This is a genomic window from Paenarthrobacter sp. OM7 (genome assembly GCF_029873575.1).
In the GTDB taxonomy this organism is placed as follows: Bacteria; Actinomycetota; Actinomycetes; order Actinomycetales; family Micrococcaceae; genus Arthrobacter.
In genome coordinates, this window is record NZ_CP123579.1 from 3,552,086 (window position 1) to 3,666,297 (window position 114,212).

At 63.6% G+C, this 114,212-nt stretch carries 105 protein-coding genes and 1 pseudogene (2 of these 106 running past the window's edge); 30 read left to right on the top strand and 76 right to left on the bottom strand.

Annotated features, from left to right (window positions below):
• The 12 genes from QEH68_RS16325 to QEH68_RS16380 all read right to left on the bottom strand — a co-directional run.
• Nucleotides 1-406, bottom strand: partial view of a glycosyltransferase family 2 protein gene (locus QEH68_RS16325; RefSeq protein WP_242703379.1) — the start only. The gene continues 611 nt to the left of window position 1, outside the view; 406 of the gene's 1,017 nt are visible here — the first part of the coding sequence; its start codon is at nt 404-406; its stop codon lies beyond the left edge, outside the window.
• Nucleotides 403-1,143 (bottom strand): tyrosine-protein phosphatase, encoded by a 741-nt coding sequence (locus tag QEH68_RS16330; RefSeq protein WP_280623425.1) that lies wholly within the window; start codon nt 1,141-1,143, stop codon nt 403-405. Before QEH68_RS16330 ends, QEH68_RS16325 begins: the two co-directional genes overlap by 4 nt.
• A 113-nt stretch (nt 1,144-1,256) precedes the next feature.
• Entirely contained in the window at nt 1,257-2,153 is an 897-nt protein-coding gene (locus QEH68_RS16335; RefSeq protein WP_280623426.1) for an SGNH/GDSL hydrolase family protein, read from the bottom strand.
• Nucleotides 2,154-2,301: 148 nt separating this feature from the next.
• A complete protein-coding gene (locus tag QEH68_RS16340; protein WP_280623427.1) occupies nt 2,302-2,895 on the bottom strand; it encodes a GNAT family protein in 594 nt (197 codons plus the stop codon).
• Nucleotides 2,896-2,921: 26 nt separating this feature from the next.
• Entirely contained in the window at nt 2,922-3,785 is an 864-nt protein-coding gene (locus QEH68_RS16345) for a 3-hydroxyacyl-CoA dehydrogenase family protein (protein ID WP_207594457.1), read from the bottom strand.
• The gene (locus QEH68_RS16350) at nt 3,782-4,609 is read right to left on the bottom strand and encodes an enoyl-CoA hydratase/isomerase family protein (RefSeq protein WP_280623428.1); all 828 of its coding nucleotides are present in this window, start codon (nt 4,607-4,609) and stop codon (nt 3,782-3,784) included. Before QEH68_RS16350 ends, QEH68_RS16345 begins: the two co-directional genes overlap by 4 nt.
• Nucleotides 4,609-5,835: an acetyl-CoA C-acyltransferase gene (locus tag QEH68_RS16355; protein WP_280623429.1), complete on the bottom strand. Its 1,227-nt coding sequence runs from the start codon at nt 5,833-5,835 to the stop codon at nt 4,609-4,611. Before QEH68_RS16355 ends, QEH68_RS16350 begins: the two co-directional genes overlap by 1 nt.
• A gap of 155 nt (nt 5,836-5,990) precedes the next feature.
• Complete coding sequence (locus tag QEH68_RS16360) at nt 5,991-6,647, bottom strand: pentapeptide repeat-containing protein (RefSeq protein WP_207594460.1); 657 nt, start codon at nt 6,645-6,647, stop codon at nt 5,991-5,993.
• Entirely contained in the window at nt 6,647-7,105 is a 459-nt protein-coding gene (locus QEH68_RS16365) for an SRPBCC family protein (protein ID WP_280623430.1), read from the bottom strand. Before QEH68_RS16365 ends, QEH68_RS16360 begins: the two co-directional genes overlap by 1 nt.
• Nucleotides 7,106-7,150: 45 nt before the next feature.
• A complete protein-coding gene (locus tag QEH68_RS16370) occupies nt 7,151-7,570 on the bottom strand; it encodes a DUF2177 family protein (RefSeq protein WP_280623431.1) in 420 nt (139 codons plus the stop codon).
• A gap of 8 nt (nt 7,571-7,578) precedes the next feature.
• A complete protein-coding gene (locus tag QEH68_RS16375; RefSeq protein ID WP_280623432.1) occupies nt 7,579-9,447 on the bottom strand; it encodes an AMP-dependent synthetase/ligase in 1,869 nt (622 codons plus the stop codon).
• Nucleotides 9,444-9,923, bottom strand: a complete 480-nt coding sequence (locus QEH68_RS16380; protein WP_207594464.1) for a MarR family transcriptional regulator — start codon at nt 9,921-9,923, stop codon at nt 9,444-9,446. Before QEH68_RS16380 ends, QEH68_RS16375 begins: the two co-directional genes overlap by 4 nt.
• Before the next feature lie 93 nt (nt 9,924-10,016).
• Between QEH68_RS16380 and QEH68_RS16385 the strand changes: the two genes are divergently transcribed.
• Entirely contained in the window at nt 10,017-10,886 is an 870-nt protein-coding gene (locus QEH68_RS16385; protein WP_280623433.1) for a DUF1295 domain-containing protein, read from the top strand.
• A 169-nt stretch (nt 10,887-11,055) separates the two neighbouring features.
• On the opposite strand, the gene QEH68_RS16390 is transcribed toward QEH68_RS16385, so the two are convergent.
• The 5 genes from QEH68_RS16390 to QEH68_RS16410 all read right to left on the bottom strand — a co-directional run bounded on the left by QEH68_RS16390 (nt 11,056) and on the right by QEH68_RS16410 (nt 17,762).
• Complete coding sequence (locus tag QEH68_RS16390) at nt 11,056-12,519, bottom strand: amino acid permease (protein WP_280623434.1); 1,464 nt, start codon at nt 12,517-12,519, stop codon at nt 11,056-11,058.
• Between the two features lie 239 nt (nt 12,520-12,758).
• Nucleotides 12,759-13,115, bottom strand: coding sequence for a Rieske (2Fe-2S) protein (locus tag QEH68_RS16395; protein ID WP_207594467.1), 357 nt, complete (start codon nt 13,113-13,115; stop codon nt 12,759-12,761).
• Nucleotides 13,112-15,592, bottom strand: coding sequence for a nitrite reductase large subunit NirB (gene nirB, locus QEH68_RS16400; protein ID WP_280623435.1), 2,481 nt, complete (start codon nt 15,590-15,592; stop codon nt 13,112-13,114). The genes QEH68_RS16395 and nirB overlap by 4 nt, the downstream gene beginning before the upstream one ends.
• Nucleotides 15,592-15,939 carry a molybdopterin oxidoreductase gene (locus QEH68_RS16405; RefSeq protein WP_089596049.1) on the bottom strand — a complete coding sequence of 116 codons (348 nt, stop codon included), beginning with the start codon at nt 15,937-15,939 and terminating at the stop codon, nt 15,592-15,594. The genes nirB and QEH68_RS16405 overlap by 1 nt, the downstream gene beginning before the upstream one ends.
• A gap of 155 nt (nt 15,940-16,094) precedes the next feature.
• The gene (locus QEH68_RS16410) at nt 16,095-17,762 is read right to left on the bottom strand and encodes an ABC-F family ATP-binding cassette domain-containing protein (RefSeq protein WP_280623436.1); all 1,668 of its coding nucleotides are present in this window, start codon (nt 17,760-17,762) and stop codon (nt 16,095-16,097) included.
• A gap of 205 nt (nt 17,763-17,967) precedes the next feature.
• Between QEH68_RS16410 and QEH68_RS16415 the strand changes: the two genes are divergently transcribed.
• Both QEH68_RS16415 and QEH68_RS16420 read left to right on the top strand, forming a co-directional pair.
• Nucleotides 17,968-18,480, top strand: coding sequence for a histidine kinase (locus QEH68_RS16415; RefSeq protein ID WP_280623437.1), 513 nt, complete (start codon nt 17,968-17,970; stop codon nt 18,478-18,480).
• Complete coding sequence (locus QEH68_RS16420) at nt 18,480-19,346, top strand: DUF4097 family beta strand repeat-containing protein (protein ID WP_280623438.1); 867 nt, start codon at nt 18,480-18,482, stop codon at nt 19,344-19,346. Before QEH68_RS16415 ends, QEH68_RS16420 begins: the two co-directional genes overlap by 1 nt.
• A 2-nt stretch (nt 19,347-19,348) precedes the next feature.
• On the opposite strand, the gene QEH68_RS16425 is transcribed toward QEH68_RS16420, so the two are convergent.
• The 3 genes from QEH68_RS16425 to QEH68_RS16435 are packed head-to-tail and all read right to left on the bottom strand — an operon-like array spanning nt 19,349 to nt 21,891.
• Complete coding sequence (locus QEH68_RS16425; RefSeq protein WP_280623439.1) at nt 19,349-20,212, bottom strand: metal ABC transporter permease; 864 nt, start codon at nt 20,210-20,212, stop codon at nt 19,349-19,351.
• Nucleotides 20,213-20,215: 3 nt separating this feature from the next.
• Nucleotides 20,216-20,950 (bottom strand): metal ABC transporter ATP-binding protein, encoded by a 735-nt coding sequence (locus tag QEH68_RS16430; RefSeq protein ID WP_207594472.1) that lies wholly within the window; start codon nt 20,948-20,950, stop codon nt 20,216-20,218.
• Entirely contained in the window at nt 20,947-21,891 is a 945-nt protein-coding gene (locus tag QEH68_RS16435; RefSeq protein ID WP_280623440.1) for a metal ABC transporter substrate-binding protein, read from the bottom strand. Before QEH68_RS16435 ends, QEH68_RS16430 begins: the two co-directional genes overlap by 4 nt.
• Before the next feature lie 51 nt (nt 21,892-21,942).
• Between QEH68_RS16435 and QEH68_RS16440 the strand changes: the two genes are divergently transcribed.
• The gene (locus QEH68_RS16440) at nt 21,943-22,671 is read left to right on the top strand and encodes a CPBP family intramembrane metalloprotease (RefSeq protein ID WP_280623441.1); all 729 of its coding nucleotides are present in this window, start codon (nt 21,943-21,945) and stop codon (nt 22,669-22,671) included.
• Nucleotides 22,672-22,709: 38 nt separating this feature from the next.
• Here QEH68_RS16440 and QEH68_RS16445 read toward each other — a convergent pair whose 3' ends face one another.
• Complete coding sequence (locus tag QEH68_RS16445; protein WP_280623442.1) at nt 22,710-23,582, bottom strand: hypothetical protein; 873 nt, start codon at nt 23,580-23,582, stop codon at nt 22,710-22,712.
• Nucleotides 23,583-23,720: 138 nt separating this feature from the next.
• Between QEH68_RS16445 and QEH68_RS16450 the strand changes: the two genes are divergently transcribed.
• From QEH68_RS16450 to QEH68_RS16465, 4 genes are read left to right on the top strand one after another with little or no spacing between them, the layout of a single operon-like run.
• Entirely contained in the window at nt 23,721-24,158 is a 438-nt protein-coding gene (locus QEH68_RS16450; RefSeq protein ID WP_280623443.1) for a VOC family protein, read from the top strand.
• Between the two features lie 21 nt (nt 24,159-24,179).
• The gene (locus QEH68_RS16455) at nt 24,180-25,142 is read left to right on the top strand and encodes a 1,4-dihydroxy-2-naphthoyl-CoA synthase (protein WP_089596058.1); all 963 of its coding nucleotides are present in this window, start codon (nt 24,180-24,182) and stop codon (nt 25,140-25,142) included.
• Nucleotides 25,143-25,152: 10 nt separating this feature from the next.
• Nucleotides 25,153-26,292, top strand: a complete 1,140-nt coding sequence (locus QEH68_RS16460; protein WP_280623444.1) for an AMP-binding protein — start codon at nt 25,153-25,155, stop codon at nt 26,290-26,292.
• A 60-nt stretch (nt 26,293-26,352) separates the two neighbouring features.
• Nucleotides 26,353-27,234, top strand: a complete 882-nt coding sequence (locus QEH68_RS16465) for a 1,4-dihydroxy-2-naphthoate polyprenyltransferase (RefSeq protein WP_207594480.1) — start codon at nt 26,353-26,355, stop codon at nt 27,232-27,234.
• A gap of 62 nt (nt 27,235-27,296) precedes the next feature.
• Here QEH68_RS16465 and QEH68_RS16470 read toward each other — a convergent pair whose 3' ends face one another.
• Nucleotides 27,297-27,608: a DUF4229 domain-containing protein gene (locus QEH68_RS16470; RefSeq protein ID WP_207594481.1), complete on the bottom strand. Its 312-nt coding sequence runs from the start codon at nt 27,606-27,608 to the stop codon at nt 27,297-27,299.
• Between the two features lie 87 nt (nt 27,609-27,695).
• Between QEH68_RS16470 and QEH68_RS16475 the strand changes: the two genes are divergently transcribed.
• Nucleotides 27,696-28,136 (top strand): PLD nuclease N-terminal domain-containing protein, encoded by a 441-nt coding sequence (locus QEH68_RS16475; RefSeq protein ID WP_089596062.1) that lies wholly within the window; start codon nt 27,696-27,698, stop codon nt 28,134-28,136.
• Between the two features lie 6 nt (nt 28,137-28,142).
• On the top strand, nt 28,143-28,769 hold the full coding sequence (locus QEH68_RS16480) for a hypothetical protein (protein WP_280623445.1): 627 nt from the start codon (nt 28,143-28,145) through the stop codon (nt 28,767-28,769).
• Here the strand turns inward: QEH68_RS16480 and QEH68_RS16485 are convergent.
• From QEH68_RS16485 to QEH68_RS16530, 10 genes are all read right to left on the bottom strand, one after another.
• Nucleotides 28,750-30,210, bottom strand: a complete 1,461-nt coding sequence (locus QEH68_RS16485; RefSeq protein ID WP_280623446.1) for a dynamin family protein — start codon at nt 30,208-30,210, stop codon at nt 28,750-28,752. The two genes, QEH68_RS16480 and QEH68_RS16485, sit on opposite strands and share 20 nt — an antisense overlap.
• A gap of 11 nt (nt 30,211-30,221) precedes the next feature.
• Nucleotides 30,222-32,108, bottom strand: coding sequence for a dynamin family protein (locus QEH68_RS16490; protein WP_280623447.1), 1,887 nt, complete (start codon nt 32,106-32,108; stop codon nt 30,222-30,224).
• Between the two features lie 142 nt (nt 32,109-32,250).
• Entirely contained in the window at nt 32,251-33,648 is a 1,398-nt protein-coding gene (locus tag QEH68_RS16495; RefSeq protein ID WP_280623448.1) for an IniB N-terminal domain-containing protein, read from the bottom strand.
• 175 nt (nt 33,649-33,823) lie between these two features.
• On the bottom strand, nt 33,824-35,893 hold the full coding sequence (locus tag QEH68_RS16500) for a LuxR C-terminal-related transcriptional regulator (protein ID WP_280623449.1): 2,070 nt from the start codon (nt 35,891-35,893) through the stop codon (nt 33,824-33,826).
• Between the two features lie 3 nt (nt 35,894-35,896).
• Entirely contained in the window at nt 35,897-37,921 is a 2,025-nt protein-coding gene (locus tag QEH68_RS16505; protein ID WP_280623450.1) for an Hsp70 family protein, read from the bottom strand.
• A 187-nt stretch (nt 37,922-38,108) separates the two neighbouring features.
• Nucleotides 38,109-39,176, bottom strand: coding sequence for a c-type cytochrome biogenesis protein CcsB (gene ccsB, locus QEH68_RS16510; RefSeq protein ID WP_089596068.1), 1,068 nt, complete (start codon nt 39,174-39,176; stop codon nt 38,109-38,111).
• On the bottom strand, nt 39,176-40,885 hold the full coding sequence (locus QEH68_RS16515; RefSeq protein ID WP_280623451.1) for a cytochrome c biogenesis protein ResB: 1,710 nt from the start codon (nt 40,883-40,885) through the stop codon (nt 39,176-39,178). Before QEH68_RS16515 ends, ccsB begins: the two co-directional genes overlap by 1 nt.
• Nucleotides 40,885-41,640, bottom strand: coding sequence for a cytochrome c biogenesis CcdA family protein (locus QEH68_RS16520; protein ID WP_014922639.1), 756 nt, complete (start codon nt 41,638-41,640; stop codon nt 40,885-40,887). Before QEH68_RS16520 ends, QEH68_RS16515 begins: the two co-directional genes overlap by 1 nt.
• 5 nt (nt 41,641-41,645) lie before the next feature.
• Complete coding sequence (locus QEH68_RS16525; protein WP_280623452.1) at nt 41,646-42,251, bottom strand: TlpA disulfide reductase family protein; 606 nt, start codon at nt 42,249-42,251, stop codon at nt 41,646-41,648.
• Between the two features lie 4 nt (nt 42,252-42,255).
• Nucleotides 42,256-42,921, bottom strand: coding sequence for a histidine phosphatase family protein (locus QEH68_RS16530; RefSeq protein ID WP_207594490.1), 666 nt, complete (start codon nt 42,919-42,921; stop codon nt 42,256-42,258).
• 207 nt (nt 42,922-43,128) lie between these two features.
• On the opposite strand from QEH68_RS16530, the gene QEH68_RS16535 reads away from it, so the two are divergent.
• The 3 genes from QEH68_RS16535 (at nt 43,129) to QEH68_RS16545 (ending at nt 45,552) form a co-directional block, all read left to right on the top strand.
• On the top strand, nt 43,129-43,680 hold the full coding sequence (locus QEH68_RS16535) for a YceI family protein (protein ID WP_280628030.1): 552 nt from the start codon (nt 43,129-43,131) through the stop codon (nt 43,678-43,680).
• Between the two features lie 180 nt (nt 43,681-43,860).
• A complete protein-coding gene (locus tag QEH68_RS16540; RefSeq protein ID WP_280623453.1) occupies nt 43,861-44,574 on the top strand; it encodes a hypothetical protein in 714 nt (237 codons plus the stop codon).
• A 261-nt stretch (nt 44,575-44,835) separates the two neighbouring features.
• The gene (locus QEH68_RS16545; protein ID WP_207594492.1) at nt 44,836-45,552 is read left to right on the top strand and encodes a hypothetical protein; all 717 of its coding nucleotides are present in this window, start codon (nt 44,836-44,838) and stop codon (nt 45,550-45,552) included.
• A 49-nt stretch (nt 45,553-45,601) separates the two neighbouring features.
• Here QEH68_RS16545 and QEH68_RS16550 read toward each other — a convergent pair whose 3' ends face one another.
• Nucleotides 45,602-46,297 (bottom strand): redox-sensing transcriptional repressor Rex, encoded by a 696-nt coding sequence (locus tag QEH68_RS16550; RefSeq protein WP_198318262.1) that lies wholly within the window; start codon nt 46,295-46,297, stop codon nt 45,602-45,604.
• A gap of 84 nt (nt 46,298-46,381) precedes the next feature.
• The gene (locus QEH68_RS16555) at nt 46,382-46,636 is read right to left on the bottom strand and encodes a glutaredoxin family protein (RefSeq protein ID WP_207594493.1); all 255 of its coding nucleotides are present in this window, start codon (nt 46,634-46,636) and stop codon (nt 46,382-46,384) included.
• 326 nt (nt 46,637-46,962) lie between these two features.
• On the opposite strand from QEH68_RS16555, the gene QEH68_RS16560 reads away from it, so the two are divergent.
• Together QEH68_RS16560 and QEH68_RS16565 are read left to right on the top strand one after the other, a co-directional pair.
• A complete protein-coding gene (locus tag QEH68_RS16560; protein WP_207594494.1) occupies nt 46,963-47,811 on the top strand; it encodes an HAD-IB family hydrolase in 849 nt (282 codons plus the stop codon).
• Between the two features lie 388 nt (nt 47,812-48,199).
• Nucleotides 48,200-48,922 (top strand): DUF559 domain-containing protein, encoded by a 723-nt coding sequence (locus QEH68_RS16565; protein ID WP_348537378.1) that lies wholly within the window; start codon nt 48,200-48,202, stop codon nt 48,920-48,922.
• Between the two features lie 167 nt (nt 48,923-49,089).
• On the opposite strand, the gene QEH68_RS16570 is transcribed toward QEH68_RS16565, so the two are convergent.
• The 10 genes from QEH68_RS16570 to QEH68_RS16615 form a co-directional block, all read right to left on the bottom strand.
• Nucleotides 49,090-49,188: an AURKAIP1/COX24 domain-containing protein gene (locus QEH68_RS16570; RefSeq protein ID WP_003792170.1), complete on the bottom strand. Its 99-nt coding sequence runs from the start codon at nt 49,186-49,188 to the stop codon at nt 49,090-49,092.
• Nucleotides 49,189-49,352: 164 nt separating this feature from the next.
• The gene (locus QEH68_RS16575; protein WP_017199160.1) at nt 49,353-49,565 is read right to left on the bottom strand and encodes a helix-turn-helix domain-containing protein; all 213 of its coding nucleotides are present in this window, start codon (nt 49,563-49,565) and stop codon (nt 49,353-49,355) included.
• Between the two features lie 232 nt (nt 49,566-49,797).
• Complete coding sequence (locus QEH68_RS16580) at nt 49,798-50,937, bottom strand: 3-deoxy-7-phosphoheptulonate synthase (protein WP_207594496.1); 1,140 nt, start codon at nt 50,935-50,937, stop codon at nt 49,798-49,800.
• Nucleotides 50,938-51,160: 223 nt separating this feature from the next.
• Nucleotides 51,161-52,192 carry an acetylxylan esterase gene (locus QEH68_RS16585; RefSeq protein WP_280623455.1) on the bottom strand — a complete coding sequence of 344 codons (1,032 nt, stop codon included), beginning with the start codon at nt 52,190-52,192 and terminating at the stop codon, nt 51,161-51,163.
• 14 nt (nt 52,193-52,206) lie between these two features.
• Nucleotides 52,207-52,932, bottom strand: a complete 726-nt coding sequence (locus QEH68_RS16590) for a DUF1961 family protein (protein ID WP_280623456.1) — start codon at nt 52,930-52,932, stop codon at nt 52,207-52,209.
• Complete coding sequence (locus QEH68_RS16595) at nt 52,929-53,600, bottom strand: rhamnogalacturonan acetylesterase (RefSeq protein WP_280623457.1); 672 nt, start codon at nt 53,598-53,600, stop codon at nt 52,929-52,931. Before QEH68_RS16595 ends, QEH68_RS16590 begins: the two co-directional genes overlap by 4 nt.
• A gap of 29 nt (nt 53,601-53,629) precedes the next feature.
• Complete coding sequence (locus QEH68_RS16600) at nt 53,630-54,502, bottom strand: carbohydrate ABC transporter permease (protein ID WP_172325940.1); 873 nt, start codon at nt 54,500-54,502, stop codon at nt 53,630-53,632.
• The gene (locus QEH68_RS16605; RefSeq protein ID WP_207594500.1) at nt 54,502-55,476 is read right to left on the bottom strand and encodes an ABC transporter permease subunit; all 975 of its coding nucleotides are present in this window, start codon (nt 55,474-55,476) and stop codon (nt 54,502-54,504) included. Before QEH68_RS16605 ends, QEH68_RS16600 begins: the two co-directional genes overlap by 1 nt.
• A complete protein-coding gene (locus QEH68_RS16610) occupies nt 55,473-57,002 on the bottom strand; it encodes an extracellular solute-binding protein (RefSeq protein WP_207594501.1) in 1,530 nt (509 codons plus the stop codon). Before QEH68_RS16610 ends, QEH68_RS16605 begins: the two co-directional genes overlap by 4 nt.
• 225 nt (nt 57,003-57,227) lie before the next feature.
• Nucleotides 57,228-57,902, bottom strand: coding sequence for a DUF624 domain-containing protein (locus QEH68_RS16615; RefSeq protein ID WP_280623458.1), 675 nt, complete (start codon nt 57,900-57,902; stop codon nt 57,228-57,230).
• A 338-nt stretch (nt 57,903-58,240) separates the two neighbouring features.
• Here QEH68_RS16615 and QEH68_RS16620 point away from each other — a divergent pair, with 338 nt between their 5' ends.
• A complete protein-coding gene (locus tag QEH68_RS16620; RefSeq protein WP_280623459.1) occupies nt 58,241-60,337 on the top strand; it encodes a DUF6807 family protein in 2,097 nt (698 codons plus the stop codon).
• The gene (locus QEH68_RS16625) at nt 60,334-63,495 is read left to right on the top strand and encodes a family 78 glycoside hydrolase catalytic domain (protein ID WP_280623460.1); all 3,162 of its coding nucleotides are present in this window, start codon (nt 60,334-60,336) and stop codon (nt 63,493-63,495) included. Before QEH68_RS16620 ends, QEH68_RS16625 begins: the two co-directional genes overlap by 4 nt.
• A 6-nt stretch (nt 63,496-63,501) precedes the next feature.
• Here the strand turns inward: QEH68_RS16625 and QEH68_RS16630 are convergent, their stop codons facing one another.
• The 6 genes from QEH68_RS16630 to QEH68_RS16655 all read right to left on the bottom strand — a co-directional run bounded on the left by QEH68_RS16630 (nt 63,502) and on the right by QEH68_RS16655 (nt 70,148).
• The gene (locus tag QEH68_RS16630) at nt 63,502-64,791 is read right to left on the bottom strand and encodes an extracellular solute-binding protein (RefSeq protein WP_280623461.1); all 1,290 of its coding nucleotides are present in this window, start codon (nt 64,789-64,791) and stop codon (nt 63,502-63,504) included.
• 148 nt (nt 64,792-64,939) lie between these two features.
• Nucleotides 64,940-66,229 (bottom strand): MFS transporter, encoded by a 1,290-nt coding sequence (locus tag QEH68_RS16635; protein ID WP_280623462.1) that lies wholly within the window; start codon nt 66,227-66,229, stop codon nt 64,940-64,942.
• A 33-nt stretch (nt 66,230-66,262) separates the two neighbouring features.
• Nucleotides 66,263-66,907, bottom strand: coding sequence for a Poxvirus protein I5 (locus QEH68_RS16640; RefSeq protein WP_207594506.1), 645 nt, complete (start codon nt 66,905-66,907; stop codon nt 66,263-66,265).
• A 34-nt stretch (nt 66,908-66,941) separates the two neighbouring features.
• Nucleotides 66,942-67,865, bottom strand: a complete 924-nt coding sequence (locus QEH68_RS16645; RefSeq protein WP_207594507.1) for a carbohydrate ABC transporter permease — start codon at nt 67,863-67,865, stop codon at nt 66,942-66,944.
• Complete coding sequence (locus QEH68_RS16650) at nt 67,862-68,812, bottom strand: sugar ABC transporter permease (RefSeq protein ID WP_280623463.1); 951 nt, start codon at nt 68,810-68,812, stop codon at nt 67,862-67,864. Before QEH68_RS16650 ends, QEH68_RS16645 begins: the two co-directional genes overlap by 4 nt.
• A gap of 49 nt (nt 68,813-68,861) precedes the next feature.
• The gene (locus tag QEH68_RS16655; RefSeq protein ID WP_207594509.1) at nt 68,862-70,148 is read right to left on the bottom strand and encodes an ABC transporter substrate-binding protein; all 1,287 of its coding nucleotides are present in this window, start codon (nt 70,146-70,148) and stop codon (nt 68,862-68,864) included.
• Nucleotides 70,149-70,367: 219 nt separating this feature from the next.
• On the opposite strand from QEH68_RS16655, the gene QEH68_RS16660 reads away from it, so the two are divergent.
• On the top strand, nt 70,368-72,398 hold the full coding sequence (locus QEH68_RS16660; protein WP_280623464.1) for a beta-galactosidase: 2,031 nt from the start codon (nt 70,368-70,370) through the stop codon (nt 72,396-72,398).
• A gap of 87 nt (nt 72,399-72,485) precedes the next feature.
• Here the strand turns inward: QEH68_RS16660 and QEH68_RS16665 are convergent, their stop codons facing one another.
• The 3 genes from QEH68_RS16665 to QEH68_RS16675 form a co-directional block, all read right to left on the bottom strand.
• Nucleotides 72,486-73,874 carry an extracellular solute-binding protein gene (locus tag QEH68_RS16665; protein ID WP_280623465.1) on the bottom strand — a complete coding sequence of 463 codons (1,389 nt, stop codon included), beginning with the start codon at nt 73,872-73,874 and terminating at the stop codon, nt 72,486-72,488.
• A gap of 250 nt (nt 73,875-74,124) precedes the next feature.
• Nucleotides 74,125-75,063, bottom strand: a complete 939-nt coding sequence (locus QEH68_RS16670) for a carbohydrate ABC transporter permease (protein ID WP_207594512.1) — start codon at nt 75,061-75,063, stop codon at nt 74,125-74,127.
• On the bottom strand, nt 75,056-76,000 hold the full coding sequence (locus QEH68_RS16675) for a sugar ABC transporter permease (RefSeq protein ID WP_280623466.1): 945 nt from the start codon (nt 75,998-76,000) through the stop codon (nt 75,056-75,058). The genes QEH68_RS16670 and QEH68_RS16675 overlap by 8 nt, the downstream gene beginning before the upstream one ends.
• Nucleotides 76,001-76,371: 371 nt before the next feature.
• Here QEH68_RS16675 and QEH68_RS16680 point away from each other — a divergent pair, with 371 nt between their 5' ends.
• From QEH68_RS16680 to QEH68_RS16690, 3 genes are read left to right on the top strand one after another with little or no spacing between them, the layout of a single operon-like run.
• The gene (locus tag QEH68_RS16680) at nt 76,372-77,544 is read left to right on the top strand and encodes a dienelactone hydrolase family protein (RefSeq protein WP_280623467.1); all 1,173 of its coding nucleotides are present in this window, start codon (nt 76,372-76,374) and stop codon (nt 77,542-77,544) included.
• Nucleotides 77,541-79,652 carry a DUF6807 family protein gene (locus tag QEH68_RS16685; protein WP_280623468.1) on the top strand — a complete coding sequence of 704 codons (2,112 nt, stop codon included), beginning with the start codon at nt 77,541-77,543 and terminating at the stop codon, nt 79,650-79,652. The genes QEH68_RS16680 and QEH68_RS16685 overlap by 4 nt, the downstream gene beginning before the upstream one ends.
• Entirely contained in the window at nt 79,649-80,800 is a 1,152-nt protein-coding gene (locus QEH68_RS16690; protein ID WP_280623469.1) for a M24 family metallopeptidase, read from the top strand. Before QEH68_RS16685 ends, QEH68_RS16690 begins: the two co-directional genes overlap by 4 nt.
• A gap of 82 nt (nt 80,801-80,882) precedes the next feature.
• On the opposite strand, the gene QEH68_RS16695 is transcribed toward QEH68_RS16690, so the two are convergent.
• The 5 genes from QEH68_RS16695 to QEH68_RS16715 are packed head-to-tail and all read right to left on the bottom strand — an operon-like array spanning nt 80,883 to nt 86,850.
• The gene (locus QEH68_RS16695; protein ID WP_280623470.1) at nt 80,883-82,334 is read right to left on the bottom strand and encodes an aldehyde dehydrogenase (NADP(+)); all 1,452 of its coding nucleotides are present in this window, start codon (nt 82,332-82,334) and stop codon (nt 80,883-80,885) included.
• A complete protein-coding gene (locus tag QEH68_RS16700) occupies nt 82,315-83,487 on the bottom strand; it encodes a mandelate racemase/muconate lactonizing enzyme family protein (protein WP_280623471.1) in 1,173 nt (390 codons plus the stop codon). Before QEH68_RS16700 ends, QEH68_RS16695 begins: the two co-directional genes overlap by 20 nt.
• Nucleotides 83,487-84,392, bottom strand: coding sequence for a 5-dehydro-4-deoxyglucarate dehydratase (locus tag QEH68_RS16705; protein ID WP_207594517.1), 906 nt, complete (start codon nt 84,390-84,392; stop codon nt 83,487-83,489). The genes QEH68_RS16700 and QEH68_RS16705 overlap by 1 nt, the downstream gene beginning before the upstream one ends.
• A complete protein-coding gene (locus tag QEH68_RS16710; protein WP_280623472.1) occupies nt 84,389-85,408 on the bottom strand; it encodes an NAD(P)-dependent oxidoreductase in 1,020 nt (339 codons plus the stop codon). The genes QEH68_RS16705 and QEH68_RS16710 overlap by 4 nt, the downstream gene beginning before the upstream one ends.
• A 29-nt stretch (nt 85,409-85,437) precedes the next feature.
• A complete protein-coding gene (locus QEH68_RS16715) occupies nt 85,438-86,850 on the bottom strand; it encodes a Gfo/Idh/MocA family oxidoreductase (RefSeq protein ID WP_280628031.1) in 1,413 nt (470 codons plus the stop codon).
• Nucleotides 86,851-87,039: 189 nt separating this feature from the next.
• Between QEH68_RS16715 and QEH68_RS16720 the strand changes: the two genes are divergently transcribed.
• Nucleotides 87,040-88,071 carry a LacI family DNA-binding transcriptional regulator gene (locus QEH68_RS16720; RefSeq protein ID WP_207594519.1) on the top strand — a complete coding sequence of 344 codons (1,032 nt, stop codon included), beginning with the start codon at nt 87,040-87,042 and terminating at the stop codon, nt 88,069-88,071.
• Between the two features lie 41 nt (nt 88,072-88,112).
• On the opposite strand, the gene QEH68_RS16725 is transcribed toward QEH68_RS16720, so the two are convergent.
• Complete coding sequence (locus QEH68_RS16725) at nt 88,113-88,811, bottom strand: FCD domain-containing protein (RefSeq protein ID WP_280623473.1); 699 nt, start codon at nt 88,809-88,811, stop codon at nt 88,113-88,115.
• 90 nt (nt 88,812-88,901) lie between these two features.
• Between QEH68_RS16725 and QEH68_RS16730 the strand changes: the two genes are divergently transcribed.
• Nucleotides 88,902-90,233: an alpha-hydroxy acid oxidase gene (locus tag QEH68_RS16730; protein ID WP_280623474.1), complete on the top strand. Its 1,332-nt coding sequence runs from the start codon at nt 88,902-88,904 to the stop codon at nt 90,231-90,233.
• Between the two features lie 79 nt (nt 90,234-90,312).
• Here QEH68_RS16730 and gdhA read toward each other — a convergent pair whose 3' ends face one another.
• Both gdhA and QEH68_RS16740 read right to left on the bottom strand, forming a co-directional pair.
• Nucleotides 90,313-91,650: an NADP-specific glutamate dehydrogenase gene (gene gdhA, locus QEH68_RS16735; RefSeq protein ID WP_207594522.1), complete on the bottom strand. Its 1,338-nt coding sequence runs from the start codon at nt 91,648-91,650 to the stop codon at nt 90,313-90,315.
• 207 nt (nt 91,651-91,857) lie between these two features.
• Nucleotides 91,858-92,424, bottom strand: a complete 567-nt coding sequence (locus QEH68_RS16740; RefSeq protein WP_280623475.1) for a metalloregulator ArsR/SmtB family transcription factor — start codon at nt 92,422-92,424, stop codon at nt 91,858-91,860.
• A gap of 157 nt (nt 92,425-92,581) precedes the next feature.
• Here QEH68_RS16740 and QEH68_RS16745 point away from each other — a divergent pair, with 157 nt between their 5' ends.
• Nucleotides 92,582-93,058, top strand: coding sequence for a hypothetical protein (locus QEH68_RS16745; RefSeq protein WP_207594526.1), 477 nt, complete (start codon nt 92,582-92,584; stop codon nt 93,056-93,058).
• A 17-nt stretch (nt 93,059-93,075) separates the two neighbouring features.
• Here QEH68_RS16745 and QEH68_RS16750 read toward each other — a convergent pair whose 3' ends face one another.
• A complete protein-coding gene (locus QEH68_RS16750) occupies nt 93,076-94,302 on the bottom strand; it encodes an acetoin utilization protein AcuC (RefSeq protein WP_280623476.1) in 1,227 nt (408 codons plus the stop codon).
• A gap of 102 nt (nt 94,303-94,404) precedes the next feature.
• On the opposite strand from QEH68_RS16750, the gene QEH68_RS16755 reads away from it, so the two are divergent.
• Nucleotides 94,405-95,838 carry a potassium transporter TrkG gene (locus QEH68_RS16755; RefSeq protein ID WP_089596106.1) on the top strand — a complete coding sequence of 478 codons (1,434 nt, stop codon included), beginning with the start codon at nt 94,405-94,407 and terminating at the stop codon, nt 95,836-95,838.
• The gene (locus tag QEH68_RS16760; RefSeq protein ID WP_026541351.1) at nt 95,831-96,517 is read left to right on the top strand and encodes a TrkA family potassium uptake protein; all 687 of its coding nucleotides are present in this window, start codon (nt 95,831-95,833) and stop codon (nt 96,515-96,517) included. Before QEH68_RS16755 ends, QEH68_RS16760 begins: the two co-directional genes overlap by 8 nt.
• A gap of 3 nt (nt 96,518-96,520) precedes the next feature.
• On the opposite strand, the gene proC is transcribed toward QEH68_RS16760, so the two are convergent.
• From proC to QEH68_RS16795, 7 genes are all read right to left on the bottom strand, one after another.
• On the bottom strand, nt 96,521-97,351 hold the full coding sequence (gene proC, locus QEH68_RS16765) for a pyrroline-5-carboxylate reductase (RefSeq protein WP_280623477.1): 831 nt from the start codon (nt 97,349-97,351) through the stop codon (nt 96,521-96,523).
• Nucleotides 97,352-97,673: 322 nt separating this feature from the next.
• A complete protein-coding gene (locus QEH68_RS16770; protein WP_207594530.1) occupies nt 97,674-98,507 on the bottom strand; it encodes a sugar phosphate isomerase/epimerase in 834 nt (277 codons plus the stop codon).
• Nucleotide 98,508: 1 nt separating this feature from the next.
• The gene (locus QEH68_RS16775) at nt 98,509-99,630 is read right to left on the bottom strand and encodes a Ppx/GppA phosphatase family protein (protein WP_280623478.1); all 1,122 of its coding nucleotides are present in this window, start codon (nt 99,628-99,630) and stop codon (nt 98,509-98,511) included.
• An 88-nt stretch (nt 99,631-99,718) separates the two neighbouring features.
• Nucleotides 99,719-100,153, bottom strand: coding sequence for an SseB family protein (locus tag QEH68_RS16780; RefSeq protein WP_026541355.1), 435 nt, complete (start codon nt 100,151-100,153; stop codon nt 99,719-99,721).
• 66 nt (nt 100,154-100,219) lie between these two features.
• Nucleotides 100,220-102,943 (bottom strand): type I DNA topoisomerase, encoded by a 2,724-nt coding sequence (gene topA, locus QEH68_RS16785; RefSeq protein ID WP_280623479.1) that lies wholly within the window; start codon nt 102,941-102,943, stop codon nt 100,220-100,222.
• Between the two features lie 125 nt (nt 102,944-103,068).
• Nucleotides 103,069-103,779, bottom strand: a complete 711-nt coding sequence (locus QEH68_RS16790) for a winged helix-turn-helix domain-containing protein (RefSeq protein ID WP_207594539.1) — start codon at nt 103,777-103,779, stop codon at nt 103,069-103,071.
• A complete protein-coding gene (locus tag QEH68_RS16795) occupies nt 103,776-105,425 on the bottom strand; it encodes a methyltransferase (RefSeq protein ID WP_280623480.1) in 1,650 nt (549 codons plus the stop codon). The genes QEH68_RS16790 and QEH68_RS16795 overlap by 4 nt, the downstream gene beginning before the upstream one ends.
• Before the next feature lie 92 nt (nt 105,426-105,517).
• Between QEH68_RS16795 and QEH68_RS16800 the strand changes: the two genes are divergently transcribed.
• Nucleotides 105,518-105,961, top strand: coding sequence for a hypothetical protein (locus QEH68_RS16800; protein WP_280623481.1), 444 nt, complete (start codon nt 105,518-105,520; stop codon nt 105,959-105,961).
• Between the two features lie 64 nt (nt 105,962-106,025).
• A complete protein-coding gene (locus QEH68_RS16805) occupies nt 106,026-106,556 on the top strand; it encodes a hypothetical protein (protein WP_280623482.1) in 531 nt (176 codons plus the stop codon).
• Nucleotides 106,557-106,563: 7 nt separating this feature from the next.
• Here the strand turns inward: QEH68_RS16805 and QEH68_RS16810 are convergent, their stop codons facing one another.
• Complete coding sequence (locus tag QEH68_RS16810) at nt 106,564-107,460, bottom strand: rhodanese-related sulfurtransferase (RefSeq protein WP_089596116.1); 897 nt, start codon at nt 107,458-107,460, stop codon at nt 106,564-106,566.
• Nucleotides 107,461-107,619: 159 nt separating this feature from the next.
• Between QEH68_RS16810 and QEH68_RS16815 the strand changes: the two genes are divergently transcribed.
• Both QEH68_RS16815 and QEH68_RS16820 read left to right on the top strand, forming a co-directional pair.
• On the top strand, nt 107,620-108,315 hold the full coding sequence (locus tag QEH68_RS16815) for a GNAT family N-acetyltransferase (protein ID WP_207594547.1): 696 nt from the start codon (nt 107,620-107,622) through the stop codon (nt 108,313-108,315).
• Nucleotides 108,316-108,406: 91 nt separating this feature from the next.
• Nucleotides 108,407-110,749, top strand: coding sequence for a DEAD/DEAH box helicase (locus QEH68_RS16820; protein ID WP_280623483.1), 2,343 nt, complete (start codon nt 108,407-108,409; stop codon nt 110,747-110,749).
• A 33-nt stretch (nt 110,750-110,782) separates the two neighbouring features.
• Here QEH68_RS16820 and QEH68_RS16825 read toward each other — a convergent pair whose 3' ends face one another.
• The 6 genes and pseudogenes from QEH68_RS16825 to QEH68_RS16850 all read right to left on the bottom strand — a co-directional run.
• Complete coding sequence (locus QEH68_RS16825) at nt 110,783-111,148, bottom strand: Rv3654c family TadE-like protein (RefSeq protein WP_280623484.1); 366 nt, start codon at nt 111,146-111,148, stop codon at nt 110,783-110,785.
• Complete coding sequence (locus QEH68_RS16830; protein WP_280623485.1) at nt 111,145-111,513, bottom strand: TadE family type IV pilus minor pilin; 369 nt, start codon at nt 111,511-111,513, stop codon at nt 111,145-111,147. Before QEH68_RS16830 ends, QEH68_RS16825 begins: the two co-directional genes overlap by 4 nt.
• A 113-nt stretch (nt 111,514-111,626) precedes the next feature.
• Nucleotides 111,627-111,798 (bottom strand): annotated as a pseudogene (locus QEH68_RS16835) (DUF4244 domain-containing protein); the annotation flags it as partial.
• 519 nt (nt 111,799-112,317) lie between these two features.
• A complete protein-coding gene (locus QEH68_RS16840) occupies nt 112,318-112,983 on the bottom strand; it encodes a type II secretion system F family protein (RefSeq protein ID WP_280623486.1) in 666 nt (221 codons plus the stop codon).
• On the bottom strand, nt 112,959-113,591 hold the full coding sequence (locus tag QEH68_RS16845) for a hypothetical protein (RefSeq protein ID WP_280628032.1): 633 nt from the start codon (nt 113,589-113,591) through the stop codon (nt 112,959-112,961). The genes QEH68_RS16840 and QEH68_RS16845 overlap by 25 nt, the downstream gene beginning before the upstream one ends.
• Nucleotides 113,592-113,779: 188 nt before the next feature.
• On the bottom strand, nt 113,780-114,212 hold the 3' portion of the coding sequence (locus QEH68_RS16850; protein WP_280623487.1) for a TadA family conjugal transfer-associated ATPase. 827 nt of this gene lie beyond the right edge of the window; 433 of the gene's 1,260 nt are visible here — the last part of the coding sequence; its start codon lies beyond the right edge, outside the window; its stop codon occupies nt 113,780-113,782.

Here is a 114,212-nt window from a genome sequence, read left to right on the forward strand (position 1 = left end):
CCATGACGCCGCTTTCGGCTCCATGCGCAGGCTCATCCAGGTAAGCCACGGTGCTCTCCAGGAAGTTCGGGGCCCAGAAGTCATCGTCATCATGGATCACAATGAACTCACCGGATCCGGCTTTGATACCCGCGTTCGACGCCGCTTCCATCCCCACGGACTCGGAATGGTGGAGCGTGGTGATCCGCTCCCGCTCGCCGTCGGCCCGCTGGGACGTGAGGCGATCGACGTCGGCCGGGTTGCCGCCGTCGTTCACAATCACCAACTCGAAGTCCTGGAACGTCTGGGCGAAAATGTCGTCCAAGGCCCGGGCCAGGAAAAGCGGGCGGTTCTTGGTTCGGGTCACGATGGTGACGCGGGCACCAGCATTCATGGCAGGTCCGTTCCGTTCGGCAAGTGTGATCAATTCTGCATGTTAGCAGCGCGCGGAAGCGCAGGGACCAGCTTCGCCCGAACCGCCGCGATCTCCAGCTCAGAGACGCCATTGGCCGCCAGGAAAGCCACCGCGTCGATCGAACCAAGGAAGTCCCGCAGGCCCGCCCGCCGCTGCGCCAACATGGCCTCAAGCTCGTCGTCAGAGAGGTACGGATCATGGGCGTGCGGGGCACCATGCGTTCGATGCCGCTCGTTGATCCCACGGGCGGCGAGCTCGTAGCCACGAACAATGTCCTCGTCACCCAAACCCGCCAGCCGCTGCAGCATCAGCGCGATCACCCCGCTGCGGTCCCTGCCCGCCGAACAATGAACCACCACCTTCCCCGGCGAAGAAGCTATTGCTTTGAAAACCGCCGCGATCTTCTCCCCGAAAAGGTGCAAATAGTCACCGTACTGCGCCGGGTCCTTCAGATACGGGCCGAACAACTCATTGAAGTCGCTGTGGTCCGGATCCTCAGTGGGGCAATGGACGACGTCGATACGCGCCTTCACGTCATCCGGCACCTCGGGATCGGTGTCGCGTTGGCGACGCTCCCGGGAGGCGCGGAGATCGATCACGGTGCGGACGCCGTCGTCGTACATCTGCTGCCAACCCGTCTCGGTGACCCATTCGTGCCGGCCCATCCGGTAGAGGTCCCCGGCAATTATCCAGGCGTTGACTGCACCGTCCCAGCGAACGGCTTGGTGAGCTGACGTGGTTCCTTCCATAGGAGCCAGCTAAGCACATTGAGGATAAGTGCGTGAGGGTACCGCCGAGGGGTTGGCTCTCGAGGATGGCAAGCACGGTTACTGCCGAAAGCCCACCCCTCGGCGAGGCTGCGCTATCGCTTGACGAGCTTATTCAGCTGCACGGAAGAAAGCATGACTGATGCGTAGGCTTGATGTCCGGCGTCGTTGGGGTGGAAGTTCGCGTCCAACAACGGCTGGGTCAGGTCCAGCACGATCCAGGGGTTGTCCGAATTCACCGCATGGCCCGTGAACCGTTTGGTGACGTCAACGAACACCGCAGAGGTGCCGCTTTCAGCTACAGCCTTGGCAATAGTGGCGTTGAGAGCGTCCACTGCCTGGTTGACGAGTATCTGGTTGGCTACCGGGACCACGGTGACTCCCCCCACCACGATGTCGCCCTTCGCTGGATCAAAAAGCCGGGGGTACCCCAGGACTACAAGGGTGGCGTTCGGCGCAGCCAGCTGGATTGACTGGTACGTGGCTTCCAGGGCCGCTTCGACAGTGCCGAGGTTCTGGATGATCCCGGCAACGATGACCGCGCACGTCTGTGTGTCGGGAGTGGAGCAGGCCTGCAACGCGAGCCCGCTTCCAGCATCCAGGGCACCGGCTGTGATGCTCACCAAATCCGTCTCGCTGTTGAGGGCGGTTCCACTCAGTTCCGCGATTTGCTGTGCGACGGGTGTGGAAGTTCCCACCGGCCCAAGAAACGCACCATGGCAAGCAGCATTATCAATAAGGGTTACCCGGGTGGAAGCGTCGACGATATCCACGTATCCGCCGGCGCTTTGCCAGCAGGGAACGGCTGGGAAAGGTCCGGCAAGATCGCCCGCTCCGGTCCCGGCCGTGTACGAGTCCCCCAGGGCTACGTAATCAACCGGAGTCGGCGGTGCGGCGCTGGCCGGACTGACCGTGAAGCCTAAACAAAGTGCCAAAATGGCGAGCCCGCCCGCAAGGGCCGTGTGCCGCCGTCGTACGTGATGAGTTGCCATGGTGAATCCCCTTTTTTAACCGCTCGATGGGGCTCCGGTTCCGCATGCGCGGAAGTCGCGGCTCGCCCACCAGTCGGCCGCGTACCGGGGCAATGTGTTGGCTAGATTACGCCTGCCGGGCAAGAGGGAAAAGACCTTTCCGGAACAGTCAGCGCTGCTTTGACAACCGGAACTCCAGTCCGTTGCGCACGGCGGGCCATTCGTGCTCGAGGATGGAAAAGACCACGGTGTCGCGCAGCGCTCCGTCGGCGCTGCGCGAGTGGTTCCGGAGGACGCCGTCCTGCTTGGCGCCGAGCCGGGCAATGGCTTCACGGGACTGGTGGTTCAGCCAATGCGTGCGGAACTCCACGGCCGGGCAGCCCAGTGTCTCGAAGGCGTGCCGCAGGAGCTGCAGCTTGGAATCCGGGTTGGTTCCCGTGCCGTGTGCAGACGCAGCGTTCCACGTCGAACCGATCTCCACGCGAGGGGTCGCGGCGTCGATGTTCATGTACGTCGTCATGCCGATGAGCTTGCCGGTGGCGTTGGAGCGCGTGGCGAAAGGCACCATGGAGCCTTTCGCCAACAAATCCAAGCGGCGATCGATTTCACCCGCCATGCCTTCCGGGGTGGGGACCGAGGTGTACCAAAGCTTCCAGAGGTCGCCGTCGCGGGCTGCATCCACCAGCCCATCATGGTGTTCCTGGCTCAACGGTTCCAGCGTCACGAATTTTCCGGTCAGGGTGATGGGTTCGATTGAAGTCACCCGGTTAGCCTAACCGTCCGCTGGCGTTAGTCTTTCCAGTCGAAGAAACCCTTGCCCGTCTTACGCCCGAGTTCACCCCGAGCCACTTTGTCGCGGAGGATCTGTGGCGGAGCGAAACGGTCACCCAACGTGGAATGCAGGTATTCGGCGATGCCCAGCCTGACGTCCAGGCCCACAATGTCGGTAGTTTTCAGGGGGCCCGTGGGGTGTTTGTAGCCAAGCACCATGGCGGCATCGATGTCTTCAGCCGATGCCACGCCTTCCTCCACCATGCGCATCGCTTCGAGGGCAATCGCCACACCCAGGCGCGAGGAAGCGAACCCGGGCGCGTCATTCACGACGACGGCGGTCTTGCCGAGTGCCTCAGTCCAGATTTTCGCCGCAACAGCGAGTTCGGGAGACGTCTCCTTGGCCAGCACCACCTCGATGAGGGTAGAGGCCGGGACTGGGTTGAAGAAGTGCAGCCCCACAAAGTTCCCCGGGCGCCGGAGTTCGTTGGCGAGGCCGGTGACGGAGAGCGAGGACGTGTTCGATGCCAGGAAAGCATCAGCGGACAAGTGCTCCTCCACAGCTTTCAGCGCCGACACTTTGAGGTCGTAGTCCTCAGGCACGGCCTCCACCACGAGGCCGCAGTGGATGAAGGATTCGTAGTCCGTGGAGGTGCTGAAACGGGACATCGCCTGGTCGGGGGTTTCGTTCAGGGTCCCGCGGGCAGCAGACTTGGCCACGGCCTCAGCAACGCGGCCCTGCGCTCCGGCCGCTGCCTCGTGATCGCGTTCCACCACAATCACAGTGGCTCCTTTGACGAGGAAGGCATGGGCGATGCCGGCACCCATCCGGCCTCCGCCCAATACTCCTACGACGTGCGGGATGGCGGGAGCTTCGGTCATTTCTGGGTCCTGTCGTTGTTGCCGGAAGTCGGAGCGGAGGTGGCGGACGCGTCCGTGTCTTGCGTAGCCTTCGCCGATTTTTTGTCCAGGAAAGCCTGCATCCGGTCAAACTTGGCTTGGGACTCAAAAAGGATTCCCTGGGCCAGTGTGTCGATCAGCGGGTGGGCTTCGGCCGGAGCGTGGAACACGGATTTGGTGATGCGCACCGCCAAGGGATCCTGGCGGCCGATCCGATCGGCCAGTTTGTGCGCAGCGTCCATGAGCTCGGGGGCTTCGTGGATTTCGGTGATGAGGCTGATCCGCAAGGCTTCCTCGGCGCGAAGCACGGCACCAGCCAGAAGGATTTCCTTGGCCTTTGGTTCACCCACGAGTTCCTTGAGCCGCCAGCTGGCACCTGCCGCGGCGAGGATTCCCAGGCCGGTTTCCGGGTTACCAATCCTGACGCTCGGAGTCCCGATGCGGAAGTCCGCCGCATAGGCGAGTTCAGCGCCCCCGCCCAGGCAGTACCCGTCCAAGGCCGCGATGACGGGCATGGGCAGCTTGGCGATCCGGACAAAGATGGTGGAGTTGATCCCCTGCAGGGCGTCGTCACGGCGTCGTTCGCGCAACTGCCCAATGTCGGCGCCGGAAGCGAACACCCCGTCCGTCCCGGCGATGATCAGTACTTTGGGGTTCCGCTCCAGTTCAGCACACACCTGGTGAAGCTCGTCCACCATGGTCTGGTCGATCGCGTTGCGGACCTCGGGACGGTTCAGCAGGACAGTGAGGCGGTCGTCGCGTTCCTCAAGCAGGAGGGTGGTGAAGTCTTCCGGGTTCAGTGCCATTACACGCCTTCCAGCAGCATTGCGGTACCCTGTCCAACGCCGATGCACATCGTGGCCAACCCCAGCTTCGGCCCGGAAACCGAGGCGAGTTCACGCTCCATGCGGCCCAGCAGCGTGATCGCGATCCGTGAGCCGCTGGAACCGAGAGGGTGCCCCAAACTGATGGCGCCGCCGTCGTTGTTCACAATTTCGAGATCCAGGCCGAGACGGCGCATGCTGGCCAGCGACTGCGTGGCGAAAGCTTCGTTGAGTTCCACCGCGCCCAACTGGTCCACGGTGAGCCCAGTGCGTGCCAGGATCTTTTGCGTGGCCGGGACGGGACCGATGCCCATGATCTCGGGCTCGCAACCCGCTGAAGCACCGTCGACGATACGGGCGCGGGGCACCAATCCGAACTTCTTGATGGCAGCTTCCGACGCGACAATGATGGCCGAGGCGCCGTCGTTGAGCGTGGACGAGTTGCCGGCCGTGACCACGGATCCGCCGGGCACAACGGGCCGCAACCCGGCCAGGACGTCCATGGTGGTGCCTTCGCGGGGTCCTTCGTCGGTGTCCACCACGGTCTCGGACTTCCGGGTCTTGACCGTCACGGGAACAATTTCTTCCTTGAAGCGACCGCCCGCAATGGCTGCCAGTGCGCGCTGGTGCGAACGGACGGCAAAGGCGTCAGCATCCTCACGTGAAATCTTGTCCACGCGGCCTACTTCCTCAGCCGTTTCCGGCATGGAATAGGTCATTTTGCCGTCGCGTGAGAGCTCGCCCTTGGTGAAGAGCGGGTTGGCGAAGCGCCAGCCGATGGAGGTGTCGAAGATCTGTCCGGGCTTGGCGAACGCCGTGGTGGGCTTCTCCTGAACCCACGGGGCGCGGCTCATGGATTCGACGCCGCCGGCCACCACGATGTCCGCGGCACCGGATTTGATCATGTGGCTGGCCATGATGATGGCGCTCAGGCCGGAGGCACACAGGCGGTTCACGGTGATGCCCGGAATGTGGAGGGGAAGTCCGGCAAGAATGGTGGCCATACGGGCCACGTTCCGGTTTTCCTCGCCTGCGCCGTTGGCGTTGCCGAGGATCACCTCGTCAATGGAGTCAGGATCGACGCCGGCACGCGCCACTGCTTCCCGGACCACCAGTGCTGCGAGATCGTCCGGGCGAACGGAGGACAGTGCCCCACCGTAGCGACCTACAGGCGTACGTGCGCCGCCAACAAGAAAAGCCTCGACCATGAGAACATCCTTCGCGAAAGTGAAAGGGACCGGTCTGGAATAATATACCGACCGTTCGTTCTATAAAGATTACACGGCCCGACGGGACGGTCAACAGCTGACGTCATCTGTTGACCGGCCCGCACAGGAACCGAAGCAGTACCGGAAGCCCGGGATCACACCACCCGGATCCCGAGGTGACCAGCCAGGAGGGGTGCCATGAGGCTGAGTTGGTAGTCATCGATAACAACCCCCGCCAGCCCGGCCAATCCGTTGATGCCGCGGAACTCCGAGGTCCGCAGATCAACATCCTTGAGCTTGGCCCCGGTAACGTCCAAGGTGCCGATAGTGCAATTCTTCAGGGCGATCCTGGTGCCTGCGCAGCCACCGAGATCCAGCTCGTTGATGATGCAGTCCGAGATCTGGAGGTCCATGAGCTTGGAGCCGCGCAGGTTCACATAGTCCAGCTTGCCGCCGTCGATCCGGACCGAGCGCCAGTTCCCCTCATACAGTTCAGCTGAGCCCCATCGAGGGTTGCTGATTTCCACGTCCTGCCAGGAGCTCCGCGCGGCGGTGAAGACCGGCGCGTACGGCTCGGCCAGAATGCACTCGCGGAACGTTGCACCCCGCAACTGCGCCTCATTGAAGGAGACACCGTTCAATTCGCATTCAATGAAGTCGGAGCCACTCAGCTCCTCTCCGTCGGCAGAAACCTTGGTCCACCTGACGCCGTCATACCGTTCGCCACGCTGGAAGTCCGGAGCGTCGTCGTCGCGCAATTCTTCCAAACGGAGCGGTGAAATCTTAGGGGCCGCAACCTTCGCAGCCGCCATCAGAGGGATTCCGCCTTTGCTGCGATCTCCGTCAGGTCCTTGGCGAGGGCCTTGCGCGTCATGCTCATGCCGATTTTCCCGAAGAGCGCCATACCTACCTTGCTGAGGAACGACGGCTTGAGAACCTCGGCGCCGAACGTCAGCGTAAGGTCCGTACCGCCGTCGCGCTCGGACAGGGTGAAGCGCGAGGTGTAGTCAGCGCCGCCCTGATGCGCCTTAACGGTAGTGCTGCGCGGCGGGTCAGCCTGGGAAACCCACATTTCGACGGTTTCCTGCTTGCCCATCATGGTCCTGGTTTCCTTCCAGCGCGTTCCTTCGCCGTACGGACCTTCGCTGAGCAACTGGACGGAGTCGATGCCGGAAAGTGTGCCGGCCGAGCCCGGGATGTCCGAGATAACGGCCCAGACTTTCTCCGGACCTGCCTTAATGTGCTGCGTCAGGGTGGTGGTGTGTTCCATACATCGAGCCTAGACCCGACCCCTGACAGTCCCAACCGAAAAGGCCTACGACGCCGGGCGCCCCTTCAGCACCTTTCGGAGCAGCACCACCGTGAGCCACGTGACCATAGCGCAGACACCAACACCCCAGGCGATGTCCGTCACGGCCACCAGTGCCGGGAAGTCCTTGAGGACAGCGAGCGCCGTCAGAGCCCAGGTTGCGTACGTGAAGAACCCAAACAGCGCGCCACCGAGAATCCGCCCGCGCAGCGCAATGTCCGCCTTCGCCGGCCGTACCCCGTAGTGCACGATCCCGGCAACGAAGACGAGGTAGAACAGCACAGCTGCGACGGGTTGCGGGCTGGCCGCCAGGAGGTGCCCCATCTGGCTCTGATACTGCCGCTGCGCCACGGTGACGATCCATACGACGTCGATCACGGCAAAGATCACCGCGGCCAGGGCGTAAGACAGGAGCCACCTTTTCATGGTGTGGCTCATCCCTGCCGCCGGGTGTCTGTGTAGAGGCTGTCAACGATATGGCGGGCTCGCTCGGTGAAGGCTCCGCGCTTGAGTTTCATGGTGGGTGTCACGATCCCGTTGGCTTCGGTGAGGTCAGTCAGCAGCAAGGCGAACCGGCGAACTTGCTCTGAGCGGGCGATTTTCGCATTGGCGGCACTGACGGCCTGGCCAATCACGGCGAGAAGCCGGACGTCGTCGACTTGGACTGCGCCGCCGTCATCGGGGATCCGGGGGCCCTTCAGATCGGATATCCCTTCGCGCTCAGCCCATGCGGCCAAGGATTCGGGGTCCAGGAGCACCAGCCCGCCGAGATAGGGTTTCCCCTCCCCCACCATCACGGCATGGGCCACCAGCGGGTCGCCTTCAACGTAGCCTTCCCAAATGGCCGGGGAGATCGTTTTCCCGCCGGCGGTGACAATCACGTCCTTGATCCGGCCCTTCAACGTGAGCCGGCCCAGATGGTCCAGCTCGCCGAGGTCCCCGGTCCGGAAGTAGCCGTCGACGAACGCGTCTGCGTTGTCTGCCTGCCGACGGTAGCCGGCAAAGACGCCCACACCGCGGGCCAGCACTTCACCTTGGTCTGAGAGACGCACGGTGGTACCGGGCATGGGGACGCCCACCGACCCCGAGTTGATGGCGCCCGGCAGGTTCCCCGTCAGGGGGGCTGTGGTTTCCGTCAGCCCGTAACCTTCGATCACGGGCAGCCCGAGGCCGCGGAAGAAGAGGGACAGTTCCGCATCCAGCGCGCCGGCGCCGGAGAGCAGGTAATCGAGCCGCCCGCCCACCAGTTTCCGCAGCCGGCCGTAAAAAAGACGGTCGAACAGAGCCCGGCGAATGCGGAGGCCTGCAGAGGCACGGACAGTAGGGTCGGCGTCGTGCGCTTCGGCAAACCGGCCCCACTCCACTGCCGTACTTTGCGCCGAAGCCCACACGCGCCCCAGCCGTTTTTGTGTTGCGGCGGCCGCGGCCGATGCCTGGATCTTCTGGAGGACCCGCGGGACCACCACCAAAAACGTGGGCTTCAACGCACCCAGCGCGGGCACCACGTCGCGGGGATCGGAAAGGTGGGCGATCCGCATGCCGTTGGCCAGGCAGATCAGCTGGAGCCCGCGCGCCAGGACATGGGCCATAGGCAGGAAGATGATGGTGTTCCCGCCCTCACGGACCACCTCGGTGTAGGCTCCTGCAACGTTCAGGACCTGCCCCACGAAGTTGCCGTGGGTGATCAGTGCACCCTTGGGCGCGGCCGTGGTGCCCGACGTATAGACAATGGTGGCCACGGTATTGAGGTCTGCCAGCAGGCGACGCTCCTCCACGGCGTGATCCGGGATTCCGGCGCCGCCCTCCACCAGGTCTGCCAGGTCCGCTCCGGGTCTGGCATCGATGGTCCAGATCCCCAAAGCCTCGATTCCAGCATCGTTGAAGCCTTGTTGCAGCAAAGCGGCGTGCTCTGCTGTGCCGCCCACAGCAAGCCTGACATCGGCGTCAGCCAGAATCGCCGTCACCTGCGGTGCCGCCGAGGTTTCATAGACAGGAACCACGACGGCGCCGGCGAACCAGGCGGCCATATCGGCCAGTGCCCATTCGTACCGTGTGGGGGACATGATGGCCAGGGATTCACCTGGCTGGATGCCTGCGGCGATGAAGCCTTTGGCCAGGGCCCGGACTTCTTCGACGAATTGTTCCGTGGTGACCTGCCGCCACGGATCGGTGATGGCAGCACCGGCCGAGCGGACTTCGAAAGCGATATGCCCTGGGCTTGTCCGCACGCGTTCCATGAGCAATTCGGTGGCATTGCGGTGGTTGGCGGCGTCAACCAGCGGCGGGGAGGTGAATTCTCTCAACGGGCACCCTCTGTTGATATCGACTGCAGGTGGTCCTGCATGAGGTTCAGGACGGCGTCGAGGAAGTCCGTGACGAAGGCCTGGCGTTCGGGGGGCAGTGCGTCCAACTGCTGGCTGGCGGCGGACAGCAATGGCAGCATCAGGTCCTTGACCTTGCCGGCTGCTGCGCTGGTGACGTTGACGCGCACTTGGCGCCGGTCTTCGGTACTGCGCATGCGTTCAACATAACCGTGTGATTCCAAGCGGCTGACCAGCGCAGTGGTGGTGGCCGCCGTCGCGCCCAGTTCCGCGGCAAGCGCTCCGACAGTGACGGGTCCGGAGTCCGCCAGGACGGTCAGCGCCCTGTAGTCAGTGAGGTTGAGGCCCAGCGTTCGGGCAACCTCACGTTCGGTCTCATTCGCGAGGCTGAAGAGACCTTGCAGGGTCCGGGAAGCCGGGTGGTCCAGCCCTCCGGTAGCCTTCTGATGGTTTTGCATGGTTATATAGTAATCAAATTAGATTGAACATCAAACAGGCTAGGTAAACCTCGATGAGACGTTACGGGGAACCACTGCGAAAGGAACCGCGCCGTGAAGGATTCAGACAGGAAGGGCCTGATTGCCCTTCCCGTAGTAGTGCTGCTGGGTGCGCTCGTCGCTTGGGCTGGAAGCCACCATGGGCAAGGCCTCGCTGGCATTCCCCTCTTTACGGCAGCAGTCGCCGCGGCCTTCATCATTCAATGGATCGTCTTCATCCCGTCCTTTAAAGCCCAGACGGAAAAGTTCTTCGACCTCACCGGCTCACTGACCTACGTGGTGATCACGGTGCTCCTGGTGCTGGCCACCCCCGGCATCGATGCACGCTCGCTGCTCCTCGCGGCCATGGTTACCGCGTGGGCCCTTCGCCTGGGCACCTTCCTGTCGCGGCGCATCCACAAAGCCGGCAAGGACGATCGCTTCGACGAGATCAAGCCCTCGTTCATCCGCTTCCTGAACGTCTGGACCATGCAGGGACTCTGGGTGGTCTTCACCGCGGCAGCGGCATGGGTGGCCATCACCAGCACCAACCGGGTGGCTTTGGACTGGCTGGCCATCGTCGGATTCGTGGTGTGGGCGGCAGGATTCGTCATCGAGATCGTGGCGGACCTGCAGAAGAGCCGGTTCAAGGCCAACCCTGCCAACAAGGGAAAGTTCATCTCCACCGGGCTGTGGTCCAAGTCCAGGCACCCCAATTACTTCGGCGAGATCCTGCTGTGGACCGGGGTAGCCATTATCGCGATTCCGGTGCTCCAAGGCTGGCAGTGGGTTGCGCTGATCTCCCCGATCTTCGTCACCCTCCTGCTCACCAAGGTCAGTGGCATTCCCCTTCTGGAGAAGAAGGCCGACAAGACCTGGGGCGGCGAAGCCGGGTACGAGGCCTACAAGAAGAGCACGCCGGTGTTAATCCCCAAGCTCGGCTAGTCCGCAGAGCAGGCCCCACAACACGAAACCCTCCCGTTGTGGGGCCCGCTCTGCACCCTTTGCGCCAGGAATAAGGCGCAAAGCGGGCCTCTCAACGCGAAAACGGCGCGTGCCCCCGGAAGGAGGCACGCGCCGTCGTACGTTTGAAACGCAGGAAACCAGACGAGTCTTAGCTGAACAGCTCGCTCTTGGGTTCGTTGTTCTTGACCTTCTGCCAGCCGAGCCACAGGACCAGGGCGAAGAACGGGATGGTCGCGAGGGTCCACAGGCCCAGCAGGAAGACCTCGCCGGTTTCCTTGTCGGTCATGGAATCGAAACCGATCAGCACGGTGATCGCCAGCAAGGCAATGAGCCCCACCCAGCTGGTCCACGGCGAACCGGGCATCGGCAGGCTGGAGACGTTGCCGCGCTTCTTCCGCAAGGCAATCTGGCTCGCGAAGATGGATCCCCAGGTGAAGATCACACCAATGGACGCGGTGTTCAGTGCGAGGTCGAACGCGTGCGAGCCGCCCAGCCAAATGTTGAGCAGGATGCCCGCAAGGTAGACGCCGCCGATCGCCAGGATAGCTGCGTACGGCACGTGGCGGGTGGACATCTTGGTGAGCCACTGCGGGGCGTGACCGTTGTTGGCCATGGTGCGGAAGATACGCCCGATCGAGTACAGGCCCGAGTTGCAGGAGGACAACGCGGCGGTGATGACGATCATGTTCATGACATCGCCCATCCAGCCAAGGCCCATCTGGCCGAACACAGTAACGAACGGCGAGGTGCCGGCCACGTACTGGTCGGACGGCAGCAGCATTGCGAGCAGCGTCACCGAACCAACGTAGAAGACCACAATACGGACCACGACGGCGCGGATCGCCTTGGGAACTTCGCGTTCCGGGTTTTCCATCTCACCTGCGGTGATACCAACGAGCTCGATGGCGTTGTAAGCGAAGATCACGGCGTTGAGGACCAGGATCATCACCAGCCCGCCCTTGGGGAACATGCCGCCGTCTTCGTGGAAGAGGTTGGCGACGGACGCGTTGCCGTCGCCCACCTTGGCGTTGGTGACAACCATGAAAGTGCCAACGGCCAGGAAGATCACGATCGCCGCGACCTTGAGGCAGGATGCCCAGAACTCGAACTCGCCGAACGCCTTGACGCTGAACAGGTTCACGGCAACCAGCAGCACCAATGCTGCGATCGCGGACAGTTCAATGGGCACGTTCGGGAAGAAGAACTGGAAGTACAGGCCGATGGCGATCAGCTCGGCAATGCCTGTCATGGCCCAGTTGATGAAGTACATCCAGCCGGAAAGGAACGCGCCCTTCTTGCCGAACATTTCGCCGGCGTAGCTCACGAAGGAGCCGGACGTCTGGCGGTACATGATGAGTTCGCCGAGGGCGCGCATCAGCAGGTAAGCGATGACGCCGGCAATGGCGTAGGAGAAGATCAGGGCCGGGCCGGTGGAGGCCAGGCGGCCACCGGCACCCATGAAGAGGCCGACGCCGATAGCGCCACCCATGGCGATCATGGTGACGTGGCGGCGGCTCAGGGTCTTCTGGTATCCCTCGGCGCTGAGGTTGGAGTCCGAGGCTGAAGATGAGGCCTTGGAGCTCTGGAGATCTGTGGGAGTACTTTGCGGCACAGCTGTTCCTTGTGGGTTGGGGTGTTGCTGTAGGTGTCACGCCCATGCCGGAACATAGGCGTCTTTGGCACACAAAATTCGAGCTTTTCCTCTTTGGAGGACCCGAAGTGTGACAAAGAACGCAGAACGCCGAAGCTTCGCGCAACCCGTCTATCTTACGGGATTAACCCGAATGCCCGTGACGCAGGCAACAAGGAGCCATGGACAAGGGCCAAAACCCGCTTGGAAATGGCTGCTGTTCAGCCCAGTTCCAGCACCACATTTCCGGCCTCATCTGCGAAAACCCTGTAGGCGCGCAGGGGGTTGGCGCCCGTGGTGGAGCACCCTGTTTGGAGTTCGAAAGCGTGTTGATGAAGGGGGCACACCACCACCTGCTGGTCGATGGTGCCGTCCGCGATCGGGCCGCCTTTGTGCGGGCAGACACCCGAGACGGCCCGCAGGTTTCCATCCCGCAAGCGGAACACCGCCACCTGCTCGCCGTCGATTCCAAACGCCCGGCCTTCACCGAACGGAATTTGGTCAACGGGACCAAGGACGCGATGGGCCTTCGATCCAGCGGCAGATACTGACCCGGCACTCACTGGCTGCGCGCTCATCGGACCGGCACCTGCGGCAGGACTGTCAAGGGCAGGGAGGTCCGGAACTGGCCGGGCGTCAGCGGATCATCGCGTTCGCTCCAAGGATCCACATAACTGTCCACCGAGGTTTGCATGGAAGCATCCAAATGGGCCGCGATCCCCTCGGAATCGTCCAGGATGACGCTGCGGATGTGCTCGATCCCTACGCGCGGCACAAACGCATACGTCCGCTCCAGCCAGTTGGCGTTCTCCCTGTAGTACTGCATGAACCGGCCTGTCAGGAGGGTCACCTCTTCCGAAGTGTCCACTGTCGCGAGGAGATCGCCCTTGCGGATATGGGCGCCCGCGGCTCCGCCGATGTAAATTTCCCAGCGGCCACCTTCCACGGCCACTACTCCCACATCCTTGACCAGGGACTCCGCACAGTTACGGGGGCAGCCGGAGACAGCGAGTTTCAGCTTGGCCGGCGCTTCAATTCCCTGGAACCTGGACTCCAACCCGATCCCCAATCCCGTGGAATCCCCTGTTCCGAACCGGCAATAGTCCTTCCCAACACACGTCTTGACCGTGCGGAAGCTCTTGCCGTAGGCGTACCCGGAGGGCATGTCCAGATCTGCCCAAACCTGTGGAAGCTCTTCCTTAGGCACCCCCAGGAGGTCGATCCTTTGCCCGCCGGTCAGCTTGATCAGGGGAATCTTGTGCTTCTCGGCGACGTCCGCGATCCGCCGGAGCTGCTGCACCGAAGTCACCCCGCCTTTCATCTGCGGGATCACGGAGAATGTGCCGTCGCGCTGGATGTTGGCGTGGACCCGGTCGTTGATGAACCGGGCGTCGCGTTCGTCCACGTAGTCCCCGGCCAGCATCATTTTCATCAACGACGCCAGCCCCATCTTGGATTTGGCATCCTCAGCACTGCCCGGAGCCAAAGCGGCAAAGACCTCTGACACGGAGCGGAGCCCGCGGGCCCGGATCTCCGCCATCAGGGAAGCCTTGTCCAACGGAATTCCGGGAACGTAGTAGGTGGCTGCCGGGTCTTCCTCCACAGCACCCCCGGCGGCCCACTCCACCACTTGGGTCACCATGAGCTTGCACGAGCCGCAGCCCTTCCCAGCCCGGGTAGCGTCCATGGCAGCGGACACCGATGTGCACCCACCGTGGACCGCGGACACCAACGCCCCCTTGGAAACGCCGTTGCAATTGCAGACCTGGGCGCTGTCCGCCAGCTCGGCAACGCTCTCTTCCTCCCCCGGTGACCCGAGGTCGAACATCAGCGAGAGCCGCTCCTGAGGAAGGGGCAGGCCTTGATCAAAAGCCTGGGTCAGGTAGGCCACCTTACGGCTGTCACCCAGCAGGGTGGCGCCCACCATCTTGTTGTCCCGGATCACGATCGACTTGTACACACCACGGCTGGGTTCCGAGAACACAATGTGCTCGTCGCTGTCCCGTTCCGGGCCATGAAGTCCCATGGAAGCGACGTCGACGCCGGCCACCTTCAGCTTGGTGGCGGTCCTGGACCCCAGATATATCGAGGAGCGGTCCACGCCCGTGACATGGTCGGCCAGCACGGCGGCCTGTTCCCACAAAGGCGCCACCAGCCCGTACACCTCGCCGCGGTGCTGGACGCACTCCCCCACGGCAAAAATCTCCTCTTCGTCCATCACCCGCAGGTGGTCATCCACCACAATTCCGCGCTCCACTGCCAAACCACTGACGACGGCGACATCCACGTTGGGTCTGATGCCTGCGGTGACCACCACCATGTCGCAGTCGAGGTTGGGCTGATCGCGCAGGGCCACCCCGATGATGCGGTCCGAGCCCAGGATCGCCGTGGTCCGGCTTCCGGTGTGCACCGCGATGCCCAGCGCCTCAACGCTTCTCCGCAGTATTGCACCGCCGTCGGGCCCCATCTGGGCGCTCATCAGATGACTACCCGAGTGGACCACGGCGACGTCCAGGCCATGGGCCTGCAACCCCCGCGCTGCCTCCAGCCCCAGCAATCCGCCGCCGATCACCACCACCTTGCCTTGCTGATCGTGCTGGAGCCCGTGTTGGGCACACTGGATCATCCTTCGGGTGTCGTCCATGGTCCGGAAGGTGAAGACCCCATGCCGCACCGTTCCGCTGGGCGTGTAGATGCCGTCCATGGGTGGCAGGAAGGAACGGCTGCCCGTGGCAATGATCAAGTAGTCGTACTGGACCACGCGGCCATCGGCGGCGAAGACATGCCGGCTGAACTTATCGATCCGATCCACACGGACCCCGGCGTGGAGGGTGATGTTGTTGTCCTGGTACCAAGGCAGGTCATTGAGGAAGATGTCCGCATCGCTTTCCTCACCGGACAGGACGTGGCTGAGCATGATCCGGTTGTAATTCCCGTACGGCTCGTCGCCGAACATGGTGATCTCAAACAGATCCGCGCCACCCCTGGCCAGGATTTCCTCCACAGCCCGGCCGCCGGCCATGCCGTTTCCGATCACTACCAGCCGCTTTTTCATCAGTGCTCCACCATGCCCAGATCCACCACCACGGTTCCCCGCACCCCGGCAGGGGCCACGATGAACAGTTCGATCACGGACCCGCCTTCGGTGTCTTCCACCACCCTGAGCGGGATGTGGACATCGCCCTTGGCCCCGATGGGGAAATAGCGGAGGGGAATGCGGTCCCGCATCAACACCACGGTGATCAGTTCAGGGCTGGAGTTGCCGCCACGGAAGTACAGCGTCTGGTTGACCACGCCATCCGGAACAAAGTGCGAGAGTTCGGCGTGGATGGGAACCGGTTTATCCAGCCCGGTTCCTTCAAAGTGGTAGATGCCCTGCAGGAAGAGATTCTGGATGATCACGGGAAAAGTCCTTTCGGCCGGTTCCCTTCCCATGGTGCTCCGCCGTTGTTTCGGGACGCTCGATGCCGTGTTTCCACCTGCAGGACAGGGGGTAACGATCCCTTTGCCAACAACTCACCGCAGTGGAAACCGCGTGACGACCACCGCTACGTGGACTAGAGCAGTTCGCCACCCTGCATCCCGTAGCGGACCCACGATCCTGCCGATGCGCTCCGCCCGGAGCCGTCAACGCGGGCGCAGTGATCGAACCACTCGCCCAAGGCGCGGTCGTGGCTCACGATCACCAGGGTCCCGGCAAATGAGGCCAACGCTGCCTCCAGTTGTTCCACCAATACTGGTGCCAAATGGTTGGTTGGCTCATCCACAATCATGATTTGGTAGCCGCCCAGGAGCAGCCGGGCCAGGGCGAGGCGGCGTTGCTGCCCCGCAGACAGGCCACCCACGGGCACGTGGAACTCGGCGGGCCGGAAGAGACCCAGGCGAAGCAAGCCTTCCGCGTGTTCATCGATGTTGCCACCCAGACCAGCGGCGAATGCCGGAAGCAAGCGCAGCCCCGGCCGCGTGGGAACGTCGAGCTCCTGCTGCAGGTAGCCCACCTTGCCGCGGACGCCCACCGACCCCGTGGCCGGTTCCAGGTTCCCCGTCAACACGGACAGCAACGTGGATTTACCGGCTCCGTTGGGCCCGGTGATGAGTACCTTCTGGCCGGTTTCAACCCTAAGATCGGTGGGTTGAAGCCTCCCGGGGACGCTGACGCCGTGGGCTTCCAGCGCAGGTTCGGACATCACGTCGGTCACAGAACCCAGCGGAGCTGCCAGTGTCAGCGGCACTGGTGGGCGGTCCACCGGATTCTCTTCGAGCCGGCGGAGCCGTTCCTGGGCGTTGCGGACCTTGCTGGTGACCGCGCTCTGCCAGGTTCCGGCCTTGAAATCGAAACCCATCTTGTCGTTGTCGCGCTTGCGTCCGTAACCCATACGGTCGGCCACCGTGGCAGCTTGGAGCCGTTCGGCAGCCATGGCGTCCAGCCATTGATCGTATTCCTGGACCCAACGGGCACGTTCGGCGGCTTTCTCGCGGAGGTAGCCTTCGTAGCCGTTCCCATAGCGGTTAACGGACCTGCGGTCGGCGTCCACTTCGATGATGGTGGTGGCGACTTTACGCAGCAGGACACGGTCGTGCGAGACCACCACTACCGTGCCGCGATGCGCAGCCAACCGGGACTCAAGCCAGGCGGTACCGTTCGCGTCCAAGTGGTTGGTGGGCTCGTCCAGGAGCAACGCTTCGGCAGGATCGGCCAGCAAGCATGCCAGCGCCACCCGCTCCCGCTCGCCGCCGGACAAGGAACCAAGCGTTCGACGGCGGTCCAGGCCTCCCAGCCCCAGCTTGTCCAGCGCTGCTTCCACCCGGGATTCGGCAGCGTAGCCCTCGCGGAGTTGATACTCCGTTTGCAGGCTTCCGTAGAGTTCAAGTTCCTCGGTGTCGGCGTCCGCCAGGCCTGATTCCAGGTCCAGGATGCGGGCTTCAAGGGAACGCAGCGACGCCAAGGAGGAGTCGATGGCATCTCCTACGGTCACCGACTCGGAGAAGCCATGGGTCTGGGCGAGGTAGCCCACGCGGTAGCCGGGGTTGCCGCTCAGGCCGGCCGCGCCGTCGTCGGGCGTTTCCACACCGGACAGCAGCCGCAGCAGCGTGGACTTTCCCGCGCCGTTTTCGCCGACGATTGCCACGTGCTCGCCGTGGTGGATGACGAGGTCAACGTTGTTGAGAAGTTCGCGGTCCCCGTAGCCGTGGGAAACGCCGGAAAGGTAAAGGTGGTCAGTCAAGAGGAATCCTCGCAAGTCCGCAGTGGGTGGCCTAAAGCCGTGTGGGTACTGGGGATGCAGCCGCAGATAGGGGGGCTGCGCTCAAGACTTCATCGCTCCAGCCTGCCCCGTCTCGTGCTGCTCCGTCAAGCCGGGACACCATGGGTGACACCACTCCTCCGCCATGAATCTTGACATGACACCATAATGACGTCACTATGGTGTCATGCAGCTGAATCAGTACGTCACCGCGGTCCAGCACCAGCTGGAAACCGCAGCCGAAGCCGGCGGTCCGGAAGCACGGGCCTTGAGCGAACGCTTGACTGCCGCGCTTGAATCCACCGTGCGCCTGGTTCTGCTGGAGGCCCTTTCCGACGCAGCCAGTGAGATCACCCTGGAGTTGGCCCCCGGTTCCGTAGATGTCAGGCTTCGCGGCCGGGACCCTGAATTCGTGGTCAGCAACCCCTCCTCCGCCAACGATTTTGAAGCCGTCACGGAACAGCCACGACAGCGTACTGCAGTGGTTGAGGACCTCGACGGCACCAGCACGTCCCGCACCACGCTCCGGCTCCCGGACCACCTCAAGCAGCAAGTCGAGGATGCAGCCGGACAGGAAGGGCTGTCCGTGAACTCGTGGCTGATCAGGGCTGTCGCAGATGCCCTCAACGGAAGCCGCCCGACCCAACGAAAAGCGGGCCGCGAACCCGGCGAACAGAACTTCACGGGATGGGCGCGCTGATGCCGACCTTCCAGACTCCCCAGCCGATCGCCGTCGTGGTTGACGTCTCCGTCCGCGGCGATATGTGGATCGTGGCCCGCGACCACCCCGAAACCGAGGTGACGGTCCAGCCCCGCAAGGCAAAGCGAAGCCTGGACGTCAGGATGGCTGAGCAAACCACCGTGGACTACTCGGACGGCCGCTTGCAAGTCAGGCTTCACCCCGCATTCCGCCACAGCTGGTTCAGCGACGGCGGCGCAGTGGAGATTGTCGTTGAGGTTCCCATCGGCAGCAACCTGGAGCTGAAGACTGCCATGGGCGACCTCCGCTGCGAGGGCGAATTCAGCACCGCCGACCTGAAGACCGATTTGGGCCACATCCGCATCGACCACTGCGGCGAGCTCCGAGCCCACACGGACATGGGTGACGTCACCGTGGAACGCGCGTCAGGACGGTCCAGGATCAAGACCGGCTCAGGCAAGATCCGCGTCCGTCACATCGACGGGGTTGCCACTGTAAAGAACGGCAACGGCAGCACCTACATCTCGCACGCTTCCGGCGAACTCAGCGTCAGCGCCGCCAACGGCGATGTCTCCTTGGAGCAGGCCGGCCTCTCCACGACAGTCAAAACGTCCAACGGGGACATCACGGTAGGGGAAGTGGCCGCGGGAACCCTCACGGTGCAGACGGCCGCGGGCGCACTGTCCATCGGCGTGCGCCAAGGTACCGCGGCCTGGCTTGACCTCAAGACCAAATATGGACGGGTACGCAACGCACTCGACGTCACCCATGGACCTGGCCAATCCACGGAGACAGTGGAGATCCATGCCCGCAACGCCTACGGCGACATCACAGTGACGCGTTCACCCGCAACAGCGCACGCCTAAACCTACGCCGTGGCCAGGGCCCGCTTCCGACGAGCCTTGGCCAGCCGCGTCCCTATCAGCCCCTGCCGCGGGCTGAACAGATACACAAACGCGAACACCACGCCTTGGGTGAGCACCACCATGGCCCCCGATGCTGTGTCCAGGTAATAGCTGAGGTAGATGCCGGTCACGGAACACACCACGGAGATCACCGGTGCAATAACCAGCATCCGCGAGAACCGGTCCGTCAGCAGGTAGGCAGTGGCGCCCGGGATGATCAGCATGGCGACCACCAACACCACGCCCACAGTCTGCAGGGCTACAACCGAGGTCAGTGCCAGCAAACCCAACAACAGCGCGCCAAGCCTGCGGGGTGAGAGACCTATCGCGTGCGCATGCGTGGGATCGAAGGCGTACAGCGTGAGGTCGCGGCGTTTGAGGATCAGGATCGCAAAGGCCACCACGCCCAGCACCACCACTTGGATGAGGTCGGGGATACTGACGCCCAGCAGGTTGCCGAAGATGATGTGGTTCAGGTCGGTTTGGCTTGGAGTCACCGAGATCAGGACCAGTCCCAGGGCAAACAGCGAAGTGAACACGATGCCGATCGCGGCGTCTTCCTTCACCCGGCTCGTGTTGCGGACCACCCCGATCAACGTCACCGCGATCAGCGCGAACACCAACGCACCCACCGCGAACGGCGCACCCACGATGTACGCGAGGACGACGCCGGGAAGCACCGCGTGCGAGACGGCGTCGCCCATGAGGGACCAGCCGATCAGGACGAGCCAGCAACTCAGCACCGCACAGACCACCGCAGCGATGGCCGTGGTTGCGAGCGCCCGCACCATGAAGTCGTAGCTCAGGGGTTCCAGCAGGAATTCCACGGTTCAGCCCCTGTTCATGACGTCGAGGCCGAAGGCCATGGCCAGGTTCTCGGGCTGGAGCACGGTGTCCGGACTTCCGTGCATGAGCACCTTGCGCATCAGCAGCACGGCTTCGTCGCAGAGCTGGGGCAAGGCGTGGAGGTCGTGGGTGGAAATCAGGATGGTGGCGCCGTCTTCCGCCAACTCACGGAGGAGCCGGGTGATGGTGGCCTCGGACCGTTTGTCCACGCCCGCGAATGGCTCATCCAGCAGCATCATGGTGGCGCCCTGCGCGATGCCACGGGCCACGAAGGCCCTCTTCTTCTGTCCTCCGGACAGCTGACCGATCTGCCTGTCGGCGAACTCGCTCAGCTCCACCCGTTCCAAGGCGTGCTCGACGGCGTCCCGGTCGGCTTTGCGGGGCCGGCGCGTGAATCCCAAATGCCCGTAGCGGCCCATCATCACCACGTCCCGGACGGACAGGGGAAAGGCCCAGTCCACGTCTTCGCTTTGGGGGACGTAGCCGATCCCGGCGTCCTTACGCATCTTCGCGGGTGGCTCTCCGTTGATGAGTACCCGGCCGGAATCGGGTTTCACCATGCCCATGATGACTTTGAACAGGGTGGATTTGCCCGAGCCATTCATCCCTACCAAGCCGCAGATCCGGGAATGCTCCAGGGTCAGGGACGCAGAGTCCAGGGCCAGGACCTCACCATAGTGGACCGTGACGTTCTCTACAGCGATTGCGGGGGTGCTCATGACGTTCCTCCTGTGAGTGCCGTGGTGATGACTTTGGCGTCGTGGCGGATGAGGTCAAGGTAGGTAGGAACCGGTCCGTCAGCTTCGGACAGGGAATCCACATACAAGGTCCCACCGAACTCGGCGTCAGTGGCACCCACCACCTGCTGCATGGGGGCGTCCGACACCGTGGATTCACAGAAAACGGCAGGTACCTGGTTTTCCTTCACGAATTCGATGGCCCGGGTGATCTGCTGCGGTGTGGCCTGCTGCTCTGCGTTGACTGCCCAGATATAGACCTCTTTGAGACCGGCGTCGCGGGCCAGGTAGGAGAAGGCGCCTTCGCAGGTGACCAAGGCCCTCTGCTTCTCCGAGAGAACGGAAAGCTTGGACACCATCTCGTCCTGCACGCTCTGCAACTGGGCGTTGTAGGCCTTGGCATTGGCTTCGAACTCTGAAGCATGGGATGGATCCAGCTTTGCAAAGGCCTTGGCCATGTTGTTGGCGTATATCTGGACGTTCTTGGGCGACATCCAGGCGTGCGGGTTGGGTTTGCCCTGATAGGAGTCCTCGGCGATGGGCATGACGTCGACGCCGTCGCTCACCACAGCGTGCGGCACGTCCAGGTCTTCCACGAACTGGGCAAACCAGGCTTCGAGGTTGAGCCCGTTGTCCAGAATCAGGTCCGCTTGGGCTGCTTTGCGGATGTCGCCGGGCGTGGGCTCGTAGCCGTGGATTTCGGCCCCGGCTTTGCTGATGGACTCGACCCGGAGTTTATCCCCGGCCACGTTCTTGGCGACGTCGGCCAATACAGTGAATGTTGTCAGCACCACGGGTTTGTCATCACCTCCCGCGGAGGAATTCCCGCCACAGGCGGAGATCCCCAAGGCGAGGGCGATGACGGTGAGGGCAGCAGCGAAACGGCGGACATCTTTGGCGCGCCGAAACGAAAAGTTAGGCATACCGAAAAGTGTAGCCAAGCAAGGGCCACCCGGCAAAGCTAGGCTGGTCACATGGGCACTCTTTCCACCAAGGCATCTTTGTACAGATTCACTGCCCTTGACGCCGCCGCAGTGGCCGCCTACCTCACCTTTACCGCCTACTTCACGTTCGCGGGTGAATCCGTGGAACGGCTGATGCTGCAGCTCTTTCCCGAGCCAGCCACCGCATCCTACGCCGTCAATGCGGTCTTCTATGCCGGTGTCGGAATATTCGCGGTGGCCTCGGCCTGGCGGGTGATGGGCAGGGACCTCAAGATCCTTGGCACCCGCCCATGGTTCACCCTGGGCATGGTCCCCTTGGCGATCGTGGTGATGCTCATTCTCACGGCACTGTTGGTGGCGGCCTTCGGCACAGCACGAAGCTCAGAGAACCAACTGGGCATCCAAGGTCTGCTGCAGCAGGTGCCCGCATGGCTCATGGTGCCCCTGCTGGTGCTGCTGGGCCCCTTTGTTGAAGAGTATCTGTTCCGGCATTTGCTGATCGGCAAATTGTCGCGGTACCTGAACATCTGGATCTGCTGCGTGATCTCCGTGGTGGTCTTTGCCTCCATCCACGTAGTGGGCCGCGAAGGACTGGTGCTGTCCGCGTTGGCACCGTATCTGGGCATGGCCGTGGTCCTCGTAGCGGTTTATGTCTGGACGGGAAAGAACCTGATGTTCTCCTATTTTGTCCACGCCGCCAAGAACCTCATGGCCGTTGTCCTGATCTACGCCATCCCGTCCGAGCTGCTTCCAAGCTAGAAGCTGGCCCGCCCAGCAAAAAAACGGGCCTGCCCCAGCTACGACACGCTCTTCCCCGTCAGCACCACCCGGTGGCTGCCTGAGGTCCGTCCTGTGATGTAGACCTTCACGCCGTAGCTGGCGTTCGAGCCTCCTGGATATCGGTAAGCCTCCCCCGGGTTGTACACAGGCGGGCTGTCCGGGTCTGCTGCGTTGCCGGGGCCAAATTCGATCACGTCATTCCCCACGCGGTAGGCACCCGTCCCGGAGGCCAGCTGGAAGGTCCCGGACCCAGTACCGGCCTCCTCCACCCCGCTGAGCTGCCCACCCGCGCGGAAGGTCAGCTCCAGGGCGTACGAGGTTTCGGCACCGTCGAAGTCCAGCTCCAGTTCCACCGTTCCGTCCGCAGGATTCGGTGTGACCGTGATGGACGTTGCCAAGCGGTGCTCCACGATGGGCCGGTTGTCGAAGTCCATGGAGGCGCTGAAGCGTCCTTCGTGGACCAAAGGATAGATGCCGTCGGAACGCTGCACATCCACCGGCAGCGGAAGGTAGAAGTTGGCGCTCAGCTCATCGTGGAGGCGGACCGCGGGACCATCAACGGCGGCGCTCCGGCTGCGGAACGGCCCCAGGTCGAAGAAGCTCCGCGAGAGCCGCACATCCGTCAGGACCGCCTCGCCGTGACTGAAGCGCAGGAAGGTGGGATTGGTGGCAAGTCCGGAGCTGATGCCGGACGAGACGTCGTCACACCCGCCAAAGACCGTGGCCACGCTCCGGCCACCGCGGAATCGATGGATTCCACAGCTGACCAAGCCGGCATGCCCGGGAGCCATCGCTGCCGGCAGGCTTTCCCACGCCTCCACGGCCGGAAGCTTGGCGGCCAACCACGCATCCAGCCGAACCCTGGCCAGGGCCTTGGCCGGTTCCAGCAACTGGAATTGCTCTAACCATGCACATCTCCAACGTTGGAGATGACCACTAGGCCGTGACTTGCCGACCATTTGGAACCCGGACCAAACATGACCGCAAAGGACTACCAGCTACCCGGCGTCGGGAATAGCGTGGAGACCATGACATTGAACATCCAGGTAGTAGTCGATTGCCAGAAGCCGCATGACCTCGCCGACTGGTGGGCCGAGACCCTCGAGTGGAGCGTGGAACCACAGGACGAGGCGTTCATCCGATCGATGATCGAGCAGGGCTACGCCACCGAGGACCAGACCATCACGCACAACGGGAAGCTGGTCTGGGCCGAAGGCTGCGCGATCGTGCCTGCCGAGGACACAGACCCCAAGACCGGCCAGCGCATCCTGTTCCAGACCGATGCCACCCAAAAGACCGTCAAGAACCGTGTGCACTGGGATGTCCGCCTGGACGGCCGGGACAAGGATGAGGTGCGGAAACAATTGGAGGCCCGCGGAGCAAAGCACCTCTGGACCGCCAGCCAAGGACCCCACGAGTGGCACACCATGGCCGACCCCGAGGGCAACGAGTTCTGCATCAGCTAAGGCCATTACTAGACTCGGACTGTGAACAACCAACTCCCTGCCAAGGTTTCCGACGTCTTTGACCCCTCACGCTGGCGCACTGTTTCCGGCTTTGATGACTTCAAGGACATGACCTACCACCGGCAGGTGGAGCGTTCCGCGGACGGCACAGTCAAGGACCTTCCCACGGTCCGGATCGCGTTCAACCGCCCCGAAGTCCGCAACGCCTTCCGGCCGGGAACGGTGGACGAGCTTTACCGCGCAATGGATCACGCGCGCATGACCCCTGACGTCGCCACGGTGCTGCTCACTGGCAACGGTCCATCGGAAAAGGACGGCGGGCACTCGTTCTGCTCGGGTGGGGACCAAAGGATCCGTGGGCGGGACGGTTACAGATACCAGGTAGAAGGCGCTGCGGGTGATTCCGCTGAATTTATCGACCCCGCCCGTGCCGGCCGGCTCCACATTTTGGAAGTACAGCGACTCATGCGGACCATGCCCAAGGTGGTCATCGCCGTCGTGAATGGATGGGCGGCGGGCGGCGGCCACTCACTGCACGTGGTCAGCGACCTCACCATCGCTTCCCGCGAGCACGGCAAGTTCAAGCAGACGGACGCCACAGTGGGAAGTTTCGACGCCGGATACGGCTCTGCGCTGCTGGCCCGCCAGATCGGGCAGAAAGCGGCGCGCGAGATCTTCTTCCTTGCCCGCGAATATTCGGCCGACGACATGGTTCGCATGGGTGCGGTCAATGAGGCGGTTGACCACGCCCGCCTGGAGGAAGTCGCACTGGAGTACGCCGCGGACATCGCCCGCCAGTCCCCGCAGGCCATCCGCATGCTCAAATTTGCGTTCAACCTGGCCGATGACGGCCTGGCAGGACAGCAGGTTTTCGCCGGCGAAGCCACCCGCCTCGCCTACATGACGGACGAGGCCGTGGAGGGGAAGGAAGCGTTCCTCCAGAAACGCGACCCCGACTGGTCCAGCTTCCCCTACTACTTCTAGGACTCACCCTGTGGACATCGATCCCGTTCTCAAAGCACTGATGGCTGCCCTCCATGGCGAGGGTCCCGCCGTCGAAATCGTCACTGGCGACCACGGCGAGCCGCAGGCGATCCCGGTGGAGACCGGCGTCGAGGATGCCGCGGTGGTGGTCCGCACTTCCGGTTCCACGGGCACGCCCAAGGCAACCGTCCTGACCATCGACGCCCTCGCGGCCTCGTCCGTGTCCACTGCCATGGCCCTGCGCGGTGAGGGCCAGTGGTTGCTCGCGCTCCCGCTGCAGTATGTGGCCGGAGTGCAGGTCCTGGTCCGGTCGCTGTACGCAGGCACCCGGCCGTGGGTCATGGACTTGTCTGACGGCTTCACGCCCGAGGCCTTCACCGCGGCGGCCGAGGAACTCACGGACAAGATCCGCTTCACCTCACTGGTTCCCACGCAGCTGCAGCGGCTCATGGACTCCCCCGCGCCCGAAACCCTGGCCGTGCTGCGCCGCTTCAACGCGATCCTGCTGGGTGGCGCTCCGGCGTCACCGGATCTCCTTGCCTCCGCCCATGCGGAGGGGCTCAAGGTGGTCACCACCTACGGCTCAGCCGAGACCTGCGGCGGGTGCGTGTACGACGGCCAGCCGCTGGACGGCGTCGAGGTCCGCATTGGCGAGGGCGGGCTGGAAGGCCGCATCCTGCTCGGTGGCGACACCGTGGCCGCCGGCTACCTTGACGCCGCCCGCGCGTCGAAGGCTGCCTTCTTTGAGGAGGAAGGCGTTCGCTGGTACGTCACTGGCGATCTCGGCGAATTGGACGACGACGGCAAGCTCACCGTCCTGGGCCGGGCGGACGATGTCATCATCACCGGCGGCGTCAAAGCCTCCGCCGCCTACATTCAGGGCGAGCTGGAAAAGCTCGACGGCGTCACAGCGGCTTTCGTCACCGGTGTCCCGTCGCGCGAGTGGGGCCAAGCCGTGGCAGCTTTCGTAGCAGTGACCGATCCCAGCCCCGAAGGCATCAAGGGCTTCACGTCCCGGCGCGAGGCTGCGCTGGGAGTCCTGGCTCCGAAAACAGTGTTCGCTGACAAGGAACTGCCCATGCTGCCCAACGGGAAACCGGACCGACTGGCCATGATTGAACGGCTTTCCGAACTGCATCAGGGACAATAGACACGTTCTTCCTCCCGAAACTGACTCAAGATCAACCGCGAAATACACGAGGTACTACACGTGGCGACAGCTGCACAATGGATCCAAGGAGCCCGGCTCCGCACACTGCCCGCGGCCATCGCGCCCGTCCTGATTGGTTCGGCAGCGGCGTACGAGCTCCAGGCATTCCGGCTGCCGAACGCGATCCTGGCTGCGCTCGTGGCGCTCCTGCTCCAGATCGGCGTGAACTACGCCAATGATTACTCCGATGGCATCCGCGGCACCGACGAGGACCGGGTAGGTCCCCTGCGTCTCGTCGGCTCCGGTGCTGCGCTGCCGGAGCAAGTGAAGTGGGCCGCGTTCGGGCTGTTCGGCGCCGCGATGATTTGCGGCCTGATCCTGGTGATCATCACCCAAACGTGGTGGCTGATCCTGGTGGGTATCGGCTGCGTGCTGGCAGCCTGGGGCTATACGGGCGGCAAGAATCCCTACGGCTACATGGGCTTGGGCGATGTCTTCGTGTTCGTGTTCTTCGGGCTCGTGGCCACGCTCGGCACCACCTACACCCAGGCCGGACAAGTCAGCCTGGCCGCCGTGATCGGTGCGATTGGTACAGGCCTCATCGCCTGCGCCCTGTTGATGGCAAACAATGTCAGGGACATTCCCACTGATACGGCCGCCGGAAAGCGGACCCTGGCAGTGCGTCTTGGCGACCGGCACGCCCGTGAAAGCTACGTGTTGATGCTTGCCGTCGCCATCCTGCTGGTCATCGTGCTGGCGCCCACCAAGCCGTGGATGCTGATCGTCCTGCTGCTGATCCCCGCGTGCTTGATGCCGGCCTGGCTGATGGTCAATGGGAAAAAGCGCAAGAGCCTCATTCCCGTGCTCAAGCAGACCGGCATGATCAACCTCGGGTACAGCCTGCTGTTCTCGCTGGGCTTGATCCTGAGCCGCGGCTTCTAAGTTCAGATACAGCCAACGCCCCCAGGAATCCTTCCTGGGGGCGTTGGCTGTACAAAGACTTTTTACAAGGAGCCCGGGCGTTTGTCGTTGTTGACAGCGATATCCGGGTTTTTCTCTACCAAGCGGTCCTCGACCGTGGCGTCCTCAACTTCGCCGGCAGTGCGAATGGGCTTGGCCCGCCCGGAGAAACGTTCGCGCATGGCTGCAGTGGCGGCGTCGCGCTGTTTCTGGAAGAAGAGGTAGCTGATGGCGAACGCGATCAGCCCGGCGAAGATGACCGCCAGGATCCAGCCAACCCCCAAAAAGGCGAAGAGGACGAACAACGGCACGAACAGCGCCAGGCGAATGAGGGAATACTTCAGGAAAGCCACCATCCAAGTTTAGCGGGCCGGATGGTTGCACTCTGATCACAGCCGGTAGAGGACGTCCAGTGATGGGCTTCCGGCGACTAGACTTGGTGCATGCTCCGGGTTGTAGGCGTCGTCATTGTTCTGGTCATCTTCGTCTATGCCCTGGTGGACGTCATCCGCACGGACAGCCACCAGACACGCGGTATTTCCAAACCCGCGTGGATCATCGTGATGATTGTCCTGCCGCTCCTGGGCGCCATCCTCTGGTTCATCTTCGGCCGGCCCTATGGCAAACCCACGGCAAAGCCGGTCCGCCGCTATCCCACTGCTCCGGACGATGACCCCGAATTCCTCCGTAACCTGGAAACCCGCCGTCGCAACCAGGCCGAGGATGACCGCCTGAAGAAGCTCAAGGCGGACCTTGAAGCCAAGGAACGCGAGCTTGGCGACAAACCCTCCGATGGTTCCGGTGAGGCAACAGGCAACGGCTTCAAACCCGGCGATACCAAGCGAAGTGAGCCGGACCCCCATGACACCGACGAGCTGAAGTAGGCAAACATGGCCCAGCAAGCTGATGGTTCACGGCAGTTACCTTCCACCACACCATCAGTCATTGGGCCAACAGCGCGTCCCGCACCACCACCCCGTCCGGGCATGTCCCTGTCAGTGCCGCCTCCCATTACCGCGGCCATCGTGCCACCGGGCACCGCACGGCTCTCCCGCTCCCTCTGGATTGCCAGCTTTGTGGCGGGAATCGCCGTCGTCGTTTTCGGTTTCCTCGGCCGTGACGCCCACTTTGAGCGTCTGAAAGGCGTCATCGGAGGCATGGTTCCCGACGGTGACGCCCAAGCTGTCGAGGGATCCACCGCCGTCGTGTTCCTGGGCAGCCTCGCCATGATCGCGCTGGTGGTGGCCATGGAAGCCGTCCTGCTGATGGTGCTTTTCAAACGCCGTGTCTGGGCACGGTGGACCTTGGCGCCCTTGGTCCTCCTGCACGCGGTGGTCACAGTGATCACCGCAGACTTCGTGGTGGCTCCCGGCGCGGACGGCGTCTTGCCCACGGTTTTACTGGCGTCCCAGTTCATCCTTGCCGCGGCGGGGCTGATCCTGCTGTTTTTCCCCTCAACTACTGTCTGGCTCCTGAGCGAAAAATTCAGCGAGCGACTCAGCGAACGGCCGGCATAGCGGCCAACATCCCTTCGCAACTCCGCACGACCACACGGCACGCTTCCAGTGCCGACGGCTCGGTCAACGGATTTTCCGCGATCAGCCGCCAACGGCTCAAACAGCTCCGGGCAGCCTCGCTGATCTGCCTGGGATCCGCCTCCGGGTTCACGCCCAACCTCAACGAGGCAGTGCTGCCGCGGCCACCCACCAGCCGTTCCGCTTCAGCTACCTGCTCCTCATCCAGTCCCACGCCACCGGTCCGCAACGCGGCGAGGAGCTTGAGCTCCCGGAACTCATGAGCGCCAGCCTGGAGCCGTTCCAACGCCGCTTCCAGCGGCGCCGTCCGCTCCTTGGGAACCCCGCGGACCAATGATTCCAAACCCACGACGACGGCACGCGCCTTGAGTGCGTCGGCACGGTTCTGGAAGAGATAGCTGATGGCGTCCAGCAAAGTGCCCAGCCCGCTTCGACGTGCCAGTTCATGGGCCAGTTCGGTGGGATCAGCAGTCCCGCCCCGGATCAGGGCAACACCCAGCCGAATCCCAAACAGGCCAAACCTTTGCACCAGCGATGCTTTGGTGGCCGGGCGGAGGCCTTGCGGAGCCTCGAAACGGACAAAACGGGCTGCGGACAGCATCATTCGTTCCCGCTGGCTCCGGTCCATCTGCGCCAGCATTGCCATGGCCTCATAGTCCGCCTGGCGCATAGTCCGTGAACTTTGTGCCAGCAGCCCGGCCACGGGCACCACACCCAAGGCCAAGGGTCTAAGGTTCTGGTCCCGGCTGTATCTGTCGGCGATGACCGCTGCCGAAATCAGGGAGTCAATCCTTCCGGCGCCGATCTCGTCGGCCCGGGACAAGACAGCCAAGGCATTGACGGTACCGGATCGTCCGGCGGCGGTGTCCTTGAAGGATTCGAGGAACCGGACATCGGAGGCATGCAGGTGCCGCAGTAGATAGAGGACGGCGTCCGCTGCCGTAGGTTCGTCTTCCGGCAGCAGGAAAGCCGCCGATCTCCCGGAAATATCCTCGGACATCGAGGCGATGCCGGGAGTATCGATCAACGTGAGATTGCGCAGGCCGGCTGATGGCCAGTCCACCACCAGACGCTCCACATCCCCGGCCGGGATATCGCCCAAGGACAAGACCAAGCGGCCGTCTTCGCGGGTCACGGGGAGGTTTTGAGGTCCGCCCCGGAACGGGTAAACCGTGATTTTTGGAGTGTGTCCGTACTGGTACCACGTGACCACACGGGTGCATTCACCGGCGTCAGTGGGCGCGATTTCCTCGCCAATGATCGCGTTGAGGAGTGTTGATTTCCCGGCCTTGACCATCCCGGCCACTGCGATGCGCAACGGCCCTTCCAGCCGGCTGTCCAATTCGTCCACCACCGCGAGCGCAGCGGCGTCATCGCGGAAGACTTCCCGTGCGTGCCGGAGCAGGTCCGCGGCTCCGGCCATTCCCGGTTCCATCAGCCGGCCGGGACGGTTGAGGGTTTGGGTCGGTTTTCCATGGAGGGAGCTTCAAGCAGGTGCTGCGCTTCCCTGGCCATCGTGTCCACTGCTTTGAGATGGCCCCGGATTTCCTTGATCCGCAGGTCCCGTTCCACTGCGTAGGTTGCGGCAGCTTTTTGGGCAGCCGCCACGGATTCAGCCAGGGAGCGGTGGTGCTCCTCGGCGATCTCCGTGAAGTGGTCCCGTGTGGCCCGTTGGACCAGCCGCAGCCTGTCCCTCAGCTGTTTTCCGACTTGGAACACAACATCGTCCACGTGTTTCCTTACCAGGATCTTGGCTTCGGCTTGCCGCTGCTTGAGCCGGGCCTCTTTGTCTTCCCGGAAGGCTTTCCGTCCCAGCAGGAGGCCGGCGCCGACGGAGAGCGGGTTGATGAGGGCCATCCCAAAGATGCCAGTCAGGAGGCCGAACATCAGCACGCCGCCGTAGGATCCACGCATCCCGATCAGCACTTTTTGCAGGGGTCCGAGACGCCCGTTGTCCATCTCCTGGATGTCAGCCACGGGGTCCAGCACGCCGCCCGTATCGGCCACCTTTAACGCCGGCAGGGCTACCTCGTCCTCGGAAAAGTGGTCCGCCACCTGGGTGGCCAGCCACTGGGCCCGTTCGCTGGTCCAGACGAAGGTATCCGAGACCGCAGCAGCGGTGCTCTGCTCCAGCCACTGGGTGAACTGCTCCCAGGCGGGGCCGGGGTCCCCCTGGTCAATGGCGGTTTCCGCTTCGCGCTGGATCCGGCGCAACCTGTCCTTCAGGTCGTACTCCATGTCTGCGATGAGGTCCCCGATGCCATCGTTGAGGGTGATCTGCCAGCGCGCCGACCGTTTGCGCAGCGAGTCCGCGTCCTCCTTGGCCGCATTGAGGCCGGCGATCATCTGCGGCGTGCCCTCGGGATTCTCCAGGGCACCAAGCTCCGACTGCAGGGCGAGCCTCAGGTTTTCCGTCACGGACAAGAGATCATGGCCAACGGATCGACGTTGAATTCTGGCGGCCTCACCCACAATGTTGTGCCTCAGGTGGTGGATCAGCTCAGGAAACCCTGATTCGGCGTTCAGTTCCGTGTCCTGCAGACGCGCCGCCTGGAGGCGAAGCTCCGAAGAGACCGGGAACAGGGGTATGTCCGGCCCCACATCGGCAAGGTGTTTCCGGTCGAGGTCCTCGATTTGCCGCCAGCTCGGATAGAGGTCGGTCTTGGACAGTACGCACACCACGTTGGGGCTGATGCGCATGGCTTGGCGCAGGAACCGCATTTCCGGTTCGGTGTATTCCTGGGACGCATCGGAGACAAACACCATGGCATGCGCTGACGGAAGGGCCGTCAGCGTGGTCAGCGTGTGCGTTGACCCCAGCCCACCCACCCCGGGCGAATCCACTATTGTCAGTCCACCCGCCAGCAGTTTCCTCGGCAAGACAACCTCAGCCGCCACGATGTTCTTCGCGTTGCCGGGATTGCCTTTTTCGGAGACGTAGTCAGCCAGGTGGTCCAACTGCACGGGCTGGCGTTCCAGCGTTCGTTCGTGGCCGTCGCTGTCGAGCTCCGTACGAGTGCCTTCCAGCGTGCCACCCTCCGCAACGGGAACCAGGACAACGGCCGACGCCGGTTCCCCCTGCCGTACCACCGTCGGCACAGTGGTGGCAATGTCGTCATCCACAGGGCAGACGGGCGCATTCACCAAAGCATTGATCAGTTGGCTCTTGCCTTGCTTGAACTCGCCCACCACGATCACGCGAACGCTGGGATCCTGAAGGCGGTTGTGAGTGTTTTCCAGGCGTCGCCGAAGGTCGTTCCGCTCCCCCACCAGCGCCATGCCCTGCTCCACCAATGTGGTCATCCGTACTGTTTCCGCCATGGTGTGTCCTTTGTTCTGCCTGTTCCGGTGCTGCTGTCCGGAGGGGCCACGAAGTGCCCGACAGGCGTCCATCCGCCTGCCGGGCACTGCTGGGGGTGCTCTGCGCCGCAGCTTCCGCTACGCCGTGTGGACCTCTTTGCCGCTAGTCGATCTCGACGTCGTTCTTGGCAATAACATTCGAATGGTCAATGTCGTTGTATTCGACGTCAACTTCGTTGTCCTCGATGTTGGTGTAGCTCGACTTATCAACTTCGAGCTCGTTGTCCTGGATCACCGTGGAGTCGTAGTTGACCTGGACGTCCTCCACGTCGATTTCCTTGGAGTTGTCGATCTCCAACTCGTTGTCCTGGATCACCGTGGAATCGTAGTTGACCTGGACGTCCTCCAGTTCCACGTTGGTGGAGTGATCGTTGGTGTATTCCAGCTCCACCTCGTTGTCCTTGATGATGGTGGAGTTCTCGATGTTCGTGTACTCCACGTCCACGTCGCCGACTTCCAACTCGTTCTCCGTGTTGTAGGAGTCCTTGTTGAACGAATCGGTGTTGTGGATGTTGGTGTGGGAGTTGTCGGTGTGGGAGGAGTTGTCCTCATTGAAGGAGTCCTCGATGTCCACGTCGACATCAACGTCGGTGTTGTAGGAGTCCTTGGTCACCGAGTTGTCCGAATTGTCGTTGAACGAATCCTTGACCTCGATGTCCGTGTTGCCCACCTCGACGTCGCCAGGGCCCGACTCATTGATGGTCAGCGAATTATCTGTCGAGTGGTCATCGGTGGAGGTGGTGTTGCCGGAGTCCTTCACGTCGTCGCCGGCGGCAATGGCACCGTCGCCCGAGGCGATGACAGCGTCCTGGTTGAAGAGCTGCGTGACATCGCCGTCAGCCCAGATGTTTTGGTTCACCGACTGATCGGTGATCGTATCGCGGTCATCGATAGTGGTGGTGTAGGAGTAGTTGTTCACCACGTGGACCAGTTGTTGAACGGCGTGGGCGTGGTCATCGTGGTCGTCGTGTCCGCCCCAGCCACCGCCACCGCCGCCACCGCCGTGGCCGTGATCGTCGTCGTCATCATGGCCACCCCAGCCACCGCCGCCACCGCCGTGGCCGTGATCGTCGTCGTCATCATGGCCACCCCAGCCACCGCCACCGCCGTGGCCGTGGCCGTGATCGTCGTCGTCATCATGGCCACCCCAGCCACCGCCACCGCCGTGGCCGTGATCGTCGTCGTCATCATGGCCACCGCCGCCACCGCCACCGCCGTGGCCGTGATCGTCGTCGTCATCATGGCCACCCCAGCCGGCGCCGCCGCCAGTGGAGGCATGGTTGCCGCCGGTGTTGTATTCGCGGTCGAACGACGAACGGGCGTTGATCGGTGCGTAGTCCAGGACCACCGGGCGAACAGCATCGACGTCGGCCGAGGAAACGTCACGGAGGCCGGCTGCGGCCAAGGCAGCCTCGGGGTCGCGGACAAAGTCCTCGGCTGCATCGGGATCGTTGAACAGGCTCATCAGGAACTGCACGAGCTGTTGTGCGAGTGTAGGCATTGGAATGCTCCCTCAAATTCTGTGGTGGGTGGTAAATGGCCCGGCGCCTTTGCCGGGCTCCCCTTCAACGTATGGCCGTGGTGAGGGACCGGGCATCGGGGGTGGTCCCCCTACCGCTTGCCCCAGCGTTAGGGGGTAGCGGGGTTTTCCGTTAGGGGGTGGAGGGGGTTGCCGCTCACGGAGGCGGGTACCCCTCCCCCAAGGCAATGCGCAGGCGGACCAGGAGGTCCGATCGGTTGTCGGCCCCCAAGCGCCTGCGCATGCGTGCCACGTGGTGTTCGGCAGTGCGTGGCGAGATGTAGATGGCTTCACCGATCTCCCGGTACGTCTTGCCTTCAAGAAGAAGCCGAGCCACTTCGCGTTCCCTGGCGCTCAGCACGGACGGATCCCCCGCACCCGGGCTGGTGCCGTCCGGTGCAGGGGTACGCGCACCACCATGGTGCGGCTCCTCCACCCGATCGTTGCCCGCCCCGGCCGGAGCGCCTTGGGGATGGATGTCCCTGGCGCAGGCCAGCAGGCGCACCAGGTCGCGCCGTTCCTCCGCGTGCGCGGCGGCATGGCCCGCCAATCGCGCCCCTTCCCAAGGCATCCCGACGGCGGCCAACCCGCGGGCCGCCGCTTCGACGTCGGACGCTTCAAACCGGCCGGCCAACACCGAAACCCAGGCTTTGCCACCCACGGCAAGAACGGACGCCAGGTGGCTGTGTTCCGAAGCCCGAACCAGCGCGGCAGCGTGCGGCGCAAGCTCAGCGGGGCTTTCGCTCAGCAGTGCGGCCTGCACTGCCGCCCAGTGCAGCGGCACTGACCACAGTGGCGGGTTCCCCAACCTTTGTAAGAGCTCCCAGGCGCCGTCCAAATAGTGCGAGACCCGACGTGTCTCGCGCAGCCGTGCAGCAGAAACCATCAGCTCACCCCAGGGCAGGAGACTGTAGAGATCCACGGCTACGTGCATCATGGCTTCCCGGGCCCGGTCCCACGCCAACACCAGCGCGTGCACGTCGCTGCCACGCCGTGCGAGCCCCACCTCCAGCGCTGATAGCAGCAGCTCGTCGCGGGGTGCCAAGGACCAATGGTTTGCCTTGACTGCCTCGTTGATGGCCAATCGGGCCTCGTCGGAGTTGTCCTGCTGCATGGCAGTCCAGGCCTGCAGGAGGAACAACCGGGGTCGGGCAGCATCCCCGCCCTGGCCCGCGGCCAACGCCGCCCTGAGCACAGTGTCTGCTACCGCCGGTTCCCCACTGTGGAGTGCGCAGAGGGCCGCCAGGGCCCCCGGGGTCTCCGGCAATGGAATCGCTGCGCCAGAGGCGTTCATCATGTCCGAGGCCCTGATGAGCTCCGGCAGGGCCAATTGAGGGTTGGGTCCAAGGGTCTGCCGCAGGCCCTCCTGGGTGAGCGTCAAAGCCACCGCCAGCAGCGTTGGCGAACCGGACGGCACGGCGGCAGCCATGATCTCTTCAGCCAGCACGGCATTTCCGGCGCCGATCATAGCCACTGCGGCCAGCGGGGCAGACCCCTGCAACCTGTCCGGCCCCAGCCAGCTGTACGTGTCAGCGCTCCGGGACAACATTCCCCGCTGTGCCCACACGGCGGCTGCCACGTCCACCCCCAGGCGTAGGTGGGGAGGCTCGGGCAGGGCAAGCAGCCTGTCAACGATCCTGCCAGCTTCGTCCAGATCCCCGGTGGCGGCCAAGGCCTGGGCACGCTTCGCGGCAATGTGGAGCTCCTTGTTCCCGGCAAGAAGCGCTTCGGCATAGAGATCCACGGCCAGACGCGGATCCGAGTCCAGGACGCTGTTTGCCACCTCTTCGAGTTCCGCGGCAACCCGGGCATCCTGCATGCCACTTCTGGCGAGGTCGCGGGCCAGGTCTCCCAAGGGACGGCCTTCGTCCAGGACCTTGTCCACGAGCTCCCGCTGCAGCGCCCGGATGCGGGAAGGCGGGGTTCCATGCAGCAAGGCATGCTGGACCGTCCCCACTACGGACCCGTCGGCCAGCAGCAAGCCCGCATCCATGGCTGCAGTGATGATCGAGTCCAGGCCATCATGGCCTTCAAGGCCACGCGGCAGGGGTGAAGGCAGCGTGAACCCCACGGATAGGGCTAGGAGCAGCTCGCGGACTTTCGCGGAATCCCCGGAAAGCTCCGGGACAGGGTGTGGCGCTGCCTCGTGAAGGGCGGCAGGTTCCTTGAACGGGTGATCGTCCGGCCCGGGTGGAAGGTGCCCGGGCTTAGGGTCATGTCCCGTCATGGGCTACACCGCCGGAAGCATCGCTGGATCCGGAATGGGGCCCGTTTGCGAGGGCTCGGGTAAGGGATCAGCCGTGACAGGCGGGGGTACCGGTTCCGGCGTTGGCTCGGGCGACGGCGGTGGGGGGTCTTGCGTGAGCGTCGGTTCAGGCTGCGGCACTGTTGGCTCGGGCGACGGCGGTGGAGGTGGCGGTGGCGTGACAGGATCAGCCGGGGTTGTAGGCGGAGTTGTGGGTTCGATGACCGGTGGCGGCGTGGTGGGGGGTGTTGCAGGCGGCGGTGTAGGCCCACTGGCGGCGCCACCAGTAGGCGCCGGTGTGGGTGTGCTGGGAGCCGGGGTGGTGCCCGGAGCAGCGGGGGTTCCCGTGCCCGTCGCCGCAGGAGTGGCGGTGGCGGTTCCGCCGGATGAGGTGCCCGGGGAGGTGCCGGCGGCAGGTCCTGCACCGGGTCCCGCAGCGGCCCCCGATCCAGTTCCGGCATTCGTTGTTCCGGTCCGGGCCGGGCTCTTCCCCATCCCATTCCCTGCCTTGGTAACCCCGGCCCTGGCGCTGGCTTCAAGTCCACCCGCCGGCTTGCCTACCGTCGGGGTTTCCCCGTTCTTCCCGCCACCGGCAACACTGCCTTGGCCCCCTGAAGCCTGAGGACCGCCGTCGCGCATGACATCAGCGGCCTGGTTCCCCAACACGGTTGCCAGCAACCCACTGCCTTCGGGACTCTGGGCCGCCGTCGCCGTCGCGATGGTCAAGGCGGCCGCCGCTGCAGCCGCGGCCGCAGCCATCCGGACACGCGGCCGGGGAGCCTGCCGGCCCTGCTTTGCGGACGCTGCTGCGCGGACGCCCAGGGCTGGGGGTCGGCTGGCGGTATGCGGGCGCCCCAGCGCGCCGATCGCCACCACGTCGTCAGCCGCTGCCCCGACAGCGGCCGCAGCCGCCGCGTCCACGGCCTCTTCGGCCCTTGAGCGCAAACCAGCCACCGCTGCCCCCAGGCAGATGGAGGACTTGGGATCGGCGTCGACGGCGATGGGCCGGCCAAGTTCCACCGAAATCATCTGGGCCACGAGGGGAATGCGCGATGACCCACCGATGAGCAGCACGGCGCTCAGATCCTGAGAGTCCACGTTGACGCTCTGCAAGCTTCGTTCCAGTGCTTCCACGGTTTCCCGGAGGGGCTCCTCGATGAGCGCTTCGAATTCGGCGCGGACCAACCGCACAGACTGCTGTGTTCCCGGCAGGGAAACTGCCACACTGGATTCGCTGTCCAGGGACAGCGCTTCCTTGGCCTCACGGCATTCCCTCCGCAGTCTCGAAAGGGCTGCGAGGGCGTCCGGCGCCTCCGGATCCACCTCCCCGGATGCCTTGACGTGGCCCATCACGTGCCGCAGGACGGCGGCGTCGAAGTCTGCGCCGCCAAGGGTTTCAATACCGTCGGGACGTCCCAGCAACTCAAAGTTCCCGGCTCCGGCTTTGCGCAGGATGGCAGTGTCGAACGTACCTCCGCCGAGGTCGTACACAGCGATGATGCTGCCATCTTCCACCCGCGTTTGGGAGGCGTAGTGCAGGGCCGCTGCTTCCGGCTCACTGATCAGGGTGATGTCATGGAGGCCCGCCGCGTTGAGCGCTGCGAGAACCACCGAGGTCCGGTGCTGGCCCCAGGCAGCGGGGTGCGTCATGATGATCGACGACGGCGCCGTCCCCTCCCGCTCCCCGGCCCTGTCCACCACCCACCGGGCCATGGTGGCGTACACATCCTCCGGGGCCAGCCATCCCTCGCCGACAGCGAGGGGAACGGAATCCCCGATCCGACGCTTGAACTCACGCACCATATGGTGGGGATCGTCCAGGCCCCGGCGTTCGGCGGCTTCGCCTACCAGCACTCGGCCGTCGTCGGTATAGAACAACACCGATGGCACGGCGTTGCCATGTAATCCCAACGGGAGTATTTCCGGTGTAGGGGTTGGACCTTGGTCAGGCTTAACCAGGGCTGCTGCGGTAAAACTCGTCCCGACGTCAATGGCGAGAACATAGTTCATAGCTACCTCAAAAGAACACGGCACGTCGCTAGCGGGCTGCATCACAAGCGGGTTCTGAACAAGGTAGCACCTGCTTTGGACAGGCAAAAGGCTTGTTTAGTGCACCGTTTTGTTGTTTCTTGAGGGACGGGCCCGAGCCAGGGACAACGCCCCTGCTCAGGCCCGCATTGGCGCCGAGGCCCCGATTTTAGAGCCCGGAGTAGGAATGCAGGCCGTTGAAGACCGTGTTCACCAGCGTGAAGTTGATGATGACGCAGGCGTAGCCAACAATCGACAACCAGGCTGCGCGTGTTCCCGTCCAGCCACGGGTAGCCCGAGCGTGCAGGTAGCCGGCATAGACCACCCAGATCACAAAGGTCCACACTTCCTTGGGGTCCCAGCCCCAGAAGCGACCCCAGGCCTTTTCGGCCCAGATGGCGCCGAACATGAGGGTAAACGTCCAGCCGATGAAGGCGATGGCATTGATGCGGTAGGAGAGATTCTCCAAGCTCAGCGCGTTGGGGACCAGGCGCATGAAGCCCAGCTTGTCCGCACGGCCCGCAGCAAGGCTCTTCTGGCGGTACGACTGCAGCAACTGCAGCACGGACATGGCGAACGTCAGCGTGAACAACGCTGAAGAGAGCACTGCGATGGAGACGTGGATGATCAGCCAATAGCTCTGCAGTGCCGGAACCAGGTGACCCACCGGGGTCCAGAAAGCAGCAGATGCGGCCACCAGCATGATGATAGCCAGCCCGATCACAAAGGTGCCCAGGAAGCGCAGATCCCGGCGGATGAGGACGATCAGGAAGACAGCTACCGCAACGAAGGCGCCGGTGGTGAGGAACTCGTACATGTTGCCCCACGGCACACGGCCCGCACCGAAGGCTCGGGTCACTACACCCGCGCCGTGGATGAGGACACCCAATACCGTCAGGGCCACGGCCACACGGGCAGGTGCGCGGCGTTCGCCGGCGTATTTCATGTCGCCGGCGGCGGTGCCGCCCTCAAAGGTGAGGCCCGATGTCGGACGCTCAGCGCGGCCTGCCGGCCCACCGGCGTCGGGACCTCCCAAGCCTCCCGCGACGCGGCCGGCAGCAACCGTGACCTTCTCGCCGGCAGTGCTGGCCGCAGCCTTCAGGTCCACGGCGCGGAGCATCTTGCTGCTCTTGGCCAGGTCCCAGGCAAAGGCGATGAACGCCACGGTGTACGTGCCGGCGGCCAACAGCATGAACAGCTCGCTGTACTGGCCCAGGGTTTCGTTGATGACGGGCATTACTGGTCCTTCGAGGTTGAGGAAGATCCTGCTGTAGTTGTTGCGGTGTCCTGCGTCTGTGGGATGTTCCATTCCCGGGCAAAGATCTCGCGGAGTGCCGCGGCTTCGCCGGCCAGGCGGTGATCTTCACCGCGGGCCAGCAGGCCGTACTCCACCATGGTGCGGCCGTCGGCGTGGGTTCCGGTGCGGACCCAGACACGGCGCCGGTTGATATAGAGAGACATGACCAGGCCACCGACTGCGAGGAAGCCGAAGATCAGTGCGTAGAGCTGTCCGGGGTTGTGGTGGATGTCCACGCCGATGTACTTCTTCACGCCGTCGAACGTGATGCTGCCCTTGCCTTCGGGCAGGTTGACGGTTGCGCCCGGGGTCAGGGTGATGCCGCCCGCCGCGAGGTCGCGGGCATTGAGCGGTTTCAAGTCCTTGACGTCCAGTTCGAACACGTTCTGGGGCACGCCCTTGTCCAGGCCGAGGTCTCCGTAGAAGGAATTCAGGCTCAACTGGGGGTTGAAGAGTTCCGGGGAAGCGCTGAACGAGGTGCCGTCTTCGGTGACGAACGCCGTGGGAAGGAAGAAGCCCACAAAGCCAAGCTGTTCCGGCTTCGCGTCGGGGACCTTGATGACCACCGACGAGTAGTAGTTGTCTCCCTGGACCTTGGCCGTGACGGGACCCTGGAAGGAAACATTGCCTTCGCCGTCCCGGACGGTGACCAGGGGCGCGTAGCCGTTGCCGGTCAGGTAGAGGCTGGTACCACCGAGGGAAACGGGGTCGTTGACCTTGAGGGTTTCCTTCTTGACCGGTGAATCCGGTCCTTCCTTGGTGGATACCTCGGCCGTGTAATCGATCGGCTGGCCTGCTTTGCCCGGGGATTCACGGTCGAACTTGGCTTCGAACTTGTCCAATTGGACCGAATACGGCTGCAGCGCGCTGCTCTGGAAGTTGGTGCCCGGAGTGAACTGATCGTAGCCCACCAGGGTGTTGACGAACGTGTCACCCTCCACCAGGATGCGCTGGCCGCTGTACCCGTACAGGCCGCCGATGGCCACGGACACCAGGACGCCGATCAGCGAGGTGTGGAAGACCAGGTTGCCCACTTCCTTCAGGAAGCCGCGCTCGGCACCCAAGGACGGCAGGGCGCCGTCGACGTCCCTGACCTCCACGCGGTAGCCGCGCTTCTTCAGCAGCCCGGCGGCATCGTTGATGGCCTTCGACGCCGGGATCCCGGCGTTGGCGGGTACCGCCAAGGTACCGTACTCCGGCAGGCGCGAAAGGCGCTTGGGAGTACGGGGCGGCTGGGACTTCATGGCCTTGTAATGGGCAATGGCGCGGGGGGTGACGCAGCCGATCAGCGAGATAAAGAGCAGGATGTAGATGGCCGAGAACCAGGCCGAGGAGTAGACGTCGAACATCTGAAGGGCGTCCAGGATCTCACCGTAGGACGGGTTGTCCTTGATGTACTGCGTGACCACCGAAGGGTTCGCCGGCCGCTGCGGGAACAGGGAACCAGGCACCGCTCCGACGGCGAGAAGGAGCAGCAGGAACAACGCTGTGCGCATGCTGGTCAGCTGGGTCCAAGCCCACCGGAGCATGCCCTTGAAACCGAGGGCAGGAAGTGCGGCCTCGGACTTGGCCTGCTGGAGTTTTCCTTCCGCTGCGCTGGTGGTTTCAGCGGACGGTGACTTCTTTGTGGCTTTCACGGACTCGCTCATCAGATTGGCAACTTCACATCGTTTTGGAACCAGTACTGCAACTCGGTCACCCAGGTTCCCCACACACCGGTGGCCATCAGGATGCCGAGCAAAATCAGGATGCCTCCGCCAATCCGCTGGATGGCCAGACGGTGCTTGCGGAAAAAGGACATGACTCCCATGCCCCGGCGGACAGCCAGCGCAATCAGGAGGAACGGGATACCCAGCCCAAGGCTATAGACGAACGCCAGGAGCGCGCCCTTGGCTGCCGAGGAACCACCGGACAGGCTCAGCAACTGTACCGCGGAGTACGTCGGACCAATACAGGGCGCCCAGCCCAGGCCAAAGGTCAATCCCAGGAGCGGTGCTCCCCATAGGCCGGCGGGCGGTTTGGCATGGATCTTCGCGTCGCGCTGCAACCAGCCGAAGCCGCCCATGAACACCACGCCCATGATGATCACCAGGATGCCCAGCAACTGCGTAATCCAGGCGTTCTGCGGGCCGGTCAGCAACGTGCCCAACTGCCCGAAGGCGCCGCCCAAAAGAACAAAGATCACCGAGAAGCCCAGGACGAACAGGCCGATTCCGGCCAGCATGCGGCCACGCCGCTGCTTTTGGAGATCGACGCCGGTCAGTCCCGTGACGTAGCCAAGGTAACCGGGGACCAGTGGCAGCACGCACGGCGAGAGGAAGGAGACCAGCCCAGCCAGCAACGCCACCGGCACAGCCAGCAGCAGCGATCCATTGAGGATCGTCTCGGCGAAGGGACTGTTCATGGGTGCTACTCCGCCACTGCGGAGGTGATGAGGGCCTTCAGGGTGCTCTTCTCGATCTCGCCGAGCACGCGGGAGGCAACCTTGCCATCCTTGTCCAGGACCAATGTTGTGGGCACCGCACCCGGCGGAACGATGCCGGACACGGACAGGAGAACAGCCCCGTCCTTGTCGTTGAAGCTCGGGTAGGTGATGTTGAAGGTTTTGTCGAAGGCCTCAGCGGTAGCTTGTTCGTCGCGCAGGTTGACGCCGAAGAACTGGACGCCCTGGTCCTTGAAGTCCTGGTGCAGGGCTTCAAGCTGGGGCGCCTCGATGCGGCAAGGTGCACAGGCAGCAAACCAGAAGTTCAAGACCGTGACTTTGCCCTTGAGGTCCTCGGGCTTTACCGTCTCCCCGTTAAAGAGGGTGCCCTTGAGCGCCACTGGGGCGGCACGGTCCGCCTTCGCGAACTCTGTCACCGAACCATCGCCGGCTACGTAGTTCTTGTTGTCGCCTGCCTTGGCTTGCTTGGCGAGGGAATCTTCCTGGGCACACGCGGACAGGCCCATGGTCAGTCCCGCGAGGAGGACGCCACCGGCAGTCAGTACACCGCGACGTGAGAGGTTGTTGTCCATGCTTCTATGCCCCCGGGGTGCTCGCCGCGCCGGGGAGCAGGACGGCAGCAGGTTCGGTGTACTCCACTCGCACGATCTTGCCGTTCCCGTCCAGAGTCAGGGACGTCAGGGAAGTGAGCGTGCATTCGCGCTTGCGGGGATCGTGTGCCAGCCGCCGTCCTTCAGCGGTCAAACGGGTTGACCAGATGGGGAGCTGATGGCTCACGAGGATGGCTTCGGCACCGTCGCCACCCAACTCAACCGCCTTGGCACGGGCGTCTTCAACGGCGGCCAGAACCCGGGCCGCCTGCTCTTTGTACGGCTCGCCCCAGGATGGCCGCAGCGGATTGCGGAAGTACAGCCAGTGCTTGGGCTTCAGGAATTCACTCTTGGTGGGGTGGAGCCCCTCAAAGTGGTTCTCGGCCTCGATAATCCGGGGCTCGGTGGTGATTTCCAGGTTCAGGGCCTCTGCAGTGGGCATGGCCGTTTCCTGGGCGCGGGTCAGCGGTGAGGCGACCAAGTGGACGATCTTGGCCCCCTGGCCGACACGTGCCACAAAGTGGTCGGCCAGCATACGGGCCATCTCCCGGCCACGCTCGGAGAGGTGGAATTCCGGCAGGCGACCATACAGGACGCCGTCGGGATTATGGACCTCGCCATGGCGAAGCAGGTGGACAGTTGCTTGGGGCATGTTTACCAGTTTCTCAAAGAAGCGGGGCGATCCGAAATCTTCTACCGCTAGTAGAACTCAAAGTTTTTCCGAAATGTTCCCCGGAGTTGGAATAAAAGATGCATATGCATGTTTATACTGGACACGAAGCTCGGTTGACGCTTCAAGCAATGAGCTCGACCCGGCAAGCACGCAGTACCAACCAATCGATATAGGAGCAACACCATGATGACTCTCCCCGCTTCCGTCACCACCGGCACCTGGACCCTCGACGCTTCCCACAGCGAGATCGGCTTCACTGTCCGCCACGCAGGCATCAGCAAGGTACGCGGCCAGTTCAAGGACGCTTCAGCCACACTCGAAGTTGGCGAAACCCTGGCCGACTCCAAGGTCACCGCCACCATCCAGACCGCCAGCTTCGACTCCGGCGACGTCAACCGCGATGGCCACGTCAAGGGCGAAGACTTCTTCGACGTGGAGAAGTTCCCGGAGATCACGTTCGTGTCCCGCCACGTCCAGGCCAACGGCAACAGCTTCGACCTCGTGGGCGATCTCACAATCAAGGGCGTGACCAAGGAAGTATCCATCGAAACAGAATTCAACGGTGTCGCAGTGGATCCCTTCGGCAACACCCGCGCCGGCGTTTCCGGCGAAACCACCATCAGCCGCAAGGACTTCGGCCTCACCTGGAATGCCGTTCTCGAAGCCGGTGGCGTGTTGGTCAGCGACAAGGTTGTCATCAACCTGGAACTCGCTTTCATCGCACCGGCCGCCGCATAGGCCCTCTCTCCAGACGCGGATTCACCCCAACGGCGCCACCCACAGTCCCCGGCTGTGTGGGGGCGCCGTTTCGCATATCCGGAAGTCACCCCGCAATTGTTCGGCAAACAGCCTGTATTTACCTGCGAGTTGGCTCCGAAGTTCCTATGCAACCTTCAACCTGCGGTCTACAGTGATGCCATGAGTACCCCAGACGAAGCACCACAGCCACAGCAGCCCGGCTCCCAGCCTCCGCAGCCCGGCAATGTTCCTCCTGCGGGTTACCAGCCTCCGCAGGGCTACCAGCCACCCCAGGGTTACCAGCCGCCGTCGCAACCGGGACAATATTCACAGCCCGGCCCCACGCAGCCTGGCCCACCGCAGCCTGGCCCTGGACAGCCAGCCCCGGGGCAGCCTGGTTTCCACTTCGAGATGCCCACTGACGGGCCCCGCAACTTCAACGACGTCATGCCCCAGGGCGGATTCTCGGGAATGTTCAAGACCCAGGGCCTCCCCACCGAGCTGAAGGTTTCATACTTCATCTGGGTGATCTCCGGACTCCTTGGCCTGCTGTTCGGGCTGATCGGATTCTTCGCGATCATTGCCCTCTTCGCTTTCGCCCCTGGCGTTGCAGCCATCCTGCTGATCATCCTCATCCTCACCCTGGCGGTGGCAGCGGCACAGGTAGTCCTTGCGATGAAGATGAAGGAAGGCAAAGAGTGGGCCCGCCTCGCCCTCACCATCGTGGCCGGCATCTCCTTGCTCCTCACCATTTTCAGTGCGGCCAGTGCCGGCGGCTCCAGCACGGGCCTTGGCAGCAACTGGTTCGGCTTCCTCGTCAGCGCCGTAGCCGTAGTCCTGATGTGGCTTCCGAATTCCCAACTTTGGTTCAAGGCAGTCAAGGGCCACGCTTAGCGCTGACGCAACTGCCGTCGTCGTGCCTTATCGGCGCCAATACAGGCTGAAGGCCGCGGTAAATCCTGTCGGATTGCCGCGGCTTTCATCATGAAGGCGTAAGCCAACATGATGATTTTTGCCGTGAGCCGGAAATACCTGCGTGGGATCACCTGCAGGGTCAGACCCGGGAGGTACGGTGGAAGCAGAACCACGCTGGGGGCAGGGTCATTTTGCTGATCCCGGCGGCCGCACCAGCAGTCGAACAAGCAAAGGAATGCCATGAGCAACCCTCCCTACCCGCCGTCAAACCCGGGCGATGCCAACCAGCCCGAGCAGCCGGGCACCCAGCCAGCCGCTCCGCAGTACGGCCAGCAAAGCCCAGCCGCGCCGCAGTACGGCCAGCAAAGCCCCGCCGCGCCGCAGTACGGCCAGCAGTCATCCCCGTACGGCCAGGCTCCCGGCGCTCCGCAGTACGGACAGGACACCAACTGGCCCAGCCAGCAGCCCGGTCCCACCGCTGTGCCGCCCATGGTTAACTACGCCTTCTGGATGATCGTTGCCGCCGGCATTCTTTCCGCTATCAGCTCGCTTCTGTTGGCCACCACTGGTGCTGATGCCTTCATCAGCGCCATGAACCAGCAGGCAAGCCAGCAGGGTACGGACCTCCCCGAAGGGTCCATGGAAGGCATGCGCGGTGTGATCGGCGTCAGCGCCGTCGTAGGCGCTGTTCTGGCCCTCGGTCTCTACGCCTTGGTCGCTTTCCCCGTCCGCAAGGGCAAGAACTGGGCACGGATCCTGGGCACCGTCTTCGCCGCCATCTCCGTCCTGGGCCTCACCGGCCTGTTCCAGTTCGGTGCCACCTACGGCATCCTGCAGCTCATCGTGATCCTGCTGGGAGTCGCGGCGATCGTCATGCTGTACCTGCCGGCGTCGGCCCCGTACTTCCGCAAGGCGCAGCCCTTCGGCAACCCGTACCAGAACCCGTACGGCCGCTAAACACCCAGAGTTCAAGACGCTTCAAACGCGGGCGCGGACCCGGCGAAGGCTAAACAGCCTGGCCCGGTGTCTGCGCCCGTTGTGCGTGGTACGCCAAAATCTGGAGTTCCGTGGCCATGTCCACCTTGCGGAGGTTCACGTGCGGAGGAACCTGCAACAGCACCGGCGCGAAGCTGAGGATGCTCCGGATCCCGGCGGCAATCACGCGGTCGCATACAGCCTGCGCTACGGTGGCGGGCAGGGCCAGCACCACCATGTTGGTGTGGGTCCGTTCAAGGACCCGCTCAAGCTCCGCGGAGTCGCTGACGCGAAGCCACCCTACTTCGTTGCCGATCACCATGGGGTCGGCGTCGAAGATGGCTACAACGTCGAAGCCGCGGGACTCAAACCCGCCATACCGGGCCAGGGCCTTGCCGAGGTTACCGGCGCCCACAATGGCAACTTTCCAGTCATGGGTCAGACCCAGGGCGGCGGCAATGTGGCGGCTCAAGTACTGGACTTCATAGCCGACACCGCGCGTCCCATACGAGCCCACATAGGAAAGATCCTTGCGCAGGGTGGACGAGCTGACACCTGAGGCTTCCGCCAATGCTTCGGACGAAACCCGCTCCACGCCTTCGGCCAACAGGGAGTTGAGCGCGCGCAAATAGAGCGTCATCCGGGCCACGGCCGCGGGCGGGATCTGCTTTGTGGCAGGTTCGTTGTCCCCGGTTGCAGCCTCCGGGGACGGTTCCAGCGCAGTCACGGTATTCTCCATTGCGTCGCTTTGTTGTTCCACTCTATGACCCCCGGGCGGACTCAACAAAAGCCATTACCAACGGGTAACCCCTCAGCCCTCCAGGACCTTCTTCAGGGTGCGGGTGAGACGTTCCTCGTCAATCTTCCAAAAATCGCGCTGGACGCCGTCCACCAGCACCACGGGAATCTCTTCCGCGAAGCGCTCCTGCAGTTGGGGGTCGTCGTCGATCAGCTGCTCCTTCCACTGCACGCCAAGACTTTTAGTGACACGCTCGACGGCGGCACGCGCCGCGGTGCACAGGTGGCAGTCAGCTTTGGTGAGGAGAACGACGTCGGGAATAGCCATATCTCAAAGGTACCGGCCAACCCTCTCTCACATCCCACGCCCTTCCGGCCAACCCTCTCTCACATCCCACGCCCTTCCGGCCAACCCTCTCTCACGTCCCGAGCCCTACCGGCCAACCCTCTCTCACATCCCGAGCCCTACCGGCCAACCCTCTCTCACATCCCGCGCCCTACCGGCCAACCCTCTCTCACATCCCGCGCCCTACCGGCCAACCCTCTCTCACATCCCGAGCCCTTCCGGCCAACCCTCTCTCACATCCCGAGCCCTTCTGTGACGCCACCGTGCGCCCTCGAACGCGGACCGCGGCGATTGACTAGACTCAAGGCATGCCCGAGGAGAAGAACGCCGCCGTGGTCGCAGATGCCTTGGTGCAGAAGCCCATAGTGCAGAAGGACAACGTGCAGAAGCGCACGGGCGAGGCCGCCTTCTTCGACGTCGACAACACCTTGATGAAGGGCGCCAGCCTCTTCCATGTGGCCCGCAAGATGTACGAACGCAAGGCCTTCACATTGTCGCAAGCGGCCGGATTCGCCTGGAAGCAGTTCAAATTCGTCATGCGCGGCGAGAACATGGAAGACGTCCACTCGGTCCGCGACTCCGCGCTTACCCTTGCTGCCGGCATCACTGTGGATGACATCAAGGCCCTGGGTGAAGAGGTCTACGACGAAATGATCGAGTCGCGGATCTGGCCGGGGACCAAGGCCCTCGCGGAACAGCATCTCAGGGTTGGACGCAAGGTCTGGCTCGTCACGGCTACACCCATAGAGGTGGCCACGGTCATTTCCACCAGGCTCGGACTGACCGGCGCCCTTGGCACCGTGGGTGAAGTGGAAGGTGGCATGTACACAGGGAAACTTGTGGGCGACATCCTGCACGGACCGGCGAAGGCAGTCGCAGTTCAGCTCGTCGCCGATCGTGAGGGCCTGGATCTGGATCATTGCTGGGCGTACAGCGATTCCGCCAACGACATACCTTTGCTCACCATGGTGGGTCATCCCGTGGTGATCAACCCGGACGCCAGGTTGCGCCGGCACGCCCGCGAGAACAACTGGCCGGTGTACGACTTCCGTTCCGGTCGCCGCGCAGCAACGCTTGGGCTCAAGGCCGCCACGGTTGGCGGAGCGGTCTACGGCCTGTGGCGGGGTTTCTCAAGGTTCCGCGGCCCCCGCATCTGACCCTCTCTCACATCCCTCGGGCTTGACCCGAACCCTCTCTCACACCCCTCGGGCTTGAACCGAACCCTCTCTCACATCCCTCGATGGCCTCAACGAGCCTGTGGATAACTTACGATGACTCAAGCGTTTCTGGGCGAGAATGCCAGATATGCAGAACGCCAGGCCCCTTCCGCCCCGACTGACCAACGCACCATTCACCATTGACGAGGCCGAGGCCGCAGGCCTGAAGCAATCGCACCTGTGGAATCGTGTAGGAATAGATGGGGTGAGCCGGGGCCTTTACCGTCCATCGGATTGGGATTTTGAGCTATCGGCGGCTGCAAGGTCACTGTCAGCCGCAAGTCCAGGGGCCTGGATATCCCATGTAACGGCTGCGAGGCTTCATGGCGTGTGCCTTCCACCGTGGCTGTCTGATTCCAATGAATTGCATCTCAGCAAGCCGAGGCATCTCCCGTCCGTCCGCCGCAAAGGCGTAATCGGACACACGGTAGTGGCCTCCGCCGACGAGATCGAGAATGTTCAGGGCATCCGGATCAGCACTCGGTCGCGTACCTGGTTGGATCTTGCAAGACGCCTTCCGCTCGCCGACCTGGTCTGCATGGGTGACGAGCTCATTCGCAGGCCCAGGCCGGACTTCGAAGCACGCGATAAACCGTTCACCACGCTGGAGGCACTTCGCGAGCTGGTGGGCAGGCACAGCAATCTACAGGGCGTCGTCAGGGCACGAGAAGCATTGGAGCTCATGCGTATTGGCTCCGACTCCGCGCCCGAGTCACTGCTCCGTTTGGCAATGTTGGACGCCGGTATCCCCGAACCGGAGTTGCAGGTGCTACTCCGCCCGAACGATCCTTTTTCGCCGTCCGCGGACTTGGGCTTCCGTGGCCGGCGGGTAGCAATACAGTACGACGGCGGCCATCACCTTGGGCGCGAACAGATATTTAGCGATCGGCGACGCGACAAGGCGTTCGAAGCAGCAGGCTGGACGGTCCTGAAATTCGGAAAGGATGACTTGGTGGAAAACTTTTCGTCAGCAACGCAGAAGATCAAGAGCGCTCTTGGATCAGCATGGCGGGACCCCGCGGTCAGTTCGGGTTTCTCCCGAGGGACCTGAGAGAGGAACCCCACCAAACCCGAGGGATGTGAGAGAGGAACCCCACCAAACCCGAGGGATGTGAGAGAGGAACCCCACCAAACCCGAGGGATGTGAGAGAGCGTCGGGGACGCAAAAATGCCCGCCACCTCGAGAGGCAACGGGCATTCACGCTTGGTGAAGTATCTCTACTTCTTATTGCGGCGCTGGTGGCGAGTCTTGCGAAGCAGCTTGCGGTGCTTCTTCTTGGCCATACGCTTGCGGCGCTTCTTAATAACTGAACCCACGAAAGTTCCTTACAAACTAGAAGTTCCTGTCTGTTGGAACAGATCCGCGGAAGCAGACAAGTACAACTGACAGATTCTTACATTGACGTAAAACGTTCCTTAACAGAGTACCGCTTCAAAGGGGCACCCTGTGACCACGGTCCGCGGGACGGACCCCGGCAGCCTCAGGCGGTCTCGGATTGTCCGTCCACCACGGCACCCTTGAGGTACTGGGCAACGGCCTCTTCAGGAACCCGGAAGGAACGCCCGAACCGTACGGCGGGCATTTCCCCTGAGTGGACCAGGCGATACACGGTCATTTTGGAAACACGCAGGACGTCGGCCACTTCGGCCACCGTCATGAAACGCGCATTCGAGAAGTTAGTCTCTGCGGACATTTCCCATATTCCTTTGCTCTCAGCCGGTTAGGACACCCCCAGTAGAACGGTGTGCCGATGCTGAGCCATCCAACAACCATGTGCTAGATACTCTAGAGGCTGATGGGGCCAATGTGAAAGCCTTTCCCGTAAGTGGGATGCCGCTCCCCCGGCCGAGCAAGACCATAACGGGGACTCGCTGCGGGCAGTGCCGAACGTACGGCAGGATGCGCAGCGAAGCCACGAAACGAATCTACTCCGCAACCACCGCGCGGCGTTTCCGGGCCGAGGCAGCGAGCTGCTCCAGCACGGAAGCCGTAACGTCCCATTCCATGCAAGCATCGGTGACGCTCTGGCCGTAAACGAGTTCCTGCTCCCCCGCAAGCTGCTTGGCGGTGTCCAGGTTCTGGGCTCCGCCCACCAGGAAGCTCTCCAGCATGACGCCGGCGATCGGCGAGGTCTCCCCGGCTTCGAGCTGCGCACCGATTTCCAAGGCAACCTCAGCCTGGCGGTGGTGGCTCTTGCCGCTGTTGGCGTGGCTGGCGTCCACGATCAGGCGCGGGTTCAGGCCCTTGGCAGCGAGCTTGGAGGAAGCAGCCGCGACATCATCCTGGGAGTAGTTGGGTCCCTTGCGTCCGCCGCGCAGGATCACGTGGGTGTCAGGGTTGCCTGAGGTGGCTACGAGAGCCGCCCGACCGTCGTCGTCGATTCCCAGGAAGGCCTGCTCGGCGGCAGAAGCGCCGCAAGCGTCGATGGCCACCTGGAGGTCGCCGTCGGTGCCGTTCTTGAAGCCGATGGGCATGGACAGTCCGGAGGCGAGTTGGCGGTGGATCTGGCTTTCGGTGGTGCGGGCACCGATCGCACCCCAGGAAACGAGGTCAGCCATGTATTGCGGGCTGATCGGTTCGAGGAACTCGGTGGCCGTGGGCAGGCCGAGGGCGGTGACCTGCTTCAGGAACCCACGGGCCGCGCGCAGTCCGGCGGCGATGTCGTGGCTGCCGTCCAGGTGGGGATCGTTGATGAGGCCCTTCCAGCCAACGGTGGTGCGCGGCTTTTCGAAGTAGGTCCGCATGACGATCAGCAGGTCTTCCTTGTGCTTCTCCGCCTGGCTCACCAAACGGCGGGCGTATTCGAGGCCGGCCTTGGGATCGTGGATGGAGCACGGCCCGACGATCACCAGCAGCCGGTCGTCCACGCCGTCCATGATGGCGCGGACCTGGTCACGGCCACGGTCGACGACGGCAGCTGAGCGGGCGTCCAGCGGCAGCTCTGCGATGAGGTCCTGGGGTGCCGGCAGCGGCTCGAAGCGGGCGACCCGCAGGTTGGACGTGGAAGGATGCGCGGCATCAGGGGAGTCGAGCGATTCGGTGGGTTCTGCAGCGATGCTTGTCATGTCTGGGTCCTGTTCCGGGATGCGGAGCGGGCCCCTTTTCAGAACCCGCCGGATATGGCGAAGGGCAGAGAATGATCTCTGCCCTGTTGGCTCTGAAGGAAAGTTGGATGCGTGTCAGTTAGACGCGGGCCCCTCCAGAGCCAACGAAAAATACGCATACCAACGGTTTGTCATAGCCACACCATAACCGCGGTTCTTCACACCGGGCAAATCGCGTCCGCCATCATGACAAATGTTTGCGCAGGAACTGCAACTGCTTGATCCAGTGGTGTTCCTGCCCGCCCTCATGGTTGTTGAAGCGGTAGACCTCGATGTCCTTTACGGGCACACCCTCAGGCGCACCGCCGGGCGCAGCCGAGGAGCCGGTGCCGTAGCTGTTGTAGCTCGCGAAAACGGTGGACGGAGGGCAGATGTCGTCCATCTGCGCAGCGGAGAACAATGCAGGAACGGTGGCGGCACGGCCCAGGTGGACGCCGTCGAAATAGTTCAGGACGGCCAGCGTTGGCTCGTACTTTTCGCGGTGCCGGCCCAGGAAACCGGCGATCTCCGGATAGGGCCCGCGCGGGGTGATGTCAATGGCGCGGGGGAAGTCCTGCAGGAACGGGACGTCGGGCAGCGCGGCGATGACGCCGTCGAGCCTTCCAGCCGTCAGCCCAGCGGCAGCAACAGTAATGCCGCCACCCTGGCTGACGCCTGTCAGGACTACCTTGGAGGGGTCGACGGCGGGATGGCTCTGCGCCGCTTCTACCGCACGGAACGCGTCCACGTACACCCGCCGGAAGTAGTAGTTGTCCTGGTGGTCGGCGCCCCTGGTCATGAGCCCGGCATAGTTGTTTCCGCCAGCGGACGGATGCGGATCCGGGGTGTCGCCCGAGACGCCGCCGTAGCCCTGCCCGCGGGTGTCCATGATGAAGTGTGCGTAGCCTGCTTGGGCCCACTTGGTGTTCTGGTTGACCAGTCCGCGGCCACCGGAGTAGCCGATGTACTCCACCACCACGGGAAGTTGCTGGCCCGGCTGGCAGTGTGACGGCAGGTGCAGCCAGCCCTTGATGCGGTCTCCCCCGAAGCCGGCATAGGACACGTCGAAAGTGTCGATCACTGCGAGGTAGTTGTCCACGGGTTCGAACACAGCGTCAAGAGGCAAAGCCCTGGCCTCGGTGATGGTGCGGTCCCAAAAGGCATCGAAATCGGCTGGCGGGACCACGCCTGAGGTGTAGTCGCGGAGCTGCTCAAGGGAAAGGTCAAAGAGGGGCATGTGGACATCCTACGTCATGGTTTCGTGTGCGCTGTCACAGGGCGCCAGGGCTGCAACTGGGTAATGGAGAGGTTCCGGTAGGCGGCTCTCAGGGGTGCCATCTGGCGAATTCCGAAGTACCCGCCCCTGAGGGGTGCGCCCGCGGGATCGGCCCATTCAAAGAGCAACAGCTGGTTGATGGAGAAGGCTACCCGGGGGCCGTCCTTGATCACTTCCATACGATAAAACCCATCGGCATCCCCGGCAGGTGGAAGCGGGTCGGCTCCCTGCGCCACGAGCTCGAAGCCCGCGCTCTTGCGCAGATTGCAGGTTCGGAACGCGCGCTCGGAAGCGTACTTGTGCCGGAAGTAGGAGACGTGGAGGGCGTCCATATCTCCTGAATGGTATTGCGGATAGAAGCCTGTGCGGGGAGCCAAAGCGGGAGAGAACAGATCTTCGCCTCTGTGGCCGGCGGCTGCGAAGAACACCATGGCGAGGCCTGGCTCCTCCAACGGGAGGAACTCCCACGAGATCCTCACGTGATCAGGAAGTTTCTCCGGGCACCAGAGCGTCCAATGAGCGTGGTCTCCGTACTCCTCCGCATCGAGGGAGCCCGACAGAACCAGAGCGCTGGTGCCGTCGCCGCCCGAGCCCGGGCCGCCGTCGTCGTGCGCCACCTCATGCGTTCCGAACTGAACCGGCCCCTCCGCCACCCAATCAGCCACATCCGCAGGACCGCGCAGCGGGTTGGAGTGAATCATGCACGCGCGCCCGCGTTGAGGGTCGCCGACAGGCCGTAGCCGAGGGATTCCAGCTGCTCCGCCACGAAGGAAGCGATCCGCCGGGCGCCCTTCTCATGGAAGTGAGTGTTGTCCTCAAGGCCGCCCGCCCAGTGTGCGTGCTCGCCCGGAGCAAAGTGGAAGAAGAGCTCCTTGGAACCTTCCTCTCCCAACTCCTGGTAGAGGGAACGCGTCCACTGGTTGAGGTCGATGACGTCCAGGCCGAGCTCGAGGCCAAGCTCCCGGACCACCACTGGGTAGTCCCCCAGGGTGACCTCCAGCTGTCCGTCCAAAAAATGTCTGCGTTCCACCGAGGTGCACAGGATGGGAATGCCACCCTTGCTGCGGACCTCGGCCACCATGCGCTTGAGGTTGTCCGCGTAGCCCGTGCGCGCGGCCAGGTGTTCACGTTTCTGGTCGTTGTGCCCGAACTGGATGAGGACCAGGTCGCCCTGGACGGTCTGGTTGATGACCTGGTACCAAAGGCCTTCCTCGCGGAACGACTCCGTGGTGGCACCGCCCTTGGCGTAGTTGTGAACGGCAGCCCACCAGTACGTCTCGGGCGCAAGATGGGCGCCCCAGCCACTCATGGGGTACTCGAAGCTGGGGCAGGCGGCGACGGTGGAGTCGCCCGCGAGGAGGATTTTCATGGGTGTCCTTTCAGATGATGCAGCCGCGCTTAGCCCTTGACCGAACCGATCAGCATGCCCTTGGCAAAATGCTTCTGCAGGAAGGGGTAGAAGATCAGGATGGGCAGGGTGGCCACCACGATCACGGCGAACTTGATGCCCTGTTCCGGCGGAATATAGGAGGGATCCACATTGCCGGTGCCCAGGAGGTCCGAGGCTGCCGTGACCTGGCGCAGGTACATCTGCAGGGTCCACATGTTGTTATCGCTCAGGTAGAGCAAGGGTGACATGAAGTCGTTCCAGATTCCCACCGCGTAGAACAGCGCGAACGTAGCCAACACCGGCTTGGACAACGGCAGCAGGATCCGCCAGAGGATGCCAATTTCCGTGGCACCGTCCATTTTGGCGGATTCTTCCAGCTCCTGGGGGAGTTCCTGGAAGAAGTTCTTGATGATGATCAAGCTGAACGGGTTGATGGCCGCGGGCAGGATCAGCGCCCAGTAGCTGTTCAGCAAGCCCAGGTCCTTGACCAGCAGGAACGTGGGAATCATGCCGCCGGAGAACACCATGGCGAAGACCACCAGGGACATGATCAGCTTCCGGCCCCGCAGGTTTTTCTTCGCCAACGGGTACGCCATGGTGACAGTCAGGATGAGCTGGATCAAGGTGCCGACCAGCGTCACCAGGACGGTGGTGATGAGAGCCCGTGTGAAGGCGGGTGTGGAGAAGATGTATTCGTAGGCGCCCAGCGTGAATTGCTCGGGCCAGACGAAGAACGCCCGCCGGGTGATCTCGGCCTCGTTGGCGAAGGACCCGGCGATCACGTAGACGAACGGCAGCAGGGTGATGATGCCTACCAGGCTCAGGAAGACGTAGTTTGCGGCATCAAAAACCCGTCCGCCGCGGGTGTTGTGGATCTTCATTAGAAAAGTCCGCTCTGGTTGAACCGCTTGGACAGCCAGTTGGTGCCAAAGATCAGCACGATTCCCACGAGGGACTTGAACAGCCCGACGGCGGTGCTGTAGCTGTAGGCGCCTTGGGTAATGCCCACGAAGTAGACGTAGGTATCGAAGACGTCGGCCACGCTGCGGTTAAGTGCGTTGGTCATGAGGTAGATCTGCTCAAAGCCGGTGTTGAGCATCTGCCCGATGGCCAGGATGAGCATCACAATGATGGTGGAGCGGATGCCCGGCAATGTGATGTGCCAGACGCGACGGAACCTGCCGGCGCCGTCGATAATTGCTGCCTCATACTGGTCCTGGTCCACCGTGGCCAGCGCGGCGAGGAAGATGATGGTGCCCCAGCCGGTGTTCTTCCAGATTTCCTGGAGAACGATCAAGGGCCGGAACCAGTGGGGATCGGACAGGATGTCCACGTTGGTCCCGAACAAACCGTTCACGAACTGGAACAACGGTCCGATGTCCAAGGCGAAGAGCAGGAAGCTCAGCGACGCCACGATGGTCCAGGACAGGAAATGCGGGATGTAGACGAGCGTCTGGACGGTGCGTTTGAGCACCGACAGACGGACCTCGTTGAGGAGCAACGCCAGGATGATGGTGAGCGGGAACGCGATGCCCAGGTTCAGGAACGCCAGAATCAGCGTATTGCCCAGCAGCCGTGGAAAGTCCGGGTTCGAGAAGAAGTCCGTGAAGTGGGTGACACCCACCCAAGGGCTGCCATTGACGCCAAGGAACGGAACGTAGTCCTTGAAAGCGATGGACACGCCGTACATGGGCCCGTACCTGAAGATCGCGAAGTACAGGACTCCAGGCAGCAACAGCAGATACAGCCACTTGTAGTGCGCGAAGTGGACGGCGAACCCGCGCCGCCGCACCGGGGCGGGCGGCTTGGTGGCCGCCCGCTCCGAGGCCTTGGCTTCCATAACCGGGGTTGTCACTTCTTGTTTTCCTGCCAGAGTTTATTAATTTCTTCCTTGACCTTGTCACCGCCGCTGGTGTTCCACAGCTTGATGGCGTCCTTCAGGCCCTGCTCGTCGGTCTGCCCGGCGAGGTACTTGATACGGGCGTCCGCCACGATGTTGTCCAACTGCGCGCCCTTGGCAACGTAGGTGGGCGAGACGAAGGCAGCTGCCGGGTTGTACACGGCGCTCTTGAGGTCCTCTGCCATGACGGCGACGCGGTCATCGAAGACCTTCTGCTCGTACTCGGAGGCCTGCTTGACCGGGTAGAAATTGTTACCCGTGACGTTGGTGCCAAGCTGGGCGAAGCTCTTGATGTCAGTGTTGACCACCTTGCCCTCAGGGGTTTCAGGCTTGATGGTGGCAGCCAGGCCCTCTTCGAGGGTGAAGTTCACGCCCTCGATGCCATTGTTCATGAGAACGGCAACGTCCTTGCTGTTCAACTTGTCCAGGAAGCTGAGGACGTTCTTCAGGTCAGCCTCGGTCTTGACGCTGGACTTGGGAATGGCCAGGAAGCCGGAGTAACCGTCGGTGGGGTGGGCGTGCAGTTCGCCGTCCGGTCCCTTGAGGCTGCCCACGAAGCCCACTTTGTTTTCAAAGTCGTTCGGGTTGGCCTGCTTGAAGAGGTTGATCAGCACGCTGACGCGGGAGTCAACGTCCACGATGATGCCGCCCTTGCCGTTGAAGAACGGTTCGTTCCACTTGGTGCCGTCGAACGTGGCGAAATCGGGGTTGATGAGTTTCTCGTCCACCATCTTCTTGATGAAGCGGTTGGCTTCGAGGAATTCGTCGGTTTCGAAGCTGGGGACCAGCTTGCCGTCCCGCTCGGTCCAGCGGTTTCCGGCGCCGTACCAGGTCTCGATCAGGTCATAGGGGCTGTTGGTTCCCAGCGCGCCCCATTTGGGGATGGTGATCCCGTAGGTGTCGTTCTGGCCATTGCCGTCCGGATCCTGTTCGGTGAACGCCTTGGCTACTTTGTAGAGGTCTTCGGTGGTCTCGGGCGCCTTCAGACCCAGCTTGTCCAGCCAATCCTGACGGAACATGACCGCTGCACGGATCGGGTTTCGGCCGCGGTAAACGCCGTAGACCTTGCCGTTGACGCTGGCATTCTGCTGGACCTCCGGGAAGGTGGTCTTCAGGTTCGGATAGTCGTTGAGCTTGTCCGTGAGGTCCCAGAAGGCGCCCGCTTCGGCGTTCTTCACGAAGCCCGGCGTTTTGCCCTGCACCACCAGGACATGCGGAATCTCCGAAGATGCCAGCGTGATGTTCATCTTGTCTTCGTAGGACGCGTTGGGCGTCCACGTGATGTTGACGTCCTTGCCCGTGAGTTCCTCAAGCTTCTTCTGTACGGCGCCATCGGCTGTTGGCGGCTGCGCCTCCAGGAACGGCGCCATGATCTTGACGGAGGAAAGGTCCGACGCCGGCGCTTCGCCACCACAGGCGGTCAGCGCCAGGGCTGCGGAAACGACGACGGCGGCGGCCAGCGTGTGTTTTCTACGGATCAATTTCTTACCTGCTCCACTTCATCGGGGTTGGTGTCTTTCGACTCTTGGTATGACGGCACACCCGGGAATCTTTTGAGGGTCCACATGTGCTGGCCACGTGCATCTTGATACGTTTCATTAGTACTCGCGCCGGAGACATTCGGGACGAGTTCGCTGCTTCCTTGGACATCGAGGGAACGGTGAAGGACCGGCGGCCCGCTCAATGCGGGGCGGGCGCGGGTGGGTTCAGACAAGGCTGGCCTCCGTACTGTGGGTCGTGGTGGAAACAGGGCCGCCGCCAGTGGCTGACATCGCCTCATCGTTGGCCGTGAAGAAGCGGTCACAGAGCCACCCCGTGACATAAAGCCATGCGCCAACGCCGAAGAACGGAATCAGCCCCGGAACCGACCGGCATACGAACAGGGCGGCCGCTGTGACGAACAAGAGAATCACAGTTCCCGCCAGATGGCGCATCGCAAAGCGTGAGGACATCAGGAAGTACTGCGGAATGGAAAGCTCGTAGCGGGCGAACAAGGGGAACAGGTAGCAGACTGTGCCGGCGGCAAACAGGGCCGCCATGAGGATTCCAGCGGAAGCGATCTGCGAGCCAAAGTCCCAGCCTGCAGAGAAGTAGCCCCAGTTCAGGGTCAGGGCAATGCCCACCGCAATCAGGGGCAAGCCCAAGGCGTTGCCCTTGCCGAAGTTGCTGAAGTACTCCTTCGCGAAGCGCCGCATCAACGGCGCGGCATCTCCCCGTACCTTGTTGCGGACCAGGACGTGGGCCGCAGCGGTGCTGGGGCCGATTCCCAGGACAACTCCACCGAGGACAGTGAAGGCAATCCACAACACATTCAGGCAAGCTATCCAGACGAGTGTGTCGAAGAGCGTGTACGCACGGAATCCAAATCCACCCGAGGCCATGGCACTCCCCCTTTCTCCATCGTTGCAGAACAGGCCCGCGTGACCATGGATGGCGATTGCTGAGGAGTCTCATAGCAGCCGCTGCAGCCGGTCAGTTGGGGTCGGCCCATGTGGGCCGCATCACTAAGCAAACGCTTTCCCGTCAACTTAGACGCTGGGCAAGGGTGGAGTCAAGATCATTCTTGAATCGTTACATTAGCCGTGAAGCCGCGCTACACTGGGCGGGAGCCGGAACTGGGAAAGCGCTTGCTGGGTATAGCCTGAACCCGCCGGATACTTACATGAACACCCTGACGACGGCGTCACCGCCTTCGTTGCAGCGCCAGCCGAGGAGAGCCATGGACACCCCTTCCATCGAGTCCATCACCAGCCCGCGCGGGGCCGCACCGTCGCCCGCGCCGGTACCCGCACCCCGGACCGCTCCCGCCAGGATTGCCCTGGTAGGAGTCCACGGCTTCGGAGCACACCACCTCCACAACCTTCATAGGCTGAGCGCGCAGGGAGCGGTGGAACTCGTTGCCGTGGCGGACCCAAATCCCCCGTCCGCCGGTGCGTTGCCCGCGACAACTGCTGTCCATGCCACCCTCGATGACCTGCTGGCCGGCGATCACCACCCGGAGGTGATCATCGTGGCTACTCCGATCCAGACCCACGCCCCGTTGGCTTTGTCCGTCCTCGCATCCCACTCCCACCTCTACCTGGAAAAGCCCCCGGTAGCCTCCATGAAGGACTTCCGCCGACTCAAGGAGGCCGCAACCGCAGCCGGACGCAGCGTACAGATCGGTTTCCAGAGTCTGGGTTCCCATGCATTGGCCGCTTTGGAGCAGCTGGCCAACGGCGAAGCCACGAAGGAACTTCCCGGCATCGGCACGCTCAAGGGCATCTCCGCTACCGGCCGCTGGGTCCGCGACCGCGCCTACTACAAGCGCTCGCGCTGGGCGGGCAAACGCAGCCTCGACGGAGTGGACGTGGTGGACGGCGTCGCCACCAATCCATTGGCCCACGCGATTGCCACTGCCCTCCGCATCGCCGGAGCCCGCCAGGCAGAAGACCTGGCATCGGTGGACACGGACCTCTATCGCGCCAACGACATTGAAGCGGACGATACCTCCGTGATCCGCATGAAGACCGTCAACGGACTGCCCATCACCTGCGCCCTCACGTTGTGCGCCACCGAATCCGTGGAACCGTACGTCACGCTTCACGGCACCGAGGGAACAGCGGTGTTCCATTACACCGAAGACCGTGTCACGGTCCGCACAGAAGCAGCTGAAACCACCCATGTCTTCGGGCGGGACGATCTGACCGAGAACCTGCTCCAGCACCTGAGCCAGGGCACCGCCTTGCTCAGCCCCTTGGATCACAGTGGCGCTTTCATGCGCGTCCTGGAAGCCATCCGGACAGCCGCGGCTCCTGCCGTGATTCCCTCGGAATTCCTGACCTGGGTGGGATCCGGCGATCAAGCCCATGCAGTGATCCCCCGCATTGAGGACATCCTGGAACGGGCCACCTTGTCCCATGCAACGTTCTCCGAACTCGGCCTGCCGTGGGCGCGACCAGCCGCGGCGGGCTCCGAGGCTCTCTTCGCCCCCGCTGCGGATTCTGAGGGTGCCGGTGATGGAGATCCCAAGGAAGAAGCTCCTACTGCCATCTTCCGCAATGGAAGCGGGCTCAACACGGCGTTGTCGCCGCGGCCTTACCTTCATCCGGTGACCACCCGCGGCGGCATCGTGGTGACAGACCACCTTGCTTCGGACCACGTGTGGCATCTCGGCGCCGGATTCGCGCTGCAGGACGTCAACGGCAGCAACTTCTGGGGTGGACGCAGTTATCGCCGGTCCGCAGGAAAATACGTGGATCTGAACGACCACGGCAGAATCGAGGTCACCGCAATCACCCAGGGCCCGGAGCACTCCACAGCGGACCTCCACTGGCTGGCCGCCGACGGCGGCTTGCTCCTGGAGGAACGTCGCTCGTTCCGTCGTTCGCTCATCACCCCACGAACGTGGCGGCTGGACATCACAACGGAACTCACCGCCGTCGTGGATGCCTCGCTGGGTAGTCCTGGCTCGCACGGTGCCGCGGGAAGTGGCTACGGCGGCTTCTTCTGGAGGCTTCCTGCCAATGCCTCTCCGCGCGTGTTCTCCTCCACAGCCGAGGGCGAACCCGCCGTACATGGTTCAGTGACGCCGTGGCTGGCGTGGACCGGAGAGTTCGACGGCGGCCCGGCCACGTTGGTGTTTGGCGCACCTTCCGAGTCCCCGGACCCATGGTTTGTGCGATGCAGCGGCTACCCGGCCGTGGGTTCGGCGCTGGCGTGGGACTCCGCCGTGGAGTTGGCTGCGGGCGAAGCACTGACCCGTTCCATCGCGGTGTGGATCAGTGACGGAATACTCGGCACCCCTGACATCGAGGACTTGGTGTCGGCTCGATGATTTCCAACGCCCCGGCATCACCACTCCTCGCGACGAGCCTCACGGTGGAGGGCCGGACGCATTGCCTGATGGCCCCGGCACGGCCCAGGTTCGCCTGGCTGCTGGATGCCGGTCCTTCCGCAGACACGCGGCAATCGTTCCAAGCCTCGTACCGAATCCGGGTGATGGACCGCGGCGGAACACAGGTGTGGGATTCGGGCACTGTGGTCACAGACCAGCAGCACCACCAGTCCTCCACAAGCCCCGAAAACAGCCCCAACCTCAGCCCTGACAGTGACTACCAGTGGACCGTCCAGGTCACGGACTCCACCGGTGCTGTGGGTGAGCCGGGCGCTCCGGCATGTTTCAGCACAGGGCTCGCCGAATCGGGAACCAGCGGTTGGAACGCCGAGTGGATCCATCGTGCCCCGGGAGGCCGCGCGCCACTGGAAATGGTGGAAGGGTTGCTGCGTGTGAGCGGCTCGCCACATCTTCCCTGGCCTGTATCAGCCAGCGGCAGCACGGTGATCGCCGCCCGCTTCCGCTTGCGTCTTGGTACTGCCGGGATTCTCCTCCGCAGCGAAGGACCCGGAACCGGGCTGCTGCTGGAAATGAAACCCAACAGTACAGCCGTCCTCCGGCAGGCTCCCGCCTGGGAGATCGGCGCCATGGCTGCGCCCGCCACGGAGGCACTGGCTGAAACCCCGGACTTTGGGGCAACCGCTGTTTCACGGGCGGGTGCCACTCCCCACGACGGCTGGCAGGACCTGGTGGTCACCGACGACGGGCAGCGCATCACCGTCACCATTGACGGCGCCACGGCCTTGGACTCGGACGTTGAAAACACCGGGGGCACGGGCATCGCCTTCCACCAAGGACCACGGAGCCAGGCCGAATACCTCTCCCTTGATGTCCGGAGTGACGGGAAGACCCTCCTCAGCAGCGACTTCACGGCCCCTGGCTCCCTGGCAGGCTGGACCAACACCACGCCCCTCCGCCAGCCCGACGAATGGACCCTTGCCAAGGCAACCTGCAACCTCAAGCGTCCTGTGGTCCGTGCCCGCCTCTATGCTGCGGCGAGCCACCATGCCGCGTTCACCCTCAACGGCACTCCTTGCCTGGAGACCACCAACTTCGGCTACCCGGGCGAACACTTCTACAACGCCGCCGACGTCACGGAGACACTGCAGTCGGGCGGCAGCGCCACCCTGACCGCCGTCGCGCATTGGTACGGTCCGGGCCAGGGCCGGGCGGCCGTCCGCCCGGGTGTGCTGGCCCAACTGACGGTGGAGTACGACGACGGCACGCGCGACGTATTCGGATCCGGGCCGGGGTGGCTGGTGGCCGAGGGGCCCTACCGCCAGAGCGGGTACCGCAACGATGAAGGCGACCCGGTAGAGCACTTCGATGCGACTGCGTGGCCGGCCCCGGAAGGCTGGCACCCGGCGCTCTCGCTCGGGGTCCACCCAGTCCCGGATTTCCCGGCCCTCAGCCCCAACCACGCAAGCGTCGCTCGGAACCATGCCCCCGCCGTCGCCATTTTCACGGCCGCGGACGGCACACCGGTGGCGGACTTCGGCGCAGTGATCCCCGGGCGCCCGGTTGTGGAGTTCCTCCGGGGCCGGCACGGGCGGACCGTGATGCTCCGTGCCGGGTACAACCTGCAGTCCGATGGCCGTGTGGACCCGGGAAAGACTCCCAGCCAAAACACGGACATGGCGTTCCCTTACACACAAAAGGACGGACCGCAGCGCTATGAGGCAGCGGTGCATCTAGGGTTCCGCTACCTCGAATTTCCCGGTGTGGGCATCGAGGACCTCGGTGCGGTGGGCGCAACGGTCATCCATGGCGAACACCCGGCCGAAGGCAGCTTCCACAGCTCCGACGCCACGCTGAACCGGGTCTTCACGCTCCTTCGCGACTCTGCGTTGCTGGGTGTGCAGGAACAGTTCGTGGACACGCCCACCCGCGAAAAGGGCCAATTCCTGGGCGACGCCGTGAACATCTCCTACGCCACCATGGCGTTGTTCGGTGAGCGTCATTTCACGGCCAAGGCTCTGCGCGAATTCGCGGGATCTGCCAGGCGCTACTGGGATTCGCCCGATCAGCGGGGCCGCTACAACGCGGTGTATCCCAACGGCGACGGCAAGCGCGACATCCCCGACTTCTCGCTCATGATGCCCGAATGGGTGGAGGACTACCACCGGCTCAGTGGGGATGACGCCCTGGTCCAGGAACTCCTCCCCTGCCTCCAGGACACGGCCGGTTACGTGCTCCGGTACATCCCCGCCAGTGGTCCCACCGCCGGGTTGGTCACCGAGCTTGGCGGCGGCGCGGGTCCGTACCTCCACGGCATCGTGGACTGGCCGGCACCGGGCCGCTTCGGCTACGACATGGACTGCGCGGCGCGCACCACGGTGAACGCCCAATCCTGGTCAGTGCTCGACGCCGTCAGCCGGCTCTGCGGGTCTGCAGGCCTTACACCCGAGGCCGCCCGGTACAGGAAAGCTGCGGATGGGTTGGCCGGGCACATCAACACCCGGCTTCGCGTGGACGGCGTGATGGTGGATGGTTTATACGCCGACGGCCGGCCGAGCCTGAATGCCTCACAGCATGCGACGTCGTACCCGTTATCGCTGGGCATTACCCCGACCGTGCACGCGGCCAAGGACGCCGAACGCATCGCCGGAATGGGCATGCGGCAAGGCCCCATGACGGTGCACCGGCTGTTCCGGGCGTTGCTTTCGCAGGGGCGCGTGGACGCTGTCCTGGATCTCCTGACGGAGCCAGGCCGGCCCGGCTGGGCACGCTTGCTGGAAGCCGGCGGGTCCTTCACCTGGGAGGCCTGGGAACTCGACGAGGGCAGCGACTACAGCCAGTCCCACGCTTGGTCTGCCTCCGTAATCCGGGAGATCCTGGAGTATCTCCTCGGTGTCCGGGTGACAGCGCCGGGAGCGTCCGCCGTCGTGATCCAACCGCCGGTGTGCCGTCTGGAAGGTGCCGCGGGCAGCGTGCCCACGCAGCGCGGAGCGGTTGCCGTTTCCTGGCAACGGACGGCCGACGGCATGGAACTGGAGTGCAACATTCCCGCAGGCGTAACGGCCCAGGTGGTCCTTCCCGACCGTACAGTTTCGGCCGGGCCCGGCACGTGGACCTTTGGCCCACGAGACGGGGTCTGACGTGGGCTAACCCAGCGCGCTCTTGGCTTCGTCCATGGCCTTCTTGGCAGCTTCTGCGGGTGACATCCGGTTGAAGTGCACTTCCAGTCCGTAGCGGCCAAAAGCCTCGACGGCGGAACTGGAACCTGCCGGAGGTACCGGCACTGCGTCTCCCAACTCGGAGGAGATCTCGTCAATGAACTTAGCCGTGGCTGCGTCTTCCGGTGTCAGCTTGGGCAGGACTGCTGCGCGGACCTCCGAGTTGCCCGGGATACCGCGGTCAGCGAGGGCAACTTCGCCGGCCTCCACATTGTTGGCCAGGAAATCGATGAACTTCTGCACCTCGGCCGGGTGCTTGGTGCGGGAACTCGCCGACCAGAACTGTGAGGACTTGTAGAACTGCTTGGCACTGGCGGCGCTGCCGTCAGTGCTCGGTGGCCGGTGGATCTCCAAAGGCTGGCCGGAGGCTTTGGTCAGGGCGCTCAGTTGGTTGGACCAATACCAAGCGAGCCCGAACCTGTTGGTAGCCAGGCCCTGCTGGTCCACGGAAGCGGTGGCGTCCTCGGTCATCACCGAGGCGGGCGGCACGGCCTTGGAATCGCGGAGTTCGGCCTGGTATTCGTACCAGCCCGTCAGGTCGCCCTCGTCAAAGCCGAACTTGCCGTCGGAGGTAAAGAGCGACTTGCCGTGCTGACGGAACCAGAGATTCATGGGAGCGTCGCCGCTGACGGCTCCGGAACCATAGACGCCGCTCTTGCTGCCTTCGGTGATGGCGGCCGCCGTCTTGTTGTATTCGTCCCAGGTCCAGGTCTTGTCATCGGGCAACGTGACACCGCTGGCCGACAGGAGCGATGGGTTGGCCAGAACTACCTGGGCGTTCACGCCGGCAGTGACGGCATACTGCTTGCCTTCAACCTTGCCTGCGTCTGCAACGGCAGCATCGAACTTGCCCAGGTCTACGTCCTTCAGTTCCAGGAGGGCGCCGCGCTCGGCGTACTCGCCCAAGTAAGCGGCATCCATTTGAATGATGTCCGGGGCGTCCTGCGAGGCAACCTGCGTAGCGAGCTTGTCCCAGTAGCCGGACCAGTCGCCGTATTCGCCCTTGACCTTGATGGTGGGATTCCGGGCCTCGAAAGCGTCAATAAGTTTTTGGGTCATCTTGTGGCGGACGTCCGAGCCCCACCAGCTGAAGCGCAGGGTGACTGTGCCATCGGGGGCGGACTGCGGCGAGCTCCCGCAGCCTGTCATGGTGATGGCTATAACGGCCGCGGCTGCTGCAGCTTTGAGCGCGAACTTCTTTGTTGCACGGATCGACATCTGGGGTCCTTGTCTTGGCAGGGGAATCTTGCAGATGCACGTCGGAGAAAACGCTTTCTCAGCCTAGGTGTGCTTTACGTCACCCGTCAAGGAACTTTTGTGTGTTGATCTCAAACGTTCACAAATCCGCTCATCGCGGGGAACGGGCTCATCGCCGGCGTCGTGAGCAGCTCCACAGCACGAAACCAATCACAGCGGCCGAGGCCATACCCAACGCACCGGTCACTACCAATCCGGTACGGACGCCAAAATCCTCCGTCAGCCATCCCGCCAGCAAACCACCCAGCGCGTGCCCACCCAGAAGCAACGGGAAGTAGAGGGCCAGGACCCTGCCACGAACGCTGGCGCCAGCCTCCAACTGGACGGCGGTAGCTGCGCTTGTGAGGAACAGCAGCGTCATGAAGCCCACCACAATGAGCATCACCACAAACGATTCCTGTGTAGGCATCACGGCGGCCAGCAGTTGCGTCAGGCCGAACAGCCCGGCACTGGCCACAATGCCCTTGCGGCCAAAGCGCTTGATCCGGGTGGCCACCAACGCACCCGCCAAGGCCCCCAGGGCGCTGACTGTGTTGAAGAGGCCGAAACCAGCAGGACCGCTGTGCCACACCTGGTCCGCGAAGGCCGCCAGGACCACGGGTCCGTTCATGCCGAAAGCGCCCAGCAAACCTGCCAGCAGCATGGTCAGGAGTAACGGCGGACGCTCCCGGACAAAGCGGAAACCTGCCAGGATCCGGCCCCGCCGCGGCTCGTGCCCACCGATCTCGGGTGAGTCGTGGAGCTCGCCTGGCCGGATGGACACGATCATCACCAGGACGGCCATTCCCAAGCCGGCATTGGCAGCGAACGCCGCGGCCGGACCTGCCTGGGCAATGACCACGCCGGCAAGTGCGGGTCCAACCATGGCACCCAGTTGGCTAACGGCGCTGTTCAGGCCGATGGCTGCGGGGAGTCCGGTATCGCCCACCACCTCGTTGACGAACACCTGCCGCGCTGGTCCGTCGATGGCACTGGTGATGCCCAAGGCGATGCAGGAGGCGTAGACCACCCAGACGTCGGTACCACCGGTGGCGTTCCACACGGCCAGCCCGGCAGCCAGCAAGACGGCGACGGACTGGCAGGCAAGGAGGATGCGTCGTTTGGGGAAGAGATCCACCAGCACACCACTGATGGGCCCCACCACCAGCATGGGAAGGAACTGCAACGCCACGGCCAGGCCCACCGCCGCCGGGCTCCCCGTGAGCTGGAGAACCAGCCAGTCCTGCGCCAGCCTTTGCATCCACACTCCGCCGCTTCCCACCAGGGAGAGTGCCACGAAGATCCTGTAATTGTGGTGGCGCAGCGGGTAGTGCCAGGTCTCTGTGGAGCGTGTCCGTGGGGCGGATGCTTCGTTTGTCGTGGTGGATTTGGGGCGCAGTGGGAACGGGCGCGGCGACACGGGGTGGACTGCTCGATTCAGCGGGTTGGGTGGTTAACTTCGGTGTGAGCGGATCTTGATGGCTGCTGCTGCCAGGACCAGGGTCCCGGGAACGATCACGAACAACGCCTGCAACATCCAGACAAAGACGACCGTCATGAAGAGGGCGGCGAGCAACAGCAAGGAACCGCTCCAGTCACGCACCGAGTCATCTTTGGCGCTGGAGTAGGCAGCGGCCCAGCGTTGCCGGCCCGGTACTTCAGCAGGCTGCAGGCCTGCATCGCCGTCCCAGTTCACGCCACCGCTCCAGTTGGCCGCGGTGCGGAGCAGGAGAACCGCCCCGGCCGCGGCCAGTATCAGCGTGGCCGGAAGGATAACGGCGCGGCCAGGAAGTTGACCCACCAGGGCGAGCAACAGGTTCAGGACAATCACGACGGCGGCTGCCGCCGTCGTGATGCCAAACTTCCAACTGCCGGGAAGCGCGCGACGGAAATTGCCCCACAAGCTGCGGAGGGAATCGTCCCTGCCGCTGAGGTGCCTTTCCAGGTGCGCGACGCCGGCCGCGTAAGCAGCCGGCGCCGTCACCAAGGGGACGGACAAGAGGAGCACGATGACCCCCGCCAGGATGGTCTCGGCGAAGAGGGCAAAGCGGTTGACCGGAATTCCCGGCTTCCCCGATGACGTGCCAGTGGCATTCATAGTGCTCATTTTTCAGTATTCTCTTCCGTGTCCGTCAGCCTTTAAGGCCTTGTGTTGATACGCCTTCTACGATGTAGCGCTGGAAGACGAGGAAGAAGACCAGGACCGGGAGGAGCGCCAGGACGGACATGGCGATCATGGCCCCGTAGTCCGAGGACTGGGTCTGGTCCACAAAGAGCCGCAGCGCCAGCGGCAGCGGGTACTTTTCGGGGGTGTTCAGGTAGAGCAGCGGGCCCAGGAAGTCGTTCCAGCTCCAGATGAAGGAGAAGATCGAGGTGGAGATCAGGGCCGGTTTCATCAGCGGAAGCATGATGGAGCCGAAGATGCGGACGTGTCCGGCGCCGTCGATGCGTGCCGCCTCATCCAGTTCGGCCGGGAGCCCGCGCATGAACTGGACCATGAGGAAGACGAAGAATGCGTCAGCGGCGAGGAACTTGCCGATCAGCAGCGGCACGTACGTGTCCACCAGGCCAAGCTGCTGGAACACGATGTACTGCGGGATGATCACCACGTGGAAGGGCAGCAGCAAGGTAGCGATCATCATGCCGAAGAACAGTCCGCGGCCGGGGAAGTTGATCCGGGCGAACGCGTAGGCGGAGATGGACGCCGAGAGCACGGTACCCACCACTGCGCCAACGGCCAGGATCAGGGAATTGGTGAAGAACGTCAAGGTGGAGACCCCACCTATGCCTTCCATGGCCGTGACGAAGTTATCGAAGCTGAAGTTGGCTGACCACAACGCGTTGTTGGCGCCGCCGATCTCGGAGTTCGGCTTGAAGGACGCGGAGATCATCCACAGTGCCGGGTAGAGGACCATCGCCACCAAGGCCAAGGCAACGACGTGGAAGATGGTGCTCTTGATCCGCTTGACCGTGGTGGACTCGGACTTCGGGTTGTAGACCGGTGCCGTTGAGGGCTTCGTGGGTGCGGGCTGGGTGGGGGTTGCCATGGTTGTCACTTTGCATCACCGCTGTAGTGGACCCAGGACTTGGAGGTCTTGAAGAAGATCAGCGTGATGATGCCGACCACGATCACCAGGAGCCAGGCCATGGCCGAGGCGTAGCCCATCCGGAAATCGGAGAAACCGCGCAAGTACAGGTAGAGGGTGTAGAAGAGGGTGGAGCCTGCCGGGCCGCCTTCACCGTTGGAGATGATGTAGGCCGAGGCGAAGATCTGGAACGCGTGGATGGTTTCCATGAGCAGGTTGAAGAAGATCACCGGGGAAAGCATGGGCCAGGTGATGTTCATGAACTTCCGTACCGGGCCGGCACCGTCCATCGACGCTGCCTCATACAGGTCCGTGGGGATTTGCTTCAGGCCGGCCAGGAAGATCACCATGGGGGCGCCAAACTGCCAGACGGTCAGCAGGATCATCATGCCCATGGTCATGTTGGGGTTACCCACCCAACCGCCGAGGTTGATCCCGAAAAAGGACAAGCCCTGGTCCACTGGGCCGGAATCGCCGAACATGGCCTTCCAGACGATCGCGATGGATACCGAAGCACCGATCAGTGACGGCGCATAGAACGCGGACCGGTAGAAACCCTGGCCCTTGCGTTTGCTGTTGAGCAGCATCGCGATCGCCAACGCCGCCGCGAGCTTGAGTGGGGTTCCGAAGACCACATATTGCATGGTCACGCCCACCGACTGCAGGAACCGTTCGTCCTGGAAGAGGGTGAGGTAGTTATCGAAACCGATCCACTTGGGGGCATCGAAGAGGTTGTAGTTGGTGAAGGACAGGTACAGCGAGGAAATCATCGGCCCCACGGTCAGGGCGATGAATCCCAGCAGCCAGGGCAAAAGGAAGGTGTAACCGGCGCGGGTGTCCGCCCCACGCCGCCGCGATTTGCGCGGCGGCGTGGGAGCGGAGGCGGCACGCCTGCTCAGGGTTGGGCTTTGCGTCACGAGAATAGTCCGTCAGTTGTGAAGGCCGGATCAGACACAGAAGGTCTGCTTAGGCGTTCTGCTTGATAAGGTCTTCGGCTTCCTTGAACCACGCATCAGCTGCGCCGTCCACGGTCAACTTGCCGTAGTTCAGGTCCTGCGTGACCCGCTTGAACGTGGACTCCAGGGTGCCGAAACCAACAATGGGCGGCTCCGGGGCATCCTTGAGGTACTTCTCGATGGACTTCTCGTAGTCCACCACCAGCTTGTCCGTGCCTTCGAACGTGGTGCCATCGCGCTGGGTCTTCGACGCCGGGACACCGCGGGAGGTCTTGAAGATCTGGCCCACCTCCGGATCGTTGACCATGAAGTCGATGAAGCGGGCAGCGGCGTCCTTGTTCTTGGTTTTCGCGCTGGCCACCATCAACATGGAGGGCTTGAGGAACAGGCCCAGGTTGTCGGGGTCGTCCGACGGAACAGGAACGAGCTTGAGTTCCTTCGCGCCACTGTCCGCGAGGTAGCCGGCCATGAAGTTGTCCCACGTGACTTCCGTTGCCGTGACGTTGGAGCCGAACGGGGACTTGGGCAGCAACTGGGTTGCCTTGTCCTCGCCCACAATCGCCGCGGTGCCGCGCAGGTCACCGGTCAGGTTCCACCACTTCTTCAGATCATCCTTGGAGAAGCCGAGCTTGCCGTCCTCGGTGAACGCCTGGATGTTGTTCTGGCGCAACCAGATGTTGAAGTTCCACCAAATTCCGGTGTAGTCGGTGCCGCCAAACAGGGTGCCGTTGCCCTTGGCGCCGACCTCGGCCAGGAAGGCGTTGAACTCTTTGTAGTTCCAGGATCCATCCGGCTCCGCGATGCCCAGGGAAGCGAGCTTGGCGGGATCGTAGTAGACCGCGAAAGCGTTGGTGCTGGTGGGGATGCCGTAGGTCTTGCCGCGGATCTGGCCCGAGGGAAGGAGGGACTTGTCGAATGCGTCCGTGTTGATCTTTACCGTGCCCAAGTCAAGGAGCTGGTTCCGCTGGCCGTAATCACGCAGGTAGGACAGGTCCCACTGCATCACGTCCGGCAAGCCGCCGCCGGCAGCTTCGGTTGCGCGCTTCTGCCAGTAGCCGGCGAAGTCGGAGAAATTGCCGTTGACCTTGACGTCCGGGTTCTTGGACTCGAACAGGGCAATGGCCTTGCGGGTACGTTCTGCACGGTCATCGTTGCCCCACCACGTGTACGTGATGGTCACGGGGTTCTCCGCCGAGCCAGTCTGGGCCGGCGATGAGGACTGGCCGCACGCGGCCAGGAACGCGGCAGATGCAGTGCCGAGAGCCACCGTACCCAGGAATTTCCTTCTATCGATCATGAGAGCCTCCTTGCTCAGTTGGTGCAAGCTTGTCGAGTTCTCTACAACGTGGCAGTGATCTCGCTTACACTCGTTCTGAATCGATACAATATCCCTAATTGCGAATCTGGGCAAGCGTTTTCCAAAGAACCTGTTTGCCGGTGATTTCATCGGTACGCTGCTCTTATACGCACCAGCGACAGCAGAGACCCAAACCGCCACCATGATGAAGGAGTCCCCTTGACCTCCCCCGAAAACACCGGCAGTCCATCTGTCTGGAACAGCATCAACGGCCTCGCCTACGGTGGCGACTACAACCCTGAGCAGTGGCCCATGGACATCCGGCTTGAAGACGTCGAGCTGATGAAGGAAGCCGGCGTGAACTTCCTGAGCGTCGCCATCTTCTCCTGGGGCCTTCTGGAACCTACCGAAGGCAACTACGATTTCGGCTGGCTGGACGATGTCCTGGACAACCTCCATGGAGCCGGGATCAAGGTGGCGCTCGCCACCGCCACCGCTTCTCCCCCGGCCTGGCTTGCCCGCAAGTACCCCGAGATCCTGCCTGTCACCTCGGAAGGAGTGCGGCTGGAACGTGGCTCCCGACGCCACTACACGCCGTCGTCGGCTGTCTACCGCAAGTACGCCACCGCCATCACGCGGGTTATCGCTGAGCGGTATAAGGACCACCCCGCCCTGGCGCTGTGGCACGTGGACAACGAACTAGGCTGCCACGTTGGCGAGTTCCACGGCGAAGAAGACGCCGCTGCTTTCCGGGCTTGGCTGGAACGCCGCTACGGCTCCATCGAGGCCCTGAACGAGGCGTGGGGAACAGCGTTCTGGTCCCAGCACTACGCTTCCTTCGAGGACATCATCCCGCCGGGCGCAGCACCCACCACGCTCAACCCGGGCCAGCAACTGGATTTTGCCCGCTTCAACTCGTGGGTGTTCATGGACTACTACCGCGAACTGCTGGCCGTGCTCCGCCAGGTCACCCCGGCCATCCCGGCCACCACCAACTTCATGGTTTCCAGCGCCACCAAAACCCTGGACTACTTTGACTGGTCCAAGGACATGGACGTAATTGCCAACGACCATTACCTGGTGGCCGCGGACCCGGAGCGCGAAATCGAGCTTGCGTTCAGCGCAGACCTCACCCGTGGCGTAGCAGGCGGCCAGCCATGGATCCTCATGGAACACTCGACGTCGGCGGTGAACTGGCAGCCGCACAACCAGCCCAAGATGCCCGGCGAAATGCTCCGCAACTCACTTGCCCACGTGGCGCGAGGTGCCGATGCCGTGATGTTCTTCCAGTGGCGGCAAAGCAAGGCCGGCTCGGAGAAATTCCACTCGGCCATGGTCCCCCACGGTGGCCGCGACACCCAGGTGTGGCGCAACGTGGTGGACCTTGGCGAGGCACTGGCCAAGCTGGAACCCGTCAAAGGTTCGCGGGTGGAATCCCGAGTGGCGATCGTGTTCGATTACGAGGCCTGGTGGGCGTCGGAGCTGGACTCGCACCCCAACAATTCCCTGAAATACCTCGATACGATGCGGGCGTTCCACCGCTCCCTGTTCCTCCGCGGAATCACTGCGGACTTCGTCCACCCTTCAGCGGACCTCGCAGGCTACGACCTCATCCTCGTCTGCACCTTGTACTCCGTGACGGACCAGGCCGCTGCCTCGATTTCCTCCGCCGCGGAACGTGGCGCCACGGTCCTCATCAGTTACTTCAGCGGCATCGTCGATGAGCGCGACCACGTCCGTTTGGGCGGCTACCCCGGCGCTTTCCGTGACTTGCTGGGCATCCGCAGCGAGGAATTCCACCCGCTGTTCCCCGGCACCACGGTCACGTTGAACGATGGAACTGCTGGCTCTGTGTGGAGCGAGCACGTACACGTTGCGGGGTCCGCCGGCGCTTCGGCGGAGGTCCTGGCGACCTTCACCGACTACCCGCTCGACGGCGTCCCGGCACTGACGCGCCGATCCGTCGGAACCGGTTCGGCCTGGTACCTCGCCACACTCCCGGATGCCGCCGGCATCGATGCCCTGACCGCTCGGCTGGTGGACGAAGCGGGGGTGACGGCCGCGGCCGAGGCCACTGCCGGCGTCGAACTTTCCCGCCGGCGCGCCGACGACGGCCGCAGCTTCCTGTTCGCCATCAACCACAGCCGGGAAGACGTCACGGTCAAGGCCGACGGCGCCGAACTGCTCAGCGGATTGCGCTTCACCGGCGTCGTCCCCGCCGGAGCCGTGGCCGTCATCGCGGAAGACTGACCCAAAAGCAGGTGGCGCGCACGAAAAACCGCGCCCCGGCCGGATCACGAATGATCCGTCCGGGGCGCGGTTGTTTTCTGAGGAAAGCTAACTGATGGCGGACTTCATTTCATCCACAGCCTTCTTGCCGGCCTCTTCAGTGGAGAGCCTGTTGAACAGGACCTCCGAGGTGTAGCGTTTGATGATTTCCTGGATGGCGCCTGCACCCTTCGGCGGTGCTGCCGGGGCGTCGCCAAGTTCTCCCTTGATCCCGTCGATGAAGCTGACAACCTTGACGTCGGCCTTGGCCAGCTTGGGGGCGATGGCCTCACGGACCTCGGAGTTCGGGTACACGCCGCGGTCTGCCAGCAGTGCCTCGCCGGCCTTGACGTTGTTGGTCAGGAAGTCGATGAACTTGGCAGTCTCTTCCGGGTGCTTGGTGCGCGATGATGCGGACCAGAACTGGGAAGCCTTGTACCAGAGCTTGGCGTCTTCCGCCTTGCCCGTTTTGGACGGGAAACGCAGGATCTGGAGTTCGCCGCCGGCAGCCTTCTCGAGTGCCGGGAGCTGGTTGGACCACCAGAAAGCCAGGCCGTTTTTGCCGGTAGCCAGGCCACTCTGGTCCAGCGGAGCGGCTTCGGCTTCAACAACCTCAGATGCCGACGGAACAGCCTTCTTCTCGCTGAGTTCCTTCAGGAAGCCCCACCATTCGGCGATGTCCGAAGGCTCAAAGCCCAGCTTGCCGTCCTCCGTGTAGAGGGACTTGCCGTTCTGGCGGAGCCATACTCCGAGGGAAGCTTCATCCGTGCCGTAAGCGGCGGCGCCGTAGGTGCCCTTGGGCGACTTGGCGGTGACCTCGGCGGCAACGCGCTCGAAGTCTTCCCAGGTCCAGGTCTTGTCGTCCGGAATGGCGACGCCCGCTGCCTGGAAGACTGCCGGGTTGGCCAGGATAGTCGCGGCGTTGATGCCTGCAGCGATGCCGGTCAGGCCCTTCTCGCCCTTGCCGGCTTCCAGCGCGGCTTCATCGAGCTTGGAGGTATCGATCTGGTACTTGGAGAGGTCCAACAGGGCACCGCGGGTGGAGTACTCGGTGATGTACTTCTCGTCCATCTGGATGATGTCGGGAGCATCGTTGGCTGCCACCTGGGTGGCCAGCTTGTCCCAGTAGCCGCTCCAGTCGCCGTACTCGGGCTTGATCTTGATGTTGGGGTTCTCCGCTTCGAAGGCTGCGATGGCCGCCTGGGTTACCTGGGCCCGCTTGTCACCGCCCCACCAAGCGAAGCGCAGCTCCACCTTGCCGTCGGCACTCTTGGCGTCCGATCCTCCGCCGCCGCCGCAAGCGGTGAGGGCGAGGACGGCTGCTGCGGTGGCAGCGACCAGCGCTGAGGCGCGAACTCTGCGCTTCCTGCGCTGGGCCGTGGGGGCCTGGGCTGTGGGAGCCGAAGCTGTTGCCCCTGCTCCGGGGGCGACTGCCTCACCTTTGGGATGTACCGGCACTGTTGTCTCCGATCTTCATTGATCCTGATGCGATTGGGAAAGCGTTTTCTTGCTGAGAATTATGATACAAGTCACAATCTTGTATTACAAGATGCAAACTTGTCTTAGGGGTTGAAGGGCGCGACGCCGGTACCCAGCATCGCCGGTGCGCATGACGACGGCGGTACGCACCGCCGTGGACCCCTGACCCGGGCGGCACCCACCACAAGGGGGGCGGCAACCGCCGCCCCCTTCAGGCGCTGCTCCTGGCCTATTTGATGCCGGTGGTGGCGATGCCCTTGATGAGGAACCGCTGGCCGAACAGGAAGACGAGGAACACGGGGAGCAGGGACACAATGGACATCGCGAAGAGCGATCCCCAACTGGTGGCCGACTGCGAGTCAACGAAGGCCCTGAGGGCCACAGGGACGGTAAACATGTCCGGGTCCGTCAGGTAGATGAGGGCTCCGAAGAAGTCGTTCCACGTCCAGATGAACGTAAAGATGGTGGTGGTGGCCAGGGCCGGGACCATCAGTGGCAGGATCACGCGGAGGAAGATCCTGGGGTGGCCGGCGCCGTCGATGCGCGCTGCTTCGTCGAGGTCCTTCGGAATACCGCGGATGAACTGGACCATAAGGAACACGAAGAACGCGTCCGTGGCCAGGAGCTTGGGCACGATCAGCGGCCAGAAGGTGTTCACCCAGCCGATCTGCGAGAAGAGGATGTACTGGGGCACAATCACCACGTGGAACGGGAGCATGATGGTCAGCAGCATGATGCCGAAGAAGATCTTCTTGCCGCTGAACTGCAGCCGGGCGAAAGCGTACGCCGCCATGGAGCAGGAGATCAGGTTGCCCAGGATGGAACCCAGGACCACGATTGCCGAGTTGACCATGTAGTGCCCGAACGGGTGCGTCAGCGCGGACCAGCCATCGGTGTAGTTGCTCATTTCCAGGTTTTCCAGCCAGAGGCCGGGTTCGCGGAAAATCAGATCGTTGGGCCGCAAGGAGGAAACCACCATCCACAGCAGCGGGTAGATCATCACACCACCCACGACGATCAGGATGGCGTGCTTGATCAGGCCTTTGATGCGGGCGCTGCGGCTGAAGGCGAGGCTGCCACGGGATTCGCGGCGGCGCGGGCTTTTTCCGGGCTTGCCGGCTTTGGCGTCGTCGGATGAAGCTGCGGGGAGGGTCTGGAGTTTAGTCATCGTAGAACACCCAATACTTTGAAGCGATGAAGTTGATGGCAGTAAAGACACCGATGATGACCAGCAAGAACCAGGCCATCGCTGAGGCGTAACCCATATCGAACTGGCCGAAGCCCTTTTGGTACAGGTAAAGGGTGAAGAACATGGTGGAGTCGGACGGGCCGCCGTTGCCGCCGGAGACGATGAACGCCTGGGTGAACGACTGGAACGAACCGATGATCTGCAGCACCAGGTTGAAGAAGATGATGGGGCTCAGCATCGGCAGGGTGATCCGCCAGAACTTCTGCAACGTGGTGGCACCATCAACTTCGGCCGCCTCGTAATACATCACGGGGATCTGTCGCAGGCCGGCCAGGAAGATGATCATGGGGCTGCCGAAGGTCCAGACGTGCAGCAGGATGATGGAGCCGAGGGCGGTGTTGGGGTCGGAGATCCAACCGGGGCCTTGGATGCCTGCCATCGCCAGCACCTGGTTGACCAGGCCGGTGGTGCCGAAGATCTGCTTCCACAGGATGGCAACGGCAACGGAGCCGCCCAGCAGGGAGGGCAAGTAGAAGATGGACCGGTAGAACGGAAGCCCGCGGAGACCCTTGTCCAGGACCAGTGCAATGATCAGCGCCACCGCCAACTGCAGCGGAACACCCACCAGCACGTACGTAAAGGTCACACCCAGCGAGTTGTGAAGCCGGGCATCGCCGAACATGCGGACGAAGTTATCCAGGCCCACCCATTCAGGCGGCTGCAGAAGGTTGTAGTCCGTGAAGGACAAGTACAACGACATCAACATGGGGCCAACAGTGATGGCCACCAAACCCACCAACCACGGCGAAAGGAAGATGTACGCGGCCTTGTTGTCGCGGCCGTTCGCCTTCTTCTCTTCCTTGGTCATGGGGCCCTTGCGGCGGGTCATCGTTGAGAGTTCGCCTATGGCGCTCATCGCTTCCCCCTCGCCGGCCCGCGAACGCCTTGCGGCGTCCCCGTGTGCAGTACAGCGGCCATGTGGTCTCCTTTGGTCATCGTGGCCATCCACGGACTTCGAGTCTGGTTGGTGCTTGCCTTCCGGGACGCCGACGCTCCGGCCCTTCCCCTTGAAGGACCGGGATGCAACTCCCGGGCTTCAGCGGCTCCGTACCAAAGTAAACGTTTTCTTGACCCATGTACAGCCTTTTGCTAATTTTTGAGAAAGCGTTTTCTGACGAAGCCGCCCCATCCGATTTCCCCACGCTGAAGAGGTCCGGCGTGCGCCCCCGCACACCTTGACGCATCGAAAAGGCAGGACATCATTGTTCCCCACCGACTGCCACTGCCATGAGCGCGGCTGACATGGAAGATACGCCCGTCCGCCCCAGCGCATTGACGCGCTACGAAGACTGGCCGGACTACGCCGTCCGCCATCGCTTCAACGCGGCTTCTCCGGCCGCCCAGGAACTGGCCGACACACTTGGCGTCCCTTCCGTAACACCGGACCTTGAGTACACGGTGCACTCCGAGACAGTGCACGACGACGTCACCACCTCCCACTTGTCATGGCAGTTGGGCTTTGGGCCGAGGACAGCGGCTTGGTTCGTCCGGCCCGCCGGGGAAACCGGCCCCCTGCCCGGCGTACTCGCCCTGCACTGCCATGGCGGAGTCAAGGCCTACGGCGCGGAACGGCTCGTGTCCCTTCCGGATAACTCCCTCCCGGCCGAGGTGCGAACGAAACTCTATGACGGCCGTGCTCTCGCCACCTGGATGGCGCAGCAGGGCTTCGCAGTGCTGGCCCACGACACTTTCATGTGGGGAAGCCGGGGCTTTGGCCTTGACACCCTGCCTTGGCGGACCGCCACCGCCGTTAACGGGCAGCGGGCACTTTGGCGGGAGTCCGGCGTCGAACCTTCCGCAGCGGAACAATACAACGCGGCCGCAGCCGCCCACGAGGAAACCGTGGCCAAAGCCGCAACCCTGCTCGGCAGCAGTATCGCCGGAACCGTGGCGCATGACGACCTTGCCGCGCTGGGCATCCTCGCGACGCTCCCGGGGGTGGATCCCGGACGACTCGGCTGCCTCGGCTTCTCTGGCGGAGGCGGGCGTGCCATGGTGCTCGCTGCCTTGAGTCCCCTGATCCGCAGCTATGTGGTGACGTGCATGATGACCACCTTTGGCTCGCTGCTGCCGGCGTACCTGGATGCCCACTCGTGGCTGCTGCACTCCCCCGGTCTAGCCAAGCTGGGTGACTGGCCGGACCTGGCCACGCGCTCCACCGCCAAGATCCTGGTCCAATACGGCATGGCTGACCAGCTTTTCCCTGAACAAGGAATGCGCGATGCCCACCAACACCTGGTGGAGAACCTGCCCTCCCGGTACACCGGCAGTCTTTGGCAGGAACCCCACGTCTTCACCCAGGCCATGCAGGACGAGGCCGCAGCCTTCCTTGCCGCCGCCCTGAAACCGACCCCATCCGGCAGTTCCCCCGCACCTGACCCCACTAGGACAGCCTCATGACCCAGCCCCTGACAGTCTCCGCTGCGGAGGTTCACTCCCGGCTCCCCCGTGTCGCACTGGTGGGTGTACACGGTTTCGGCGAACGGCACCTCGACAACCTGGATCGGCTGGCTGCTGCCGGTGCATTGGACCTGGTGGCCGTCGCCGATCCGCGTCCTCCCGCCGACGGAAAACTTGGCCCCGGAGTTGAGGTCTTCCCTTCCCTCGATGCGCTGTTGGCGGCGGGAGTCGAGCCGGATGTCGTGATCATTTCCACGCCGATCCAAACGCATGCGCCCCTGGCCATGGCTGCACTCGAGGCCGGCGCCGACGTGTACCTGGAAAAGCCCCCGGTGGCTTCCATGGAGCAGTACCAAGAAGTCATGGCAGCGGCCGCGAGCGCCGGCCGCTTGGTGCAGGTGGGGTTCCAAAGCCTTGGCTCCGAAGCCCTTCCCGCCATTGAAGAACTGGTGGCGGCGGGGGAAATTGGTGAGGTCCGGGGCCTCAGCGCAACAGGTTTGTGGCTGAGGACCCGGTCCTACTTCAAGCGTTCCCGCTGGGCCGGCAAGCGCAGCCTGAACGGGACAGACGTGGTGGACGGCGTGGTCACCAACGCCCTGGCACACGCTGTGGCGACGGGACTGCGGCTTGCCGGGGCACGAACGGTCTCCGACGTTGCCTCTGTGGAGACGGACCTCTACCGGGCCAATGACACCGAGAGCGACGACACTTCAGTGGTGAGGGTCCGAACCACCAGCCGCCCTGGATTGCCGGGAGGACCTGTGCTGATGCGAGGCCCTGTGCTGACGTGTGCACTGACGTTGTGCGCACCGGTGCAGTCGGCGCCCGCAGTCACCATCTACGGCACGTTGGGGCAGCTGACGCTCTTCTATACAGAGGACCGGGTTGAGATCACCACGCCCCATGGTGTCCGGAGCGAGACCTTCGGACGGACCGACCTGCTGGAGAACCTGCTGTCCGCCAGCAGCGAGGAGGATCTCCTCAGCCCCCTCAGTGGCGTCGGCGCGTATGTGTCGGTGCTCGAGGCGATCCGCACGGCAGAGGCTCCCCGGCTGATCCACCCGGACTACGTCACGTGGGAAGGCGAGGGCGACGACGCCCACCCCGTGGTGCGCGGCATCGAATCGTTGATTCGCCGGGCAGCGTTGGGGCAAGCCACCTTTGCTGAGCTCGGAGCGCCGTGGACGGAATCCGATGCCGGCTCTGGGGCCGTCCCCTCAAACCTGGCCGAATTCCGCGTCAATGACACGCCCGTCGCAATGCTCCAGGACGGAAACAGCATCCGCCCCACGTCGTCACCCCGTCCTTACCTGCACCCCGTTCGAACACTTGCGGGGACCGTGGTGACGGATCACGTCCCGGAAGACCACGTGTGGCATCTGGGCGCGGGCGTCGCCATCCAGGACGTGGACGGCATCAACTTCTGGGGCGGGCGCACCTACACCAGGGACGCCGGCGCCTACGTCTGGCTGAACGACCACGGCCGTATCGTCACAGACTCCGCGGACCACGATGAAGGACATCGGCGCGAACAGTTGAGCTGGCTCGGTCCAGACGGATCACCAATACTCCGCGAACAGCGCGAATGGCGCTGGGCCGCCTTCGGGCTTTCAGCGTGGAAACTGACGCTCGACTTCACGCTGGAACCCGCCACGGGACGTCCGGTGCAGCTGGGCAGCCCGGGTTCCAACGGGCGGCCACAGGGTGGTTATGGAGGCTTCTTCTGGCGGCTGCCGAAAGTCAGCGATGCCACCATCTGGACCCCCGATTCGCGCGGCGAGGACGCTGTTCACGGCACCACGGCGCCGTGGTTGGCATGGTCGGGAACCTTCGACGCCGGAACGGCCAGCGCCGCGCGCGTCACCGGCGACCCTGGACTGGGGCACCCGGCAACGCTGGTGTTCCTTGCCTCACCGCAGGCACCGGACCCGTGGTTCGTGCGGCACTCGGGCTATCCCGGCGTCGGACTTTCCTTGGCCTGGGACGCCCCGGTGACCACCGCGCCCGGCAACCCGGTCCACCGGACGGTCACCGTGCTCGTCACGGACGGCTTCCTGGCAACACAAGACATTGAACAACTCATCTCACCTTTGGGGGAACCGGCATGACCACGCCCACTCAATCCACGCCGCCGTTCACCGGCCAGGCACCAACACCGGCATCGACGCCGGCGGGCGCCATAGCCCGCACGGCACCCGGCAACGCCGCAGACCGCGCAGTGAAGCGCCGGCGTGTGCTGGATATCCTGGACGCCGCAGGCCGCGACTCGCTCCTTCTGACGACCAACACAGCGCTCACCTGGTACCTGGATGGGAGCCGTGTCCACATCAGCCTGGCCGGCGACCCCATCGCAGCCCTCCTGGTGGACCGCGACGGCGACCACCTGGTGACGTTCAACAACGAGGCCGGGCGCATCGCTGCCGAGGAATTGCCCGACGGCGTCAGCCTTCACACCGTGCCGTGGCACGGTCAACTGCATGCGGCGGCGGCTGGCCTTGCCGTTGATGGTGACCCTTTGGTGGAAGCAGCCGTCACCGCAGAACTGCGTGCGGCCCGCCAGGAAATGCTCCCGGCCGAGGCTGCCCGCTATGCCGGGCTGTCCGCTGATGCCGCCGCTGCCATGACGGATGTCCTCACCGCGGCAACCCCGGAGACTACGGAGTTCCAGCTCGTCTCGGACCTGGCCGCGCGGATTGTGGCGGTGGGCGCCGAGCCGCTGGTCCTGCTCTGCAACGGTGCTTCCCGCAGCGACTTCCGCCATCCGCTGGCTACGCACTCCCCCATTGGACGGCGCGCCATGGCGGTGGTGTGCGCCCGCCGAAATGGCTTGGTTGCCAACGTGACCCGGTGGGTAGCGTTCGACGCCGGTACGCCCCAGGAGCTCGACGCCGAGGCCCGGATTGCCGCCGTGGAGGCCGACATCTTCCGTGCCACGGTCCCCGGAGCCCGGCTCAATGGGATCTTCGCCGAGATCAAGCTGGCTTACGCGCGGCATGGCTTCGGCGAAGATCAGTGGACGCTGCATCACCAGGGCGGGCCGGCCGGTTATGCAGGCCGCGATCCCCGGGTCACTTCAGAGGCCACGGATACGGTGGTGCTCAACCAGCCCTTCACGTGGAACCCGTCCGGGCCCGGCGTAAAGATCGAGGACACTGTCCTGCTCACGGATTCCGGCGTGCGCGTCCTGACCACCGACGACCGGTGGCCGACCACCGACGTGGACGGCCGCCGTCGTCCGCTGACGCTGCGCCCGTAACGCCTGACACCTCACACAAAAGGGGCGGGATCACCCATGTGGTGATCCCGCCCCTTTCGTCTCCCGTGACCCAAGTGGTGGTTTAGCTGAGCGTCAGCACTCCGTCCACACGCCGGGGGATGCCCAGGGGGTTGGCGTCGCGCAGGGCCGGGTGCAGGACGGTCTCCGGAGCATCCTGGTAGGCCACCGGACGCTGGAAGCGGCGTACAGCGGTAGCCCCTACGGAAGTGAACAGCGATGTGGTGGCCGGGTACGGGCCGCCGTGCTGCTGGGCCCAGTTCACGGCAACACCTGTGGGCCAGCCGTCGAACAGGACCCTGCCAGCCAAACCGCTGAGCTGCTCCACAAGTGCGGAGACGTCTTCACCCGGTTCCGCGTGCACCGTGCCCGTGAGGCTGCCCGGAACCTTGGCCAGGGCCGCGGACAGTTCCTCCTGGTTGGCGTACTCGATAAGCAGCGTGGTGGGGCCGAAGCACTCCTCCAAAAGCTCCTCGGGGCGCTCCAGCACGTTGGCTGCACTGGTGGAGAACACCACTGGTGCGGCGCCGTCGGCCAGGCTGTCCTGCTGCACGGTGCCACTGACCACGGCGACACCCGGCTGGTCTGCGACGTTACGGAGTCCGTCCGGGTAGGCCTCGGCGATGCGCTCGGTGAGCATGGCAGCGGTGGGCTTGTCCTTGCTGGCCTCGGCCAGGTGCGAGGCGAAGTCAGTACCGGCCGGGATGAACACGAGTCCCGGCTTGGTGCAGAACTGGCCCGCGCCCATCGTGAATGAACCGGCAAGGCCTGCGGCGAGCTGCCGGCCACGCTCGGCCAAGGCCTCCGCAGTGATGACCACGGGGTTCAGGCTGCCGAGCTCACCGTAGAACGGGATCGGCTCCGGACGGGAGGCCGCGAGATCAAACAGTGCGCGCCCGCCGGGAATGGAGCCGGTGAAGCCAACGGCTTTGATGGCGGGGTCCTGGACCAAGGCGGTGCCCGCCTCGCGGCCGCTGACCAGGGCGAAGATCCCTTCCGGCGCGCCGGCCTTGGCCAGTGCCTCGGTGACAATCTCGGCGGTCCGCTCGGAGAGACGGATGTGGCCCGAGTGCGCCTTGACGACCACCGGGCAACCCACTGCCAGTGCCGACGCGGTGTCTCCACCGGCCACGGAGAAAGCGAACGGGAAGTTCGACGCCGAGAACACAGCTACCGGACCGATCGGACGCAGGATGCGGCGCAGGTCGGGCTTCGGCGGTGTGGAGGCCGGGTCGGCGTGGTCGATCACGGCTTCGAGGTAGGACCCCTCGGTGATGACCTTGGCAAACAGCCTCAGCTGGCCACTGGTCCTGGCCACCTCCCCGGTAAGCCGGACGGCGCCCAGGCTCGTCTCGGAATCGGCGATGGCCACCAGTTCGGTGACGTTGGCGTCCAGGGCGTCGGCGACGGCGGTCAGCCAGGCCGCGCGCTCGGCATCGGTTGCTGCTGCGGTCACCTTTGCTGCTGCCGTGGCTGCGGCGGTGATGGCTGTCAGGTCAAGAGTTGCTGTACTCAATGCGGTTTCCTTTACTCTCAGGGGCGGCGGTCTCAGATGCGGCGCTCTCAGATGCGGGCAGCGGCGGTGCGGGCGCTCCGGCGAAGTCAAAGCCCAGTCCGGGGCGGCCTGTGCTGCTCAGTGTGCTCTGGCCCTTGCTGTTGTTGATCCGTACCGGCGAAGGCCCGGCCAGTATTCCGAGTTGTTCGAAGGACGCGTCTTCCACGTCCTCCACGCTTACGGTTTCGGCAAGGGTGAGCGCCAGCTGCCCGGAGAGCTCCGGAAGCAGGTGCGGCGCCACCCTGATGCTGTTGGCCCGGGCCAGCTCAACGATCCTGCGGAACGGCGTAATGCCGCCCACCCGGACGATGTTGGGCTGGATGATGTCCACGGCTTCGGCTTCGATGAAGTCGCGGAAACGGTAGATGGTGTGGACGTTTTCCCCCAAGGCAATGGGTACCGGAGAGTGCTTGCGCAAACGCCGGTAAGCCCAGAGATCGTCGGCCCGGATCGGTTCTTCCAGCCATTCCAGTCCGTACTCCCCCAAGACGTCCAAAGCACGGAAGGTATGGGCCAGGTCCCAACGCTGGTTGGCGTCAATCATGAGCAACCGGTCCGGGCCGATGACCTGCCGGACAGCGGCAACGCGTTCAGCATCTTCACGGAGTTCGGGCTTGCCCACCTTGATCTTCACGGCGTGATGCCCGGCAGCGACCCATCGCTGCGCCTGCTCCACGAGCTGCTCCAGGGTGTAATGGAGGTTCACTCCGGAGCCATAAACCTCCACCGATTCCCGGCGTTGGCCCAACAGTCCTGTGACCGAGGTGCCCGCCTGCCGTGCTTTCAGGTCCCACAGGGCCAGGTCCACGCCGGCCATCGCGATGGTGGTGAGGCCTCCCCCACCGGCCTCATGCAGCCGCTGCCAGAGTTGGTCCCACACCATCTCCGGGTTGGCTTCGAGGCCAAGGATGAACGCTGCAATGTCGTAATCCAAGAGGGCTTTGACCGCCTGGGGACCAATGGTGGGTGTCCATGAGAAACCGTGGCCCCTGCCGCCGTCGTCCGTGGTCAGCTCTGTAACGATCACATGGTTCTCGGGTGCCTCGGCGCCCCAGCTGCGCAGCAGCGGAACCGTGATCAGCCGGGTGGTGAGGCCCGTGATGCGGGCCGTCATCAGCTGCCGGCCAGCTCGTGGCCCTTGGCCAGGATGGACTTGAGCTCCAGCAATTGCTCTTCACTGGGGTCCACCAGCGGAGGACGGACCGGGCCAACAGGCAGCCCGGCCAGGCGCAGGCCTGCTTTGATGAGGGAAACGCCAAAGCCCGGGGTCTGGTCGCGGAGCCGGACCAGCGGGGCGTAGAAGCCTTCGAGCAGAGCATGGCGGCGCTCTTCATCACCGGAGACGTAGGCGTCGTAGTAGGCCTTGGCGATTTCGGGGGCCATCGCGAACGCTGCCGAGGAGTAGAGCGGAATGCCGAGGCCACGGTAGGCACCCTGGGTCAGCTCTGCGGTCAGCAGGCCGTTGAACAGGGCGAAGTCGGTGCGGCCGCTGGCGTTGATCGCGGAGACGATTTCCTGGGCCAGGCCGACGTCGCCGATTCCGTCCTTGAAGCCAACAACCTTCGGGTTGGCGGTGAGGTGCGTGATGGCCTCGGCGGTGAACTTGGCCGTACCGCGGTGGTACACGATCACGGGCAGGCTGCTCGCGGCGGCGATCGCCTCGACGTAGGCCACTACACCGTCCGTGGGACCTGTGACGAGGTAGGGCGGGAGCACCAGGAGGGCATCCGCGCCGGCTTCCTCGGCCACTTTGGCTGCCGCGATGGCGTGACCCAACGGTCCACCGGCACCGGAGACCACGGGAACTGCTCCAGCAACAGCCTCGACGGCGGCGGTCACCACGGTGCGGATCTCATCGATGGACAGGGCATGGAATTCGCCAGTGCCGCAGGCGGGGAAGACACCGCCGGGACCGAACGGCAGGCGGGAGGTGATGTGCTCCTTCAGCAACGCCACATCTACGGTGCCGTCTTCAGCAAAGGGAGTGACGGGGAAGAACAGTACGCCGTCGAATTTCATGGGGTCTCCTTGGTTGCTCCCGCCGGGACCAGTCCGGCGTGGTTCTCGTCATTGAGTGCTGCGGGGTTGAGTGCTGCGGCGTTCTGGTGGTCAGACGCAGTGTCCGCGCCTTCGTACGGCGGGGTGAGTTCGGTGCGCCACGAACGCTTGGGTTCCCAGCCGAGGAGCTCGCGGGCTTTGTCGATGGAGAACGCCGGGCTGGTGCCGGTCAGGTGTTCAGTGAGCGGTCCGCTGCCAGGCAGGAATCGCGGGAACAATTCCGCCAGGGGCGCGGTAGCCAAGGCATCCTTGGCGCCAACAAAGAAGACCTGGCCGTTGGGGATGCTGTCCATCTTCTGCAAAAGCACGTCCAGGAAGTCAGCCACATCCCGTGCGTCCACATAGTTGAACAAGGCCGGTGCGGACAATGCGGGATCGTCCAGGCGCTGCCGGATGGTGTGCCCCTGTTGCGTCAGGGCGCCTTCCCATTCCTCCGGGGACAGGACGTAGCACGGGCGGAATGCCGCGTACCGGATCTTGTCGCCCTGTGCTGCGGCGAACATCTGCACGGTCTGCTCGGCGATCAGCTTGGACAACGCGTAGGCGTTCCACGGCTTGGGCGGTGTCTGCTCGTCCAGAGGGAACGACGGCGGCAGCCACCCTGCCGGTGAGCCATAACCCAGGGCGGTGGGGCTGGACGCCGTCACGATCTTCGGGACGCCCGCTTCGGTAGCGGCACTGACCACCGCGTAGGCGAGACGGGTGTTCGTGCTGAAAATGACGTCCTCGGGTGCGCTGAAAGGTACGGCAATAGCAGCGAGGTGGATGACGGCGTCGGGCGCTGTTTCGCGGATGAGCCGCTCCGCTTCCCCCGGTGCCAAAAGATCAGCGGTGTACTGCTCGGCTCCGGCGGGCAGTTGCTCCGCGGGGATGGCGTCCCGGTCCACCGAGATCACCTTGTGGCCGGCGTCTGCCAGTCCAGCCACAACGCTGCGTCCCAGGCGGCCGGAACCTCCGGTAACGAAAATCCTGCTCATGGTCTTGTCCTTGATTGGTAGTGAACCGGTCAGGCCTGGCTGCGGCTGAGGTCGGCGCCGAGTCCCAGTTCGCTGATACGAACGGGCTGGCCGGTGTCCAGGGACTGGTTGCCGGCAATGCCCACCGACACGGAACGGAGTCCGTCGATGTAGCCGGACGGACGGCCCAGTGGATCAATGCCGGGACCATTGAAAAGGTCCGAGAGCAGCAGGTTGTCGCCGCCGCCGTGGCCGCCCTCACCGTTGACGATCGGAACTTCGTAGGCAGCTTCCCAGTGGCGCTGGACCACCAGGCGCTCACCGTTGCGGCGTACGGCATCCTCTTCCTCGATGGGAGTGGCGCTCGGGTCCACCACGGTCTTCTTGTCGGTGCTGGACTCGACGGCGGCGCGTTCCACCACTTCGAGTTCAGCCCGGCCTTCGGTGCCGTTGACGGTGACGCGGTAGCCTTCCCACGGGCTGTGGGCGTTAAGCGAGTAGCTCAGCGTCGGGCCGCCCTGGTAGTCCACCACGAGGGCCAGGTTGTCCTCGATGGTGATGCCCTCGGTGAAGACGTCCTGGTCACGGATGTAGCCGTCGAACTTTTCGTTGTCGTAGTACAGGGCCTTCAGGCGCTCGTCGTCGCGCATGTCCAGGCGGAAGGGATCGTGCTCAAGGCCATCTACGGTGCCGCGCTCCGGACGTGCTCCCAAGCCGCGCTCTGCTGCGTTTTTGTCGCCGTAAAAGCGCAGGCCACCGGAGGCAAAAACGCGCTCCGGAACATCGTTGATCCACCAGTTAACAAGGTCGAAGTGGTGGGAGGCCTTGTGGATGAGCAGGCCGCCGGAGTTTTTCTTTTCACGGTGCCAGCGGCGGAAGTAGTCCGCGCCGTGAACGGTGTCCAGGACCCAGCTGAAGTCGATGGAGGTGACCTTGCCGATCACGCCGTTCTTGATGACTTCCTTCAGTGCCGTGTTGCGCGGCGAGTAGCGGTAGTTGAACGTCACCACCACGTTCTTGCCGGTCTTCGCCACCGCTTCCGTAATACGGCGGCATCCGTCAACGTCAATCGTCAGCGGCTTTTCAACCACGACGTCGGCACCCGCCTCGAGCGCCTCAACGATGTAGTCCGCGTGGGTGTAGTCGGGCGTCGTGACGATGACGCGCTCGATGTCGTTGGACTGGATGAAGCTGGTGAGCTGGCCCGGCTCAAAGGATGCAACGGGTTCTGTTCCGCCAAGCTCCTTGATGAGCTCCTGGTAGAAGTCCACCCGGCCCGGGTTGACGTCGGAGAGCGCAATAAGTTCCGCAACGTCCGAGTGCTGCCCATAGATGGCCCGGATATACATTTCCGAGCGGCCACCGGTGCCGATGAGGGCGATGCGTGTCCGGTGGTGGCCTTCAGTCCGGGCAGTGGGTGCGGCCGTTTCGGTCTGGGTCTCGGCTGAGTCGACGGTGACCATGTTTGCCATGAGGGATGCCCCTTTCAAAAGGCAGGAGTGAACCGCTTGACGGCCCGGCTTCGTATGGGAAGAATCATGAGAAAGCGTTTTCTCAGAGCGTTATAAGCTTTGTATCAAGACTCTGGTGGTCACGTCAACCACTGCTCCAACGACGGCGCATTCGGGAGACGACCAATGGGAAGGGGCCACATGGCACGCAGGAACACCAACAGGCGCGTCGGGATAGCTGATGTCGCGGAGAAGGCCGGCGTCTCTCACGCCACCGTTTCACGCGTCATGAACGGTAACGCCGCAGTGGATCCCGGAATCGCGGCGCGGGTTCGGACAGCCGCAGCGGAATTGAAGTACCAGCCCAACCCGGTGGGGCGCAGCCTTGCACTGGGAAAGACGGACACCATCGGCATCGTGGTTCCGGATCTGGCCAACCCCACCTTCCAGGCCATCCTCCGCGGACTCAGTATCGCCGCCGCACAGGATGGTTACCGCGTCCTGATTGCCGACTCCTCCGAAGTCACCAGCGAGGAAGCCATCCTGGCCGGCGAAGCCCGGCGCCGCTGCGATGGCGTGGTCCTTTGCGCACCCCGCATGGCCGACGCCGAACTTGAAGAGCTGGCGCCCACCCTGCACCCACTGGTGCTCATCAACCGCACCACCATCGCCACCAACACTCCGAGCCTGAGCGTTGACTACGGGCAGGGCATCCAGGAACTGGCGCAGCATCTGGTCTCCCTGGGACACCGCCGCCTCGTGTTCCTGTCCGGCCCCGAGCACAGCGCTTCCAACCGCCAACGCCTGGTGGGCCTGGACCAGTTCCGCGCCGAGCATCCGGAGATCGAACTGCAGATGCTCCACGGTGGATCCAACTTCGATTCCGGCCATGAGTCCACGGAGGCCATCATTGCCAGTGGTGCCACCGGAATCCTGGCATTCAACGACCTCGTCGCCATGGGGCTGCTCAGCGGCCTGCATGAGCGCGGGGTGCGGGTTCCGGAGGACATCTCCGTGACAGGCTTCGATGACATCCCCTTCGCCAAATACACCACTCCCCCGCTGACCACTGCTGCCGTGCCCATCAACGAGCTCGGAAGCCTCGCTTGGCGGAGAATGCGCGAACAGATCCAGCAAGCCGGCGAAGCCACCACCCAGGCACAGGACGAGTTCTCGCCCAGGGTGGAAATCCGCAAGAGCACCGCAGCGCCCGCACTCAAGCCCGCAAGCTGACACTTAGTGCCCATGTCACGCGCGGACATTGGCCTTGAGTGTCACCTGGATGAGGAATTTGCGCCCACTCCGGCTTCTTTGTAGAAACCCTGGATGTGGGCGGCCACCAGCTCGGCCGCCTTGCCGCCGTCGTGATTGTTCACAGCGTTAAGGATGGCGCGGTGCTCGGCCCGGAGCCTTGCGGACGTCGCGTTCCAGTCGGGAAGGTTGCCGGTCAGCTCACCTGCATAGTTCTCGATCGCGCCCCGGAGCGAGGCCATCATGGCGCTGACCACGGCATTGCCGGCAGCCTGCGCGAGCGCCACATGGAAGCGGGCGTCCAAGGCAAGGAATGTATCGATGTCCGGGGCAGCGTCCATCTGGTCCAGCAGCTCCGCGGCCTCCTCCAGCTCCGGCACCCCCACCTGAGCCCGTTCAGCCGCCCACGATTCCAGCAGGACGCGGGTCTCCACGATGTCCGCCACGGGAAGATGGCGCGTGGCCACGTGCAGCCGGAGGGTGGAACCCAGCGCGGAGCCCGGCTCGGCGATGACCACGGTCCCGGCATCCTTTCCGGACCCCACGCCGGCACGGACCACGCCCATCGCCTCGAGGATGCGGACTGCCTCGCGCACGGAGGTCCGGGAAACCTTCAATTGCTCGGCCATGGCGCGTTCACCCGGAAGCCTGCCGCCGAGGGCAAGGTCTCCATCGGACAGCTGCTTCTCGATCCATTGCAGGACCAACTCGTGGGTACGCATAACGGAATACTAGTTGATGTGGTCCAACCACATGGATTACAGTGTGGTTAGACCACAGTGGTAAGACCACAGAATTCAAGGGAGAACCGCATGACCGACACCCTCGATCCCAAAATCACGGCCGCGCCCGCCAACGCCGGGAGCGACGAAAACGTGACACGTCCGCCCCAGCCGCGTTCCGCCGTCGTGCTTCCGCCGGCACTGAAGCGCCGCGTCCCCAAGGTTTCCGACCTGGCTCCGCTCATGCAGTTCAAGAAGCCCGAATTCAGCAAGACTGCCCGACTCAAGCGCGCCAGCACCATTTGGGAACTGCGGGACATCGCCAAGCGCCGCACCCCGCAGGCGCCCTTCGACTACACCGACGGTGCCGCCGAAGAAGAGATCACCCTCCGCCGCGCCCGCCAGGCCTTCCAGGACATCGAGTTCCGTCCCGGCATACTGCGCGATGTCTCCAGGATCGATCTCCGCACCGACATCCTGGGCAAGGAATCACGCCTGCCGTTCGGCATCGCTCCCACAGGATTCACGCGCATGATGCAGTCCGAGGGCGAGTACGCCGGCTCGCAGGCCGCTGAAGCCGCAGGTATTCCCTACACCCTGTCCACCATGGGCACTGCGTCCATCGAAGACGTTGCCACGGCTGCACCGAACGGCCGCAACTGGTTCCAGCTGTACTTGTGGACGGACCGCGACCGCTCCCTGGAACTGATCGAACGCGCAGCGAAAGCCGGCAACGACACCCTCATGGTCACCGTGGACACTGCGGTTGCCGGCGCCCGCCTTCGCGATGTCCGCAACGGCATGACCATCCCGCCGGCGCTGACCATCAAAACCGTCCTGGATGCGTCCTACCGCCCGGCCTGGTGGTTCAACTTCCTCACGCACGAGCCCCTGACCTTCGCTTCGCTTTCGCGTTACACCGGCACCGTGGCAGACCTCATCAATTCGATGTTCGACCCCACCCTGACCTATGAGGACCTGGACTGGCTCCGCGAAACCTGGAAGGGCAAGCTGGTGGTCAAGGGCATCCAGACCGTGGAAGACGCCCGCAAGGTAGTGGACCACGGCGCGGATGGCATCATCCTGTCCAACCACGGCGGCCGCCAATTGGACCGCGCACCCATCCCGTTCCACCTGCTGCCGGAGGTCACCACGGCATTGAAGGCTGACAACAGCAAGGCCGCAGTCATGCTGGACACAGGCATCATGAGCGGCGCGGACATCGTGGCAGCCCTCGCCCTGGGCGCGGACTTTGCCCTGATCGGCCGCGCATACCTTTACGGTCTCATGGCCGGTGGACGCGAAGGCGTGGACCGCACCATCCAGATCCTGGAGAAGGACATGACCCGGACCATGGCGCTGCTGGGCGTCAGCAAGGTAGCGGACCTGAACCCGGACCACGTGCGGCTGCTCCAGCGCTGACCGCACCCATGTAAGTAACAGCAACTGTCGCAATGAGCGTTCATTGCGACAGTTGCTGTTACTCAGTTGGGTAAGGGGGCTAGATCAGGCCCTGGGCCAGCATTGCGTCGGCCACCTTAACGAAGCCGCCGATGTTGGCGCCCACCACGTAGTTCCCGGGCGCACCGTATTCATCAGCTGTGGCAGCGCAACGGTCGTGGATGCCCACCATGATCTCGGTGAGGCGCTGCTCGGTGTGCTCGAAGGACCAGGAATCGCGGCTGGCATTCTGCTGCATCTCCAAGGCTGACGTCGCCACACCACCGGCATTGGCGGCCTTGCCCGGCCCGAAGAGGATCCCGGCTTCCTGGAACACGGATACCGCGGACCGCGTGGAGGGCATGTTGGCACCTTCGGCAACCGCGATCAGACCGTTGCTGACCAGCTTGGCGGCAGCATCGCCGTCGAGCTCGTTCTGGGTGGCGCACGGCAGCGCCACGGTGCCGTTGACGTCCCACACCGAACCGCCGACAACATGGCTGGCCCCATTACGGCGCGCGGCGTACTCCGTGAGGCGGCCGCGCTCCACTTCCTTGATCCGGCTCAGAAGCGCGACGTCGATCCCCGCCTCGTCCACGATGTAACCGGCCGAATCCGAACAGGCCACTACGGTGGCGCCGAGGGACTGGGCCTTGGCGATCGCATGGATGGCCACATTGCCGGAACCGGAGACCACTACGCGCTGACCGTCGAAGGACTGGCCGCGGGTCTTGAGCATCTCCTGGGCGAAGATCACCGTTCCGTAACCGGTGGCCTCGGGGCGAACCAGGGAACCGCCCCAGGAGATGCCCTTACCCGTCAGGACGCCGGATTCGTAGCGGTTGGTGATCCGCTTGTACTGGCCGAAGAGGTAGCCGATCTCGCGACCGCCCACACCGATGTCGCCGGCGGGAACGTCGGTGTATTCACCGATATGCCGGTACAGCTCGGTCATGAAGGACTGGCAGAAGCGCATGATTTCGGCATCGGAACGTCCACGCGGGTCGAAGTCCGAGCCGCCCTTGCCGCCACCGATGGGCATGCCGGTGAGTGCATTCTTGAAGATCTGCTCAAAGCCGAGGAACTTCACGATTCCCAGGTACACCGAGGGGTGGAAGCGGAGCCCGCCCTTGTAGGGGCCGAGCGCGGAGTTGAACTCCACCCGGAAGCCGCGGTTCACGTGGACGCGGCCGGCGTCGTCGGTCCACGGGACGCGGAAGATGATCTGGCGCTCCGGCTCGCAAAGACGCTCCAGGACGGCGCCCTCAAGGAATTCAGGATGGCGATCGTGCACGGGGCCGAGGCTTTCGAAGACCTCAGTGACGGCCTGGTGGAATTCCTTCTCCCCCGGGTTCCGTGCCAACACGGTGTCGCGGACAGCTTCGAGCCTTGAATCCATGCGTGTTCCTATCCTCAGTGCGCCGACCCGCGGCGAGACGATCAGTCCCGCTCATGGTTGCATCGAGGAAGATGGGATCTCCATCCGGAGCCAATGTGACCCTCACCGCTGAGTTAACACAACTGTAGAAAATCGTTGAAAACACAAGGAAACGCAAGGTAAACAAAAACTCACAATGTGACGAGGATCACGTTAAGTAGGGCTGCGCTACCGCTTACGCCCGAACTTGGGAAGGTTGGGCAGGTTCGGAAGGTTGGCCAGGAGGTCAGCAGCCTTAGTGGCAGCGCGGCCTACGGTGCGGCCGATTTGCTGGGGAACGGTGTCGTCGGAGGCGGGGTCAAGGGAGACGGGCGTTCCACTCGCGTGGACCTTGACGGCCTGGCCAATGGCGTCGGCGCGGTTGGGGACTGACACGACGGCGGCTTCGGCGGGAGCCACAGCGGCGGGCACGTCCGTGGCGGCAGCCGCTGAGGTCGCCTCAGCAGCAGGCACGACGACGGCGGGAGCCGGGGTTCCGACGTCGAACGTTTCAAGCCAGCTCGCGACGCCGGCAAGCGGCTTGGGATTCAGGGCATAGAAGCGCTTCTGGCCTTGCGCGCGCATGCTGACCAGATCAGCCTCGCGGAGCACCTTCAGATGCTTGGAGATTGTGGGCTGGCTTGCAGCCAGTTCTTCCACCAGTTCGCCTACTGCTTTATCCCCAGAGCGGAGGGAGACCAGGATGTCGCGTCTGGTTGCCTCAGCTATGACGGCAAATACGTCGTCAGTCACCATGCCTCCCACCCTAGCGACATATACGCCAATTGGCATCCCTGTTTCCTGCCGCGACGGGTACCAAATCGTTGACCCATTGGTGGGCCGATGCTACAACGGAGACACGGTCCGTCCGGGCTCCCAGGCCCCGGCCGCCACAAGCACGGGGTGCATGGCCATGACTGAATTTTTCCGGCGTCGCATCTTTGACATCATTGCCGGCGTGTTCCTCGCCTTGTTTGTCCTCGTATGGACCACTGTCCTGGTGCGGGTGGGGACATGGGTGCCCACAGGAACGGCCGAATCTCCGGAGTTGAACGGCGCCTTGGTGACCGCCGCGGGAGTCCTGGCAACGTCGCTGAGTTCACTCACGGCGTCGGCTCTTGGCTTCACCATTTCCGAGGTCAAACGTGACAATGCCGACGCCGGAGCTCCCAGCCCGTTGGTCAGCCCGGCCGACGTGGCCACGAGGCTTTCCGGGCGGGTGATCTTCGCGATCATGGTTTACATGACCATGGGCATGCTGGTCCTGGTGCTGTGGCTCTTCAAGGGGCAGGCCTCCACGGACCTCATTGGCGCGTTCGCGCTCTCGCTGCTCGGGTGGCTGGTAGGGGCCGCCGGGGTGGTTTTCCAGACGGAGAGGACCGGGCTGTAGCTTTCTGGAGCCAAACGTCAGTCGAACCAGGGGTCCAGGCCATACAGGGGGAAGATTTCCTTGCGTGTGGCAATGATGGTCCGGTCCACCTCGTCCGCGGGGTCGTAGCCCACCTCCCAGGATCGCCACCACACGTCCACGTCGTCGCCCATGGACTCCGGAGCCCACACGCCGTAGGTTTCGCGCACATAGGTCCGCCAAGCTTCGGGCACCGGAGTGCTGAGCGGCACTGGGCGTTGCGTCACCATCCCGATCAGGTGGCTCCATGCGCGCGGCACAACACCGGTGACGTCGTAGCCGCCACCGCCCGTAGCGATCCAACGGTTGTCGCAATAGCGGGCGGCAAGGCTTGCGACGGCGGACGCCGCCTCACGCTGTCCGTCGATGCTGAGGGTCAGGTGGGTCAGGGGATCGTCCCGATGGGAATCGCAGCCGTGTTGGCTCACGATCACCTCGGGCTGGAAGGCACCCACGAGCTGCGGGACCACGGCATGGAAGGCCCGCAACCAGGCCGCGTCCCCCGTGAAAGTGGGCAGCGCTACATTGACCGCGGTCCCGGGCGCGTCCGGGCCACCGGTTTCGTTGGCAAAGCCGGTGCCGGGGAAGAGCGAAAGGCCTGTTTCATGGAGGCTGATGGTCATGACGCGGGGATCGTTCCAGAAGATACTCTGCGTCCCATCGCCGTGGTGCGCATCGACGTCGATGCAGACGATCCTTTGCACCCCGCCGTCGAGCAGCCTTTGGACGGCCAGCGCGACGTCGTTGTAGACGCAAAAGCCGCTGGCCCGCTCGCGTGCAGCATGGTGCATCCCGCCGCTGAAGTTCACGGCGCGGACGGCCCGACCCGACAGGATGGTGTCAGCGGCCAGCAGCGACCCACCGGCAAGGCGGGCACTGGCCTCATGCATCCCGGCGAACGCGGGATCGTCCTCCGTGCCCAGTCCACGGCCCTCCTCCGGAGTGGACGGATCCTCGCTGACGCGTCGAACGGCCTCAACGTAGCCGGCACTGTGGACCGTTAAAAGTTCGACGTCGGATGCCACAGCGGGTGCCTCGACGGCCACATGCTGGTGTCCGAACAGGCCCAGGGACTCGGCCAGCCGCGCTGTCAGTTCCAGCCGCTGCGGTGCCATGGGGTGGCCGGGGCCAAAATTGTAGGCAGTCATGGCTGGGTCCCACACCACCGTCGTTGGCAGTGCGGAGCGCGTAATGCTGGAAGCCGTTGTCCCAAGCCTAGAGTTCATCCAGAACAGGCTACCTGAGCCTGACGGGCCCTACTGCCCGGTTACGCCGCGGGAATAGTGGTTTACTACTCAGGAAAGCTTGTTCAACCGAGGAAGAGCGCCATGTCTCAAAGCCAGTCGCGGTCCACGAGCCCGGCCAACTGGCAAACCAACCAGCAGGAGCGGGAAGGTCTCTGGATCTTTACCCGCGTGCGCGACTTCATCGACAACATTGCCAACACGTCACCGGCCCGCTTGGCGTTGACCGTCTTCGCTGTAGTGATCCTGGTCTTCACCGGCCTGCTGTCCTTGCCCGCTGCTTCTGCGGCAGGCACTGTCACGCCCCTGCACCAGTCCATGTTCACGGCGGTCTCCGCCGTCTGCGTCACCGGGTTGACAGTGGTTTCCACGGCCACGCACTGGACCTTCTTCGGCCAGTTGGTGATCCTGATCGGTATTTTCGTAGGTGGTCTGGGCACCTTGACCCTGGCCTCGCTGTTGGCTCTCATGGTCAGCAAGCGGCTGGGCGTGCGCGGCAAGCTGATCGCCCAGGAAGCCATGAACAACGCAGGCCGGCTCGGTGAAGTGGGTACCCTGCTCCGGATCGTCATCGTGACCTCAGTGGTGATCGAGGCCGCCTTGGCCATCGTCCTGATTCCCCGCTTCATGGTGCTCGGTGAGAGCTTCTGGCAATCCGTGTGGCACGGCGTCTTCTATTCGATTTCCGCGTTCAACAACGCCGGATTCACGCCGCACTCCGATGGCATCGTCCCGTACGAGACCGATTTGTGGATCCTCATCCCGCTGATGTTGGGCGTGTTCCTGGGCAGCCTGGGCTTCCCTGTGGTGATGGTGCTCCAGCAGAACGGGCTCAATTGGAAAAAGTGGAACCTCCACACCAAGCTCACCATCCAGGTCTCGTTCATCCTGCTGGCAGCGGGCACGGTCCTGTGGGGCCTGATGGAGTGGGACAATGTTCGGACCATCGGCACCATGGACCTTGGCGACAAGATCACCCATTCGCTGTTCGCGTCCGTGATGACGCGGTCGGGCGGCTTCAACCTGGTGGACCAGAACCACATGGAATCCACCACCATGCTCCTCACCGACGCCTTGATGTTCGCCGGCGGCGGCTCGGCGTCCACGGCCGGCGGCATCAAGGTGACCACCATCGCCGTCATGTTCCTGGCCATCATGGCCGAAGCCCGCGGCGACGCCGACGTGAAAGTCTATGGCCGCACCATCCCCCAAGGCACCATGCGCGTGGCCATCTCGGTGATCGTTGCCGGCGCCACCCTGGTATCAGTGGCCGCGTTCCTGCTGCTCTCCATCAGCGGAGCGTCGTTGGACCGGGTACTCTTCGAATCCATTTCCGCCTTCGCCACCGTGGGACTGAGCACCAACCTCAGCGCCGAGCTGCCGCCGTCGGGCGTTTATGTCCTCACCGCTTTGATGTTTGCCGGCCGCGTCGGCACCGTAACCCTTGCCGCCGGCCTGGCCCTGCGCCAGCGCAGCCAGCTGTACCACTATCCGGAAGAGAGGCCAATCATTGGCTAGTACCACGGGGGCTGCCAACCGCCCCGCACACAACGCACCAGTGCTGGTCATTGGCCTCGGCCGGTTCGGATCCGCCACCGCTGAGCAGCTGGTCAAGCAGGGCCGTGAAGTCCTGGCCATCGAACGAGACCGCACACTCGTCCAAAAGTGGGCTCCCGTCCTCACACACGTGGTGGAGGCCGACGCCACCAACATCGACGCCCTGCGCCAGCTCGGCGCCCAGGAATTCAGCTCAGCCGTAGTAGGCGTAGGCACGTCCATCGAGTCCTCGGTGCTCATCACCGTGAACCTGGTGGACCTCGGCATCCAGCATCTGTGGGTCAAAGCCATCACGCCCTCGCACGGCAAGATCCTCACCCGCATCGGCGCCAACCACGTGATCTACCCCGAGGCCGACGCCGGGGTCCGTGCAGCGCACCTGGTGTCCGGACGCATGCTGGACTTCATCGAGTTCGACGACGACTACGCGATCGTCAAGATGTACCCGCCCAAGGAAACCGTGGGCTTCACCCTGGAGGAATCCAAGGTCCGGTCCAAGTACGGCGTAACCATTGTCGGCGTGAAAACCCCGGGCGAGGACTTCACCTACGCCCGGCCGGAAACCAAAGTGTCCGGCCACGATATGTTGATCGTGTCCGGACACGTGGACCTGCTGGAGCGCTTCGCAGCCCGCCCGTAGTATTCAGCCCAGCTGCTTGGTGATTTCTGCTGCGCGGGCGGCAGCGGCGCGGGCACCGTCGGCGATGATCCTGGGCATGCCGCCGTCGTCGAAGGCCATGATGGCCCGCTCGGTGGTTCCCTTCGGGCTGGTGACGGCGACGCGAAGTGCGGTGGGATCCGCTCCCGGTTCGGCCAGCATAAACCCGGCGCCTGCCACGGTTTCGCGGGCCAGCATGACGGACAGCTCCTGGTCCAGTCCGAGCTCGACGCCGGCCGCAGCCATGGCCTCGGCCAGATAGAACGCGTAGGCCGGGCCAGAACCGCTGATGGCGGACAGCGCGTCCACCTGTTCTTCGGGAATCTCCACCACAGTGCCGGCACCGGCCAGCGCCGTCTTGGCTTTTTCGAGCTGCTCAGGCGTGCAATGGGTTCCCGGCGAGACAGAGATGACACCGCGGCCCAGCCTTGAAGGCGTGTTGGGCATGGTCCGGATCACCGGCTGGCCGTTAGGCAGCGCTGCTTCGAGCTGGGCGATGGAAACCGCTGCGGCGACGCTGACAACAATCGTGTCCTTCGCCAGGGCCGGGCTGATCTCGCGAGCCAGGTCCAGGATGCCCACCGGCTTGACGCCCAGGATGACCATGCCGGAGCCCTTGGTGGCCAGCTTGTTGTTGTCCGGCTCCTCTTCGCCCGCGATGGCCATGACGCCATGGCGCTGGGCGAGTTCATCGGCCCGCTCAGCCCGGCGGACGGTGGCGACAATGTCTGACGGGTCCGTCCCTGCGGCGAGCAGGCCTCCCAGGATTGCTTCGTTCATGGATCCACAGCCAAGGAATGCGATTCGGTTGCTCATGGCTCCATCATGGCAGTTGGCCTTGGACGGGGTCTAACGGATTCCAGATTCCCAGCTTGCTCACAAGGTTATTGCAGGCAGCACTCATGGTTGGTCCGTAACTTAGTAGTTACCTCATTGAGGGTGCGAGTGATGAGGCGGGCATGGGGATGTCCGCCACAAGCACCGGTGGCCGGGCGGGTTTTCCCCCATTTCCCGATTCGGCCGCCGGTGCTTTCGCTTTTAACCGCTGATACGGCTGCGGTCGTCCCGCAGTCAGCCGCCTGACACACCCGTGAAGGGCGCGTCAGGCGGACAGACTAAGGATCAGCGCTCGACGCCGTTAGTTGTCTACGCTGCGCAGCAGCGGAACGCTCAGGTGCTGCCGCGCGAAGCGCAGTGTTTCCGCCAGCATTTCCTCACGCTCCCCCGCTACCTTCGCCTTGCGGGTGGAAATCTCCGCCACCACCACGCCGTCGAAACCCGTGGATGCCAAATGCTGAAGGGCGTCCGCGCACTGCTGCGTACCGGTACCGGGCACCAGGTGCTCGTCCTTGCCGGACCCCGACCCGTCCGTGAGGTGGACGTGCCGGAGCTTGCTGCCCAGCGCCTTGATGGCTTCCAAACTGTTGGCCCCCGCAGTGGCTGCGTGCGAGAAGTCCCACGTGACGTCGTCGTAATCCTGGCCGAGTGGATCCCAGTGCGGCAGGTACGCCACCGCTTCCCGTCCGCGGACACGCCACGGGTACATGTTCTCCACGGCGATATGCACCTGGTACATGGCCGCGATCTCCCGGACGCCTTCCACGAAATTCTCTGCGTAGTTGGACTGCCAGCGGAACGGCGGGTGGACCACTACGGTGTCGCAACCAACGTCCGCGGCCATCTGGCACGACTTCTCGATCTTGTTCCACGCAGTGCCCCACACCTGTTGCGTCAGCAGCAAGGTGGGCGCGTGAATGGAGACGATCTCCTGGTGGTAGCGGTGGCTCAACTGGATAAGGGCGTCCGGGTTCTGGCTCACCGCGTTGTTGGTGACCATCACCTCCACGCCCTCGTACCCCAGGTCCTGCGCCACGGCAAAAGCGTCGTGGACGCTCAAGGGGTAGACGGACGCGCTGGACAGCGCTACGGGGATCTGGCGGTCATTCACTTCAGGTTCGACGTCGTTGCTCATCTCAGGAGGCCAGCCCGCCTGCCACGGGGGCTGGGATTGGTGCAGGGGACGGGGTGTTTACGGGGACAGGAAATTCCTTGATTCCGGGGTGGGGCTCGCTCTTTTCCACCGTTTTGGCACCGTCCTTGGCTGCTTTCTTTTTGGACTTGTCCTTCTTCCGCTTGCCCACATGTGGAGCCGGGTCGAGGGCCTCTTCGAACACCAGCTGGTCCAGTCGCCGCAGGATCAGGCCTTCCCGCAGCGCCCATGGACAAATTTCCATGGTGGGGAACTCAAAGAGCTCCAGCGCAGCCTCGGCCACCAGTGCGCCTGCCAACAGTTGGCGGGCACGGGCATCCGAGACACCCGGGAGGTACAGCCTGTCCTCCACCGTCATGGCGGAGATGCGCTGGGCCCAAAGGCCGAGGTCCGCTGCGTGGAGTTCGCGCTTCACGTATGGTCCAGCTGCACTGGGAGCGGCACCGGCGATGCGGGCCAGCGAGCGGAAGGTCTTGGAGGTGCCCGCGACCAGGTTCGCGCGTCCCAGCTCGTGGAAATTGCGGACCACAGGCTTCAGGGTGGAACGGATGTAGCGACGCAGTTCCTTGACGCTCTTGGCTGTTGGCGGATCATCGTGGAGCCAGTCCCGCGTCAGGCGGCTGGCACCCAGGGGAACGGAGGTGGCGAACTCAGGGAGTTCGTCCGTTCCGTAGGCCATCTCAAACGAGCCGCCCCCGATGTCCAGGTCCAGGATGGGACCTGCACCCCATCCATACCAACGGCGTACAGCGAAGAAGGTCATGGAGGCTTCTTCGCTGCCCGTGAGTTCCTGGAGGGTCACCGTGGTTTCGTGTTTCACCCTGGCCAGGACTTCCGGGCCGTTGGTGGCCTCGCGGATGGCTGACGTACAGAACGCCAGGAGGTCCTCCACTTTGTGGCTGGCCGCGAACTCCCAGGCTTCCAGCACGAACTCGATGAGCTCATGCTGGCCGGCGTCATTGATGTTGCCGTCACCGTCAAGGTATTGCACCAAGGACAGAGGACGTTTATGGGATGCGAAAGCCACCGGACGCGCGCCCGGATGAGCATCCACAAGCAGCAGATGGACGGTGTTGGAACCGATGTCTAGAACGCCAAGACGCATTCTGCCATTATTCACCGATTCGAAGCCCGTGAAGCAACTTGGCGACGACGTTTCGTCGACGGAAGAGTGGCCGGATGGTTGGTCCGCCCTATTCCGTGGGCTCCCCTGCTTCGTCTGCACGCTTGAAGTCGCGGCGGATGTTGGCGATGCCTTCGGGATCAATTTCGAAGCCGAACTCGCTGCCCGGGTTGATGACCATGCCCAGTTCATCACCGATGTTGCCGAGGATCGCCGAGCCCATGGTGCCCAGGACGTGCGGGGCTGCTTCGAGGAAGCGCTCATCGACGCGGCTCGGGTGGCTGAAGACTGCCAGGACGGGCTGACCGTCGGCGTTGGAGAGCACCAGCGGCTCCACCGACGAGTCCGGGCCGTCCACGGCTTCGGAGCTGACCAGGTAAACCTCGTTGTTGAGGAAAGCGAGGATGACATCCACCGGGTTGGCGTCCGGCTGCTCGGCCGAGGCGAGCTTCGCCTCGAGGTCGTTCAAGGGTTCGTTGTCCGGTGAAACAGTCTGTTCAGTCATGGTTCTACTCGACCACGATGCCGGCCGGGACGCAATTCGCGCATGCTGTCCCGGCCTTCGCTGAAGCTACTTCTTGGCTGCGGTCTTCCTGGCCGGCGCTTTGCGGGTGGTGGTCCGCTTGACCGGGCCCTTGGCCCTTTTTTCAGCCAAAAGTTCGACGGCGCGTTCCCGGGTCAGTTCCTCCAGCGAGGTGGTGCGCGGGACCGTGATGTTGGTGATGCCGTCTGTGATGTACGGGCCGAACCGGCCTTCCTTCACCACGATGTTCTTTTCCGAAACAGGGTCCGGGCCGAACTCGGCAAGCGGCGGTACAGCCGCACGGGCTCCCCGCTGCTTGGGCTGTGAATAGATCTCCAGTGCCTGTTCCAAGGTAATCGTGAAGATTTCCTCTTCCGAACCGATGGAGCGGGAATCCGTGCCCTTCTTCAGGTACGGACCAAAGCGGCCGTTCTGCACCGTGATGGGGTTGCCATCAGCATCCTCACCGAGTACCCGCGGCAGGCTCATGAGCTGCAGCGCCTCGTCAAGGGTAACCGTGTCCACGGTCATGGACTTGAACAGCGATCCTGTACGCGGCTTGGCCTTTACTGGCTTCTTGGGCGGCTTCGGCTTGCCGTTCTTGTAGTACTCAACCGGCTGGTTTGCCAGCTGTTCCTCGGTCATTTCCGGGATGATCTCGGTGACGTATGCCCCGTAACGGCCGTTCTTGGCCACCACAGTGTGCCCGGTGTGGGGATCAGTGCCCAGGACGCGTTCCTCCGGGGCGGCAGTCTCCATCAACTCAATGGCTTTGGCTGCCGTGAGTTCATCCGGGGCAAGTTCCTCGGGGACGTTGGCCCGGGAGGACTCAACCACCTCGCCGGTCTTCTGGTCGATGGTGGGGATCGAGCTTTCCAGGTAGGGCCCGAACTTGCCTACGCGGAGTGTGATGCCTTCAGCGATGGGCACGGAGTTGATCTCGCGGGCGTCGATTTCGCCGAGGTTGTTGACGATGCTCAGCAGGCCCGGATCGGCGTCTTCACCGTAGTAGAAGTGCTTGAGCCAGGCAGCGCCTGCGGCCTGGCCATTGGCGATCTTGTCCAGGTCGCCTTCCATGTCCGCGGTGAACTCGTAGTCCACGTAGTCCGTGAAGTGCTGTTCCAGCAAACGGATCACCGAGAAAGCGATCCAGCTCGGAACCAGGGCGGAACCCTGTTTCCGGACATAACCGCGGTCCTGGATGGTGGAAATCGTGGAGGCATAAGTGGACGGACGGCCGATGCCCCGCTTTTCCAGTTCAGCAGTCAGCGATGCTTCTGTGTACCGCGGCGGTGGCGAAGTTTCGTGTCCCACAGCCTGGATTTCCGATGCTTTCAAGGAGTCGCCCTTGGCAACATTGGGCAAGCGACGGGCTTCGTCCGACTCGTCGTCGCCCCGGCTCTCGTCCTTGCCTTCTTCATAGGCGGCCAGGAAGCCGGGGAAGGTGATGACGGTACCGGAAGCCGAGAATTCGGCGTCGCGTCCGTCTGCCGCCACCGCACCGAGGCGGATGGTGGCGGTGGAGCCCTTGGCGTCGGCCATCTGCGAGGCGACGGTGCGCTTCCAGATGAGCTCGTACAACCGGAACTCATCGCCGCTCAGCTGCTTGGCAACCTGTGCCGGGGTGCGGAAAGAGTCTCCTGCGGGACGGATGGCCTCGTGCGCTTCCTGGGCGTTGGCTGCCTTGTTGGCGTACACGCGGGGGCTCTGGGGCACGTACTCAGGGCCGTAGAGCTCGGCGGCCTGGCGGCGGGATGCCGTGAGGGCTTCATCGCTCAACGCCGACGAGTCGGTACGCATATACGTGATGTAGCCGTTTTCATACAGGCGTTGGGCTACCTGCATGGTGCTCTTGGAGGAGAAGCGCAGCTTGCGGCCGGCTTCCTGCTGGAGCGTCGACGTGGTGAACGGTGCGGCCGGACGGCGGGTGTACGGCTTGGTATCTACGGAGCGTACGCGGAATTCGGCGTTTTCCAGGCCCGCGGCCAAGGACGTGGCCAGTTCCTCGTTGAGGTGCACCACTGTGGAGGAGGTGAGCTGGCCGTTGTCATTGAAGTCACGGCCACTGGCAACCTTGGAACCGTCCACAGCAGCAAGCTTGGCCTTGAAGGAACCGGAGTCAGCACCGAACTGGCCGGTGAGGTCCCAGTAGGAGGCTGCCCGGAAGGCCATGCGTTCACGTTCGCGGTCCACCACCATGCGGGTCACCACGGACTGCACACGGCCGGCCGAAAGCCCGCGGGCAACCTTGCGCCACAGGACAGGAGAGATCTCGTAGCCATACAGGCGGTCGAGGATGCGGCGGGTTTCCTGGGCATCCACCAAAGCGGTGTCCACATCGCGCAGGTTGTCCATGGCGCGGTGGATGGCTTCCTTGGTGATTTCGCCAAAGGTCATGCGATAGACGGGAACTTTGGGCTTCAGGACCTCCAGGAGGTGCCACGCGATGGCCTCGCCTTCGCGGTCCCCATCGGTTGCGAGGTAGAGCGCATCAGCGTCTTTCAGCTGGGCCTTTAGCTCGGCAACCTTTTTCTTCTTGTCCGGGGAGACAACGTAGTACGGCTTGAAGTCGTTTTCGATGTCGACGGCGAACTTGCCCAGCGAGGTCTTCTTCAGTTCTGCAGGGAGATCAGACGGCTGCGGGAGGTCCCGGATGTGGCCGATGGAAGCCTCGACGATGAAGCCTTCGCCAAGGTACTTGGCGATGGTCTTACTCTTGGCGGGAGACTCCACGATCACGAGTTTCTTGCCGGTTTTTGCCTTGCTGGGCACGGTGCTCCTACAGAAAAAATGTGTAATTGGGCTGGTGCCCATATTGGCCTAGTTCACCATAGTTTGCAGAATCCTGCGTTTTGGTACGGAAACCAGGGCGGTCATTCGGTGACCAGGCCGGAGGGTTATTGCCCGGGCGCCACGCGGTCATCCGGGATCATTGACCACAAGGTTGCCACACGTTCGGCACCTTCCGGAATCTGCGTGGGATCCTCGAGTTCGTACTCCCTCACGACCTCGCGGATTCTGTCCGCCAGTTCCTTCCGTTGCGGGTTGGTGAGATAAAGCAGGTTGCTGGAGAGGACCACCGATACCGGCTCGTCTCCCCCTTCACCACGCTGGCGGCGCTCCCCCCGGGCTTTCGCGAAGGCAGAAGCGCGTCGACGGAACGCATCGAGCTCCAGGTCAACCACGGCAATCTCGGGGCTGGCGACACTGCCTCCCGAGATGGTGAAGTCTGTTCCGGCAGCCTTCCAACGCCGCTCGCGTGCATCACCGGCATTTTCGGCCGGTGCGACGATTCCCCATTTCTGGAGGGCGCGGAGGTGGTAGCTCATGGCGCTGGGGGTCAGGCCGGTCCGGGCAGCGAGTTCGGTTGCTGTGTGGCTCACCTGGGTGGCGTAAAGCTCAGAGATGACCTCGATGCGGGCAGCGTGCGCCAAGGCGCGGATAGCCTTGGGATCGGTGATCTCAACCGTCTTCTCGGCCCGCTTCCGCCGCGGAACGTCGCCTGACGTTTGGGATGTCTCGTTGTTCGCAATCACTTGATCAGTGTAGTCAGGGTCACTTGCGGGACCATCGGAGTTCATCGCCGGCGGCGTCGCGTCGCTGCTCATTCGCTGGTCTGCGTCGGGTCCGGAAGCAGGAAACCTTCAAGGACGAGGTTGGTGACATCCCTGTACAGGCCCTCCGTGAAAGCATCCTCGTCAAAGTCGTCGTCGCCTCCCAACAGCGAGACCAGGGCCGCCACGATCTGGCGGACCGACAACTCTCCGTCGCAGGCAGAGGCGAACCCTGCAAGCTCCGTGCTGAGCAGGTTGGTCCTGCGGAGGCCTGCACCCTGCCTCAGGAGAATGACACCAGGATGGGCAGCTCCGGGTCGCTGGTGGCGTTCTTCGGTTACGTCCTCCGCGGCTACCAGATGCGCGTCGGCCACCGGGGTGGCGGCTACCCAATCGGCCCGTTCCACGGCCGCGCCCAGATGCGGCCCGATGGGTTGTTCGATGGGATAGGTGATCTCTTCGAAGCGGCTGATGGTGGACCGGTGTCCTGGCCCAGGGCGGCGCAGCCAGATCATGCCGAAGCCCACCCCTTCCACGTTCCTGGAGGCGAAGTCGTCCAGGTATGCGGCGTACGACTCCTTGTACTGCTCACGGTCACGGTTCTGGGAGGCATCCTGCAGCCAGGTCTCGGCGTACTGTTCCGGATCCACTTGCTCGCGCTGGATGAACCACACGTCAAGACCCGAGTCCTTGAGCCATGCATTGGGACGGTCCTTCCAGTCCGACCCCTCGGTAACCTCCCAGTTGCCCAGCATTTGTGCGGTGCCGCCGGGTTCCAGGACGCTGGCGAGTGATTGCACCAACGAAGCCACGATCCCGTCACCCGGAAGTCCGCCGTCGCGGTAGGTGAACTGGTCCGACGACAATTCCCCGCCCGTCCTGGGTGTGATCACGAAGGGAGGGTTGGACACCACCAAGCCGAACTGTTCACCCTCCACAGGGTCCAGGAGCGATCCCAGGCGAAGGCTTACGCGGCTCTCCAAGTTCTGGGGATCCAGGTCAAGCTCCGCCGCGTTCAGCAGCAGATTGAACCGGGTGAATGCCAGTGCCCTTGGGGAGATGTCCGTAGCTGTAACGTGCTCGCAATGGTGCAGCAGGTGGAAAGTCTGGATCCCGCAGCCAGTCCCCAGGTCCAGGGCGCGTTTGGTGTGTTGCCTGAAAGTGGTTTGGACCAGCGTTGTGGAGGCGCGGCCAATGCCCAGGACATGGTCATGACGCAGGACTCCCGCCTGTTGGTGGGCTGCGAGGTCACTGGCGACCCAGAGTTCGGCGCCACCGCTGCCGTCTGCATTCGCGTCCCAACCGTACGGTCGCAGGTCTACCGTGACCCGGACGACCTCGCCATCCACGGCGGCCAAGCCGAGCTCCACGATTCCTTGGGTACGGATTCCGGGCAGGGCGGAGTCAACGTCGGCCACGGACTGTGGGACGGCCAGAAGCCAGAGACGGACAATCACAGCCAGCGACCGGACCGCGGGATCGTGCGAGTCTTTCAACCGCTCGGTGGCCAGGAGCGCAGGAACCACTTGGTCCCTGCCAAGCGCTGCTGACGCCGACTCCCCCAGCAGGTCAGCCACGCCATCCACGGTGTAGGAGAGGGCGCGAAGGTCCCGGGCAAGCACCTGGAGCAGTGCGGGTTGGTCGCTTCGGGGAGCATCGTCAGTGTTGCCGGCGGTAAACAAGAATGCAGTGTCAGTCACCCTGCAAGTGTAGGGGCGGCCTCCCGGGCCGGGTGGTCCCCTACCGGGCTATGTGGACAAAGGACGCCGCTGGAACCCGGTAGCGTGGAATCATGCTCAACTTCTCCTCCACAAGGCGCCGCGCGGGCCTTGGTGCCCTGGCCGCTGGCGTCCTGCTGGGGGTCGCCGCCTGCCAGGCGCCGGTCAACATCGCAGATGCAGACGTTCCCGCTTGGAAGGAAAAGGTCCTCCCGGCAGCAAGCCGCGCGGTCTTGGAGGACTCCGGCAAGATCCTCAACCGGGACCCCTTGGTCAAGGAATCGCCCAGCGTGTCCGCCGGGACCTATACGCTCACCATGGCGTGCGACGGCGGCGGCAAGGCCTACTTCGCCGTCTCCTTGAGCGGAAACAAAATCGCCGATGCGGCTGCAGCATGCAACGGCAGCCTCGATGTGGTGAAAATCAAAGTGCCTGCTGCCGGCCCCCTCAACATCTCGACCAGCAGCGTCGATGCCCCACTGATCTACGCTTATCACCTGGCTCCGACGGCAGGCTAGAAGCCCCCGGATTCTTCCTCCAACAAGCCTTCAGACAGCGGCCGCGCGGGCGTAAAGTCAGTGCATGGGCAGCAAGGCAGCTTGCTCGGTGATGTCACAGCGGCTGGCGAGGGCCGCCGTCGTGCTTCTCGTTGTCCTGAGCGGAGGCGTAGCCGGTTGCGAATACACCTATGAGGACGGCGGCAGGCCGGAGGCCACCGCCACCTCCACTGCAGGAAACATCGCCCTTCCACCCGATCCGGCGCTGGAAGACACCGTCAGCGGCGATGCCCTGGAAGAATGGGCAAAGGCTGCGCTGCCTGAGTCGCAAGGTCAGTCGTTCTACTCCAGCAGCGGCTATCTGAACCCCGGTGAGTCCAAGTCCGAGCAAACAGTGCAGCTGCCCGGAGGAACATACGCCGTGACGCTGGCATGCCGTGGCACCCGCCGGGTCACGTTCGCCGTGACGCTGAACGATGTGGCTCTGGTGGACCTGACGTTGGGGTGCGCCAACGCGCGGGTCAGCGTTGTCCAACTGGACAAGGACGCCATCCTGTCCATCACCGTCGGGTCCAGGTCCGATGCCAATTTCGCCTACCGTGTGAGCAGGCTTTGAGACCGCGCTAAGCGGCTTCGCAGCCTCCGGGGCAGCGCAGCGTTTCCGGGCTTGAGGCGCATTCGGCACAGTACAGGGTCAGAGTGCGGCAACTGAGGTTGGAGCAATTCTCGAACTTGTTGGTGGGGGCAGCGCAGCGGACGCATTCGCCGATGGTTTTGGCGTCCTCGCTGAACTCGACGTGCATGCGCTTGTCGAAGACATAAAGGGAACCTTCCCAGAGCCCTTTGTCCTTGAACGTTTCTCCGTAGCGGACAATCCCGCCATCCAACTGGTAGACCTCTTTGAAGCCCCTGTTGACCATCAGGCTGGATAGGACTTCGCAGCGGATTCCACCGGTGCAATAGGTGACGACCGGTTTGTCCTTGAGGTCGTCGTACTTGCCCGAATCCAGTTCCTTGATGAAGTCGTGCGTGGTGTCCACGTCCGGAACGATCGCATCCTTGAACTTGCCGATCTGTGCCTCGAACGCGTTGCGGCCGTCAAAGAACACCACGTCCTCGCCACTGGACTTCCTTGCCTCCACCAGCGCGTGGAGTTCCTCCGGCTGGAGGTGCTTGCCGCCGCCCACCACGCCGTTGTCATCAACTTTGAGTTCCCCGGGAGCACCGAACGACACGATTTCATCGCGGACCTTGACGCTGAGGCGCGGGAAATCTGCGGCACTTCCCTCCGACCATTTGAAGTCGATCCCATGGAAGCCCTTATATTCACGCGTGGTCTTCACGTACTGCTTCATGTTGTTCAACTCGCCGCCTACCGTGGCGTTGATGCCGTCCTTCGAAATGAGGATCCTGCCGGTGAGGCCCAGTTTTTCGCACAGGGCACGCTGCCATAGACGCACGGCGTCGGGGTCGGCGATCGGGGTAAAGCCATAGAAGAGGACGATTCGGTTCAAAGCCACTATTCAAGGGTACTTGGTGCAGTAAAATCGCCGACCGGCCACGCTTCAGGCCCGTCCGGCACCGCGCCTGCCGATAGGAGAAGTCACAATTCCATAAGCAAGCATTCCGGGGCTGATCCGGCTCTGTTGCTTCATGATGCGCTGGCATACTCTCTCTACATGAGTCCAGACGCCTTGGTTGAAGACATTGCGCACCTTTTGGAAGTCTGGGTAGCCGGCTGGTCCGGCTGCCGCGGCTATGAGTCACGCCAAGAAGGCCGCTTCCCTGCTGCGCTTCGCGCCGACAAAACCGGTGACTGGGAGTATTTTGCCCACGATCCCTCGGACGAAGAGTTCACCGCCCTTGCGGCCAAGACCGCAGAAGCCCCCACCCGGATCCTGACGGTCCTCACCAACGACGTCCAACGGTACAAGTACCTGGCTGAACAGCACGGGCTGACCGTGACGTCCGCATCGCAAACCATGATGATCGTGGACATGGAAACCCAGGATTCCGAGGATCCGTGGCTGCCCGACGACGACCTTGAACTCGCTACCTCCGAATCCAACGGAGTCCACTACGCCGTGGTCCATTCCGGCGAGCAGGTGGCCGCCAGCGGACGGGTCTTCGTAGTGGACGGTACTGCAGTCTTCGACAAAATCGTCACCGAACCGGACTTCCAGCGCCGTGGGCTGGGAAGCTTTATCATGAAGGCCCTCGCCGCCCAGGCGTTCTCGCATGATGTGGAGAACGGGCTTTTGCTGGCATCCCTGGACGGCCAGAAGCTCTACTCCCATCTTGGCTGGGACGTGGTGTGCCACGTTCTCATGATGTCCGCCAGCGGCACCGAAGGATCGGACCTTTCAGGAGCATAGCTTCTGCTTCCGACGGCTGGTTGAGCCAAGTTCGACGGCGACGCCCTCGGGTGCCGCCGTCGGCGTGCCCGCACAATGACAGAATGATTCGGTGGCTGCACCTCATTCATTGATCTCCCTGCTGGGCCGGACGCCGGACCCTGAGCAGTTGCGCCATGTCCATACCATTCCCGCCAGGAAGGCCGTCAACGAGCCGTGGCCGGGCTGGGTCCACCCCGACGTCGTGGGGGCATACGAGGCCTTGGGGATCCGCGAACCGTACCGGCACCAGGTCCAGGCCGCCGACCTCGCCCACTCCGGACAGCACGTGGTCATCGCCACTGGAACGGCATCCGGAAAGTCGCTCGCCTACCAACTGCCGGCTTTGGACGCGATACACCGTTCCGAGTTGCGAGTCCTGGCCGACCCCGGGAAGATCCACGACGACGGTGCCGTCACCCTGTACTTGTCCCCCACCAAGGGACTGGCGGCCGACCAGCTCGCGGCGATCCGCTCGCTGAAGCTGCCCACCGTAAGGGCAGAGACCTACGACGGGGACACCGACGTTGCGTCGCGCCGTTGGATCCGTGATCACGCGAACTTCATCCTGGCCAACCCGGACATGCTGCACTTCGGAATCCTGCCCAACCACACTTGGTGGGCCAAGTTTTTCCGGAGGCTGCGCTACGTGATTGTGGACGAGGCCCACAGCTACCGCGGTGTCTTCGGCTCCCATGTGGCCAACCTGATGCGGCGCCTCCGGCGGATCTGCGCCTACTACGGTGCAGGAAACACGTTCCCCGAGCCGGTGTTCATTGCCGCGTCTGCCACTGCCTCCGACCCCGGCGTTTCTTTTGGCCGGCTCATCGGCGCCCCTGTCAGGGAGGTTTCCGAGGACTGCTCGCCCCACGGTTCCACCACAGTTGCCTTTTGGGAGCCGGCGCTCACGGACGTCAAGGGTGAGAACGGGGCCAAACAGCGGCGGACCGCCGTAGCCGAAACAGCGGACATTCTGGCGAACCTCGTGTCCTCGCGCGTGCGCACCATCGCATTCATCAAGTCGCGCCGCGGAGCCGAGTCCATTGCCTCCATCACCAAAAGACTCCTCGACGAGGTGGACCCCAGCCTGCCGGGGCGGGTTGCTGCCTATAGATCCGGGTACCTGCCCGAAGAGCGCCGGGCCTTGGAGCAAGCCCTGAGGTCCGGTCAGTTGCTGGGCGTTTCCAGTACCTCGGCCTTGGAACTGGGCATCGATATTTCGGGGCTGGATGCGGTGCTGGTGGCTGGATGGCCGGGCACCCGGGCTTCGCTTTTCCAACAGATTGGTAGGGCCGGGCGGGCAGGACAGGATGCCATCGCCGCTTTCGTGGCCAGCGACGACCCCTTGGACACGTACCTGGTGAACCATCCCGAGGCCATCTTTGACGTCTCTGTGGAAGCCACCGTCTTTGATCCCGGCAATCCGTACGTTCTTGGTCCCCATTTGTGTGCCGCGGCCGCTGAGTTGCCGATCGGGCCGGCCGAGCTCGATCTGTTTGGCCCCACCTCCGGGGGGCTGCTGGACCGTCTTGTGGTCCAGGGATACCTCCGCAAACGGCCTGCGGGTTGGTTCTGGACCCATCCGGAGAGTGCTGCCGGAATGGTGAATCTCCGGGCGGACGGAGGCGGTCCGGTGAGTATCGTTGATGCCGAAACAGGATCGCTCCTGGGGACCATGGATTCGCCGCAAACCCACTATCAGGCCCACACGGGTGCGATCTACGTCCACCAAGGTGAAAGCTACCTGGTGGAGGACCTCAACGAAGCCGACCACTGCGTCATGGTGCGCCGGGTCAACCCCGACTTCTACACCACGGCGCGCGACGTGACCCAGATTGAGGTCCTCGAAACGTCGCGCTCGGTCCAGTGGGGCGACATCACCGTGCATTTCGGCGACGTCAAAGTGACCACGCAAGTTGTCTCCTTCCAACGCAAGGCCCTGATTTCCAACGAGATCCTCGGTGAAGAACCCTTGGAATTGGGCGCCCGTGACCTGTTTACCAAGGCCGTCTGGTTTGTGGTGGATAACCGCTCTCTTCATGGGGCAGGTCTGGTGGAAGCCGAGTTCCCGGGGGCGCTTCATGCGGCCGAACACGCCGCCATTGGGCTTCTTCCCTTGGTTGCCTCCAGTGACCGCTGGGACATCGGCGGCGTCTCCACTGCCCTCCATGCCGACACCGGTGTGCCCACGATTTTCGTCTACGACGGTCATCCAGGTGGCGCCGGGTTCGCTGAGCGGGGCTTTGAAAAGGCCAAGATCTGGTTGACTGCAACCAAAGAAGCCATCCAGGCCTGTGAGTGTGACAGCGGCTGCCCGTCCTGCGTCCAGTCCCCCAAATGCGGTAACAAGAACAACCCGCTGGACAAGGCAGCCGCCATCACGCTGCTGGGTGTGTTGCTGAAGGACGCCATCTAGGCCCCTCCCGGTCAACCCTGCGAACACCGGCGCCTACGGAGGTGGCCCTGCCCGCGCCCGTCCCCTAGCGACTCCCCAGTCGAAAGGATGAGCCAACTCGGTAGCCACGTCAGCTACGTTCCCTCCGGTTACGGTGCAGGATGTGACTGTTGCATCGTGCCGCGCCGCTACTTCGGAGGCCACCGCACACGGTTCCCCTGAAGTGAGGCCCCTGGCAGCATCGGCGGCGGCGAGCGCAGCCAGGTCCGCAGCGGACGCAGCCCTGGACGCCATCACCCCTGCCTGGGCCAGGACCAGGACGCCCACGAGCAAGGCCATCACCACTGCACCCAGTGTCAGCGCGAGAACTGTTCCCGCCCCGCGCTCAGGAGGGACAACAGGTAGTGAAAGCGGGTTCATGGGATGCCTGCCCCTGAACCAGCTGGTTCGGCACCAGCCCCCGAACCCGTTGACTCTGCGCGGGCGGAGGCCGACGCTGTCAACGTCCAGGGGATCAGCGATCCCACGGCTCCGCCTACCCGGGCCGAGGCTGTCACCGTGAGCCACCCGGAGTCGTCGGTGACAGAGGAACTGACGCCGTCACCGGCAAGCCGCCTCACAATTCCTTCCACGGCACCACCTGTCTCGCCCCGCGCGGAGGCCCGGGCTCCTGCCGTAGCAGCTTCCTCCAGCCGCAGTTGTGTGATCCCCGCAGCACCGCCTGCCAGCAGGAAGGCCAAGAGCAAGACCACGGCCGGCAAGGCAACGGCGAACTCCGCAGTCACGGCGCCCGACTCCTCCCCTCCCTCCTTCCGGCTGGATGATGGTCCGGCCTTCTGGCCGGATGTTGGTCCGGCACAGGCGGCAGATGACCTCCCGCCGGCAGGCAGTACGTGCGTCATGGCAAGGACAGGGCCGTGCGAATCAAGTTGAGCAGGAAGCCGCGGACTTCTTTCGCTCCGAAGGAGGACCACCAATAGCCCTGCGAGCCCCACTGCGGCGAGGGTAGCGATGGCATACTCGGCCGTGGCCATACCGCTCTCCGAGCCAGGACGCATTTCCCGTGTCCGGCGACGTTCATGGCTCCTCCACAGGCTCCTCCGATGATGCCGCCCTGGTCGCCTCCGCAGTGTGCCCTGATCCCGGATTTCCCCTGGGTCCCGCAGGGCCAGCGCACCGTGTGACGTGGTGAGCTGAAGGTCCGCACCAGTGGCCCGGAAGCCCGCGTCTCCGAAGCCGGAATCCGTGAATTCTTCGAGTTCAAACTGCTCGATTCCAAAGGTCCTCATTCCTTGCTTCCCGCTAACGGCGGCTCGATCCATCGAGGCTCGATCCTGGCCAGCAGCACGGCGGCCCTGGCGGCGGCCGGATTCGGCCTTGAAGAGTGTTCTCACTGTGGGTTCCTTTCAAAAAAAGCCAGCGGGTCCGCCGACTGATTCGACTCTTCCGTGGCTCGGTGCTGCCTGTAAGAAGGGGAATCCTCCAAGTGGATAACCCCTCACGATCAGCAGGATGTGGAGGGAGAGTGGGCGCTATTCGCAGCCCACTCTGTGCCGATCATCATGTCTGTGCCGACCATCGTGGACAGGTCATCCGACGGGAAGCATGGCGATCAAGACAGGCACGATCCCCAGGCATATGAAGGCCGGCAGTGAGCACAGGCCCAGAGGTACTACCAGTTTCACGCCCAAGGCAGCGGCTCGCTTCTCCGCAGCCCGGAACTGTTCGCGCCGTTCCCTGGCCGCTTGTGCGTAGAGGATCGATGCCGAGGGGGCGCCGGTTAGGGCTGCGAAAGCCAGTGCATCCTTGAGACGGACCACCTCGGGCGCGTGCTGGGTGTGGGTCCGCCACGCCGTCTCCCAATCCGCGCCGATGGCCAGCGCGGCCACAACTGGCCTGAGCGACCGCTTGATGGGTGGTGATGCACACGCGGAGATGAGTTCCAGTGCCCTCCCGATTCCAGCTCCGGCGTCGAGCATTGACGCCACCAGTTCCAGCATCATCGCGGTGTCTCGGAGACCGTCGGACGGACCTTTCGGATCAGGAGGATCCGTTGGGGCTGGCCCTTCCCCGGCAGCATTCCGCGTTCGGAGGTCCAGAGTACCGGCCGGACCACGGCGGGAGGAGCGCGTCAGTGACGTGGCGTCGGCATTCCGGATCAACACGCGCGTCCTGGCCCGCGTCGGCCCGGTGAACCACACGAAAGCCGCCAAACCCAGGACGACGATGATCACCAGCACCAGCGCCCCGGGCATCGCACACTCCCGGCTGCGGAGGCCACCAGCCGTGAGGACCACACGCGGCTGGCCACGGTAAGGAGGAGACCGGTTGCGAATGTGGCAACTCCCATGACGTTGTCCAGCAGGATTCCCAACGGCTCCACGCCCAACGCCATCCCCAGCACCAGCCCGAACACCGGAAGCCAGGACAACAGCTTGACTGTGGCTTTTGGTCCGGCGAGCGCGGTTTGCCGTGCGGCCTCTGCGTCTTCTTCGGCTTCCAACTGGGCGGCAAAACGGGTAAGGAGGTCAGCAAGCGGGCAACCGCTGGTTTCTGCCACCTCCAAGCACGCCGCCAGTTCCATCCAGACACGTCGTTCAGAGCTTCCACGCCGGGGATATATCCGGGCGGCAGTATCCCGGATGGCTTCAGCCGCAGAATTTCCCAAGCTGGATGCTGCCCTGGCTGCGGCCACAACCAGCAGCGACTCCTGGCTGAGTGCGGCAGTCGCCGGTTCTGTCTCTGTGTCCGGGCCGCCATCTTTGATCAGCCGTGAGCCATGGACCATCCAGAGTTCCTCCCACAGCCGGGACGTTCCCCGCCCACCACGCAGCAAGGCCGCCAACTGTTGTACCAGCACCACAAGCGGCAAGGGCTCAGTTCGCTTTCGCCGCCAGGGGTGACGAAAGCTCACACCCGAACGGGCACGGAGGGCGGCACCAGTCCCTCCTCCAGACTTTCCCAAACTTTTCCGTACACGTCGGCCATCAACACAACGGCCCCGGAAGTGCTGCCAGGCCGCGAGTCCTGCAACCAGGACGAACGCGCCGATCATAGTGCGTCCACTGACCACGTCTCAGCTGATGTACCCGGCGCCCCACCAAAGCCGGACCAGTCGAAACCGGCGGGCAACGCCGGACCAAGCCGTCGGGCAAGGGCAGGCCACGCGGGCCCACACGTCATTCCTGTCGGATGCCAGCGGAGGGCGGAGACCACCTTCTGGCCTTCGGAAGTGTCAGTCAGTACCCCTATGGAAGCCACCTTCCGTCCAGTGGAGGTCCGGTCCACGTGAATGACGACGTCCAGGGCACTGGAAACCTGCAGCCGAACGGCCTCAGCGTTCAACCCCGCCAGCGCACCGAGGGCCACCAGCCGCGCAGGCACGGCCTCTGCCGCGTTGGCATGGATGGTGCCGCCGCCGCCTGTATGCCCGGTGTTGAGGGCCGTCAGCAGTTCACGGACTTCAGCCCCGCGGCATTCTCCG

What these genes read in the sequence shown, in the direction of transcription:
- QEH68_RS16330 (WP_280623425.1), bottom strand. Translation starts at nt 1,143, where the DNA reads ATGGAAGGAACCACGTCAGCTCACCAAGCCGTTCGCTGGGACGGTGCA.
- QEH68_RS16335 (WP_280623426.1), bottom strand. Translation starts at nt 2,153, where the DNA reads ATGGCAACTCATCACGTACGACGGCGGCACACGGCCCTTGCGGGCGGG.
- QEH68_RS16345 (WP_207594457.1), bottom strand. Translation starts at nt 3,785, where the DNA reads ATGACCGAAGCTCCCGCCATCCCGCACGTCGTAGGAGTATTGGGCGGA.
- QEH68_RS16350 (WP_280623428.1), bottom strand. Translation starts at nt 4,609, where the DNA reads ATGGCACTGAACCCGGAAGACTTCACCACCCTCCTGCTTGAGGAACGC.
- QEH68_RS16355 (WP_280623429.1), bottom strand. Translation starts at nt 5,835, where the DNA reads ATGGTCGAGGCTTTTCTTGTTGGCGGCGCACGTACGCCTGTAGGTCGC.
- QEH68_RS16360 (WP_207594460.1), bottom strand. Translation starts at nt 6,647, where the DNA reads ATGGCGGCTGCGAAGGTTGCGGCCCCTAAGATTTCACCGCTCCGTTTG.
- QEH68_RS16365 (WP_280623430.1), bottom strand. Translation starts at nt 7,105, where the DNA reads ATGGAACACACCACCACCCTGACGCAGCACATTAAGGCAGGTCCGGAG.
- QEH68_RS16370 (WP_280623431.1), bottom strand. Translation starts at nt 7,570, where the DNA reads ATGAAAAGGTGGCTCCTGTCTTACGCCCTGGCCGCGGTGATCTTTGCC.
- QEH68_RS16380 (WP_207594464.1), bottom strand. Translation starts at nt 9,923, where the DNA reads ATGCAAAACCATCAGAAGGCTACCGGAGGGCTGGACCACCCGGCTTCC.
- QEH68_RS16395 (WP_207594467.1), bottom strand. Translation starts at nt 13,115, where the DNA reads ATGAGCGCGCAGCCAGTGAGTGCCGGGTCAGTATCTGCCGCTGGATCG.
- nirB (WP_280623435.1), bottom strand. Translation starts at nt 15,592, where the DNA reads ATGAAAAAGCGGCTGGTAGTGATCGGAAACGGCATGGCCGGCGGCCGG.
- QEH68_RS16415 (WP_280623437.1), top strand. Translation starts at nt 17,968, where the DNA reads ATGCAGCTGAATCAGTACGTCACCGCGGTCCAGCACCAGCTGGAAACC.
- QEH68_RS16420 (WP_280623438.1), top strand. Translation starts at nt 18,480, where the DNA reads ATGCCGACCTTCCAGACTCCCCAGCCGATCGCCGTCGTGGTTGACGTC.
- QEH68_RS16430 (WP_207594472.1), bottom strand. Translation starts at nt 20,950, where the DNA reads ATGAGCACCCCCGCAATCGCTGTAGAGAACGTCACGGTCCACTATGGT.
- QEH68_RS16435 (WP_280623440.1), bottom strand. Translation starts at nt 21,891, where the DNA reads ATGCCTAACTTTTCGTTTCGGCGCGCCAAAGATGTCCGCCGTTTCGCT.
- QEH68_RS16440 (WP_280623441.1), top strand. Translation starts at nt 21,943, where the DNA reads ATGGGCACTCTTTCCACCAAGGCATCTTTGTACAGATTCACTGCCCTT.
- QEH68_RS16450 (WP_280623443.1), top strand. Translation starts at nt 23,721, where the DNA reads ATGACATTGAACATCCAGGTAGTAGTCGATTGCCAGAAGCCGCATGAC.
- QEH68_RS16470 (WP_207594481.1), bottom strand. Translation starts at nt 27,608, where the DNA reads ATGGTGGCTTTCCTGAAGTATTCCCTCATTCGCCTGGCGCTGTTCGTG.
- QEH68_RS16475 (WP_089596062.1), top strand. Translation starts at nt 27,696, where the DNA reads ATGCTCCGGGTTGTAGGCGTCGTCATTGTTCTGGTCATCTTCGTCTAT.
- QEH68_RS16480 (WP_280623445.1), top strand. Translation starts at nt 28,143, where the DNA reads ATGGCCCAGCAAGCTGATGGTTCACGGCAGTTACCTTCCACCACACCA.
- QEH68_RS16485 (WP_280623446.1), bottom strand. Translation starts at nt 30,210, where the DNA reads ATGGCCGGAGCCGCGGACCTGCTCCGGCACGCACGGGAAGTCTTCCGC.
- QEH68_RS16490 (WP_280623447.1), bottom strand. Translation starts at nt 32,108, where the DNA reads ATGGCGGAAACAGTACGGATGACCACATTGGTGGAGCAGGGCATGGCG.
- QEH68_RS16495 (WP_280623448.1), bottom strand. Translation starts at nt 33,648, where the DNA reads ATGCCTACACTCGCACAACAGCTCGTGCAGTTCCTGATGAGCCTGTTC.
- QEH68_RS16500 (WP_280623449.1), bottom strand. Translation starts at nt 35,893, where the DNA reads ATGACGGGACATGACCCTAAGCCCGGGCACCTTCCACCCGGGCCGGAC.
- QEH68_RS16505 (WP_280623450.1), bottom strand. Translation starts at nt 37,921, where the DNA reads ATGAACTATGTTCTCGCCATTGACGTCGGGACGAGTTTTACCGCAGCA.
- ccsB (WP_089596068.1), bottom strand. Translation starts at nt 39,176, where the DNA reads ATGCCCGTCATCAACGAAACCCTGGGCCAGTACAGCGAGCTGTTCATG.
- QEH68_RS16515 (WP_280623451.1), bottom strand. Translation starts at nt 40,885, where the DNA reads ATGAGCGAGTCCGTGAAAGCCACAAAGAAGTCACCGTCCGCTGAAACC.
- QEH68_RS16520 (WP_014922639.1), bottom strand. Translation starts at nt 41,640, where the DNA reads ATGAACAGTCCCTTCGCCGAGACGATCCTCAATGGATCGCTGCTGCTG.
- QEH68_RS16525 (WP_280623452.1), bottom strand. Translation starts at nt 42,251, where the DNA reads ATGGACAACAACCTCTCACGTCGCGGTGTACTGACTGCCGGTGGCGTC.
- QEH68_RS16530 (WP_207594490.1), bottom strand. Translation starts at nt 42,921, where the DNA reads ATGCCCCAAGCAACTGTCCACCTGCTTCGCCATGGCGAGGTCCATAAT.
- QEH68_RS16535 (WP_280628030.1), top strand. Translation starts at nt 43,129, where the DNA reads ATGACTCTCCCCGCTTCCGTCACCACCGGCACCTGGACCCTCGACGCT.
- QEH68_RS16540 (WP_280623453.1), top strand. Translation starts at nt 43,861, where the DNA reads ATGAGTACCCCAGACGAAGCACCACAGCCACAGCAGCCCGGCTCCCAG.
- QEH68_RS16545 (WP_207594492.1), top strand. Translation starts at nt 44,836, where the DNA reads ATGAGCAACCCTCCCTACCCGCCGTCAAACCCGGGCGATGCCAACCAG.
- QEH68_RS16555 (WP_207594493.1), bottom strand. Translation starts at nt 46,636, where the DNA reads ATGGCTATTCCCGACGTCGTTCTCCTCACCAAAGCTGACTGCCACCTG.
- QEH68_RS16560 (WP_207594494.1), top strand. Translation starts at nt 46,963, where the DNA reads ATGCCCGAGGAGAAGAACGCCGCCGTGGTCGCAGATGCCTTGGTGCAG.
- QEH68_RS16575 (WP_017199160.1), bottom strand. Translation starts at nt 49,565, where the DNA reads ATGTCCGCAGAGACTAACTTCTCGAATGCGCGTTTCATGACGGTGGCC.
- QEH68_RS16580 (WP_207594496.1), bottom strand. Translation starts at nt 50,937, where the DNA reads ATGACAAGCATCGCTGCAGAACCCACCGAATCGCTCGACTCCCCTGAT.
- QEH68_RS16585 (WP_280623455.1), bottom strand. Translation starts at nt 52,192, where the DNA reads ATGCCCCTCTTTGACCTTTCCCTTGAGCAGCTCCGCGACTACACCTCA.
- QEH68_RS16590 (WP_280623456.1), bottom strand. Translation starts at nt 52,932, where the DNA reads ATGATTCACTCCAACCCGCTGCGCGGTCCTGCGGATGTGGCTGATTGG.
- QEH68_RS16595 (WP_280623457.1), bottom strand. Translation starts at nt 53,600, where the DNA reads ATGAAAATCCTCCTCGCGGGCGACTCCACCGTCGCCGCCTGCCCCAGC.
- QEH68_RS16600 (WP_172325940.1), bottom strand. Translation starts at nt 54,502, where the DNA reads ATGAAGATCCACAACACCCGCGGCGGACGGGTTTTTGATGCCGCAAAC.
- QEH68_RS16615 (WP_280623458.1), bottom strand. Translation starts at nt 57,902, where the DNA reads ATGGCCTCGGGTGGATTTGGATTCCGTGCGTACACGCTCTTCGACACA.
- QEH68_RS16620 (WP_280623459.1), top strand. Translation starts at nt 58,241, where the DNA reads ATGGACACCCCTTCCATCGAGTCCATCACCAGCCCGCGCGGGGCCGCA.
- QEH68_RS16625 (WP_280623460.1), top strand. Translation starts at nt 60,334, where the DNA reads ATGATTTCCAACGCCCCGGCATCACCACTCCTCGCGACGAGCCTCACG.
- QEH68_RS16630 (WP_280623461.1), bottom strand. Translation starts at nt 64,791, where the DNA reads ATGTCGATCCGTGCAACAAAGAAGTTCGCGCTCAAAGCTGCAGCAGCC.
- QEH68_RS16640 (WP_207594506.1), bottom strand. Translation starts at nt 66,907, where the DNA reads ATGAATGCCACTGGCACGTCATCGGGGAAGCCGGGAATTCCGGTCAAC.
- QEH68_RS16655 (WP_207594509.1), bottom strand. Translation starts at nt 70,148, where the DNA reads ATGATCGATAGAAGGAAATTCCTGGGTACGGTGGCTCTCGGCACTGCA.
- QEH68_RS16670 (WP_207594512.1), bottom strand. Translation starts at nt 75,063, where the DNA reads ATGACTAAACTCCAGACCCTCCCCGCAGCTTCATCCGACGACGCCAAA.
- QEH68_RS16675 (WP_280623466.1), bottom strand. Translation starts at nt 76,000, where the DNA reads ATGAGCGCCATAGGCGAACTCTCAACGATGACCCGCCGCAAGGGCCCC.
- QEH68_RS16680 (WP_280623467.1), top strand. Translation starts at nt 76,372, where the DNA reads ATGAGCGCGGCTGACATGGAAGATACGCCCGTCCGCCCCAGCGCATTG.
- QEH68_RS16685 (WP_280623468.1), top strand. Translation starts at nt 77,541, where the DNA reads ATGACCCAGCCCCTGACAGTCTCCGCTGCGGAGGTTCACTCCCGGCTC.
- QEH68_RS16690 (WP_280623469.1), top strand. Translation starts at nt 79,649, where the DNA reads ATGACCACGCCCACTCAATCCACGCCGCCGTTCACCGGCCAGGCACCA.
- QEH68_RS16700 (WP_280623471.1), bottom strand. Translation starts at nt 83,487, where the DNA reads ATGACGGCCCGCATCACGGGCCTCACCACCCGGCTGATCACGGTTCCG.
- QEH68_RS16705 (WP_207594517.1), bottom strand. Translation starts at nt 84,392, where the DNA reads ATGAAATTCGACGGCGTACTGTTCTTCCCCGTCACTCCCTTTGCTGAA.
- QEH68_RS16710 (WP_280623472.1), bottom strand. Translation starts at nt 85,408, where the DNA reads ATGAGCAGGATTTTCGTTACCGGAGGTTCCGGCCGCCTGGGACGCAGC.
- QEH68_RS16715 (WP_280628031.1), bottom strand. Translation starts at nt 86,850, where the DNA reads ATGGTCACCGTCGACTCAGCCGAGACCCAGACCGAAACGGCCGCACCC.
- QEH68_RS16720 (WP_207594519.1), top strand. Translation starts at nt 87,040, where the DNA reads ATGGCACGCAGGAACACCAACAGGCGCGTCGGGATAGCTGATGTCGCG.
- QEH68_RS16725 (WP_280623473.1), bottom strand. Translation starts at nt 88,811, where the DNA reads ATGCGTACCCACGAGTTGGTCCTGCAATGGATCGAGAAGCAGCTGTCC.
- QEH68_RS16730 (WP_280623474.1), top strand. Translation starts at nt 88,902, where the DNA reads ATGACCGACACCCTCGATCCCAAAATCACGGCCGCGCCCGCCAACGCC.
- gdhA (WP_207594522.1), bottom strand. Translation starts at nt 91,650, where the DNA reads ATGGATTCAAGGCTCGAAGCTGTCCGCGACACCGTGTTGGCACGGAAC.
- QEH68_RS16740 (WP_280623475.1), bottom strand. Translation starts at nt 92,424, where the DNA reads ATGGTGACTGACGACGTATTTGCCGTCATAGCTGAGGCAACCAGACGC.
- QEH68_RS16745 (WP_207594526.1), top strand. Translation starts at nt 92,582, where the DNA reads ATGACTGAATTTTTCCGGCGTCGCATCTTTGACATCATTGCCGGCGTG.
- QEH68_RS16750 (WP_280623476.1), bottom strand. Translation starts at nt 94,302, where the DNA reads ATGAACTCTAGGCTTGGGACAACGGCTTCCAGCATTACGCGCTCCGCA.
- QEH68_RS16755 (WP_089596106.1), top strand. Translation starts at nt 94,405, where the DNA reads ATGTCTCAAAGCCAGTCGCGGTCCACGAGCCCGGCCAACTGGCAAACC.
- proC (WP_280623477.1), bottom strand. Translation starts at nt 97,351, where the DNA reads ATGAGCAACCGAATCGCATTCCTTGGCTGTGGATCCATGAACGAAGCA.
- QEH68_RS16770 (WP_207594530.1), bottom strand. Translation starts at nt 98,507, where the DNA reads ATGAGCAACGACGTCGAACCTGAAGTGAATGACCGCCAGATCCCCGTA.
- QEH68_RS16775 (WP_280623478.1), bottom strand. Translation starts at nt 99,630, where the DNA reads ATGCGTCTTGGCGTTCTAGACATCGGTTCCAACACCGTCCATCTGCTG.
- QEH68_RS16780 (WP_026541355.1), bottom strand. Translation starts at nt 100,153, where the DNA reads ATGACTGAACAGACTGTTTCACCGGACAACGAACCCTTGAACGACCTC.
- QEH68_RS16790 (WP_207594539.1), bottom strand. Translation starts at nt 103,779, where the DNA reads ATGAGCAGCGACGCGACGCCGCCGGCGATGAACTCCGATGGTCCCGCA.
- QEH68_RS16800 (WP_280623481.1), top strand. Translation starts at nt 105,518, where the DNA reads ATGCTCAACTTCTCCTCCACAAGGCGCCGCGCGGGCCTTGGTGCCCTG.
- QEH68_RS16805 (WP_280623482.1), top strand. Translation starts at nt 106,026, where the DNA reads ATGGGCAGCAAGGCAGCTTGCTCGGTGATGTCACAGCGGCTGGCGAGG.
- QEH68_RS16815 (WP_207594547.1), top strand. Translation starts at nt 107,620, where the DNA reads ATGAGTCCAGACGCCTTGGTTGAAGACATTGCGCACCTTTTGGAAGTC.
- QEH68_RS16825 (WP_280623484.1), bottom strand. Translation starts at nt 111,148, where the DNA reads ATGAACCCGCTTTCACTACCTGTTGTCCCTCCTGAGCGCGGGGCGGGA.
- QEH68_RS16840 (WP_280623486.1), bottom strand. Translation starts at nt 112,983, where the DNA reads ATGCCCGGGGCGCTGGTGCTGGTGATCATCGTCGTCCTGGGTTTGGCG.